Origin of the sequence: Bacillus sp. FSL K6-2819 (assembly GCF_038008305.1) — a bacterium.
GTDB lineage: Bacteria > Bacillota > Bacilli > Bacillales > Bacillaceae > Bacillus > Bacillus amyloliquefaciens.
In genome coordinates, this window is sequence record NZ_JBBOYV010000001.1 from 560001 (window position 1) to 674144 (window position 114144).

Here is a 114144-nt window from a genome sequence, read left to right on the forward strand (position 1 = left end):
ATCTAGTTTTGAGAGAACACTCTCAATGGTTTGGTGGCGATAGCGAAGAGGTCACACCCGTTCCCATGCCGAACACGGAAGTTAAGCTCTTCAGCGCCGATGGTAGTCGGGGGTTTCCCCCTGTGAGAGTAGGACGCCGCCAAGCTTTTCTAAAATTTTATCATCGCGGGGTGGAGCAGTTCGGTAGCTCGTCGGGCTCATAACCCGAAGGTCGCAGGTTCAAATCCTGCCCCCGCAACCAAAAATAAAAATGGTCCGGTAGTTCAGTTGGTTAGAATGCCTGCCTGTCACGCAGGAGGTCGCGGGTTCGAGTCCCGTCCGGACCGCCATTTTCATTGTAAACGAAACGATCATGTTTTCGTTTTTTTTGTGTTTTCTTTTAAATGCTGGCAGCTTGGTATCTAACCAAGCTTTCTTTTATATCGTTAAAGTCTTGGATATTGAAACATAATCCGATACACTAGAAAGAGCTGTTCACAAGAGCGTCAGAAAGGGAGACGGGAGAAACATGGACGAGTTTGATTTGATTCACAGTATTACGCCGCATACGCATTATCATCCTTCCGTCAATGTAGGGATCGGTGATGATGGTGCAGTTTATACAGCATCATCTCATATGCAGCAAATTGTCTGCCTTGATACGATGGTGGAGGATGTCCATTTTAAATCAGAGTATTCCTCTCCTCAAGATATCGGTTATAAGGCGCTTGCTGTTAACATTAGTGATGTGGCGGCGATGGGAGGCATTCCGAAGTTTTATCTGGTATCTCTTGCGGTTCCTTCTTGCTGGCAGAAAGCTGATGTCCAGGCAATGTATGAAGGGATGGCGGAACTGGCGAAACTATACCGGATGGATTTGATCGGAGGAGATACCGTCTCCGCTTCCGGTCAAGCCGTTATTACTGTTACTGTCATCGGAGAAGTCGAAAAGGATCGCGCTTGTCTGCGAAGCTCGGCAAGGCCCGGGGATGTTGTTTTTGTTACGGGAGATATCGGTTCGTCCGCAGCTGGGCTGTCTCTTTTATTGGGAGAAACACCTCCCTCTGCTTTTCACACGAGTGATTATTTTATCAAAAAACATAAACGGCCCGTTCCGAGGGTCCAGGTCGGCCGCTTTTGCTCCCAGCTTCAGCGAGCGGCTCTGAATGATATCAGTGACGGATTGGCCAGTGAGCTGCATGAAATAGCTGAGTCAAGTTCAGTTACGATAGAAATTGAAGAACAGCTTCTGCCCGTGCATCCGGATTTACCTGAGGCGGATCCTCAGTGGGAGAAATGGGTGTTATTCGGCGGTGAAGATTTTGAATTGGTTGGAACGGTATCTCAGCAAGAGTGGACTTCTTTGCTTGATTACTGCACTCAATCAGGCATTCCGATTGCTAAGATTGGAGCAGTTTCTGAACGGAAGGAAGCAAGTGTTCTTATGACAGCCAATGATCAGAGACAAATCGTCCTTGAGAAAAAAGGATACAATCATTTTAAATAAGACGGGTGACTCACTTTGAAGACATTACAATGGAGAACGAAAAACCCCGAAGAAACAAAAGCCGTTGCCAAGCTTGCCGCTTCTTTGGCAAAGCCGGGAGATATTCTGACACTGGAAGGCGACTTAGGCGCGGGAAAAACGACTTTTACAAAGGGTTTTGCCGAAGGTCTGGGGATCACGAGAGTGGTAAACAGCCCGACTTTCACAATTATAAAAGAATACCATGACGGTTCGCTTCCTCTATATCATATGGATGTTTATCGCATGGAGGATGAAAGCGAAGACTTGGGACTTGAAGAATACTTTGAGGGACAAGGCGTCTGTTTAATTGAATGGGCTCATTTAATTCAGGAGCAGCTGCCTGTCGAACGGCTGCAGATCGTCATCAAGAGAGCCGGTGATGAGGAAAGGGACATTACCTTTACGGCTTGCGGAACACGGTATGAAACGCTTTGTGAGGAGATAAGTAAACATGACAATACTGGCAATTGATACGTCAAATTACACGCTGGGTGCCGCGCTCGTTCGTGAAAAAACGGTGATGGCGGAGTATATTACATATTTAAAAAAGAATCATTCCGTGCGGGCGATGCCTGCTGTCAATTCATTGCTGGCGGATTGCGGTTTAACACCGCAGGACCTTACGAAAATAGTAGTGGCGAAAGGGCCGGGATCGTACACAGGTGTCAGAATCGGTGTGACGCTGGCGAAGACATTGGCCTGGTCGCTGAAGCTTCCGATTTCCGCTGTATCGAGCCTGGAGGTGCTGGCGGCTAACGGACGGCACTTTCAAGGGCTGATCTGCCCGTTATTTGACGCCCGTCGCGGACAAGTGTATACGGGTCTTTATGAATATCAGGACGGCCGATTACAATCCGTTCTTCCTGACCAGAATGTGCTTTTGACTGATTGGCTTGGCATGCTGAGAGAAAAAGCGTCTCCGGTTTTATTTTTAGGGCACGATACAGCCATTCATGAAGAAACCATTAAACATGAATTGGCTTCTCAAGCAGTGATAGGAACGGCTGCGCAGCATAATCCGCGGCCGTCAGAGCTGGCGTTTTTAGGCTTGGAAAAAGAAGAAGCGGATGTCCACAGCCTTGTTCCGGATTATTTGCGTCTGGCAGAGGCTGAAGCGAAATGGATGGAATCTCAAAAATAGGGTGATGGGGATGAAAACGAAAACGGCGATTCGAAGCATGCGGCCGGAAGATATTGATCAAATTTATGAAATTGAAACAGCATCCTTCACTTCTCCGTGGACGAAGGATTCATTTTATCATGAGCTTTTGGAAAATCCGTATGCGCACTACCTTGTCATTGAAAAGGACGGCTGTCTGGCAGGTTATTGCGGAATCTGGATTATTATAGATGACGCGCAGATTACGAACATAGCCATTAAGCCGGAATACCGGGGCCAATCATTGGGAGAAGCGCTGTTTGGCTCTGCGATAGAATTGTGCAGAGAAAAAAAGGCAAGAAGGCTCTCTCTCGAAGTCAGGGTCTCAAATCATCCCGCCCAATCCTTATATAAAAAATTCGGTCTTCAGGCCGGAGGAATCAGAAAACAATACTATACAGATAACGGGGAAGATGCGTTATTAATGTGGGTGACATTACATGAGTGAAAAACAAGATATATATGTATTAGGAATCGAAACAAGCTGTGATGAAACAGCGGCTTCAGTCGTGAAAAACGGGAAAGACATCATTTCAAACGTTGTCGCTTCTCAAATTGAAAGCCATAAACGGTTCGGCGGGGTCGTACCTGAAATTGCGTCCAGACATCATGTGGAACAGATTACCCTTGTGATTGAGGAAGCTCTTTTACAAGCGGAGTTGGGCTTAGATGACCTTGACGCGATTGCCGTAACGGAAGGACCGGGTCTTGTCGGGGCTCTTTTAATCGGCGTCAATGCGGCAAAGGCGTTAAGCTTCGCCCATCAAATTCCGTTAGTCGGCGTTCATCATATTGCCGGCCATATTTATGCAAACAGGCTGATAGGAGAGCTTCAGTTCCCGGCGCTTGCTTTGGTTGTGTCGGGCGGACATACGGAATTGGTCTATATGAAAGAGCACGGTTCCTTCGATGTTATCGGTGAAACGCTGGACGATGCAGCAGGTGAAGCATACGACAAAGTGGCAAGAACGATGGGGCTTCCTTATCCGGGAGGGCCGCAGATTGATAAGCTGGCTGCTGTGGGAACGGACTCCATTCCGCTTCCGCGCGCGTGGCTGGAAGAAGGATCTTACAATTTCAGCTTCAGCGGCTTAAAGTCAGCCGTGATTAACACGCTTCATAACGCCTCGCAAAAAAATGAGGTGATTCCTCCGGAGGATCTTGCCGCGAGCTTTCAGCAGAGTGTCATTGATGTACTGACGGCAAAAACCTCTAAGGCCGCCAAAGAATACGGAGTTAAACAAGTGCTGCTTGCAGGGGGCGTAGCCGCGAACAAGGGCTTGAGAGCCGCGCTGCAGCAGGAATTCAGCCATGCGGGAGATCCTGAACTTATCATCCCGCCGCTTTCTTTATGCACGGACAATGCAGCGATGATTGCGGCTGCCGGAACTGTTGCTTTTGAAAAGGGGATTCGGGGTTCATACGATATGAACGGACAGCCTGGTTTGGAATTAATGTCTTTTGATCGTCTCACGTTGTAAAACGTGAGGCTTTTTTTGACTTATTAACAGATAATTCAAACATATCCACAGGATTGTGTATATATTCAGAAATCCATACTGGATAAGGGGCTGCGAGTTGTGAGTAAAGTGGATAAAGTCAGAAAATTTTGTGGATAGTGTGTATAAAGCGCTTACTTAAATGGCTGACAAGGAAGAAAGATGTGGATAAAAAAGCACCCCTTAAAGAGGTGCTTGACTTTTACTATTCTTCTGATGAGAGTTCTTCCCATTCCGCTAATAATTGTTCCAGCTCTTGATTCAGTGCTTCGTTCTCAGCGTGAATGGTCTGTACTTTTTCATGATCCTGATACACCTCAGGGTCGCACAGCAGCTCCTCATTGGCGCTGATTTTCTCTTCAGCGGATGAGACGGCCGCTTCGATTTCTTCAATGCGTCTCAGGCGCTGCCGCTCTTTCTTCTTCCATTCTTTTTCTTCTTCATATGTTCTTTTCGTGTCCTGTTTGACCTTGCCGGCAGGCTGTGCTTGCTCCTTTTCCTGCCGCTTCATTTCTTCCAGTTCGAGCTGCTGGGCTTTTTTCTCGGTGTAATAGTCATAGTCTCCCAAATATTCTTCTGCATGGTCTTGAGACAGCTCAAGCACCCTTGTGGCGATCCTGTTAATAAAGTAGCGGTCATGCGATACAAATAACAGTGTGCCCGGATAGTCGATCAGGGCGTTTTCCAGCACTTCTTTACTGTCGAGGTCAAGGTGGTTTGTCGGTTCATCAAGGATGAGAAAGTTTGCTTTTTGAAGCATCAGCTTGGCAAGCGCGACTCTTGCTTTCTCACCGCCGCTTAAAGAACGGACCGGTTTTAAGACATCGTCCCCGCTGAACAGAAAATTGCCGAGGCATGTCCTGATCTCTTTTTCCGGCATGTCCGGATATTCATCCCACAGCTCGTCCAAGACGCGTTTGGACGAGGTCAGTTCAGCCTGCTCCTGATCGTAATAGCCGATTGTGACATTGGAACCGTACGAGATCGACCCGGATTCCGGACTGAGCGTGTTCATAATGGTTTTCAGCAAGGTTGACTTGCCGATTCCGTTGGGTCCGACAAGGGCGGCGCTTTCGCCTCTTGTAACGCCGAAGGTCAGGTTTTTCAAAAGCGGAGGCTGGCCGTCGTAGCTGATGGAGACATCCTGTACGCGAAGCACGTCGTTGCCGCTCTGTTTTGTAATTTCAAAACGGAAGGCTGCTGATTTTTCATCACCGAGCGGCTTTGCCATGACATCCATCCGTTCAAGCTGTTTTCGTCTGCTCTGGGCTCTTTTCGTTGTTGATGCTCTGGCCAGATTGCGGTCGACAAAATCTTGAAGCTTGGCGATTTCGTCCTGCTGTTTTTCATACAGCTTCAGGTCTTTCTCGTACTGCTCGGCTTTTTGTTCTAAATAGGCGCTGTAGTTGCCGAGGTATTTTTTGCTTTCTGTCCGTGAGACCTCGTACACTTGGCTGACGACTTTATCAAGAAAGTATCTGTCGTGGGAGACGATCAGGATGGCGCCAGAATATCCCTGTAAATAATGCTCAAGCCATGTGAGCGTGTCGATGTCGAGATGGTTCGTCGGTTCATCCAAAATAAGCAGATCAGGCTGGGTCAAAAGGAGCTTTCCGAGAGCAAGCCTTGTTTTCTGACCGCCGCTCAGGCTTTGCACTTTCACGGAATCGTCAAATTTGCCGAAGCCGAGGCCGTGAAGGACAGACCGGACATCCGCTTCATATTGATAGCCGCCTTTATTCTTGAAGTCCTGCTGAAGCCTGTCATAGGTTTTCATCAGCGTCTCAAGCTCCGCCGGGGCGGCAGTGGCCATCTTTTCTTCAATAGAGCGCATTTCTTTTTCCATTGCTTTCAGGAAATCAAAAACACTCAGCAATTCTTCTTTTATGGTAAGCTGAGATTCCATGCCTGTGTGCTGGGCAAGGTATCCCATCGTTAATTCTTTCGGTTTGATTAATTCACCCTTTTCATATGAAAGGTGACCTGCGATAATTTTAAGGAGAGTTGATTTGCCGGCTCCGTTTCTGCCTACAATGGCGATGCGATCCCGGGATCTGACTTCAAGCTTTATATTGTTTAAAATAGGATCAGCGCCAAAAGATTTGGATAGCTGATTAATTTGTAAGATCATCATATTATTTCACCTCTGTTATAATAAGTTAAGTGTAGCTTATCAACCTGCTGTCAGCAAACAATACATCAGAATTGGAACATTATAGGATAAGACATCAGGGAGAAAATAGTGTATGATCAGAAGTAAGGAGAGTTTAAATATGAATGGATTTTCTCATTTTAATGAAGAAGGCCGTGCCCGCATGGTGGATATAAGCGATAAATCTTCAACAGTCCGTACTGCCGCTGCGATATCGAGCGTACACATGAAGCATGACGTGTACAGCAGAATCAAAAACCGGGAGATCGGAAAAGGAGACGTGCTGGCTGTCGCACAGGTGGCCGGAATCATGGCTGCAAAGCAGACGTCAGCGATTATCCCGATGTGCCACCCGCTTTCTTTAAGCAGCGTCGACATTTCATTCGGCTGGGAGGAAAAGGATTCCGAAGCCGTTCTTCATATACAGGCAAGCGTAAAAACGAAAGGGAGTACAGGTGTGGAAATGGAAGCGCTAACTTCCGCTTCAGTCTGCGCATTGACCGTTTATGACATGTGCAAGGCGCTGGATAAAGGAATGGTCATCGGCCCGACCTGCCTCATGGAAAAAACGGGCGGCAAAAACGGTGATTTTAAAAGAGATGCATCTGAGTATAAAGTGGAGGACCAATCATGAACAAGGATCAATCAAAAATTCCGCAGGCGACGGCAAAACGGCTGCCGCTTTATTATCGCTTTTTAAAGAATTTACACGCGTCAGGAAAGCAGCGTGTTTCCTCAGCTGAACTGAGCGATGCGGTAAAAGTCGATTCGGCCACGATCCGCCGGGATTTTTCCTATTTCGGGGCGCTCGGCAAAAAAGGATACGGCTATAATGTGGATTACCTGCTGTCATTTTTCAGAAAAACACTGGATCAGGATGAAACGACAAATGTCATTTTGATCGGTGTCGGGAATTTAGGGACAGCGTTTCTTCACTATAATTTCACAAAAAATAATAACACAAAAATATCTATGGCTTTTGATGTGAATCAGAGTAAAATAGGAACTGAGGTAGGCGGTGTGCCTGTCTTTGATCTTGATGATTTAGAGCTTCACATTAAGGATGAACCCGTGGCGATTCTCACCGTTCCGGCGGTTGCCGCTCAGTCAATCACCGACCGGCTCGTGGCGCTCGGAATCAAGGGAATCCTTAACTTTACGCCGGCCCGTTTGAATGTGCCGGATCACATTCGAATTCATCATATAGATTTAGCTGTAGAGCTTCAATCATTGGTTTATTTCTTAAAGCATTATTCTGTTTTGGAAGAAATTGAATAACGAAAGGAGGAGCTGCACATGATCGGTCCTGGAAGCCTGGCGGTTATCGGTGTGGTGGCGGTGATTATTTTCGGTCCGAAGAAGCTTCCCGAATTAGGAAAAGCTGCGGGGGACACGCTTCGAGAATTTAAGAACGCTACTAAAGGATTAGCCGGTGAAGAAGAGGAAAAAAAGAAAGAAGAACAGTAAGATAGGATGACACGTATGAGAGTGAATCAAATGACGCTTGTGGAGCATATTGCCGAACTTCGGAAACGATTGCTGATTGTGGCGTTATCCTTTGCGGTTTTCTTTATTGCCGGCTTTTTTCTGGCAAAACCTATCATTGTGTATCTTCAAAAAGCCGATGAAGTAAAAGAGCTCACCCTTAATGCTTTTAACCTGACGGATCCGCTGTTTATCTTTTTGCAGTTCGCGTTTATTATCGGCATCATTTTGACTTCGCCGATTATTCTATATCAGATTTGGGCGTTTGTCAGTCCGGGGCTGTATGAGAAGGAACGCAAAGTAACACTCAGCTATATTCCGATTTCAATCGTGCTGTTTGTCAGCGGTGTGTCATTTTCTTATTATATTTTATTTCCGCTGGTCGTTGATTTTATGAAGCGGGTTTCGAATGACTTGGATGTCAATCAGGTGATCGGAATCAGCGAGTACTTTCATTTTCTGCTGCAGCTGACAATTCCGTTCGGGCTGCTGTTTCAGATGCCGGTGCTGATCATGTTTTTGACGAGGCTCGGTGTTGTAACGCCGATGTTTTTATCGAAAATCAGGAAGTACGCGTATTTTGTGCTGCTTGTGATCGCCGCGATGATTGCGCCGCCTGAGCTGCTGTCTCACATGATGATTACGATTCCGCTTTGCATTTTATACGAGATCAGTATTCTTATTTCAAAAGCCGCATATCGGAAAAAGCAGACCGGCAGCAGCGAATCTGACCAGGATGTATCAGCATAAAAAAAGCCATTTCTCAATGATGAGAAATGGCTTTTCTTTTATTTTTGATTTTTCTTCACTTTAAATGAGAAAGCGAACATTTTAAACGAGATGCTGATATTATAAGCGGCGAAAACCATCAGCAGTATGGAATAAAAAGACCACATGCTTCCCGGCGAGCTTGCGGCCAAATACGTAAAGATACAGCCGACTGCGAAATAAATCAAGCCCCAAGTCATTGGGTTCCTCATACAAACAATCCTCCAATAATTAATTGCATTTGCTCACTATGCTGTTCAATATATTTTTGGGCGGGGCCGAGCTGCATGACCACGACAATGGTATTCATCATGACATGGGCGAATATCGGCACAATAATCCGTTTCGTCTGCACATACAAGAACGCAAAGGTAAAGCCCATGGCCGTGTAAAGCAGCAGGTGTGTGAGGTCCTGGTGCACAATGCCGAAAATGACGGAACTGATCAGTCCGGCGATAAAGAAATTCGTTTTTTCATATAATACACCGAAGATGATCTTCCGGAAAATGATTTCTTCAAGAATCGGACCGACGATAGAAGAAACGATAATCATAAGCGGCATGGCTTTGATAATGTTGAGAATGGCTTTCGTGTTTTCCGAACCGCTGTTCACGTGAAAGACATACTGCTCAATCATCCCGGCAATTCCCTGAGAAAATAAAGCGAGCCATATTCCCGCGACCGCCCAAAGAATGGACATGCCGGCGGATGCTTTCTTCCCGTTTCTTAATGTCTGCTTCGGCGCGGTTCTCAAAATCAGGAGAACGATAATCAGGCAGATAAAAAAGCTTACGACGGAATAAATCCCCTGAGCCATGGTGAGATTCGCATTCGTAGGCTGCCCGCCCGCATAGCCGAATCTGTACATTAAAGGAATGCCGATCAATGCGGAAAGCTGCATGATAACATATGTCAAAATGATATACCAATACTGTTTTCTCAAATGATATGTACTCCTTTATCCTATAAAATCAACTTATTTGTTCTTATTGTAACACAAGTGAACTTGACGTGAAAAAAGGAGAAAATCGGTGTAAGAGAGAATCATGTAAGCGTGAAAATTTTTTATTCTTATGACTTGAAATTGGAAGTGAGATTCTTTATTATAATAAATGTGTTAGCACTCTTTAGAGCTGAGTGCTAAAATTACATATTCATACTATTGAGGAGGTTATTACATTGTTAAAGCCATTAGGTGATCGCGTTGTCATTGAACTCGTAGAATCTGAAGAAAAAACTGCCAGCGGAATCGTATTACCGGATTCTGCAAAAGAAAAGCCGCAAGAAGGCAAAATCGTGGCAGCTGGTTCAGGTCGCGTGTTGGAAAGCGGAGAGCGCGTTGCTTTAGAAGTAAAAGAGGGCGACCGCATTATCTTCTCAAAATACGCCGGTACTGAAGTGAAATACGAAGGTGCTGAATACTTAATCTTACGTGAAAGCGACATTTTAGCTGTTATCGGCTAAGCAAATAAATATTTTTAAAAATTCGAGGAGGTTTCGTTAACATGGCAAAAGATATTAAGTTTAGTGAAGAAGCACGCCGCGCTATGCTTCGCGGTGTCGATGCGCTTGCTGACGCTGTAAAAGTAACTTTAGGGCCAAAAGGACGCAACGTGGTTCTGGAGAAAAAATTCGGTTCTCCGTTAATTACAAATGACGGTGTGACAATCGCAAAAGAAATTGAACTTGAAGATGCGTTTGAAAACATGGGTGCGAAGCTTGTAGCTGAAGTAGCCAGCAAAACAAACGACGTTGCCGGTGACGGTACGACGACTGCGACTGTGCTTGCACAGGCTATGATCCGCGAAGGCCTTAAAAACGTAACTGCGGGAGCTAATCCTGTCGGCGTGCGTAAAGGTATGGAACAAGCCGTAACCGTGGCAATCGAAAACTTAAAAGAAATTTCTAAGCCGATCGAAGGCAAAGAGTCTATCGCTCAGGTTGCTGCAATCTCTGCTGCTGATGAGGAAGTCGGAAGCCTTATCGCTGAAGCAATGGAGCGCGTAGGAAACGACGGCGTTATCACAATCGAAGAGTCTAAAGGCTTCACAACTGAGCTTGAAGTGGTTGAAGGTATGCAATTCGACCGCGGATATGCGTCTCCTTACATGGTGACTGACTCTGATAAGATGGAAGCGGTTCTTGATAATCCTTACATCTTAATCACAGACAAAAAAATCACAAACATTCAAGAAATCCTTCCTGTGCTTGAGCAAGTTGTACAGCAAGGCAAACCATTGCTTCTGATCGCTGAAGATGTTGAAGGTGAAGCTCTTGCTACACTCGTTGTCAACAAACTTCGCGGCACATTCAACGCTGTTGCCGTTAAAGCTCCTGGCTTCGGTGACCGTCGTAAAGCAATGCTTGAAGACATCTCTGTTCTTACTGGCGGAGAAGTCATCACAGAAGATTTAGGTCTTGACCTGAAATCTACTGAAATCGGACAATTGGGACGCGCTTCTAAAGTTGTGGTAACGAAAGAAAACACAACAATCGTAGAAGGCGCCGGCGATACTGAAAAAATTGCTGCACGCGTCAACCAAATCCGTGCTCAAGTGGAAGAAACAACTTCTGAATTCGACAGAGAAAAATTACAAGAGCGTCTTGCGAAACTTGCTGGCGGCGTAGCTGTCATCAAAGTCGGCGCTGCGACTGAAACTGAGCTGAAAGAGCGTAAACTTCGCATCGAAGACGCCCTCAACTCAACTCGCGCAGCTGTTGAAGAAGGCATCGTATCCGGCGGTGGTACAGCGCTTGTCAACGTATATAACAAAGTCGCTGCAGTTGAAGCTGAAGGCGATGCGCAAACAGGTATCAACATCGTGCTTCGCGCGCTTGAAGAGCCGATCCGTCAAATCGCGCACAACGCTGGTCTTGAAGGATCTGTCATCGTTGAGCGCCTGAAAAACGAAGAAATCGGCGTAGGCTTCAACGCTGCAACTGGCGAATGGGTAAACATGATCGAAAAAGGAATCGTTGACCCGACAAAAGTTACACGTTCTGCACTTCAAAACGCAGCTTCTGTAGCAGCAATGCTATTAACAACTGAAGCGGTTGTTGCTGACAAACCAGAAGAAAATGCCGGCGGCGCAGGAATGCCTGACATGGGCGGCATGGGCGGTATGGGCGGAATGATGTAAAGAGTGCCAAAACCCCTTGATTTCAAGGGGTTTTTCTTTTTGTTTTATGAAATTGGTCACATTTTGGTCACATAGGAGTCATGATAACTGTATTTTCATTGAGAGGTCACCTATGAAAGAATTGAATTTTTGCGAAGTTATTTCTTTGGTTTTTCTAGTAGTGTGTAAATAGACTTTTTTCGTTATGTCATCATTTTGATGGCCTAATATTTTTTGTATCTCTTCTAAAGGTACATCTGCTTCAGCAGCAAGCGAAGTGAATGTGTGCCTAAAAGTATGCTGGGTAATATGTTTGTTTATGTCCATCCGTTTTAAAATCCTTCTCATTCTGGTATCCATCTTTTTAATGTTCTCAGGGTGGCCGTCAGGACGAGCGAATATAAAATCATCATCACTGAATGTTCGCCCATTCGCATATGCTATTTTAGCTTGTTTGAGCTTCAGTCTTTTTAACAACGATGCTAAAAAGTCCGACAAAGGAACATCCCGAACAGCAGCTGGCGTTTTCGGTGGCAACAGTTCATAGTCAGATGCTTTGTTTGATGGGCAATAAAGCGTTTTGGTAACTCGAAATGTTTTGAGGTCGTCTCCCTCTAAAGTTAAGTCTCTCCATTTGCCGGCCAATCGCTCCCCGGAACGAGTGCCTGTAAATGCAGCCATGCAGAAATATTCAAAGTCGAGAAAAAGGCCGTGTTTTTCTGTAAGGTCTAAAAACTCAACAAGTTCTTCTCCTTCAAGAAAGTTTTCGACTTCTTCTTGAGATTCAATATCTTCTACTGTAAGCTTTGGACGCTGAGGTTTTACAAATTCCGTCGGGCTTTTGCTTATGATATCCTCTTGTCTCGCATATTTGAAGATCATGCTTGCTGTAGTGTGGATACCACTTATTGTATTAAAGGAATAATTTTCTTCCCTCAGATAATCTAAAAACTTCTGATAAACACCCCTGGTTATATCTTTAATTTTCATCTTTCCGAAGTATTCTTCCAAACTCTCTATTTCACTTTTTCGTGCTCGCAGGGTACTGACTTTGACGGTATGCTTGTATTCCTTGTACCATAGGTCTTTGATTTCCTGAAAAAGAATGTTCTCTTTCCCGACATCAATCCCTGAAATGAGCTTCGTTTTCAATTCAAGATAAGCGGCTTCCGCCGATGCTTTTGATTGGAAACCACGTCTTTTTATTTGTCTGCGTTTTCCTGTTCTTGGATCGCGGCCGTTTTCCATTACGAAATACCAAGTATACCCCTTGGATGAACGCTTTGATTTCTCCTTTTTAAAGACAACCATTTTAATCCTCCTTAACGATAGTTTAATTTATTAAAGTAAATTCTTAATCTCTTTTTTGCAAAATCAAAAGTCACCTTGAATGTATCCGATACCAACCGTGCAGCGGCTTCCTCATCTGAAGGTAAGTTCAGTTGCCGCAGCATGAATGTTGGAACACAAAAGTGATACGAAAAATAACCTGCTTTTGATTCTTGGTACTGTCTCCAGTGGGGCGGCATGATCTCGTTATCGCCGCCCTCCAATAAGATGTGCCATAACTCATGAGCTAAATCCGATCGTTGCTGTTGATAGCTTAACCGGTTGTTTATGCCTACGATATGAACACCCCCAATATCTAACATATAACTTTCCCGATCATCAAAAAGTACAAATACATTGAGCTTCCTGCATAATTTAACAAGTTTAAGTTCTAAAGGCGTTGTTATTTTGTGTTCCCTGAGGAAACTTTCGATCCAATCCTCTAAGTGACTTTGTGTATACCCCATGCTGTAATTGACCCCCTCATTACCTTGTCAATGCTTAAAATGTGGTAAATATGTTTGCTTGTATGTAATTATAGGGGAAAAATGTACCATTTTACACCGGTAAATGTGTCCATAAATAGATTATAGTAGAATTATTAAGAACGTTTGTTCTGTGTTTACTGGAAAAGAAAAGCCCTATCAAGGGCCTTTCTTTAAGCTGCTGTCGTTACTGTTTTATCTTTTCTGACAAGTCCCATGATACCAGGGATAATAAGAAGAACAGCAGGTAGTAAATAGAAGAGGGATATACAAATCAATCCACCGATTCCTGAAATGAGAAGTAATACTCCACCGACTTTAGGTTTCTTCTTAACTACAACTGAAGCAACGATGCCTAAGATTGATAAGAAAACAGCGCCCCAGCCCAAACCAATTATATCGCTTGTGCCACTTGAATTAAAAGAGGCATCGAGTCCACCGATAATTAATGCCATAATTGCTCCAATAAAACCGAAAATTCCGCCCAATAAGCCTAAAACAAATTCTGTTGTTCTTTTCATTGTTAACTCTCCCTTACTTAACTGGTACAGTGATTGTTACTGCTTTAGTTTTCATGAAGTCATCTGTGACCACATCACCGAAATTTAATTTGATTTCTTTGACTTTATCAACATCAATTTCTTTTCCGTCCGGCGCTGAAAACTCAAGTACACCTTCCTGTTTCACTCCGCCTTGAACGTCTCCGCCGACTTCTCCGTCAGTCAGGAACATATTTGCCGATAATTGCATGCTGCCAATGACTGCATTACCTTGATCGGGATAAAAAGTAAGGACTTTTCCTGTAGTGTTTTCAATGTTAAGCCCAACATTTATTTTATCTTTCATAATCTTGACGTCGCCCAGGTTAATTTTCATTCCTAGTGCTTCTGTAGATTGCTTACTAGCGTCAATCTTTTTGGAGCTGTCGTCTTTCTTCTCTTCAGTTTTTTTGTCTTTTGAATCACTGCTGCCAGTAGAGACATCGTCTGTCGACCCGCATGCTGCTAAAGCTAGAGCCAAGCCCAGAGACATGAATAAAACTAACCACTTTTTCAACCTGATTCCCCCAGTTCATATAATAGAATACCTATATATAATCGACTATAATTGTTGAAAATTCAAGGGGTGATTACCAATTTTGCTAATAATTTCATGAGGTGTGCTAAAAAAGCTAAGTTCATTTGAAAGGAAAATAACTGAAGGTTTCATTACAAGCTTCGCTTTAAAAATTAAAGTTGAACATCAGTCAACTTAACACTAAACTTTAAAAATTAAAGCGATCTGTTCAGCATTATTTAAACTAAACAAAACAATAATAAATAATTAATTCTTATCTTCATTCTTCTTTTTGAATCTCTCTTCAATAATTTTTTCGATTCCGTCAATGCGCCTTAATGCGTCAGCAAGAATCTCCTCTTTTTCACTATCAGAGAACTCCCGACCATCGACAGCGGCAAATCGGACATCATTTTGTTTGCGGAGTTCTCGGGCCTTATCTCTATAATAATCTTCTCCTCTCAGCAGAAAATCCGTGGAAACATCAAAAAAATCTGCAAACTTAACAAGAGTAGCATAATCGGGTTCTCTTTCGTTCCTTTCATACATGCTTATAGTGCTTTCAGCCAAGCCGAATTTTTGCCCTAAACTCTTTTGTGAAAGCTTTCTTTGCTTTCTTAATTGTCTTAATTGGTCGCCAAACCTCATATACATCACCTATTTAGTATAATATCACGATTCGTGACTTTTTAGAAAAAACTTCACAAAACGTCTTGACTTTACGTAATGTGCGGTTTAATATAGATTTCAGAACAACACGAAATGTAAAGGATGGTGCTAAATGAATAAACAGATCATTGGAGCTAAACTCCAAGAGCTCAGAAATAAAAAACCGCGATCTCACATCGCTGAGGCTCTGGAGATAAGCGAGAGTGCTTTAGCGATGTATGAGTCAGGTAAACGTATACCTCGTGATGAAATTAAGATGAAAATTGCTAAATACTACAACAAGTCCGTTCAAGAAATTTTTTTTACAGAACAACTTCACGAATCGTGCTTATCAGAGGTTCTAAAAAAATGCTAGGGATGAAAAAAGGATTCCCCTACAGCATAGGAGGTCAAAATTATGGATCAAAAAAAGCTGGAACAAATTAAAAATTTATTGAATGGTATGACTCAATCCGAGTGGTTCCGTGTTAAACAACATGTGGACGTACTGTTCAGTTCTAAAGCCGCCAAATTGCAGTTTGACGACCCAGAACTGTTAGAAGCTAACCTTAAACGTGAATTTAGGATGAATACTTGATTTGGATAAACATTGGGTGAATGCGATATTCAGCATTTTTGTAATAAATATTAACGTAATCTTGCTGATACATCGTGTGCTCTTCTTTAGAATTAGGGCTCCAAATTGAAGCACCTTCTTCCCACCATATGTATGGAGAAGACATAGATTCACCTATTTTGCAGTCCGGATCACTAGTCAAGTCAACCCATTCACCACAAAGGCAAGCGTAAACCTTAGTAGAAGCCATTAAATCTCACCACCTTCCATGCATATTTTACCACATGAAAGTGAGAGATTATAAAGCTCATTGTAAAGGAGGTTTTTTATATGTTCACTATGCAATACGATGAGAAATTCATTGAACAGATCGCTGCCAAAATTGCTGATAGAGCAACAGACATGCTGGTAGAGCGGCTCAGCTCTTTGAACCAGCTTCCTCACATCTTGACGAGAACTGAAGCGATGGAGGTGCTGCGGTGCGGTCCCACTAAAATGGCGGAACTGATGGCCCGTCCGGATTTTCCGGTTAACGAAGAATGTGGCAAAAAAGTCCCTACGACTTTGCTTTTTAAATGGATTGAGAGCAACACGCGTTGGGTTGCTGAGAACACCGCATACTATCAGAAAGGAGCTTCTGCATGAATAATTTACAAACATTCAAAAATGAAATTTTCGAAGTTGCAGCCAAAATTGAGAATGATCAAATCCTTTTTGATGCCGAGCAAGTTGCTCGGAATTTAGGCCTCACTACCGTTGCCAAAAGTGGCAACGTAACAATCCGATGGAGCCGTGTGAATACTTACCTTCCGGATAACTTTCCAGAAGTAGAGAAAGGTGATTTTATTCCTGAACCATTGGTGTACAAGCTGGCTTTTAGAGCATCTAATCAAATTGCCGAACAATTTCAAGATTGGTTAGCCTTTGAAGTTATACCCACAATCAGAAAAACTGGGGGATATGTCGCAAATGATGAACAGTTCATTCAGACGTATTTGTCCAACGCAGACGAAAATACCAAATTATTTTTCAAAACAACTCTTCACGCACTAAAGGAGCAAAATAAGCAAATTGAATCTATGAAGCCAAAAGCTCTTTTTGCCGAAGCCGTGGAAGCATCTGAATCATCTGTGCTTGTTGGCGAGTTAGCGAAAATCATTCAACAGAACGGCGTAAAGATTGGACCTAACAAGTTATTTCAATGGCTCCGTGATAATGGTTATTTAATTCGTAAGACAGGCGAGTCTTTCAATCTACCAACACAGCGAAGTATGGATTTGGGTCTCTTTGAAATTAAGAAGAGAACAATGAATAACCCTGATGGTTCAATTAGAACTACCCGAACGCCAAAGGTTACGGGAAAAGGTCAGATTTATTTTGTGAATAAATTCATTTCATCAGAAACAGCTTGAAACAATCTCCACAAATTTGGGGAGATTAATGTTCGAGAAAAGGACAAGCTTGTCCCTTCATTAATTAAATTTTACCAGTGAATAACTGGATATATCAGGAGGCAAACATATGGAGAACAACCCATACAATTTGCATAATCTACCCCGGATCATGCGTAGTGTCCGCAAAGCGGCAGGACTTGCACAGTATCAGATTGGTAATTTGATAGGGGGGAAAGATCAGCGGTATGTTTCGGACGTTGAAAATGGATTCAGTAAGCTTACTCCGGAATTATGCATCAAGTGGTTTGAGGCGTGCGAGGCGTACGAACATATTGATCTGGTACATTACCTTTTCAAACTTCACCCGACGACGGCGGCACCAATTGATCCAGCACTTAACGAGAGCGCAAGCGCGGCGGTAATCAATATGATTCATCAGCTTGAAGAAGCATTGCAAGCAACAAGGCATTTAGCGCGCTGGCTGGCAAACGATAGGCCAGGCCGACAACCTGAAGAACTGCCCATGGCCGATATTAAGCAGATTTTTGATCTAATTCCGGCAAACAAAACGCTGATATATTCGCTGGCCCGTAGTCATGGACTGAACATGAAGGAACTGGCTGAAAGGTGGACACGGAAAGCGCTAATGAGTCAGGTTGCAATGGCGAAAACAGAAGAAAGGCAGGCGGTGCTGGTATGAAGATCAATCAGTTTCTTAAATCGGATGCAGATTCAGCAAAAAGAAAAATCGAGTCGGCGGAAGAGCTCTCTATCATGCTATCGGAGGCGTTACGGGATGGCGATTATGAAGAAGCTATCAGTCTTGCAGGGAGCATCAAGGTTCTTACAGAGGATATCAGCCGACTGGCGAATAAAGGGCGCTTACATCAAACCGTTTTAAATATGGCGGCCCGAGGGATTCACCTGAGTGTTGTAAGTAGGTGTTCACAATGAATATTGAAAATCCAATGGTCTTGAACAACTGGCATGACAAGGCGACTGAACCGGAAACAAAAAAGGACTTTTTCGGGGATGAAGTAACGTCAGCAGATAATTATGTAATCGACAGCGGCGAGATGATTTTACAAGACAATCTTAAACGCTATTTAAAGGAACAACTCGGATTTAGGTTTCATTCAGCGCAATAAAAAAGCCCACTTGGCAGAGTGGACTAGGTAAGGCGTTTTGGTAATTGATTGTATTCCTATTATACCAAAACGCCCCATAAAAAACAATGGAGGTTTTATACATGGCTAAACGAATAACAGCATCTTTCAGTGACCGGGCGGACGATCAACAGCGCCTGAGAGAAGTCGGCGGCTCAATCATGTTCAGTAAAGGCAAACCCATATTTTCCTTCCCGTCAATGGACGCATACCGAGAATGGCAGCGGCTTGGTGCGGAAGCATACAAAAGAAAGGCAGGGATTATTTAATGCAAGCAGAGGTTTTCGCTTCGACAGCGGACATGAGTCGGGACGAATGGCTTCTTGAGCGACGGAAGGGCATCGGCGGTTCAGATGCCTCCGTAATCTTGGGGTTAAACAAATGGAGAACCGCATTTGAATTATGGCTGGACAAAACGGGACAAGTCCCGGTCAGTGAGTCAGCCAGTGAGGCGGCTTACTTCGGCTCAATCCTTGAGGACATTGTCGCAAAAGAATTTGAAGTGCGGAGCGGGAAAAAAGTTAGGCGTAAAAGGTCCATGCTGAAGCATCCTGAACATGATTTCATTTTGGCGAATATTGACCGAATGATCGTTGGAGAAAAGGCCATTCTGGAATGTAAGACCACATCGGAATACAACTTGAAAGAATGGGAAAATGACGAGATCCCTGCTGACTATATTGTTCAGGTCCAGCACTATCTTGGAGTGCTTGGTCCCGAGTATAAAAAAGCATACTTTGCTGTTCTGATCGGCGGCAATAAATTCGTCTGGAAAGAAATTGAGCGGGATGATGAATTAATCGAAATGATATTCACTGCCGAAGTCGAGTTTTGGAATACTGCGGTGTTGGGTGGGGTTGCTCCCGCATTGGACGGATCAAGCGCAGCAGAAGAATATCTGAAAAAAAGGTATGCGGAAACGGAAAGCAACAAGGTTATTGATCTTACAGCGGTAAACCGTGAACGGATAAAGCAGTATTTGCAATTAAAGGAAAGCATCGCTGAATTGCAATTGCAGGCGAAAGAATTAGAAAACCAAATCAAGCACGAAATGAAGGAAGCAGAATACGGATTCATTGGAAACTATCAGACCAGCTGGAAACCGGTTATAACTAACCGGATCGACACTAATAAACTGAAAGAGCAGTTTCCAGATGTATATGAGAAAGTCACAAAAGAAGTTCAATACAGACGCTTTGGAATTAAGGAGGTTAGCTAAATATGGCTACAAATGAATCACTTAAAAATAACATTCAAAAACAGAATAACGCGCCAGGGCAGCCGCAGGGAACAACGATGAAAGGCCTGCTTTCTTCTCCGGCAGTCATGAACCGGTTTGAAGAAGTTCTGGGGAAAAGGGCGTCTCAATTCACAGCATCAATTTTAAGTCTGTACAACAGTGAAAATACTCTTCAAAAAGCAGAACCTATGAGTGTAATTTCATCGGCTATGGTGGCGGCAACGCTTGATCTGCCAGTGGATAAGAACTTGGGTTATGCCTGGATCGTTCCGTATAAAGGGCGCGCGCAATTTCAGCTTGGTTACAAAGGATACATTCAGCTTGCTTTGCGGACAGGCCAATATAAATCTATCAATTGCATACCTGTCCATAAAGGAGAATTGCAAAAGTGGAACCCACTAACCGAGGAAATAGAGATTGATTTTGAAAAACGGGAATCAGATGCGGTTATTGGCTACGCTGCTTACTTTGAGCTTTTAAACGGTTTCCGGAAAACAGTGTATTGGACAAAGACGCAAGTAGAGAAACACAAAAAGAAGTTTAGTAAGTCGGACTTTGGCTGGGGCAAGGACTGGGACGCAATGGCGCTTAAAACCGTTCTTAAATCCATGCTTAGTAAATGGGGGATTCTCTCCGTTGAAATGCAAAAGGCAGTCATCGAGGATAACGAGGAACGTGAGCGGATTGACATTACTGACGCAATGGCAGAGCCAGAGATTATTGATGCTGAAGCACCGGAAGAAAAGCCAAGCGCGCAGAATGCTGATCCTTTTGATGGTAAGCCTGTTGATATTAGTGAAAATGACCTGCCATTTGATTAAGGTTGGCATCCCTTTCTGTTACAAGTGGATGACGGAAGGGGCACCAAATCGCGCCCAGCTGTTCCGTGATTATGTCGAAGGCTATCTCAGAACAAATGAACCTGGCTTACGTTTAGTCCGCATCAGCGGCATGACAGCACTGTGTGAAAGGAAGTAGGTGAGCCATGAACTACCTGAAAGAAATGAACGGCTTCATGAATTGGTTAGAAACGAATCCGTTGTCTGCAACAACACAAGCGTTATGGTTCCATCTGATGCACATCAACAATAAAACCGGGTGGCGGGAGTGGTTCACCACTTCAAATACCACTCTTCAAGCCAAAATAGAAATCACAGAAGCAACACTAATAAAGCATCGAAAAATTCTAATCGAGCTCAAACGAATAGAATATGAGCCGCAGGGGAGAAAGGCCGGGAAATACAAACTGATCTCTTTTGAAAATCCAGTGCGTAATGAGGAAACAGAGAACGGTAAAGCAGATATACCAGACGCAGCATCGCCAAAAGAATCAGCGCCAAAAGCACAGCAGGAGGTTGACGAAAAAATGAAAAACGCATTTGAACTATTCGAAAACAAAACAGCCCGCACAATTGGCACAATGGAGGTTCAGCGGCTCGGGTATATGGTGGATGATTACGGCGAAGAGAAAGTCATGGAAGCAATGAAACAGGCTTTCAGAAGCAAGGGCAACAACGTCAATCTGAATTACATTGAAGCAATCCTCTCAAACCCATTCAGCCAGAGACGAAAGGAGAAACAGCAGTATGGAAGCTCGCAAAACGCAAGATATGGACGCGGCAATGAAGGCCATTCTAACCAAGCTCCGGGATCGGTCAGCAGCATCTTCAGTGGGACAGGCCGCCTCAGAAGAAAAGGCTGAATACGAGTGCTCTGACTGCAAGGATAAGGGCATTATCGTTTACCGGATTCACCAAGACACAGAGCGTCAGCTGAGAAAAGAGCATAAGACAATGGAAAGCCTGGCCCCCGATCAAATGGTAAGAGAAGAGGATTATCTTGCGGGGAAAGTATGCTTGCCGGATAAGGCCCGGGAATGGAAAACCACATTTTCAAAGCAATGTGAGTGTGTAAAACGGAAAAAGATCGCCCGGCTTATGAAGGCCAGCGGCATCACGGAGGAATTCGAAAAGCTCCTTTTTGGAAACTTCATTAAAGACGGGAAGCCGGACATGATCAAGGACGCTTATGAGTGCGCGGTGGAATACTATAAGGATTTTCAGAGCATCAAGGGGAAACGTTCAAACAGTATCGCTTTGCTCGGGCAGCCGGGCAGTGGAAAAACGCACCTGTTAACGGCGATCATGAACAACCTGATCAAGAAAAAATCAATTTACTGCATGTATTTCCCGTACGTAGAGGGAATGGGCGATCTGCGGAATGACTTTGACCAGCTGGAAACAAAGCTCGACGCCATGCGAAAAGCTGAGGTCCTGTTCATTGATGATTTATTCAAGCCAGTGAAGGGGGAGCCGCGGGCGACGGATTGGCAAGTGGAACAAATTCAATCGGTTGTGAATTATCGTTACTTGAATCATAAGCCTCTGCTAATCTCTTCCGAACTCGACACGGGTGAACTTTTGGATATTGACGAGGCGCTGGGCTCCCGGATTCATCAAATGTGCAGAGATTACACGGTGATCATTAAGGGCGACCGGATGCAATTAAATCATAGGTTAGGAGATTGGGAATGACCGAAAAAGCGAACTTCACAGCAACCGGCGGCATGTATCTGTTCGGGCCCGCCGAGCAATCGGCCGGCCAGGACCTTACCCCGGCGATCCGGGTGCTTGAGGAAAAAATCAAACAAATGGAGCTGATGCACAGTGCTTAAAGCGGTTATTCTGCTTCCGGCCATCATCTTCACGGCGCCATACAAGGAAAAGCAGATTCAGCACTGGGAACAAATTGACGGGAGGTAACGACGGCAAGCGGAAACGGGCCGATAAGGAAATAGTCAGAGATATGGAGGCGGAAGAATGAGAGAGATTAAGTTTCGGGCTTATCATACAGAGAAAAGAGACGGTCAAGAATTTCCGCGAATGCTTGACTGGGATGAACTTCTCAATAATGACGAAGAGGAGTTAGCTTGTTATTTCAAAAACGAGTTTTCAAATGTATCACCTTTAATGCAATACACCGGATTGAAGGACAAAAACGGCCGGGAGATTTATGAGGGAGACGGCTTTATAGCAAAACATAAATCAGGAAAGGTTCATAAGGGAACGGTCAAATATGACTTATCGTTTGTTTTCGATATTAAGGATTTTGAAGAATTGTTCATTAATGGCGTAGGAGCCGTGAAAACTAACCGTAACTTTAATATTCATTCGTTTGTTGAATGGTTTGATGAATTTGAAGTCATCGGAAACATTTATGAAGATCCAGAGCTTTTGGAGGCCTCACATGCCAGCAAATAAATACGGAGCCAGAAAAACACAGGTGGACGGCATCACGTTCGATAGCCGGGCTGAAGCCAAATACTATGAACAGCTGAAATGGCTCAAGATGAGCAAGCAGATCAAAGATTTTAAGCTGCAGCCGCGGTTCCTGCTTCAAGAGGCATTCAAAAAGAACGGCAAGACTTTTCGGAAGATTGAATATATTGCAGACTTTGAGGTTCATAACCTTGACGGCAGTATCGAGATCATTGATATCAAGGGCGTGGAAACAAAGGAATTTGCCATCAAACGCAAGCTGTATGAGCGGCTTTACGAGACGCCACTCAAGGTGCTGGCGCTGGATAAGGCACTCGGCTTCATTGAGCTGGACGAGCTGAAAAAACTCAAAAGAAAGGCGGGGAAGACCACTGCAAAACGTGGTAATCGCAGACGATCGGCCGTTGTGGGTGCAGGAAGAAGATAAGCTCATGGCCTGCATGACGCTCTGTTCCGATTACAAACGATGCGCCAGCCGGATGGGAGCGGATTGCAAAAAGCTTGGAGGTTCAGAAATTCCCAAAATCAATTCAGGAGGTTATCGCTATGCAAGAAAAAATCAATCCATATAAGCCTGGTCCAGTTAAGAAGTGGAAAATGACGCCGGAGCAATTGGCAGCTTACGTCGAAAAGCATCCGATCATCTACCGCGAGGAATTAAAGCCATCTGCCGGCGTAAAGATGCGGCTTCCGTCGTAAAACGTAAAAAAGCACCGACGCCGTGGCCCCGATGCTCTGATATGAACTGGTACTTCTATCATAGCACAGGGGGCGGCCAGAGTGAACAAGCCAACAGAAATAAAAAATCATGAAACAACTATTCAGCAAAGCATCGAGCCGGGGAAAGTCCGCATCATCGTTTTAGATGGCACTGAAGGGACTGCTCATCTAATGGACGCCCCGGAACACGGTAAAACAATCATTCAAACAATAAAAGGCGGCCTGGCTCGTTGTGATTACGAGATCGGCCACAAATTCAAATAGCAGGGGTTTCCCCTGCGGGGGAGGAACGGGCATGGATAAATTACAGGAAATTAAAGCGCGTATTTCAAAATTAAAAGGCTATGAAAATGCTAAGTCAACAGATCAATACTGGATGACTAAAGAACATGTTGATTTTCTGATTGATAGAACTGAACTGTCTGTTAAGCAGCAGGCAATCATTGAGGAACACCAACGCCAGCAGGAAGTCACGGTCAATCAGTTTCGGCAGGCGCGGGAAGAGATTCAGCGGCTTACTAAGGAAAAAGAACACTATCGAAAATCTCTCGATATAATAGCCGGAAATCCTAAAGTTGATTCTCTTGAAATAGCTGAACATATTGCAACTCAGGCACTGGAGGGGGCTGCGGAATGATGCCATTACAAGTAGAACTGCAACGGAACGTGAAGGCCACGAAGGACGAAGCAATGACCGTCGAGCAGGCGGCCGAGCTTTTAAAGGTTCACCCGGACTACATCCCGACGCTTGTCGCTCGTTCTGACGATCTCAAAATGATCGGCGATACCATTATCGCTAAACGGGATAAAACAAGTATCTGGCTGGTCGGGGCATGCGTGGGGCTTTTCTTCTTCGCTGTCGCTGTCCTGCCGGGATTGATGGGGTGACGGGATGATCAAGCAACAACTGGGACTTTTCAGAGAAATCATTGTCGATAACTTCGCGGGCGGAGGCGGAGCCAGTACCGGAATTGAATTGGCTACCGGGCTTTCGGTGGACATTGCGATTAACCATGATCCGGCGGCCATTGCCATGCACCAGGTAAACCACCCGGATACAGAACATTATTGTGAGTCTGTTTGGGAAGTAGACCCAAGGGAAGCAGCCAAGGGGCGGCCGATTGGTTTAGCCTGGTTCTCCCCGGACTGCAAGCATTTTTCGAAAGCCAAGGGCGGCAAACCCGTTGAGAAGAGCATCCGGGGGCTTGCATGGGTAGCGGTCAGGTGGGCGGCAACGGTAAGTCCGCGGGTAATCATTCTTGAAAACGTCGAAGAATTTAAGACGTGGGGGCCTCTTGGGAAAGATGGAAGGCCGGACCCGGACAAAAAAGGATATACGTTCCGTTCCTTTGTCAGAGCGTTAAACAGACACGGATATAAAGTCGAATGGAAAGAGCTGAAGGCGTGCGACTACGGCGCCCCGACAATACGGAAAAGGCTGTTCTTAATCGCTCGGCGTGACGGGCGGCCGATCATATGGCCCGAGCCGACACATGGCGATCCAAAAAGTGCGACAGTGAAGTCCGGAAAGCTTAAACCGTGGCGGACTGCCTCCGAGATTATGGACTGGTCACTGGAAACGCCGTCAATTTTCAACAGGAAAAAGCCTCTTTCAGAAAATACAATGCGGCGCATCGCTCGAGGTATACAACGTTTTGTCATTGACAGTAAAAAACCTTTTGTTATAGGGGAGCGCGGTAATTCACTCATTCAAATGGGATACGGCGATCCGGAAGGCCGGCGGGTGCTCGATCTGAAAAAACCACTCGGCACCATAACGGCCGGCGGCAATAAATTCGCCATTGCCACAAGTCACTTGATCAAGCTCCGCGGCACATGCAGAGACGGCCAAACGGTGACGAACCCAATGCCAACAATAACGGCGGGTGGCCTGCACGTTGGCGAAGTCAGGGCTTTCCTGACGAAATATTACGGGTCAGATACGGGGCAGGCTCTCAGTGACCCTCTGCATACAGTCACCACAAAAGACAGATTCGGCCTGGTCACGATTAAAGGTGAAAACTATCAGATCGCCGACATTGGGATGAGGATGCTTCAGCCTCATGAATTATTTGCGGCTCAGGGATTCCCGACTAATTACGTGATTGATAGAGATATAAACGGTGTAGCGTATTCGAAAAAGAAACAGATTGAGCGATGTGGTAACGCAGTTCCGCCGCCCTTCGCCGAGCAGCTTGTCAGGGCAAACCTTCCTGAATTCTGCGTAAGTGAACATATGACCAAGTTTACAAGACTAAAGGCTAATTAGGAGGGAATAGTGTGACTTTACTTGATGACATCGGCTTCACAGAGGAGCAATATCGAGAGCTTCGTGAACGCGGTATGTCTGATACGGAAATAGCGAGAGAGGAACTCCATTGCTCTCCATCCACTCTTTCCGTCTGGAAAAAGGCTAACGGGATAGTAATCCAGAAACCGTATCGCCTGTTCACTCTGGAAGAATGGACGGAGCTTCGTAACCAGAATTGGACACACTTCCAAATTGCGCGGCATTTCGGTTTCGAATGTATTGATACTTATTTTTATCATGGAAGAAAAATAGGCATCCCGCGTAAACGGAGAAGGGAGAAAGTTGAATCATGAATCTACAAAAAATGTTCGAAATGCAGAAGGTGCTTGATGATCGGATCATCAAAGAAAAGGGGCTTGAGGGACAGGACTTGCTGCCGAACCTCATCCTCGCTCTACAGGTTGAGCTTGCCGAGTGTGCGAATGAATGGCGCGGCTTTAAGCATTGGAGCAATAACAGGGAGCCGCGTACGAAAATAGAGCATTTTTGTTCAACGTGTGATGGCACTGGCGATGAAAACCACGATATTAACTTGCAATATCTCGAAGAAGGACATGCAACTGAACCATATTCCGAATGCCAAGACTGCAACGGCTCTGGAAAGTTAGGTGAAACAAATCCTCTGCTTGAGGAATACGTGGACTGCCTGCATTTTATCTTGAGCATCGGGAATCACATTGATTATAAAATCGTCTCTGCTAAAGAGTTACAAGTGTTCTTTTGTGAAGTTAATCTGACAGAACAATTCGCCTCATTATTTGAGGAAATCGTATATATGGCACAAGCAGCGAGAGGTCATTCTCCAGCGGAGCAATCATTGGCGAGGTACAGGTATGAATCTCTATTTCAAATATTCATAGGCTTGGGAGTAATGCTCGATTTTACCACGGAACAGATCGAAGCGGCTTACATGGAGAAAAACGCCGTCAATCATCAGCGGCAGCAGGAGGGGTACTGATGAACCACACTGACAACCCGACTAAAAGAAATGAAATGAACTCTCATGAATTAATAATGAAGCTACGAGAACGACACCAAATGGAAATTTTCTCATCAAACGAACTATGGTGCGTACACCTTTTCGAACTTGATATTTGTCCCAATGACATCGGAATTTCTTGTGACTTTGAAACAAGTGACGAAAGTCTACACGACGCTCTCACAGAAGCGTTGGAATGGTCTTTTGACAGACACTATAGAAAAGGGGAAGAATTTCCTTATGTTTTAGTTGGTAAAAATGATGAAGATGAGGACACGGAATGAACGAATACACCGAATGCCCGGAATGCGGGAACGACCAGATTATTGATTATGGAGAAATGGCGGTTGAGTATGAAACCTCAGTTAAAACAGGGAAGCTGTTGAAACGGAATAAAGAAGGGCATTCAATATGGTGCGCGCAAAAGTGCCGTTGCGGTTGGGATAGTTATTCCGAAAAATATGAGTGAGGAGGGCGCGGAGTGAAGGATATTGGAAGAAACAAAATGATGAAAAATGAATCAGTTTCAGTTATTGACGCAATTAAATGCCCGCATTGCGAGTATTTAATGGACTATGACCCTTATCTTGATGAATACGAGATGTCAGGCGAATTCGAAATGGATTGTGAGAAGTGCCGCAAGCCTTTCCATGTCAATTTTTGCAGTTCGTTTCATTTCACTTCTGAAAAACTAAATGGAGTAACCGAAAGGACGAAGGATTAATAACTATGAAAAAACTATTAAAATCAATCATTCTATCAGCAACTTTACTTATGGGAGCGGCGGCCGTTGCGCCGTCTGCTTCCGCGGAATGGTCCGGCTGGCAAAATGAATCCGGGTACAGCGGCCGGGTGTTTACGGATGCTGCGACATACACGACCGGCGCCTCAACGGTGGACTGGAAAGCCGAGAAAAAAGGAGCAGAAACACTTTATTACACGGCCGGCGTATACAAGAAACGCAGCGGCGGCGGGCTGACTGATACGAATTTAGTACAGCGGGGCAGCTTCAAAACGGCAACGCCTCTGAAATCATTCAACGTGAAAACGATCTGGAATAAGACCGGGAAAGGAACCTATGTCATCCAGCTTGACTGCTATTCTGATTCCGGCAAGCGGAACTATATCGGAACATTTGAATCAGCTAAATTCTATGTGAAGTAATCAAAAATCAATAAGCCCAATTGTTGCGAGTAAAATGAATCATTTCCCTAAACGATTTTACAAATTTATTGATAATTTTACAAATTCAGTTGATTTTTTCGGGACGAATGTTACAATAATATGGAAAATAAAAGGGGAGATTTATATGTTGAAAGTAAGAAAAAGTATTTTTGCTGTAGTCTTTAGTGCTATTCTATTGATTCCAATTGGGGCATTAGCTGCAAGCTATAGTCCGAAGTTCGATTTTTATCATCAATTTACTACACCAAATTATAGTATGGGTGGTTCTAATATTAAGTTGACAGCACATGCCCATACAGATGGAAAAGCAATTAAATTTAACATTAATGTTCGAAGGGTTACAGGTTGGTTTAGTGATGAATCAATTGGTACAAAGTCTTTCCCCGGGAATGCTACATCAACTGAAACTTATAAAAACAACAAAAGTGGAAAGTATTTTTTGAAATTCACAAAAACCAATAATGGAATCCCTACACAAGGTTGGGTAGATATGAGAAACTAAGAACAAATAATTTGAAAAGTGGGGATTATTTGTGATTCGTGGAACCTTACCTTTATTTTTGTCGGTCGTTGCTTATTTGCTCTTTCTCATTTACAGAGTAATAGCTCGTCTAGTCTTGAAAAAAAATAAGTGGGATTTTGAAAAGCATATCATTGTTTTCGCGACATTCATTTATTTTGGAGCATTAATAGCTGTTACATTGTTCCCTTTGCCAATCAGTAGTGTTGATATACAAGAAACTAAAAACATGGGTGAACATAATAACTTTGTTCCTTTCAAAAGCATGGCTTCAACTTTTAGTCTTGGAAGTTTATTTATAATTACTCGTACACTCGGTGGAAACTTAATTCTTTTGTCGCCGCTAGGAGTATTTCTACCTGTTTTATCAAAGAAATTTTGTAAATTAAAACGTTTGATAATAGTAGGATTTTGTGTGTCTCTTCTTATTGAAATATCACAATTAACAATCTCAAGTATAATTGGGGCTACATATCGAACTTTTGATGTTGATGATCTAATATTAAATACTTTAGGTATTGCCGTGGGATATGCCTTTTACAAACTTATATATCCAATGTTGCGAAAAGAGTTATTTGAATTTGAGAAAGAATCAATATAACCAGCAATATTTTCTTGAAAATTGAACTATGTCCAAGACGGAAAGCCTGCGGACACTGATCACTGCACAGAATCACTGTGCTCTGATTGGTGTCCGTTTTTTATTTGAGCGGAGGGATGACATGAAGCAGGAAAAGAAAAAGCCCAATAAAAACACGCAGGAGCGCTCAGATCGTTTCTGGCAACAAATGATGAACACGAACATGCAAACACTTAAACGAGGCAAGGGCGGCGCATTTAAGCGCAAATAAAGGGAGGAATCAGAATGCAAGATTTAATCATTGAATACAAACGAGCTTTAAGAGAATCAAGAAAAATGTATCGGCTCTACAAAGATACGGCTGAAGTCAATCTGACGGCTGAACAGATTAACGACAAAAAGATTATCAGTAGCATGATCAGCGATATTGAATTCACTCTTGAATGGCTGCAGAACGGAAGACAGCCGGGCGCCCGCCGAGGTGCTGACAGAAGAGACGCATATCAAAGGACGATTCTTGCTGATCCGCGCTTAATTGATGCGCTGCCGGAAGAATATGCAATCGTTCAAGAGGCTGAGGGAGAGGTAAGTGATTGGGATAAGGAAAGAATCGCTGATGCCCTATCCGTGCTTACCGAAAGAGAAAAAGACATTTTCATGATGCACGCTGTGCAAAACATGTCATTCGAAGAGATAGCGCAGATATTGGGGATTAAAAAAGGAACCGTGCAGAAGAACATCGAACGTTCCCGCCTGAAAATGAAAAATAGAGCAGATCACAGCCTATTCTGTTTAGCGTGAATAGGCTCTTTTTTATTGGAGAAATAATGAAAAAAGCCCATTAAATTACTTGACGTGAGTAAATAAACGAGGTATAATTAAAGTATAGAAAGGAGGGAAAGAAAGTGGCTGAAATCGCATTGGTACTGGGGATTATCCTCACAACTCTCACAGTTGTTGAAAAAGTCCTCATCATCAGGGAAAAGCTTAAAACAAAAAAGCCCAAAATCAAAAAACGCAGACGTCCAAGAAAGCGCAGATGATTTTGAGCCGAGGGAGAAGGTAGCGCTTCTCCCTTGCTCCAAGTATAGCAAATGCGGCGACTAAAGAAAAATACCTGAAAGCCAGCCACTTTCAAAAAAATGAAAAGTGTACAGTCCACCACCGATATTGTTGTTCTTCTCGCTCTGGCGTATATGCTGTTTTTCCGTCAGGATGTGGCAGCGGGACCATTGAAAACGGCTCTCGACATTAGCCTGATCATTTTATTTGTTGTTTCGATCATCGAGAAAGCATTTTCCCTTTACTTGAAATATCGCGAGAAAAAAGGATGATTCAAAAATGTACAAGCCTAAAGAGCGTGACGCAATCAAGAAATTCCTGAATGAAGAGATACTCAATACAAGTGAAGCGCTTGAGATATTGGGGTTCACCCGTCAGTATCTGAACCAGTTAGTAAAAACCGGGGAATTGGAGCCGATGAAAGAAATGCCCCGGGACAGACTTTTTCTGAAAGAGGATATTTTGGATTTCCAAAAACATAGGCGGAAATGAGCACCCTGTCAAAAGGGTGTTTTTTCGTCTTACGACTGCCACCTATTTATGAAGGGCGCTTTCGTTCGACAAATTTTGCAAATAGTTCCTTTATCACACTCCTTAACCGATAATAAGGAAGGGGTGATTTAATGGATTTAGAAAAACACAAAAAAAATATTGTTAATATTCAATGCAAGTTTGGATTTGATATCAGAACAGAAGGGACAGCTCTTTATGCTCGATTTGGTGATGAGGAATATTTGATAACTTCGAGACATTTAATATTTGAAGATATTGGGCAACCTAAAAAACGATTTAATTCAGAAATAATAAAAGCTAAACGCGTCAATGAACAGAATACAATTGCAACAGCTGTGTTATGTCAAGAATTTGGAAGCCCTGATTATGATATTTTTATCGCCGGTGATGATCTTGAAGATGTAGATTTGGCTGTTATATCTCTTGAACATAAGCAGACCGAAGATTTCAGAGAAGCACTTCGGAAAGATGGGTACACGCCTTTTTTATTAAAGGAAAATTACGAATCACTAGTTGAAGGATCGGATATATTTACGGTTGGTTTCCCTGATGTCCCATCTTCAATATCAAGAATAACACCCGAATTTGGTGTGGCGTTAGAAGAAACTACAATTGTTTCTCGTCCTGTGTTTAGTTTTGGAAGAATAGCAGCTTATGATGAAGTTGATGCTTATTTTTGGGGGGATATTAGCGTAAGTGCTGGGAGTAGTGGTGGTCCAGTGTTTGATAGTAACGGTAGTTTAATTGGAATAGTACAAGGCCAATCTAAAACCTACTCAACAAATGCCGGAATTGAAATAGTAACTAGAGGTCTATTTACTAGTATTGTTAAAGCAAAATATATAGTTAAATTGATAAATGCTTTTAAAGAGCTAAAATTCTGTGATTCGTGAAGACTTCATAAATCTACAGAAATGACACCGTTCCAATCGAATGGTGTTTTTTTTATGTTCTCTGTAAACTGATTCCGGTAAATCTCAGAAAAACAATTGGCGGTTAATGGTCTGAGTGCGGCGTCGGTTTAGAGGGAATATCTTTTCCAAAACAAACACGAATCAGAAGGGGGCGGCGGTGAATGTAGATGGCTGAAAAGCACATTCAGGCGTATAAGGATTACGTCAAAGGCATGAAATATAAGGACCTTGCTGAGAAATACGGGGTGTCGGTGAACACCATTAAATCGTGGAAGCAGCGGCATGGTTGGGAAAGGAAAAAGGGTGCACCCCCTGAAAAAAGTGTGCACACAAAAATAGGCGGGCAACCCGGCAACAAAAACGCATTAGGAAATAGCGGCGGGGCGGCTCCGGCAAGAAATCAAAATGCTGTATCACATGGGTTCTTCTCAAAGTATCTGCCGGAAGAAACTCTGTCCATTATGGAAGAGATTCAGGAGCGTTCGCCTGCTGATATGATATGGGATCAGATTCAGATCCAATACGCGGCTATTCTACGGGCGCAAAAGATCATGTTCGTTTCTGATAAGGAAGAAATGATTAAAGAATTGAAAAAGAAAAGGTCCCTAATATCTGAGGTCAGCGAAATTGAAGAGGAAGAGTATGAATTCCAATTTGCTTGGGATCGTCATGCTACATTCCTGAACGCTCAATCTCGGGCAATGGGTGAGCTCCGGAGTCTGATCAAGCAGTTCGACCAGCTGGCGCATGAGCAAGATGAACGGCGCCTTAAATTGGAACAAATGCGCTTAAATATCGAGAAAACACGGAACGAAGTCGAGAAAGACGCTCCAAAAGACAGCGGCGTGACGATCATTGATGATATAGGAAGTGAAGACGTTGACGAAGGTTAAGCGAATATCGGACATCGTAACGCCGAAATTCCGTTCGTTCTGGGCGGCAGCCAACAGTCACAAATATCTTCGGTATGTCTTAAAGGGAGGCCGTGGCTCTTCGAAATCGACGCATATTGGCACCCGAATAGTAAACGACATGATGAAATACCCGGTCAGTACACTTGTGGTGCGGAAAGTCGCCAACACATTAGGGGAATCGGTTTTCGAGCAGCTTAAAGAGGCAATTGATCTGCTGGGCGTGGGTGAATACTGGCATGTCAATAAATCGCCGATGAGGCTCACGTACAAACCCAGGGGAAACAGCATCATTTTCAGGGGTGCGGACGATCCGGCAAAAATCAAGTCACTCAAGATCGCAAAATTTCCGGTTGCCTTCCTGTGGGTCGAAGAGCTGGCCGAATTTAAACTTGAAGAAGAAATTTCAATGATCGAAAATTCCGTCCTGCGGGCTGAACTCCCGGACGGTCTTTTTTATGCTTTTTATTATTCATACAATCCGCCGAAAAGAAAGCAATCGTGGGTTAACAAAAAATATGAATCTTCATTCGTACCAAAGAACACATATATCCATCATTCAACATATCTCGAAAATCCTTATATCTCAAAAGCCTTTAAGGAAGAGGCTGAGATCGTTAAGGAACGGAACCCACTAAAGTACAGATGGGAATATCTCGGCGAAGCGTTAGGGAGTGGTGTTGTGCCATTTGATAATTTGAAAATCGAGAACGGCTGCATTACTGATGAAATGGTTCGTTCATTCGACAACATCCGGCAGGGCGTTGACTTTGGATATGGTCCTGATCCTCTCGCTTACGTCAGGTGGCACTATGACAAGAAGCGGAACAGTATCTATGCGATTGATGAGCTTTATGATCAAAAGGTTTCCAATAGAGAGCTGGCAAAATGGATCAGGTCAAAAGGATATGAGAGTCAGGAAATTACTGCTGACAGTGCCGAGCCTAAGAGTATTGATGAACTGAAAATCGATCACGGTATCCGACGCATAACAGGCGCGAAAAAAGGACCTGACTCGGTTCAATATGGCGAGGAATGGCTTGATGATTTAGACGCCATTATCATTGATCCGTTGAGAACTCCTAATATCGCCCGGGAATTCGAGAATATCGACTATCAGACTGATAGAGATGGCAATCCGAAGGCGCGGCTTGAGGACGCTGACAACCACACTATAGATGCCACTCGTTATGCTTTTGAACGGGATATGAAGCGGCCGGGCGTACGGGTCATGACGAGATAAAAAGAAAGGAGCTGATTTCTATTGTATCCAATAACCCCAACACACACAGAAGAGCTGTTGAAAATCATTGAGGACAGTGCAGAAACATCAGATACTCTGCCGGACACTACGGTTATTCAAAAGATGATTGATAAACACGAATTAGATCGTGACCGAATGCTTGAGGGCGTCGCATATTACATGAATCAGGCCGACATAAAAAAAAGACTGCGCTATTTCTATGAGGATGGCGTACGCAAAATAGATACGGAAAAGCCCAATAACCGTATTTCTCATAACTGGCACAAGCTGCTGGTCCAACAGAAAGTGCAATATCTGGTCGGGAAACCAATCACTTTTAATGCTGAAGATTCAAAGTTCTTGGAGCTGGTCAACGACTTTGTAAACGAAGATTTTGATGACGTAATGAATGAGCTTTTGAAAAACGCCAGTAATAAGGGCAGTGAATGGCTCCACCCGTTTGTTGATGAAGACGGGAAATTTGATTTTATCCGGATTCCTGCTGAAGAAGTCATTGCGGTATACGATACAACGAAAAAGAGGAAGCTTCTGTATGCAATCAGGTATTATGATGTGAAAAACATTGATGATGAATACACTCGTAAGGTCGAATTGTATACGGATGAGCAGATATTCTACTACGTAATGCACGATGGCACTCTCGTTCTTGATTTTGACTACGAACGAAACCCGGAGAGTCATTTTTATTTAGGTAATGCCGGGTATGGATGGGGAAAAGTCCCCTTAATCGAGTTCAAGAACAATGAAGAAGGCGTCAGCGATCTTGTTTTTTACAAGGATTTAATTGATCAATACAACAGCAACATTTCAAATAACGCAAATACTTTTGATGAAATGCAAGACTTCATTTACATCCTTAAAAACTTCGGCGGTCAAAATTTGAGCGAGTTCATGACAAATCTACGTTATTACAAGGCCGTTGAAGTCGGTTCGGATGGCGGAATGGATATGAAAACTGCTGAAGTACCGATTGACAGCGCGAACACCCACCTTGACCGACTTGAAGAAAATATATACCGGTTCGGGCAGGGAGTTAACAATAATCCTGACAAAGTGGGAAATTCACCGACGAACGTTGCAATTAAAAACCTATATTCTTTACTTGATCTGAAGGCAAATGAAGCTGAGAGGAAATTCCGTCCGGCTTTGCATGCCTTCTTTTGGTTTTTTACTGAATATTTGCGGATGACCGGCCAAGGGGAATACGATCACACTCTCTTACAAATGACATTCAATCGTTCACGTATGACCAATGAACTTGAAGAGGTGCAGATGGGTAATCAAAGCACTGATTTAAGCAAAGAAACCCGTCTCGCTCATCATCCATGGGTTGACGATGTAGAAGCTGAAATGAAGCGAATTGAATCTGAAGAAATCGAATACAGGAACAGCATGCCGCCGTTAACGGATGTGGAAACAGACGCGGGCGGTGATGAAGATGAACCAGAATGATATTGATAAGTACCTGGACGACATGATCACTGAGGATGCTCAGAAGATTGATGTCGTTTTTGCGTCTCGCTTAAAGGAGATCAATGCACAAATTGCCCGGCTGTATGCGAAGTACAGCAAGGACGGCCAGCTTACTTTTGCCGATGCCAACAAATACAATCGTCTGAACAAGGAAATGGAGAGGATGGCCGAGGAATCTCACAAGGCTTTCAAAACCATTCTGACAATTGTTGAGGCATTAGCAGCCAAGCAGTTTTTAGAGAATTACATGCGTTCTGCTTATCTATTTGAATTGGAATCTGTGGTAAACTTGGGTTTTAGCATCCCGACAGCCGAAGTCATTCGGCAGGCCATTCTAAACCCTATAGCCGAATTGACTTTGTCAGCGATATACAGGCGACATCGAGACGATTATGTCCGACAGATTCAAATTTCCGTCGCTCAGGGCCTGCAAGCGGGGGAGGATTATTCAAAGATCGCCCGCCGCATTGAAAGAGCGACGGAATTCGCGCGCAGAAAAGCCCGTGACGTAGCGAGAACAGAAGCTCATAGGGTACAAGTGTCGGCGAGGATGGAAAGCGCTGAGAAGGCCTCAAAACGGAGCAATCTTGAAAAAATGTGGAATGCTACCCTTGATCTTAAAACACGAGCCGGGCACAGGAAACTGGACGGCAAGACTGTTGAACGAAATGGGCTATTCAAATCTATTTACGGCGGCGTCGGCCCGGCTCCGGGGCACATGAATAATGCGAAAGATGACATAAATTGCCGTTGTACGATTGCTTTTAAAGTAAACGGCGTGCTGCCGGATACGAGAAGGGCGAGGGAAGGCGGCAGCGGGGCAGGCCAAACAATCCCATACCAAGCCTATGAAGAGTGGTACAAATCCATTGAGGAAAAGGGGTAATGATGAGTGGCTAAACTTGAAATCAAGCTAAATGAAGAGGGAAGAAGAAAACTTGAATCTCCCTCTATGCATTCGCTAAAGATCAGTGATTATGACATATTGATTGATGGTCAAGAACCCAGCTTAATAACAGACCTAACGCTGCGTATGTCAACGGAAAAATTTAATGAATGCACAATTAGTTTTACGACTGAACATATCGACATTGATGCTGAAACCCTTGCTTCTTTGGAATTAATCCCTGAAGCAATACAGACGGTTATTAATTTGGATACAGATATTGATTCTGAACAAATTGCAAAACGGTCTATAACAGATCCTGGTATCACTTAACAAAAGGTTAACGTGTTTGATTTCTATTTGTCCTGAGCATGACGTTAAAAGGCTCTTTTGTCTGCTCGTTTTAAAGGTTTAGAGCAAAAACAAACGTAAATCCTGTGCGTGAGGTGGACACGCAAAAAAACATCAAAGGAGAGAAATTGAAATGAGTTTAAAAGAATTGCTCGGTGATGATTTATATGCTCAGGTTATCGAAAAAGCCGGAGATCAAAAGATTGATATTGTCAGTAACGGCCAATGGTTCCCGAAGGAGCGTTTTGATGCAGTCAACAATGAGAAGAAGGACTTGAAAAGCCAGCTTGACGAGCGGGACCAGCAATTGAATGCCTTGCAGAAACAGGCTAAAGGAAACGAAGAGCTTCAGGCGGCAATTGAACAATTGCAAGAAGACAACAAAAAAACTGCTGATGAGTATCAGCAAAAATTAGATCAGCAGGCTTTTGACTTCGCGATTGAATCAGCATTGCGGGATGCGAAGTCAAAAAACATCAAGGCTGTTAAAGCCAATTTAAATCTTGATGGTTTGAAATTAGCTGACGGCAAGGTGATTGGTCTTGACGAACAGATAACGGCTCTCAGGGAAAGCGATAGCTATCTTTTTGAGGAAGATCAAAAAAGTGCTCCGTCTTTAGCAGGAAGGCAGCCACACGACACAGCAAATTCAGGTGTTCATTCACCAACAGGCAAGAATCCATTTAGTCAGGACCATTTAAACCTGACTGAGCAAGGTCACATTTTGAAAAGTGATCCAGAACAAGCAAGAAAATTAATTATCCAAGCAGGCGGAAATCCTGCAATCTATGGATTATAAAGGAGAATTTAAATGACAGTAACTAGAGTTCAGGATGTTATCATCCCAGAAATTTTTAACCAATACACAATGAACAATACTGTTGAACAAACAGCGGTATATCGAAGTGGAATTATTCAGCCTGTACCGGGCTTAATTGTTCCGAGTGGTGGGGATACAGTCAATATGCCTTTTTGGAACGATCTTGAAGGAGATCCAGAGGCGATTCAATCAAACTTTGCATTGACTCCAGAAAAAATCAAAGCAGGGAAAGACGTTGCTCGGGTATTCGAATATGGTAAGGCTTGGAGCGCAGAAGATTTAGCGGGAGAGCTTGCGGGATCAGATCCAACGAGAGCAATTGGGGATCGTGTCAATTACTATTGGGAAAGACAGTTTCAAAAAATGATCTTCCTTATGTTGGATGGTGTCTTTGGTAGCAACATCACTAATAATGATGGCGATCTTGTATTAGATATTTCGAGCGGTGACGGGAAAAAGTACACAACTTACCTATTTGCTGGAGGTGCCGTTGGTTATGCCCCAGGTATGCCGAAAACACCAACCGAAACAGATCGAAACTCACTAAAAGGTGAGGACATTTTGATCAATCGTAAGAAGTTCATTATGCATCCTCGTGGTTTCAAATGGACCGAAGCTGATGTTGCTGCCGAAATGCCTACATTCAAAGAATTGGCAAGCGCAAAGAACTATGAACGTGTTTATGACAAAAAGAAAGTCCGAATTGTGAAGATCATTTCCAATGAAGGACCAGAAGCAGCAGCTAAATCAAAATTAAGCGGTGAAGTGATTCTTGATGCAGCTCAATTACTCGGGGATGCTAAAGGGAAATTCACTTCAATTGCAATGCATTCAGTAACGCATACAAATTTACAGAAACAAAACTTGATTGAGTTCATTCCTAACAACAGGGCTGATGTAGGTTTTGGAACATACCTTCAAAAGTCCATTATTGTTGATGATTCACTTCCAGTGGATGAGCCTACTCCTACGCCCTAACGCGCCCCAAAATCTACGGTTTACAAGCACGAGTAATTCTGTGACTGTCAATTGGAATGCCGTAGCTGGGGCGGATTCATACAATGTTTATCGGGGAGCAGACAAACGTCTTGATAAGAATGTAACCAAGCCTGAATACAGCACGGACGGTCTAACGCCTGATACTAAGTTAACAATCAATGTCACTTCTGTTAATGAGAGCGGCGAATCTGCAATGTCGGAAATCGCAACTAAAACCGATGCAGAGGGAGGCAGCGAATAAATGGGAGCAACAACCTTTTGGCTCTTGGAACAAGAATTGAAAAGGCGTGCAAACATCGATAAGGCAGCTCAAGAAAAACTGTCTTATGACGAAATGACTGTCGAGCAACTCAAGCAGGTAGCGAAGGATAAAGGGATCTCAGGTTATTACAACATGAAACGAGAAACACTTCTCGAAAAATTGAAAGGGTGATCCAATGGACATCCAACAAGTAAAACGAATGATAGGGATAACCACCGATAAGCATGACGCTTATTTGTCTGAGGTTGTCCCTATTTTAATTGAGGTTGCCGCAGACGAATGCAAAAATACTTTTGATCCAAAAGCGCTGCCCGCTGGTGTAAAAATATTTGTTGCGAAAGCGGCTGAATACAATATGACGCCGTCTGGTCTGTCTGGGAGAAGTATGGGGGATGTGTCATATTCGTATAACACGGAATTCCCGCAACACATTATGAAGAATCTGTACCCATACAGAAAGGCATTCCGATGATATATGAAGAATTCCCGCATGTTGTCACGTTTCAGCGGGTGGAAAAGGTGCCAGACGGCGGCGGGGGCTATGTTGAAAAATTCACCGATTATCTCACAACAGAGGCTTTTGTGGGTGGGATTACGTCCCGGGAATATTATCAGGCTCAGCAGCTTCAGAATCCGGTTGATTGCAATGTATATTTCCCGTATCGCAATGATATTGAGAAGACAATGCGGATCATCTACGAAAACAAGGTGCTGACTCTCAAATCAGATCCGATCGACCAGGGCGGCATGCATGAGATTATGAATTTGAAATGTCAGGTTACGGGGGTGCTGAAGGGAAATGGCTGAGGTGAGTGGTAGATGGGTCAGGCAGATGCAAAGAGCCACGAGCGAGTTCAGTAACCGGGTCATAGACGATATTAAGCAACTGGTCACGGACACGGCCGAGCTGATTTACAGCCATGCTGTTTTGAATGCTCCAACCGCCGCGATAGACGGGGGGAACCTGAAAAATTCAATTGAAATCGACTACCAAGAGGGCGGCTTACGGGCCGTTATTTCTGTTGGTGCCGATTATGCCGTATATGTGGAATACGGGACAGGGATTTACGCAGAGGAAGGCGGCGGCCGGCAAACGCCATGGGTTTATTATGACACCAAGCTTAATAGATGGGTGGTCACGCGGGGAATGCGGGCACAGCCGTTCTGGAATCCAGCGGTGGACGAAGGCATGCGGTATTTTGCCAGTCAAATGTGATAGGAAGGAGCTGTCATCATGCGATCTGCCCTGTGGCCGTTGCAGGCTGCTCTATTTAAGAGGTTATCAACAGACGAAGAGCTGAACGGGCGCGTCACGGGCGTCTTTGATGCAGTCCCGAAAGATCAGCAAAAGCCTTATGTGACAATGGGCGATGATGATGTATCCCCATTTAAAACCAAGACATCCAGCGGTGAAGAAATCAATGTGGTTTTACACTGCTGGTCAGGTTACAACGGAAAAAAAGAAGCAATGGAGATTCTGAGCCTCATGCTTCAAGCGTTAACAAGCAGGCCCCTAACAATAGAGGGCTTTTCTTTATGCCGTTCTGAGATGCGCAGCATGCAGGTGATCACCGATATTGACGGGTACACGCGTCACGGCATTCTCAGAATGCGCTTCACAATAAACAATTGAGAGGATGAAAGAAATGCCAGATTTATTAAACGGTAAAGATGAGATTTATTTTGTGCAGCCGATGGATGCAAAAGGGGCAGACGGGCTGTTCATCGCCTTTCAAACAGAAGGGTCACACACGAAAGAACAGGACACGCTGGATGAGTCCACAAAATCAGGCCGTATTGTTGGTTATGGTACAAAAAATGAAAGCTTTGAGCTGACTTATTATGCTGCTGTGACCGATCCGGGGCAGGAAGCGATTGAAAGTGCTTATGATAACGAAAAGGCAATTAAGGTCTGGAAAGTCAATAAAAACAAAAACAAAAATGATAAGCATGATTCTGTCTTTGGACATGCAATTATTGAAAGTTTGGAATTCAGTCAGCCGCAGGATGGGTTTGTTGAGGTTTCAATAACTCTGCCTGTGCTCGGGAAAACATTCAAAGGCGAATTGCCGCCACTATCAGATGAAATTTTAGCGATGATTGAATCCTCTGCCGGCGCGACTAAGTTTGAGGAATTCGGCGGCACGACTACGCCCTAATGCGCCCCAAAATCTATCGTTCACGGCTACGACTGACAGCGTGACCGTGAAATGGGATGCGGTAGATGGGGCAACTTCATATAAGGTATACAGGGGAGCGAGCAAGCAACTGGACGCAAATGTCACAGGCACATCCCACACCTTGACAGGAATTGCGGCCGACACGAAACTGACGGTCAACGTCTCTGCTGTGAACGATGCGGGCGAGTCCTCAATGTCTGAGATTGTTACGCAAACACAAGCGGTTACGCCCTAACGTACCCCGCAATATAACTGCGAAAAGCGCCACTTCAAATCAGGTGAGTTTTTCATGGGATGCGGTGAAAGGGGCGACATCTTACAACATTTACAGATTTTACGCAAAAATAGCGACTGTCTCAACGAACTCGTACACGTCGAATCCTAACCTGAAGCCGGATACCGCCTACATTTTTAACGTGTCGGCAGTGAACTCGGCCGGGGAATCGGAACGATCGGCCAATTTTACGATACGAACAGAAAAGGAATCATAGGGTCCGGGCTTCCCGGGCTCTTTTTTAACATACAAAAATAATCGGAGGTTTTATAAATGGCTTACTTAACTATCGGAGATAAAGAATACAAATCACGTTGCGACTTTGCTTTTGACAGATTGGCAAACGAAAAATACTCCACTGAGGACGAAAAGGGCAAAGGCGGCACAATGAATATTTACATGAGTCTGCTGAATGAAGAGGCTTCCTACCTTTCTGCTTTTTGGGATTGCGCACTTGCTTACTTGAAGAAAGAAAAGCCTTCAACTGAGGCTATTGAAGAAGCAATCATGAAAATCATTGATGAAGACGAGACAGGCGAGGCAATTGACAAGATGATCAATGAAGCATTCACGACACTGGACTCAGCGGGTTTTTTCAAAGGTGTGATCCGTCAGCGTTGGAAGATGATGGAGAAGATGAACAAAGGGAAGAAACCGGCTCCGAACGAAACACCGGAAATGGAAGCGAAACGGTTGGAGGACGAAGAGAACGGCAAGGAAGTCTTGAAGATGATGAAAGAGGCATACAAAGAGAGAACGGGATCGACTACGACCAAATAATTACGAACTCCGCACATTGGCTCGGGGTTTATGATGTGGATTTAATCATGTCATGGACTCCTAACGAGTACAAGCTTCTGCTCAAAGGGGCCAAGTTGCGAAAAATAGATGAATTGGAGCTTATGGCAAGAAACGCCATGTTTCACCGTTACGCCATGAATGAGAAGCGCCCCAAAGAAACGAAAATGTTTGATGCAAAGAAGGCCAGACGTCAATTGGAGCGCAATATCACTGGCGATAACGACAAATGGCGCAAGTCAGATGTAAACGAGCTTGGCAAACGAGCCAAAGGGGTTCAGCGGTTTAATGATGCAATCCGCAACCACTTTTCAAAATCCGGACAAGGAATGGGGTGAGGGAATGATCGAAAGACTGACAGCGATAGTTGAAGCACAGACACGAAAATTTAATCGCAGTATGGATCGTGTCAACGATATAATGCGCCGGATGGCTGATCATCACACTGTCGAGATTGACGCCGAAATTGCCAGCTTTCAAGCAAGAGTACGGCAGGCGGCGCAACAAATAGATAATTTTGTTCATCGACATGAACGAACGCGGGTTGATTTAGATGCGGATTCAGACCCTTTAACACGGGCCATCAATTGGGCGAAGCAAAGATTAAGACAGATTCCCCAAACTGTCACCACGCAATTAATGGGGAATGTGCGGCCGTTATCTTCCGCATTGGCACGCGCTAAAGCAGGGCTATCGGCGGTGGCGAACAGAATCACAACGACGATAGACGGAAATCCCACTCCTTTAGGGCGTGCTGTCGCTGTTGCGCGGTCAGCCATAGCATCAGTATCTCATAACGTAACTACCACTTTTAATGCGGCCACGTCGCCTATCATGCGCGGGGTTTCGGCAGTCCGTTCAGCTTTGGCTTCACTGCCAAACAGAATTACCACGGTCATAAACGGAAACACAGCTGCGCTTATGCGCTCTGTAGCAACGGCACGCGCTGCTCTGGCGTCCTTGCCGAGAAAAGTATGGATTAGTATAGAAGCTCGAATTGATCGGTTTGAAACGTCAATGAACAGGCTTGCCAAGATCACAAACTCAGTTTCAACGGTCATCGGTCATTCAATTGCCGGGGCACTAACGTCCCTACTCCCTGCAATCTCGCCAGCCCTTGCAAGTATTGTCGGGGTAATCGGCTCATTGGGTCCTATGCTCGGGGTGGCAGCCGGCGGAGTAATGGGGTTAACCAGTGCATTTGCAACAGCGGGAACAGGCGCGGCGGCATTCGGCGCCCTTGCTATTACTTCGATAAGCGGTGTATTCAAAGCATCCGAAGACCTTTCCAAGCTGCAGGAGAAGCTGGACAATGCAACAAGCGCGAAAGAGCGCGCTAAAATCATGAAACAGATCAATAATCTGCAAAAATCTCTTGGAAAAGAAGAGAGAGAGGCATTAAAGAACCTCGAAGACTTTAAAGACAATTGGCGGGACATCGGTACGATGGTTCAAAAGCCGATCTTAAAAACATTCGGTATGTCTCTAAATACGTTTAAACTCGCGCTTAACTCACTCATTCCAATGTTTGATGGACTGGCAAAAGAGGGCGTGGGACTGGCTAAAAGCATGGACAAGGCTTTTAAAGCTCCGGACATGCAGAGATTCATTTCCTATCTGAACAAAGAAGCTCCGGGGGCGTTTGCTTCATTCGGCCGATCTGCCGGGAATGTCTTACGGACAGTTTTTAATCTGATCGTAGCATTCGGACCGACCGGAAAGAGCATGACAAAATCCATCGAAGGAATGACCCAATCATGGGTGAAGTGGTCAGCGAACTTGGGCTCCTCAAAGAAATTTCAGGCTTTCGTGGAGTATACAAAAACCAACGGCCCGAAACTGCTGCAGATCATCAGAAACTTTTCGGGCGGTCTGACTAAGCTGTTTACTGGATTCGCTCCTATGTCTCAAGACATGATGACATCGCTGGTAGGTATGACAAAGCGGTTCAATGAGTGGGCTGGCAGCGTTACGAAAACAAAAGAATTTCAATCGTTCATTGACTATATCAAAACTAACGGCCCTACAGTATGGAGCACATTGGGGCAGATCGCGAAGACTATCATCAACTTGCTTGTTGGCATGGCTCCACTCGGCAAAACGATCTTGGAGAATGTAAACGGGTTTTTGAAATTTACTAATGCGGCGATGGAAGCAAACCCGGCAATTGGGAAGTTCATTGCAGCGGGCATTTCATTAATCGGTGCTTTAAGAGCTATTGTTCCGGCGATAGTAGCAGTCAGTGCTGTTACCAACGGTCTTAAAGATTTTAAAGATGCAGCTGAATATCTACGAACCTTCAAAACCACAGCTGCGGGTATAAAGCTGGCCGGCCTGATTGGTCAATTAAAATCAGCGATAGCAACTATGGGACAATTCATTGCGAAGTATACAGCGATGGCAGCAAGAGCAACAGCTAATGCTGTTAAAATGGCGGCGTCATGGACTGCGATGAAAATCAGCTCTTTCATAACAATGCTGAAAAACGGCATTAAGCAGATGGGGCTTTTCATTGCCAGAATAACTGTTTTAGCGGCAAAATCAGCAGCTCAAGCAACACGAATGGCAGCGGCGTGGACTGCGGCAAAAATCAGTTCATTTGTGTCAATGTTGGCGGCAGGAATTAAGCAAATGATCTTATTTGGTAAACGCTTGGTCATTCTTGCGGCTCAAGCGGCGGCAAACGCGGCGCGAATGGCAGCGTCTTGGATCATTGCAATGGGGCCTATCGCTTGGATTTCTGCGGCTGTTATAGCCTTGGTTGTCCTCATCATTGCCAATTGGGACAAGGTCAAGCAGTATACCCTTCAAGTTTGGGGCGTCATATCTCAGTGGCTTCAATCTGCATGGGAAGGCATTAAAACAGCAGCCACAACAACATGGAACGCAATTACGTCGTTCTTCTCTACTGTTTGGAATGGAATTGTATCGGCAGCTAAAACCATTTGGAACGGGCTATCAGCCTTTTTTAAATGGGAATTCAATCTATACAAAACCATTTTCACAACGGTTTGGAACGCTATAAAATCCTTCGCCACAACAGTTTGGAACGGAATTATTAGTGTAGGTAAATCCACTTGGAATGGCTTGAAAACATTCTTTTCATCAGTCTGGAATGGGATGAAAACCGCATTCACAACAGTTTGGAACGGCATTAAGTCATTTGCTACTTCAACTTGGAACGGCATTGTGTCAGTCGGGAAATCTGTCTGGAATGGATTAAAAACATTCTTTACTAATTTATGGAACGGGGTAAAGAAGGTTTTTACAGCTGTCTGGAACGGAATCAAGACGGCGGTCACGGCAGTCTGGAAAGGCATGGTTTCTGTCGGGAAGACAACATGGAATGGATTAAAAACATTCTTCACCAGTTGGTTAAATATGCAAAAGAAAATCTTCAGCACTGTTTGGAATGCGATAAAAACTGTTGTTACCACAGTATGGAAAGCTGTATCTTCTACAGCCAAGAGCATTTGGAATGGGTTGAAGTCATTTTTTAGCAGCACGCTGAATGGTATCAAGAGTGTTTTTACAAGCGTATGGAACGCCGTCAAAGGTTTTGTGACAGGACTCTGGAAAGGGCTCGTGAGTACAGCGAAAAGCCTATTCAATAGTATGAAAAACGCCATTTCGGGTGCAATGAAAACAGCAAAATCAACAATTACAAGCATATGGAACGGTGTCATGAAATTTTTCCGTGGCATTAACTTATGGCAGATCGGTAAGAACATTATCCAAGGCTTGATAAATGGTATCGGCGGAATGGCTGGAGCTTTAGCAAGTAAAGTGAAATCAATGGCAAATGCAATTCCTAACGGCATGAAAAAGCTTCTGGGAATCCATTCTCCGTCAAGGGTAATGCGTGACCAGGTCGGTTATCACGTCGGCACTGGTATGGCGGCTGGTATTGATAAATCGCAGGCCAAAGTAAAAGCGGCCGCGGCAAAAGCAGCAAAAGCGGCTCAGAAGGCGGCTGAAGTAAAGGTATCCAACAAAATTAAGAACGCTGAAGTGAAATATGACACCAAGAAAATGGGCGCCGATACGTATATCAAAACATTGCAGAAGATTCAGAAGCAAAACAAGCTGACCAGTGAGCAAAACCGAAAAATCCAGCGTGAGATATATCAGGCATCCAAAAGCGCCTCTGATAAACAGAAGAAGCTACTGAAAGAGCAGCAGCGCAAGGAAGCGAAGGCGAAACTGGCGTATACCAAGAAAGTATCAGATCAGATTAAGAAAGCTGAGGCAAAATACGACACAGGAAAAATCAGCGGGAATACCTATATCAAAACGCTTGAGAAAATCAAGAAGAAGAACAAGCTGAATTCTGACCAGCAAATAAAGGTTCAACGGGAAATCTATCAGACTCAAAAAGCGACGGCTGATAAGGCCAGAAAGCAGAAGGAAGCCGAAAAGAAAGCGGCTGACAAACTTAACAAGGGCATTCTTTCTGCAAACAACACTTACCTCTCAAAATTCAAAAGCGTGAATGATAAACTGACTGCCGATATTAAGGCGGCCAACGATGCCTATAAAAAGGAGCTGCAAGACCGAACTGACGCGATTTATAACGCCATCGGTCTATTTGACGATGTCTCAAGTGAAAAAGTGAGCGGCTCAAAGCTGACTGCAAATCTTAAAAAGCAGCTGGACAAGATCAAGACGTTCAACAATGACATTTCAAAAATAGCAAGCCGGGCACCGAAGGCATTCACAGACGAATTGAAAGAAATGGGTATCGGGTCAGCTGATCAGATTAATGCGATTTCACGCATGACAGATTCCGAGTTAAACGAGTATGTCAAGCTGTGGCAGGAAAAGCATAAGCTGGCGAGCACTCAGGCGGAACAAGAATTAACTGGACTGAAGAACGAGACTACCAAGAAAATAGTTGAATTACGATCGGCCGCAAACAAAGAACTGGCACTTCTGAAAAATGACTATCTCCGCAAAATTGAGGAGCTTACAGTCGATGTAAAACAACTCGGTTCTCTCAAGAAAAGCGGAAAAGCCATCGGGTCAAATACTATGGCCGGCATTATTTCTGGAATGCAGAACATGAAGGGTGAGCTGGCGAAAGAAGCAAATTCCATCGCATCGACGATTGAAAAAACCATCAAGAAGAAGCTCAAAATTCATTCCCCATCAAGGTTGATGCGAGATCAGGTAGGGATCATGGTTCCTGCTGGTATTGCTGTGGGGATTCAGAATGGCATCGGCACTGTTCAGAAAGCAATGGGAGCTGTCAGCGATGCCATGACTATTCAGCAGGAGGATGTCAATTTTGCTTATGATACATCCATTTCTAGTGGTGATCTTGGCACTGTTAAAAAGGAATTGAGCGCGGACATCCGAAACCTTGAATTGCCTGACAGAATGATTGTTGTTGAGATGGACAGCAAGAAAGTCGGTCAAGGTGTAGAAAAGCCTGTCACAAATGCACAAAAAAGGTCAAACGCAAGGAGGACGAGATTTAATTGATCAATTATCAGGAGCTGCTGCCTAACCGATGGAAAATCACATTTGATGGCATTGATATATCACCCTTCTTTTATGTGAAGTCTACGGGCGGCCGAGGCGTGACAGGGAGGGAAGTGAATACAGCCACTATCGGGAATCGTCCGGGAGGTTTCCTGCGGGACACAAGAATTCCTGTAAGAGTCATAACCATTGAGGTTCTGTTCGCCTTCAGCAGTGAAGAAGAGCTGAAGAAAAAGCAGGAGGAATTGACTTTTATTCTGCACACTGAAGAGCCAAAACCGTTAATTTTTTACGATGAGCCTGACAGAGTCTATAATGCTATCTTTGAAAGTATTTCAGAAGGCGAAGAACGGGGAGGTTTTCAGATTGCAACATTGACTTTTATCTGCCCCGATCCCAAAAAATACGGCCCGGCGAAGGATTTTGAATTTAATTCAGGCATTCAGACTATCACTAATCCGGGCTATGCAGCCGTAGACCCGACAATCGAATGCGTTTTTGAAGAGAAAGCCACTTCATATGAGGTGGCTCTTCTTAATGCTGATGGATCTGTATCAAAAACAATCAAGCTGCTGTACGATTTCATCGCTGGTGACACTCTTGTAATTGATTCAGCAAAAAGAAAGGTCACTTGCAGCGGTAATTTAATCATGACAGCACTTCAAATTCAATCAGATTGGTTTCTACTGCCGCCCAAGACGCCAGTTAAAATCAAATTCAGTCATAAAAGCAGCATCAAATTTAATGAGGCATATTTGTAAGGAGGTCCGGTCATGGCTGACATTTATATACTTTCACCAGATGATAAATTATTGACAGTGCTGTCCAGCCACGGACGAGAAACCTGTACGTTCTGGGATGCGAAATACAAGGAAGAGCTCAACAAGGGCTCTTCTTTTTCTTTTGTAGCAGACGCTTCCCACCCTGATGCTCGCTTCCTATTCGAAGAGAATCAAGTGGTATTCAAGGATAAGGACGGTGTACTGCGTCTCTTTGTCATTAAGGAATTGGATGATACAGACGAAGAAGGAGAGACAAACACTCTGGTTACGTGTGAAGCGGCTATGATGGAGCTTGCCGAAACCTTTGTAAAAGATTTTCGCCCCACCAATAAAACTGCTCAGTTTGTACTGGACAACGTTCTTTCTCGGTCAAGATGGGTGGCGGAAGTAACGGCGGAGCTTGGGGTGAATTCGACTACCTTCTATAAGAAAAAAGCGTTGGATTGTATTGCTGACGTGATCAATATATGGGGCGGAGAGCTTCAGGACACTATAGAATTTGATGGAAATAAGGTCGTCAAACGAATCATAAAAATACTTCCCCGTCGCGGTAAGGACGGCGGGAAGCGCTTTGAGAGTGATAAGGATACAACGAATATCCGGCGGACTGTCATCAGCTACCCAGTGACAGCCCTGTGGGGGTACGGGGCATCCATTCCATCTACCGATGAGGAAGGAGAGGAAACGGGCGGTTATTCCCGTTTTATTGATTTCTCTGAAGTAGAATGGAAAAAATCAAAAGGCGACCCGGTCGATAAGCCTTTAGGCCAGGAATGGGTTGGCGATCCGGATTTATTAGAACGATTGGGGCGCCTTAAAGATGGAAAGCTGATCCATCGGGAAGGCCAGTTCAATAATGAAGACATAACGGAGCCGGAAGAGCTCTTAAAGGCCACATATGATCATTTGATTACGACTGCATGTAAGACAGAAATCAATTACGAACTGTCCGTGCAACTGCTCGAGAGCGTGCCGGGACACGAACACGAACATGTGGAATTGGGAGATACAACGATCGCAATTGATCGAAATTTCGCTATCCCAATTGAGACATCACAGCGCGTTATTTCAATGGAATACGATATTACCGATCCTGAAAATACTTGCGTTGTTGAGATCGGGCAATTTTTATCGGCATTACAAAAAGACGGTAGGCTTGAGCAGATTGAAAGTGTGATCGAAAAGAACCGTGGCACTTGGGAAAGCAAACCGGACGCCGGAGAGGTTACGGACGGCAGCTTCCCTGACAAAGCCCCGCCTGTTCCGTCGAATGTAACCATCAAGCCTATGTTTCAGAATGTGGCTTTGACATGGGACTATGATCCGTCCAGTTTTATTGCTGCCTATGAGGTATATGCTTCACAAGTAAATGGGTTCACCCCATTAAAAGAGAATCGCATTTTCAGAGGCAAAACAAGCGGATATGAGCATTTTACGGGAGTAAATGAAGTTTGGTATTATCGTTTGCGCTCAATCAACACACGAGGCACAGCAAGCGAATTCACGGATCAGTTTTCCGCGACCACTCAGCGCATTCTGACGGATGATATTGTTTTTGGAGCGATCACAAAGGAAAAGCTGGCCGAGCTGGCTGTTGACGCTGATAAGCTTTCCAGAAACTTTGATGATGCCAATATTTTGCCGGGTTCATTATTGGATAGCAACTGGTGGTATGCCTATTCTGGCTCAAAGTACACGATAGACAAAAAAGAATTCAATGAAATGACAATTTATCAGGATGGAAACAAGGCTTTTGGTGTGTGTCAACTCTCTGTAAAACAGACGATGTCGCTTGTAAAAGATCAAGTATATACGTTGTCTTTTGAAGTGAAACGAAATAATACAACAGATATATCTTGGAATCACCTGAAAAAAGGCAGCACGTTTATTTCCTTGGATTCAAGCGGGCTCACAGACATAAGCAATTACCCGGCTGATGAATTCGTGAGAGTGAATATTCAATTCACGGCACCGGAAACCGGTAATAATTACACAATTGGTTTGGGCGGCCGTGGTTCGGATGATAACAGTAATTGCAGTTATGTCGTAAGAAAAGTTCAAGTCAGAAAAGGATCGGTAATTAAAGTATATGGCTACAGTCCCTATGACGTAGCCCTGGTTGATGGGGTCATCACGAATAACTATCTCGCAAACCTTGCGGTCGGTTCCGCCAATATTCAATCAGCCGCGATAACATCAGCGAAAATTGCAGACGCGGCGGTAGGATCTGCTGCTATTGCGAACGCCGCAATTAAAAAGGCGCATCTCGGAACGGCCATAATTGACACTGCGCATATCATTGACGGCGCAATTACAAACGCAAAAATCGCCAATTTGTCTGCTGATAAAATAAATGCCGGCACGATCAAGGGGATCACGATAGAAGGTTCTTTGATAAAAGGAGCCCGGTTTGAGCCAATCTCAAACTCGGATTCACTGACTGCCTATATTGAAGCGGGTACAATATATCAAAGAAAAAGAGCAAGTGAAGGTTTAAACTATGATGTTTTAGAATTGACAGCTTCATCATTCTCACAAAGAAGGCAGGCTGAAGATACAAGTGGGAATGTTAAATATGACATAAACCGTGTGTTAATCGAGAATGGCACAATTACGATAGATGGAGGCAAAACATTTCCGGAAGAAACTTATACTTCGGCACTGAAAATCTATTCACAAAATCAAATTGATACTCGTGATTCAGCTGGCACATATTTTGATTTTTCGCTGAACAATGAGGTTGTTATGCAGTTGAAAAACACTGTAAATTACGACGGCTTAGTTGGAGATAGATATGAAGCGGTTTTGGAGCACAAAAAATCAAGATTTGTGATAAGAAATAAAGACAGTGGGTGGGAATTCTTGCAGGTTATGAGCCCTTTTGCAAGTAAAGGAGGCTCTTTTGGTCCGGTTAAATATCGAATTAATGAGAGCGGCGATGTAATGCTGCGGGGCTTTTTGAGAAAAATGGGCGCTGGGGAGCTGCGTGATTATGTAATTTGCAGTCTGCCTGAAGAAGTTGCACCGGAGTATCAGCAAATCTTTCCTGCTTACGTTTGGAATGGAACTGGAAAGGAACGTTTTACTGTGTACCCTAGCGGCGATATAAAGCTATTCTATGGACCGACTGACGGCCGAGAATATGAAGTGTCAATTAGCAACATTCATTTTAGACCAAAAGATAAATAGGTGGGATTGCCATGAAAACTTTTTTAGGAGTTGATAAAGAAGGTTTTGTAAACGACGTGTTTTATCAGAGTTCTGAAGATCGTGAGCCGCCTGAAGGTTTTTATGAAGCTCCGGCCGAACAGTTTTTTATGGTTAAAAGAGATTTTGAAAATAACTGCTGGACTGAGGGCTTATCAACGGAAGATATTGAACGTATTAAAGAAGAAAGCGAAGGTTCTCAAACGGATGAAGAGGAAAATTTAAAAGCCAGAACTCTTGATCTTCAGCGTGTTTGCAATCTCTTAATGAATCAATCATAAGAAGCGGAGGAAATTTCATTGGAGAATCGAAGCGTTCTCTTCGGTTTTTTTGAAGACTGCTGGAAAAATGGAACTGTTTTGACCGTTGAAATGAAAAAGGCTGTTGAGAAAGGCCGCATCACACAAGCGGAATATGATGAAATTACAGCAAAAGAGCGCGGTAATGCGTATCCAGATCAAGAATAGGGAGGGGAACAGGATGCAAGAAATGACAAAAGAGCAGCTTCAGGAACAGCTACAGATTGAAATCTATAACTCCATTTCACTCCAGGAGGAATTGAATCAAAAGAATAAGGAACGTGCCGAATACAAGGCTTTATATACATTTGCGGAAAAGAAGCGAAAGGAACTTCAAGAACAATTAAATGCTGCACTGTCAGCAAATGAAGGCCGTAGTGAACCAGCACCTGTAACCGAATAGGTGTTTTTATTTTGCCTCGAAGGAGGTGATCAAAATGGAGGGAATACATGTGTGGATGAATTTTGAAAGCTTACAGATCGCAAGAACATATCTTTTCGGGGAGGTGAAATACCTTGACTTGCTTCTGATCCTCAGCATCTTGGATGTCATCACCGGAATTATCAAAGCGTGGAAAATGAAGCAGCTTCGGAGCCGCAGTGCGTGGTTTGGATATGTCCGGAAGATGCTCAGTTTTATGGTGGTCATCGTCGCAAACATTATTGATACGATAACAAATTTGAACGGTGTTCTGACCTTTGGAACCGTTCTTTTTTATATCGCAAATGAGGGTCTGTCCATCACGGAGAATTTGGCGCAGATCGGCGTTAAAATTCCGGCCGTCATCACTGACCGGCTCCATGTAATTGAAAGCGACAACGATCAGAAAACAGAAAAAGACGATCAAGCAGCTGGTTAATCCGGCTGCTTTTTTTGAATCCAAAAACAGAATAGGAGAGATTTTATGTCAGCATACAGAAACCAATATATTGATATTAATAAATGGACGCGGCCGGGAATCAAAAACAACGGCGTGAAGAAACTTGTGGTGCATTACACGGCAAACCCCGGCGCGCCTGCTGCCAATCATTATAGATACTTTGGTCAAACGCTCCCCGCACAGAACAGAAATCTATCTGAGAAGAAACAGACGTTTGCTTCTGCACATATCTTTGTCGATCGTACAGAGGCTATTTGTATCATTCCGTTGAATGAGGTGGCTTATCATGCGAATGATGTCCAACAGATTGTTAACGGGCAGCCTTACCGGGGTGTCGCGGCGCTGAAGCCGAATGCGAATTTCTTATCTATCGGCGTGGAGCTTTGCATTGAAAAGAACGGCACTTTCCATCCGGATACCATTGCCCGTGCAGAACAAGTCTGCGCTGAGCTATGCAAGAAGTTTAAACTTGATCCGATCAATGACATCGTGCGGCACTATGACATTACACACAAAATCTGTCCGGCCCCATGGGTAAGCAGATCCCAAGGGTTTACTGATTTTAAGAATGGAGTAAAAGCGCGATTAGGTGGGGTAGTAATTAACAAACCAACTAACAACAAATCGAAAACCAACACCGATTCGAATAAAGGCCGTTTTATCAAAAACACGGTGGTTTCAAGTGACGGCCTTGTTTTACGTACGCAACGGAGCGCCTCTTCTTCCATGGTGCTTAACCTGCCGAATGGTACGGTTGTAAAATATCAGCTTGGATCAACTGTCAACGGATGGGGATATGTTGAATACACCAATTCAAAAGGCCAGACATTCCACGGCTATGTGAATGTTTCCTATATCAAAAGCGATAACGAGCTGAAAAGCGGCGGCAAGAAGAAGGTAACAGCCTCAAAGCCTAAAAACACTCAGAAATCAAAATTCAGCCTGCCTGCGGGTACTTTTAAAGTCACAAGCCCATTGACCCGAGGGGAGGCCGTAAAACAAATTCAGACGGCGCTGGCGGCTCTTCATTATTACCCCGATAAGAGCGCAAAGAACTTCGGAATAGATGGCGCATACGGGCCGAAAACAGCAAATGCGGTCAAGCGATTCCAGTCTATGTATGGCCTGTCTGCTGATGGCATTTACGGGTCAAAGACGAAAGCAAAACTTGAATCACTATTGAAGTAATCCTAAGCTGCCTCCTTTTTCTAAGGGGGCTTTTTATGAGTTAATCTTGACGTAGAACAATTAATAACTCTTGACACAATATGTAGATAAAATAGGTGATTACGGTCATTTCATCTACATATTGTGTTTAGAGTGCTAAAAAGTTGGGCATGAAGAAAAAAACACTACATATGGTATGTCATTTTGTTTTCGAAGAACAAAATGTAGTATTATAAAGTTTTTGATTAAAAAAATCAAGAAAAACTTCAAATAAACCCTCGCAAATCATTGTATAAATGACGATAAAAGAGTAAAATCAAACTAAAATAACCGAGGAAGAAAAAATTGATCAAATGTACTTGTCGGATTGAGTCATTTTGCAACCATCTTCATCAGTTGATACTTGAAATAAATCAGTTGCATAGTGATTTTTCAACCAACTTCAGCTTAAAACAAGATGTAAAGCATGTTCATTTAAAAAAAACTCAAATAAGACACGTAACAGAAGTTACAGAAAAAAGGAACATTTTCTCAATCGACAATGATTTTTTTATTTTGCTCCAACATTACGCAGATAAACTAGAAGATATTGTCATTTATAATGACTTGGAATATCTGTACAGTGAATTTGATTTGCGGCTTAGAGTAAAACAACCAGATTCCATTGTCAATAAGCTTAAATATTATCGTGTGGGAAAAAAAGAAAGCGGGCAAATAGCTTTAAGAAAGTGCCTGAATGATTTGTTGGGTATTCGAATAACAATTGACTCTTTTGACCATAATAATAAATGCTTTCAGGACATGTGTGAGTTGTTGAAAAAACAATACAAAATAAATTGTATGGATTCTTCCAAAGGCGACTACAAAGCATTTCATTTTTATTTTTATGGTGAGAGTACTTTTTTCTTCCCATGGGAGCTTCAAATCTGGAGAACAGACGATAAAGAAGCGAATAATCGTTCGCATCAACTTCATAAACAAGCTTATAAAGGTTGGGCGTCGATTTATAAGAATTCCACAGAAGTGGAGAAGTAGAGGTGATAAACATGGCATTTCATTTTATCGCGATCATTAGTGATTTTTCTGGTGGTAGAAGAATGGGCTGGCACTATTCAAGTGAAGAAAGATTGGATAAAAACTACATTTCCGACTTCTTTGAAAGAGTTAAAGAAAAATGTGGCATGGTTCAATTCGGAATTCACAAACTATCAACCGATTCAACTAGTTGGAAATCTGTAACCGAGAAAGATTCCTTTTTCGATGATGTTTATGTTACAGAAGATATTTCAACCTTTATAGATGTGATCTCAAAAGACAAAGAACTAACCGCATATGATGTGGCGAAATTTGTCCTGTCTTTTAAACCAGCGTCTCACTTAAAATTACAAAAACTACTTTATTATATCTATGCGGAGTTTTTGTTGAAAACAGGGGAAAAGCTATTCAAAGAACCTATAGTAGCGTTTAAATATGGGCCAGTTATTGAGAGCATTTTCTATAAATACAAAACTCATGGCAAAAGTGAAATAGATTATGAAGAAGATGCTTCTATAAAGCTTCGTACAGACGATGTAGTAATAACACCTTCTTTTATGAAGATTTTATCTTCTGAGTATGGAATTGAAGCTCTTGGATGTATTATAGAAGTTCTTGTTAAGTACGGACGATATAGTGCATTTGGTTTAGTTGAAAAAACTCATCAAGATGGTGGGCCGTGGCATAGAGTATACAAACCAGGTCAAAATTGTGTAATAACTGATGAACTTATTACTCAATATCACCAACATGCGCTGTAAAAAAACTCTCATTTAATTGAGAGCTTTTTTTATTCTAAAAAATCCACACCTTTTTATGCTTATCCCATTTCAACATACGTTCCCTCATCAAATTTTTCACAGCAGCACGTATCGTCTGCTCATCTTTCCCGGTTTTCCTTTTCAATTGTTCCATGGAGGGATTTTTCCCGAAGCGGCTCATATTAAAAATAATCCGATACACTTTCCGTTCAAAATCGGTCATTGTGAATCAACTCCTAACGGGAGTATAAACGAATTTAGTTTCCGATTTCAATTTTGGTCACACAATTGGTCACGCTTTATAAATTCAAATATGAATATCAATGAAAGATATAAGGAAAATCGAGCGAAAAAACAAATATCGAATTACTTAAATGAATAGGAATGTATGTTCTTGAAAGTGATTGATTTATGGGCGGCATGATGTAAAACCGACAAAAAACCCTTGATTTACAAGGGTTTGTCGGCAACGGACGTCATTTTGATGCCCCTTTGATCTATTTATGAATGTTCGAGGCTTCTCACAAGTTCAATGAATTTGTGAGAGGCCTTTTTTTATTTCTATCATTAATCTCAAATTACGAATAAATTAGAATAATTTATTCAATTGCATCAAGGTATATGACTTTGTTACAAATCTTGTAGAAGGATTTGTGTTCATAGGTTTTATTCTTTACATCTTTTGAAGTAAGAGTAGATACTCTTAATTTGTCATACGTTTGCCACCTTTAAATGAAAGTACCATACTAACAAAAAATAAGGAGTGGGAAAAATGGATGAAATGGTAAAAAAAGTTCAACAATGGGTAAATCTTGTTTACTTAAACAGGCCAGGTTATGTAAAAATTGATGAAAATGGAAAAACAGGGTGGCCTGTGATTGAGGCTTTGATTACAGGATTACAAATTGAAGAAGGAATTACGTCAACTACTGGAACATTTGGACCGGCTACTATGGCAAAATGTCCTACATTATCAACTAAATCTGATTCTTCGAATGAAAAAACAAGAAATCAAATTATGATTCTTCAAGGTGCATTGTATTGCAAGGGATATAATCCAACTGGTTTTACAGGAACCTATGGTGATGGTACAAAGGCTGCTATAAAAAAATTTCAAACTGATGCAGGGTTGTCTAATCAAGATGGAATTGCAACTCCTATAATCTTTAAAGCGCTATTAAATATGGACGCTTTTGTAAATGTAGGAGATGCCAAAATTCGTAATATTCAACAAGAGCTGAATCGGAAATATTATAAGGTCACTGGCCTTAATCCATGTGACGGTAGATACTCCCGACAAACTAATGAGGCTTTAATTTACGCACTCCAGGTCGAAGAAGGAATAGCAGAACCAACTGGAACATTTGGACCTGCTACAAAATCAAAATGCCCGACAATCTCAATGGGTAGCACAAAAGCTAATTTTGTAAAGCTCTTACAATATGCTTTGTACTGTAATAATCGTAATCCAGGAAGATTTGATGGTATCTTCGATGAAAATATGAGAACAGCACTTATTGATTTTCAAAGGTTTTCAGCATTACCTGCCGATGGAGTGGCTGGAATGCAGACCTGGGCATCTCTTTTAGTAAGCAAAGGTGACGAAGATAGGAAAGGAACAGCTTGTGATTGTGCGACACCAATTAATGCTGCCAGAGCAGCAACTTTGAAATCCAACGGGTATAAAACGGTTGGGAGATACCTTACTGGATCGCATCAGATGACGTTGCCTGAATTAGAGACTATATTTGCTGCAGGTCTTAGCGTATTTCCAATTTACGAGAGAAAATCAACTGAAGCTTCTTATTTTACAGAAACTCAAGGGGTATTCGATGCAAGAGCAGCTATTGGTGCGGCTAAGGGATATGGTTTTAAAGAAAATACTATTATTTATTTTACTGTAGATTACGACGCTGTTGACGGTGAGGTTACCAGTCGTATACTCCCTTATTTTAAAGCAATTAAAAGGACATTTGCCCAACTCAATAGTGGTTATCAAATTGGTATTTATGGCGCGAGAAATGTTTGTAGCCGCGTGGCCGCAGCAGGTTACTCAGTCAGTAGTTTTGTATGTGATATGTCTTCAGGATTTAGCGGTAACCGCGGCTATTCACTTCCCACCGATTGGGCATTTGACCAAATTAAAACAAGGAGTATAGGGGATGGGCTTGGGAAAATAGAGATTGATAATAATATCTCATCGGGCAAGGATAAAGGCGTTAATTCTATAGTTTATAATAAAGAAAATAGTAACGATTATGTTTCGACGACAAATAATAAGTTCTTAAATCAATTAAAAGTTTTATATAATACAGCAGTAGATTATGTTACTAAAAAGGAAGGAAATAAACCTAATCCGGTCGGGAATATTACTCAACAGGCAAATGAATTAGTTGCCCAGTATCTAAGAAAAGATGAATATGATGGTTTATTGTGGATTTTAACAGCGGATTTTATTGACTCAGATTTTGTTAAAATAGCTGATGATGTATTGAAGGGACAAGAAAAGAGAATCCTGATAGATCCAATTTCTAAACTGACACTAGATGACGCACATATGATGGCCACTTTTAATGCAATAATTCATAGTTCTGTAGGAATGATACAAGATCTTGCAGGATGGGCAGGTGATTTAATTACAGTAGGGGGAGACACTGTCAAATATAATGCTAATTATAAAACAACTTATGATGCTGCAATAGATTTAATAGGAGGTCAAATTGGTACATTTGGACTTCCGGATTTATTAGGAGATGTAGACGCTGTTAACCTTGCTATGAATACAAGAACAGGGATTGCCTCACAACCAGTTTACAAGGTATTTGAAGAATACTATACTACCGGCTATAGTACAAGATACTCTCAATTTTTCAAAAACAGATTTAATAATTCATTTGAAGCAGTTACTAAGGATGCAGAGTACTATTTAAACACCAACAATCCTGTCTGTTTGGAATTTAAACAGCATTTTAGTGTTAATAATTATACCCAAGAGGATGGTCAAGCAATTGCACAAGCATTTGCAGATTGCCTTAAAGAAAAAATAAAATCTGAATAATTAATTCTTCCCAAAAGTAAATCGCTGTTTTGATTTACTTTTGGGAAAAGCGTTATAATGCATATTATGAGGGGGGCGCATATCATTGTGATACAGTTAAAGATTATATATAAGGCAGTATTAGTAATTTTAATAAGTGCCTGTTTTTTATTGTTTAATGGATGGTATTTTCATAAATGTATTATTGATCCGCATTACTACCAATTAACAGATTTTTCGGAAGAAGATATTCAAATTTTTGAGCATTTTTATAATATTGATCTACCTTCAAACACGAAGTTTATTAAAGCAGAGCAATTTGAAACAGGGATAGGTAATTATTCTGCGATTTTGTACGTATCATTACCTGCCAAAAAGGTAAAGCCTTTAGTTTCTGACTATTCTTATATGCCTATCTTTTATAACAATAGGTATACAGTATTTTATGGTGTTAATATTACAAGCAACAATAAGGAAACAGCACAAATTACATTTGGAGCAGACGATAGTTCGCTGAATGGTTCTTTATGGAGTAAGCAAGTAAGGAATCTCTTAGAATCGAAAGGGAAGTATATTGGCGTTTCAGATGAAACTTATGTTATTTCTGCGTTTATAATTAACATCGTTTTTATTGCATTAATTGTTTGGATCTTGAAAAAGAGCAGAAGAACTAGAGTTTGAATGAAGAAATATTTGAACTCACCAGCATAATGTTGATTAGGAATACTTAAGGGTATATCGGACAGAAAGAGTTTTCATTGCACAGATCTTTATTAAATAATAACACTAAGCCAATTTTAAATGCAGATCAAGAGTATTATAATAGTCTTGTTTTCTCAAGATATAAGCTATTATAAAAATAAATTTAATAGTATGGAAGGAAAGAGAAAGGGGGAAACATGAGGAGATATTTAGGGATAGTGTCACTTATCATGCTGTTATTCACATTGTGTTTTCTACCCATATCCATTGGGCGCTTGGAATTCTAGGAATAGTTGTGTGGGAGGGGCGTAACATATGGTTTCTTGGATTGAATATCAACGATATAATATTCTGCACCACTCATTATAGACTAGAAGAAATGCACTAACTTTATGAAAATACAACCGACTTACAAGGTGTTTTTGATAAAATTGTACTTCAGGCTATCAATCATAATAGCCGGACGTGTCTTCACTTATTTTAAAGCCAATGTCCAACAAGAGTAAATGCACAAGAAAACAATCGAAAAGATATACAAAAATTCACATACACAATAACTGACTGAAAAGGCTTTGATGATATAGATCAATTCTTAAATGTGTTCATCATACCCTCTGCTTTAGAACTGCACAAAATCAAAGATCCGTTGAAAAGTCATCACCCTGCATGTATGGGAAAACCATAAGAAAAGAAGAGGTTGGAAAAAACACTTAAAGTTTCAGGAAAAATCCTATGAAAAAATAGAACGCGATTCTGCAGATGAAAATAATAACTGATTCGTTATTTCGAGCAGGCAAATAAAATGCGCGCGAACAAATTCTCCTCACATCCGCCTACTAGAATTGAAAAAAATAAAATTTTTTGTAAAAGTGTATTTGTTTAACACTTTGTAATTTTTTATTCGAGTATATGGGTTTATTGGCCACCTTGGCAAAGGTTTTATAGATGATACTTCAAATTTTAAGATTCATTTCACAAGAAACTCAAATTTGCATTAATATTAATAAATTTCTATCATACTTATTCATTTCTCAGAAGAAGGATATGGAAAAACCTCTTTTTTTTAGGGGGATATGTTATTATAATTGTGGATTTAAAATATTAAAAAGAAAAGGGGAATTTTAAAGATGAAAAAGTTAGTAATGACACTGTTTACAGCAGCACTTTTGGGAGTTATCATTTTCGCAGGTGGGTCAGAAGCATTTGCTATGGATTCGAAAGGTACAATCAAATTTAAAACAGATGCTAATACATATACGAAAAGAGCTACTTCCATTGTGGTTACTGGTACTTTGGCTAGGGATTTAGATAATGGCTTTTCAGTAATTATATTAAATAATAAAGGTAAAGTAATTGCCAGAAAAGATATTTTGCATAGTATTGGTTCACGTAATTTTCGTGTGAGTTTTTCAACGAAAAATCTTCCTGCAGGTAAGTATGATGTGCAAGTTGGACAGGAGTGGGGAGGAAGATATTGGTCAGGTGAACTAAAACATTATATTACAGTACAGCATTAATACGGCTGTATAAGTATTAACCTCTTCTTGTTAAAAAGTTTAACTTTAGAAATTTGTTTTCTGTGAAATATTAATTTTTCAATCAAGGTATCTTAATCAATTTACTGTACTGATAAAGATACCTTTTTATCTTTAAAAACAACAAGGTTATGAGTGTTTTTCAAAGCTCGTACCGCTAGCCGCAATGTAGTTGTCTTTTAAATGAGAATGTCCATTTGCTCCACCTCACCCCGAATCCCAATCCCAGGCTCCCACGAATCAATCAGACGAATCGCCTTCTGATTCGATTCGATCGCTTTCGGTTTCTCTCCTTTACGGTACAACAGCTGTGCCATTCCGTAATAGTAATAGATCAGCTCAACTTGATTGGCGTTATGTTTGTCATAGAGCATCTGTTCAAAGGCTTTTTCCGCTTTTTCGAGCTGATTACACTTCACGTAAGCCATGCCCAAATTGAAATAGGCTTCTATCGTTTTTTCGCCGCCGTATGCGGCGCTGGTTGTGTTTGCCGCTTCGTATAATGTGATGGCTTCTTCGTAGTGAGAATGGGCGAAACTCAGGTCGCCGCGGACCAGAAGAACCCTGTGCCGGATAATGGGCGAGACGGGCTGATCTTTTATGTCGTCCAGCATTGCTGCCGCTTTTTCCGGGTCTCCGGTTTTTAACAGCAGCCTCGATTGCAGGGCGAGCCCCCATACTTTCAAGTCGTCGTGATCCGGCGCTCCTGATTGTTCCAGAATCTTCAGGCCGGTTTCTACCTGCTGCAAAGCTCCGTCTAAATCATTGACTTCCATCAGCGCCCAGCCTGCCGTGTCGATCCTGAAGTAAGCTTCCCGCGTGTGTTCGCCTGATTGACGGGCGGCATCGGCGGATTTTAATCCGTATTCGATTCGCAGGGGCAGGTTGATTCTGCTTAGAAAATGACTGATACGGGTGATGAGTTCGATCAGGGTTTCATGTTGTCCGGTTTCGCTTGACCATTCGATGACCTTTAGGATATTCGGCCATTCCTTTTTCATTTGCTCTAAATTCCGTCCCAGCAGATAGCTCCAATAGACAGAATTGGGCTGTTCCCGTTTTATATGGGTTTCCGCATAATCAATATAATAATGCGCCCAGCGGCTGCGGGCTTCTTTTTCAAATTCCTGATGTTCGGATAAGTGCTGTTCTCCGTAAGCAACAACGGTTTGATGCGCTGAGTACTGTGTTCTTCCTTCGTTTCGTTCCGGCTGAATCAGGGCATATGACCGCATTTGTTCAATAGCGAAATGAAAACGGCGGGCGTCTAATCCGGCCGCTGCCGCTAAACTTTTCTCATCAGGGGGCTTAGCGAAAAAGCAAAGCGTCTGCCATAGTTTCCGTGTGTCTTCATGACATCTGTCCCATGTGCGGCCAAAGAGAACCTCAAACAATTCCAATAATGAGTAGCCCGCTTGTTTAAGTTCTTGAATGAGCTGCGGAGCGGGGATGTCGTCGTCCGACATGTAAGCGATACTGAGTGCCATGGCCTTCGGGTTGCCGGCGGCTGCCGAGATGAATTCATTCTTAAGGTCAGGCGATAGCTTCAACAGCTGCTCCAGCTTCTCCCGTTTATGCGGGAGGTTGCATGTTTTCAGACAGCGGTGCACTTCTTGCTGAAAAAATTCAAGGGCATCCGTTTGCTCAAGGCCGCTCAGCTGGATGGCCTCCATTTCTCCGAGGCCGTCCCGGTATGTTTGTTTTACGTTTTCCCGCGCCGTAAGGAGGACTTTTACACCTTGCGGAAGGCTGATGATAAATTCGTGAATGTCACGTTCCGCCATATCGATGCTGTCAATAATCAGCAGTACGGGTTTTTCGTTTGAATGAGCGGCTAATGCATTGCGGACGACGAACCGTTTCTCGTTGATTGATTTGTCGATTTGTTCGGTGCGTCCGAGGTGATAGGCGATCGTGTTTAAAAAATCGCTGAAGCTCAATCCTTTCCAGTCAGCACTGATCCAGATGATGCTGCAAAATGCCGTCCAATCTGAAGAACCGCCGATACACGAATAGGCCGCTTCAAGGGCGATTGTCGTTTTTCCCATGCCGGCCCAGCCGGTGATTAAACAGACCGGTGACGGAGACAGCATCCATTGCCGGATCGCTTCCATGTCAAAGCCGCGGCCGATAAAGTTCCCCGTCCGGCGTGACGGCAGGTTATGTGTCACAGGCTGTTCTGTAAGCGCATTCGTTTCAAGGCCGGGGCTGTCCTGAAACAGCCGCTTCACTGCCTTTTCAACATCTTCATCACTCGGCGCTCCGAATGATCCGTCTTTCCGGAGTATTTTTGCTTTTTTTAGACAGGACGCCGTCCAAACGGGCAATGCGGGTTTGATGACGGGAATGGTGGTGGTTTCCAGAAGGCCGGTCAGCCATTCAGGACCCATGTCAGTCTTTTCTATAATGATCCAGATCATGCCGAACAGCTTTCCGTCGTCAATTCGTCCGGGGATATAGTTTGCGCCCATCTGTCCGATCCAGCTTTTGATCGTATTAGAGGAAACGCCTAATCTGAGTGCAATTTTGTCTATATAAGTCTGTCCTGCTTTTATGTTTTTTGTCCTTTTGACTTTGTAATCAGGATGAAGTTTCAGCGATTTGACGGCAGGTGCCAGCAGTTCTGCAAATTGTATCCGGTTTTCTAGTTCAGCCATTTAGCCTGCACCTCCTATTAGTACTATTTTATCAATTCAGTGTTTTTTGTATATGAAAAAATAAAAAGTACAGTGCGGCTGTCCTTTTATACAGCAGGAAAGGCTGTTGAACGTCTTGAAAAGAAGTTAAAATGGTGGCAGTAACAGAGAAAACAAAAATGTATGCACTTACATTTCAGAGCAGAGAAAGGAATTTGCCAAATGACTCACAAAGTGCCTCAAAACATGAAAGCGGCGGTTATGCATAACACGAGAGAAATCAAAATCGAAACATTGCCCGTTCCTGACATCAATCATGATGAAGTGCTGATAAAGGTGATGGCTGTCGGAATTTGCGGATCGGATCTGCATTACTATACAAATGGCAGAATAGGCAATTATTTGGTGGAAAAACCATTTATCCTCGGTCATGAATGCGCGGGAGAAATTGCCGCCGTCGGATCGTCTGTCGATCAATTCAAGGTGGGAGACCGTGTTGCTGTCGAACCTGGTGTCACGTGCGGACGCTGTGAGGCGTGCAAGGAAGGGCGTTATAATCTTTGTCCGGATGTGCAGTTTTTGGCGACACCGCCGGTTGACGGCGCGTTTGTCCAATATATCAAAATGCGTCAGGACTTTGTTTTTTCGATTCCGGATTCTCTTTCCTATGAAGATGCGGCTTTGATTGAACCGTTTTCTGTCGGCATTCATGCGGCCGTGAGAACGAAGCTTCAGCCCGGGGCAACGATTGCGATCATGGGAATGGGCCCTGTTGGGTTAATGGCCGTTGCGGCAGCGAAAGCATACGGGGCAGGCACAATCATTGTGACCGACTTGGAGCCGCTGCGATTAGATGCCGCGAAGAAAATGGGAGCGACGCACGTCATTAATATCCGGGAACAGGATGCCGGTGAAGAAATCAAAACGATCACAAATGGCAGAGGCGTTGATGCTGCTTGGGAAACAGCGGGGAATCCGGCGGCATTGCAATCCGCACTGGCTTCCGTGCGCCGGGGCGGAAAATTGGCGATTGTCGGTTTGCCTTCACAGAACGAGATTCCGCTCAATGTGCCGTTTATTGCAGATAACGAGATTGATATATACGGGATCTTCCGTTATGCCAATACGTATCCGAAGGGAATTGAATTTCTCGCTTCCGGCATTGTGGACACGAAGCATCTTGTAACGGATCAATATTCACTGGAGCAGACGCAAGAGGCGATGGAACGGGCATTTCAATATAAAAATGAATGCTTAAAAGTGATGGTGTATCCAAATCGCTGAGTGAACGGGGAGAATCTTTGCATTCTCCCTCTTGTTTACTGGAAATGAAAACGGATTCTTGGGGTGGGATATGATGATTGAAACAGAAAAAGCAGCGGCAGTAAAGGAAACATCACGGCCTGACCTGGATCGAACGGATCGGATACGGATTCGGCGATATGTCGTACAATATTATCTTTCAATTTGTAAACGCATACTTATTATTCTACTATACAGACATCGGCGGCATTAAGCCTGCGGTGATAGCAGCTTTGTTTCTGATTGTAAGAGTGCTGGACGCTATTTTTGATCCAATTATGGGCGTGATTTTAGACAAGACGAGCACAAGATGGGGAAAGGCAAGGCCGTATTTGCTGTGGGTGGCGTTTCCTTTTGCGTTATTTACGTTCTTATGTTTTACGACCCCAAATTTTGGCGAGACGGGGAACATGGTCTATGCGTACATCACCTATATTCTGCTTGGGATGTCCTTTAGCATGCAGACGATTCCGGTCAACAGTTTAACGGGGCGGATGACGAATTCCGTGGAGGAACGAACGGTTCTGACGACGACCCGGATGATTTTGGTTTATATCGGAATTCTGTTATCGATCTCCTGTGCGACACCGCTTGCGGACGCCATCGGCGGGACAAACCAGGCGTTTGGATTCCAGATGACGGCGCTTATCTATGCGGCGGTGAGCATCGCTTTGAATCTGTTCAGTTTCTTTACTGTACGGGAGCGGATTCAGCCTGAAAAAAGAAAAAAACAAGGAATGAAAAAAACATTATCTGTTTTGTTCCGAAACAAGCCTTTGCTCATTTTGGTTTCTTCATTTTTGGCGTTTGCGATCGGGTTTAACATTAAACTCAGCACGATGGTGTACTATTTTACGTATAACGTCAACCATAAGGAATTTGTGTTTTTAGGAACCGTGTTGTTTTTCGGGGCAGCGCTGATCAGCAATCTGTTTATTCCTTTCTTTTCAGAGAAGAGGGGCAGAAAACAAGTCATGATAATCACGGCAGCGTTATCGCTTATTTCTTACGCAGGCCTTCAGTTTACATCGTATTCTTCGATTCCGCTTATTTTCTTTTGGCTTTTCGTTTCTGGGTTTTTCACGACGCCTTTGAATACCCTTGCTTGGGGAATGGTTGCCGATTGTGTTGATTATGCGGAATGGAAAACCGGAGTCCGCGCTGATGGCGTGGTGATTTCGAGCATGAGTTTTATCAATAAGCTCGGAGTCGCGTTAGCCGGGTCATTCTCGGCTGTTTATCTCGGAATCGCCGGGTATGCCGCGAATACCGAGCAGACGGCATCGTCATTGAATGCGATTAAAAATATGAATGCGCTCATTCCGGGATTGTTCATTCTGCTGTCTATTATTCTCATTTCTTTTTATCCTTTAACTGAAAAAAAATATAAGCAGATGATGTCTGACCTGGAGCAAAGAGCTGCAAGATAAGTATACGTAAAATTTAAAATATTCTATGTAAACGGTTGTATTTATGACAGAAAGCACTATACTGAAACTATAATCGAGAACTGACAAATGAGTGTGATAATGTGGGAAACCAATCTGTTATTTGTATTGGAGAATTGTTAATTGATTTCTTTTGTACCGATGTGGATGTTGATTTGACGGAAGGACGCAATTTCTTAAAAAGTGCAGGCGGCACACCGGCGAATGTGTCAGCGGCCATCGCGAAGCTGGGCGGAGACGCGGCTTTCAGCGGAAAAACAGGCAAGGATCCGTTTGGGTACTTTCTGAAGCAGACTTTAGACGCCGTACACGTCGATACTTCTATGCTCGTCATGGATGAGAAAGCGCCTACAACGCTTGCGTTTGTTTCATTAAAACAAAATGGGGAGCGCGACTTTGTTTTTAACAGAGGAGCGGATGCTTTGTTTACTTTGGAGGATATTGATCTGGAAAAGGTAAACGATGCGAAAATCCTTCATTTCGGTTCAGCGACGGCATTGTTATCAGATCCGTTTTGCGAGGCCTATTTACGGCTGATGTCGATTGCGAAAGACAATGGACAGTTTGTTTCCTTCGATCCTAACTACCGCGAGGATTTATGGAAGGGAAGAGTTTCAGAGTTTATAAGCACCGCAAAAAAAGCAATTGCCGTAAGTGATTTTGTGAAAGTCAGTGATGAGGAGCTTGAGATCATCAGCGGTGCGAAGGATCATAAAGAAGGTGTTGCAATCCTTCATGAGATCGGGGCCGGCATTGTGGCGGTGACACTTGGGAAAAGCGGGACCCTTCTTTCAAATGGGAAGGATCTTGATATCATCCCGAGCATTCCGGTGACATCAATAGACTCAACGGGAGCGGGAGACGCGTTTGTCGGCGCGGCGCTGTATCAGCTGGCACGCACGGATGAAATTCAGACGGCAGCCGAAGATTTTGCGAAGCTGCGTGATATTGTGTCATTTGCCAATAAGGTGGGGGCGCTCGTGTGCACCAAAATCGGTGCGATTGATGCTTTGCCGAGCTTAAAAGAGGTTGAAGTGTCTCTGTAAAATATCGGGGATGTTTCTTGAAAGTCAGCGGACTTCAGGAGGCATCCTTTTTATTTAGGTCTGAAACCCTTTGTGATATACGGTATACTTTATAGGGATATCCAGTAAATTGAACCAATGTGAAGTACATACAATAATGTTTTTATAAAATCGGAGTAAAACCAAGTTTCTGCTGCTGCCGTCATGTATAGTGTGACGGCATATGAAATTGAACCGCGGAGGAATGCTTTACATGAAAAATGTTTTTCTTATCGTGCAATGCGCGTTTTCTGTTTTTTGTTTTTTCTGCCTCGCCGCTGTGAATTGGTATCAGGGGAGTGAGTTTGTTTCTGATTCGTTTGATTGGAATTATACGGCTAAATTTTCAAAGCTTTTGAATAATACGGATACGATCACAAGTCCCGAACAGATATCGCAGCTGGATTTCTTTGTGTATTCTGCGAAGCATTATCCGTTAGTGAGCGGTTTGATGATCGGGCTGTTTATTTATTTTTTGTTTTCATTGTATTTGGTCATAAAGAATATCCGCCGGCACAAATGGGCTGAATGAGACTTTTTTCATATATTTATACATAAACTCATGAGAAAATGAAACTTTTTTGAAAAAAACCAGTATATATAACTGTGAACTTGTTACTATTTAATTTTGGGAGGAAAATGAAAAATGAGTATTTTAGGACGATTTAAAGACATTATGTCAAGCAATATTAATGCGTTGCTGGATAAAGCTGAGAACCCTGAAAAAATGGTTGATCAATATTTGCGGAATCTGAACAGTGATTTAGGAAAAGTGAAGGCGGAGACGGCTTCTGTCATGGCTGAGGAACAGCGGGCGAAAAGAGCGTTAACGGAATGCCAGGCTGAGGCCGAAAAGATGGAAAGCTACGCGATGAAAGCTTTACAGGCCGGAAATGAAGCTGATGCGCGGACATTTCTGGAAAGGAAAGCAGCCGTTGAATCAAGGCTGACTGAGCTGCAAACGGCTTATCAGCTTGCTTCTTCCAACGCGTCTCAAATGCGCAGCATGCATGACAAGCTTGTTGCCGATATCGGGGAGCTTGAGTCGCGGCGAAATGCCATTAAAGCGAAGTGGTCTGTGGCAAAAACACAGGAGAAAATGAACAAACTGGGATCCTCTGTTTCAAATGCGGGCCAATCGATGACAGCTTTCGATAGAATGGAAGACAAGGTCAACCGGGCGCTTGATCATGCCAATGCGATGGCGGAGCTGAATGCGTCTCCGAAAGACGATATTGACGAGCTGACGGCTAAATATGACAGCAATCAAAGCAGTGTCGATGATGAACTGGCGGCGCTCAAGCAGAAAATGCTTTTCAGTAAAGATCAATAGACAGCGGGCTGAGCTTTGTCCGATATAAAGAGAAAGTGAGAGAAACAGAATGATCATTTCTTATAAATGCCCGAACTGCGGCGATGATATGGTCTTTGACAGTTCATCTGGCAAGCTGACATGCCGCAGCTGCGGGCGGCAGGATCAAATAGAAAGCCTGCCTAAAGAGTATATTACGACCAGATTTTCTGAAAATGAGGCGAAGGAGTATCACTGTGAGAACTGCGGCGCGGTATTAATGACTGAGGCGGAGACGACTGCAACGATGTGCGGGTTTTGCGGAGGTGCGGCCGTTCTCGCCGATCGATTATCGGGAAATCTCGCGCCTTCCATGGTGATTCCTTTTACGATCAGCAAAGAAGAGGCCATGAGCGCTTTTAAAAAGTGGTGCAGAAACGGCCGCCTGACACCTAAGGGATTTATGAATGCCGATCGGGTGAAGAACATAACCGGTATGTACGTGCCGTTTTGGATGTTTGACTTAAACAGCAAGGTTCAGGTCAATGCCGTTTGTACGAGAGTGCATCACTATGATGATGGAGAATACCGGGTGACGGAGACCGAGTATTACAACGCGTACCGCGATATTAATCTTGATTATCTCAAAATTCCGGTCGACGCTTCAGAAAAAATGAATGATGAATTAATGGACAAACTGGAGCCTTATTCTTACAGTGAGCTGAAGGAGTTTAATACAGCCTATTTGGCGGGATATATAGCGGAAAAGTACAATTATACCGATGACGATCTCTTTCCGCGGGCGAAGGATAAAATCAGCCATTATATTGATTCTTATATCAGATCCACCTTCTCCGGCTATACGACGGCTGACATTACAGATGAAAAGATTCAGACGGATAAACTCAGCAGTTTTTACGTGCTTCTTCCGGTCTGGATGGTCAGCTATGATTATGAGCGGACTGAGCACATTTTTGCGATGAACGGGCAGACGGGCAAGGTTGTCGGCAAACCGCCGATCAGCGCCGGAAAAGTGGCCGCGTGGTTCGGCGGCATTACAGCCGGCACGTTTTTAGCATTAAGACTCGTCTCACTTATGATAGGGGGCGGTTTTTGATGAAAGTATCGATAAAAAAAGCGTGTCTCTTTTGCTTCGTCCTTTTTCTGATGCTGTCTTTTTCTTTACATACATCAGCGTCTGCCGCTGAACAGAAGCAATATGTTTATGACAATGCTCACTTATTAACGAAGGATGAAACTAAGAAACTCGAGGAATTGGCGGGGAAGCTGGGGGCAAAGCGCCATACCGATTTTATTATTCTTACCGCAAACGGAACGGGCGGTAAGGACATCGCGCAGTACGCCGGTGATTTTTATGACAGTCATTTTCACGGAAGCACGGCGATATTGACCATTGATATGAAAGATCGGGAAGTATTTATCTCCGGATACAAAAAGGCGGAGACGTATTTGAACAGCAGCCGGCTGAATACGATCAGGAATACGATTTCGTCAGACATTTCCGCAGGCCATTACGAAAAGGCGTTTGAGACTTATATTAAAATGTCCTACAAAGATATGGGGAAAAACCCTGAGAACAAGTCTGACAATCTGCTGCTCACGTGGTGGTTTCAGCTGATTATCGCCGCAGCCGCAGCCGGAATTGCCGTCACTGTGATGGTGTACAATTCCGGCGGCAGGGTCACCGTCACCGGCAGCACGTATATGGATCACGATACGTCTGAAGTGCTGGACCAGCACGACACATATATCCGGACGGACGTTACAAGAGAAAGAAAGCCTGACAAAGATAATGACAATGACGGCGGAGTCACGAGGGGCGGCACGTCTTACAGCGGAAGCAAAGGAAGTTTTTAAATTTTACGTAAAGGATTTGAGCATACATGGGTTTTTTCAGAAATCAGTTAGCGAATGTGGTGGAATGGGAAGAATTCAGAGACGACATGGTTTTCTATAAATGGAACAACCGTGAAATTAAAAAAGGCAGCCGTCTGATCATCCGGCCGGGACAGGATGCCATCTTTTTACACAACGGGAAGATTGAAGGGATCTTCCGTGATGACGGCGATTATGATATCGAGTCAGAAATCATTCCGTTTCTATCGACGTTAAAAGGGTTTAAGTTTGGCTTTAACAGCGGCATGCGGGCGGAAGTGCTGTTTGTGAATACGAAGGAGTTCACCGTGAAGTGGGGCACAAAAAACGCCATCAACATTCCGGCGGCGGGAATGCCGGGCGGTATGCCGATCCGCGCAAACGGTACATTTAACTTCAAGGTCATTGACTACATCGGATTGATTGATAAGATTGCGGGTGTCAAAGACAGCTATTTAGTAGAGGACATTAAAATCCGGATTACGTCTATTCTCGATCAGCTTTTGATGAAATGGATCACCAGAGAAGGAAAAGACATGTTCAATCTGCAGTCGAATTCATTTGAAATCGGAAAAGGGATTCAAGAAGATCTTGATATGCAGCTGATCGGAGACGGGATGTCGATTACGGGCTTCAATATCATGAGCTTTAACTATCCGCAGGAAGTTCAGGATATGATTACGAAGAACGCTTCTTACGGCATGGTGGGCGATGTGAATCGCTATCAGCAGATTTCCATGACGGACGGAATGTCATCCGGCAAAATGAGCGGAAGCGGCACAGCCTCCGATATGGCCGGCATGATGATGGGAATGAATATGGCAAATCAAATGATGAACCAAATGAATCAAAATCAGCAGAACCAGCCGCAGCAAAGTCAAAATCAGCAGAATCAGGGGACGGCACCGGCAAATGGCTCAGAAGGAGCGGCTAAGCCGAAATTCTGTCCGAACTGCGGAACGAAAACGGAAGGCGCGAATTTTTGCCCGAATTGCGGACAGAAGCTTGCCTGACGATATACGAAAAAGAGGCCTTTTGAGGCCTCTTTTTTTGTCATGATTTCATGGTTTGGACGATGAGGGATGTCAGCGCTTTTGATCCCTCAGGGATGAGATGTACGCCGTCGGGTGTAAAGTATTCAGGGTGCTGCAATGCTTTTGCATGCCAATCGACAAGGGTGACATTCTTGCGTGATTCGGCCTGCTGGCGCAATGACTCGTTTACCTTGCTTTCCCACTGCCGCGGCACACGCGTATTGACAAGATAGATATCAGCTTTTGAAAAGGAGCTGATCAGTGATTCAATCTGGCTGTTTGTGAAATAGCCGTTCGTCCCTAACTCGATGATGACCGCTTTGTTCGGCTGATTAAATGACGCGTATTCCGATGTGAGCTGGAGTGCTTGAGAGACTTGTCTTCCTACCTTTCCGTCGATGGTGACATGAGGGAGGGACTGTCGCAGGTATGACGCAATGTCGAGCATCACGGAGTCACCGATGGCCAGCACTTCTTTTTTTGGCTGTGTTTGTTTTGAATCAGCCGTTTTTTGAGATGATTGCTCTTTTTTGTCTTCGTTTTTCTTCGTATCTGATTTGCCTGTTGATTCTTTCTTGTTTTTGTCTGATGCGGCGTCTGTTTTTTCGCCGCCGTATTTTTTCTGGCTGTCATCTTCTTTTGCCGGTTTATCATGATCAGCCGTTTTGTGTGAAGAGGCGGCTGTTTCTTGCTGCCCGCTTTGCGCGTATGTCCATTGCGGCTGTTTTTTCTCCTCGGCTATTCCTGACAGCCCGCCCGCAAATACGAGGATGGCGGCAAGAATGAGGCCGAGCGACATTCTGCTGATGACAGAGGACGTCTTCCATTCCAGAAAGCGGTTCAAAAACACGCGGCGGAAAAAAGGCCTGAAGCCCGCAGTGCGGATCGGTTTCTCAATGAAATGATAAGAAAGTTCGGCAAGAATGAAAGTGGCGCCGATTCTGACGGCACAATGCCAATAAACCGGATTTCCGATTTCCTGCACGGGTGTGCTCAGCACGATAACCGGATAATGCCAAAGATAGATTCCGTATGATCTCGTTCCGATCCAGCGAAGCGGTTTCCATGAAAGGACATGTCCCAAAAAACTGCTCGGATGGCATATACATGCGACAAGGACCGCTGCGGTGATGCTGATCAAAAGCATGCCGCCCTTGTACAGGAAGGGTTCATATTCATCCGTGTAAAAGACGCATAGCAACAGCGCGGCAAAAGCGGCAAGCTCCGTCCCGTGAAGCAGGTGTTTCATGCTGCTCGGCAGCCGTTTGGAAGATAATCGTTTCATCGGCCACACTAAAGCTAAAGCGCAGCCGATAAGCAATTCAAATGATCGGGTGTCCGTCCCGTAATAAACGCGGCTCGGATCTCCGCCAGGGACATACATCATACTCATCACGACTGCTGAGCATAACGCGATGAATGTGACCGCTGCCGCAAGCCGGGCCCGTGTTTTACATATGTGCATTCCTGCAAGCAGCAGGAAAGGCCATATGATATAAAACTGTTCTTCAATCGCCAGCGACCAAAGGTTTTTTAATGGCGAAGGAGAGCCGAAGCTGTCGAAATAAGAAAGTTTATGAAAGATAAACCACCAGTTGCTTATGTAAAAAAGTGAGGAGACCGCATCTCCGCGTACGGTATGCAGGAGCTCGCTATTAAATAATACGACCCAAATGACTGTCGTGATAATCATGAGATAAGCCGCCGGCAGAAGCCGTCTGATCCGGCGCACCCAAAAATCACGCAAATCAAGGGTGATGTCATTGCCTTGGGCAGGCAATATAATAGATGTGATTAAATACCCCGATAAAACAAAAAAGATATCAACACCAATGAAACCGCCGTCGGCCCAATTAAAATTCAGGTGATATGCGATAACTGCGAGGACGGCAAAGGCGCGAAGTCCATCCAGTCCGGGAATATAGCGATGATTCAGTGACTTGTCTGACATGGTATTCCTCCAATAATGTGTGCGGAAATTCTCGCTGTTTTGCGGATGGTTATGGCAGATTTCTGTACAGTCTTCCATTTGTTCCGTTAGATAGACGCATTCGGAAGGGGATTTTGTTTCAGAAAAAATGAATGAAATGTTGTGATTTTCTTAAACTTTTCAGCCCTCGTCCGGCGTCTGTTATATGAAAGGGTTCCCCTGTGCAAGCGGCTGTTGCCGGGGAAAAAGAAAAAATCCATGATCTGCGGATATCATGGATTTTTTTCTTTCTTTATCTGATGTAGCGGTCTCCGACAAGCAGCTTTGAGATGACGGAGGTCGGTATTTTAAATTCTGTAACGCCCATATATCCGGGTGCTACTTCGTATTCATCAAATGAGATGAAAAGTTTGTGCTGATCTGTAATATAAAAATTCTGATCGGCATGAATGGATTTGAAAGGCTCCGTCATATCATCTTCCTCGACCCAATATATTTTATTCGGATCTTCTTTCATCTGTTTTTTCATTTGTTCTTTAATATTTTGGCTGATGACTTTAATATAACGGTCATCTTTGAATAAGCTCTTTAACGTAAGCACGGCCTCATTCTTTTTATCAATCGTGATATATCGGCTTTGGGTATAAGATGAAGCCTGGGTTTTTTCGATATCACGGCGGACTGAGATCAGATCCGATGTGTCAGTTACGGTTTCATAATCGCTGTAGATGCTGAGGTGGCCTTTTTTGCTTTTTGAGGTCGCCTTCATAAATTCCCGGTAGAGCTCTTTGCTTTCTTTCATATAATGCCGGTTGATGCTGTCTTCAAGTTCATGATTGGAAAGGCCGGACAGAGCAGGCGTTTTCACATCGATGCTTGATTGGTTCTTTTCTTCTTTCATCTCCACGAATGTGATGGCTTGGACGACTTTGCCGATGACGGGGATTTTAGACATGGCTTGTGCGGCATCCGGATTGATATTGACTACGGCGGTAAATAAGACGGCCGCAGCGACTGCCGCGGATGTCGGCCACATCACGATTCGTTTTTTCTTCGGTTTGTGCTGAAGGGCTTTTTCGACAATGCTGTCCAGTTCTTTAGGAATGGGCACACTTTTATACTCTTCTCTTAATTGTTCTAATCTTTTTTCCATTAAGAAAGATCCTCCTTCGTCAGCTGAATGCGCATGAGCTTCAGCCCCCTGTAAAGGCGTGTTTTGACGGTGTTGATGTTTTCCCCCGTAATGTCCGCGATCTCTTCTAATTTCAAGTCTTCAAAGAAACGCAGAATGATAATGGTTTTATATTGATGCGGCAGGTCGTCAAGCGCTTCATGAAGGTCCGTGTCTTTGTAGTGATCTTCCTTTCCGCGGCTTAAAAACTCGATCGTTTCATCGTCCATCACTTTAAGTTTTTTCTGTTTGCGGAGATAATCAATGGCCGTACGCACTAAAATTTTATAAAACCAGCTTTTTATCACATCGGGGTTTTTGACGGATTCGACTGATGTCAGCGCTTTTTGAATTGATTCCTGAACAATATCTAACGCGTCATCCTTGTTCTTTACATAACTGTATGCCAGGCGGTAAAAGTCTTCTTTGCGCTCAGTTATGCACGTCACAAGCGACGCTTTGGCTGTTTCGTTCTTCATTGCTTTAAAGGGCTCCTTTTTTAAAAATACGTATCATAGGCTGTTACCTATGGATAGACGGAACAGGGTGAAAAATAGTTTGCGCAGAGCGGATCATTTTTAAAAGGAAAAGGAAGGAAAGACGAAGGGACGAAAAAAAGAGCCTGAACGGCTCTTTTTGGATGTGTCTGTTTATTTTGCTGAACGGTTTAATTCGGTTTTACTAAGATTTTTACTTGGTTTTTCTCTTTGATTAAAGCGCCGAAGCCTTCTTCAATCAGATCGTCGAGCACGATTTTTTTCGTGACGAGCTTATCTGCTGAGAAGTAGCCCTCTTTCATCAGTGCGAGAACGGAAGGGAAGATGTCACGGTATCCGATAATGCCTTTTACGGTACGTTCTTTGATGACGATATCGTTCGGATGGATTTCCGCTCCTTTTTCCCAGATGCTGACGATAACCGTTTCACCGGCAATGCTTGTTGACTGGATCGCCTGGCGGAGAACGACAGGGACGCCTGTCACTTCATAAGAAACATCAACGCCGCCGTTTGTGCGTTTTGCGATTTCTTCAACGACATCATCCGTTTTTGACGGATCGATGATGATAGCGCCGAGTTCTTTCGCTTTTTCCTGACGTTCCGGTGAAAGTTCAACCGCGTAAATATCTGTGGCGCCGGCTGCTTTCAGGGCTTCAATCACAAGCAGCCCGATCGGTCCGCAGCCAAAAACGGCTGCCGTGTCGCCCGCTTTTAATTTGCTTTGACGGACGGCGTAAAGCGCTACCGCTGACGGCTCAACAAGCGCGCCCTGTTCATAAGAAAGCTCTTCAGGAAGCTTAAACAGCAATTCTTCGTCAACGGACACATATTCAGAAAATCCGCCGCCGCCTCCCGCTAAGCCTAAGAATCCCATTTGTTCATCAAGGTTATAGGCTCCCTGATGTCCGTGTGTGGCAAAAATCGGTTCCACGACGACACGGTCGCCGACACTGTAATTTTTGACGCCTTCGCCCACTTCAACGACTTCTCCTGAGAATTCGTGACCCATTGTGACAGGCGCCGTTTCTTTAGTTAACGGATGGGGTTCGCCGACCGGAATAAAGATCGGACCTCCCAGATATTCGTGAAGGTCGCTTCCGCAAATCCCGCACCATTTGACTTTAATTTTGACTTTTCCCGGTTCTGCTTTAGGTTCATCAATGTTTTCGATTCGAATGTCTTTTTGATTGTGCCATCTTGCCGCTTTCATTGATTATCACTCCTAGTCTGATGGAAACGAGTATAGGTACATGATCAATATGAACCACGGTTTAAAAGGAAAAAAAGTGCTTCCTAAAGCCTGATTTCTCAAAATATATCATATTACGCAACTATCAATAGGCCTTATAAAAAGTCCATATTGAATGCAGAAATACTCTAGGGATATTATAACGCTTATGAATTAAATTTTGTAGTATAATTTACCATGGGATTATATAGAATTGGAAATTGTGTCAATATTGTGTGCGTGTCTCCGTCGCGTTGTAATGAACATGTAAAGTGATTGAAATATTATAATCGTCTTCTTGGTGTATAATTTTGCCTAGAATAAAGAATCAGGGGGACGAAAGCTTGAAGAAGTTATTCTTAGCATTATTGATTTTAGCAGGAAGTACGCTGGGAGCGATCAGTTACTCTTCTGATGCAAGTGCTAAAAAAGTGAACGGAAATATTACATGGTATAATGGAGTCGGTAAAAAAGGATCTTCCGGTAAAAAACTGGGACATTGGGATTGCGCGACAAAATTAGGATTTGACGTTCCGAGAAACGGAACGAAAATCAGAGCTTATGCTAAAGCAAAACCGAAAAAGGTTATCACAGTATATAAAAATGATGTAGGCCGTCTGCCGAATGCCGTATTGGATGTCAGCCCGAAAGCGTTCAAAGCGCTCGGATATCCGTTAAGCAAAGGAAGAGTATCCGGACATTACAGCTATTAAAATAGACCATCAGAAAAAGCAAGGAGACTATTCTTGCTTTTTCTGATTGACGGAGAGATTGATAATGAATAAGAAACGATGGATCTGGATCCTCGCAGCCGCTGTTCTGGCGGCGGCGGTCATCGCGGCCGTTTTACTGATCAAAGGAAAAAGCGACGGAGGCGGAAAAGCCGTTGTCTCCGGCGGCCATGACAAGCTGCTTGTTTCCATTACAGACAAAGATCTGATGACGAAATATTACGAAGACGGCCGTATGCTGTACGAGGAAAAGCTTTCGGCATATCCGGCGTTTGCGCTGGATGACGCCCATCAGGTGCTCTATTATGTCGGTAATAATGATCAGAATGAGATGCGTCTGTATAAGCTTGATCTGAAGACGAAACAGAAGACGGTGCTTTATAAAGGATCGGCAAGCGCTGACAGTCTGTTTTTATCCAAGGATAAGACGCACATTTATTTCCGTCTCGGAAAAGCGGATGAAGATATTTTCCGTCTCGCGTCTTTTGATCTGAAAACGAAACGCTATCAAAACCTGTACCCTGCGGCGGATGAGAAAGACGACAGTGTGAGCGGCTTCTTTTATAACCGCAGCCAAAACGATTTTGCGCTGCTGCATTATTCCGTGAAAGAGGATTATAAAAAAACGGATGAGGCAAATGAGAAGGGGGTTGACCCTGAACCGACGAATATACGGTTTGCGGCAGGGGCGGGCGATCACCTTCAGGATCTGACAAACCTTGAACAGTTTATCAGCGACATCGCGATGTCACCGGACGGCAAAAATCTTGTCTTTACATCTTATACACAAAAAGGGACTGAACAAAAAGCGTCCATCCGTCTGATGAATGTCAAAACGAAAAAAGATGAAACGATTATCTCAAACGGGAAGGATTTCACTCCGCTGATTGATGCCCAGCCTCAGTTTTCTAAAGACGGCAGCATCATTTATTTCATGGCGGAAGCCAAAGGCGCTAAGCGTCTGAAGGATGAAACAGGACGGAACGCGAAGGTCAGGACCATTTATGCTTATCATTTGGATACGAAAAAATGTGAAAAAGTCTGGGAAAATGACAATGGCATTATCAACAGTTTTTCCGTTATCCAATCATGAAAAAAACACTCAGCGCCCGCTGGGTGTTTTTTAATGAACAAAGCTGGCTGCGGCTGAGGCGAGCCATTTGAAAAAACGGAGAATCGGAACGGCAAAATGGAGTGATTCGATGAATGACTGTGCGGCAAGGTTCATTTTCTGCTGTTTTGCCATTTCCTTGAGATCTTTCTGCTGCCGATCGTTTTTCATGTTCATTGCTCCTTTGCATCGTAAAAGGACATGATAACGCAAAGGCCTCTCATGAGACATGGAGGCCTTCTCTATGTTGAGACTCGTAAAAGGGAGGTCTAACTTGATGCCGTTTGACTGTTGTTTTGGAGATTCACCAACGAACGGACGCCGTCGATCATTTTACTGCCGCAAAGGGGGCAAGTCGGGGTATCACTGCCGGCAAAATTCTTTCTGCTCCAGCCGATACAGTCCTCTTTTGTGCATTCCCACGTACTGACATCTTCTTTAGGCAGCGGTTCCTGATTACGTTTGTTGTAGTAAGACATAAAGTCACTTCTTCCCTTATGAATTTTCGTGCACACCTTCATTGTCTCATACTTTTCCCTAATCTCCTAATTCCTTTTTCTATCCATATTTCCAATGAGGGTGCACCGTCTTCCTGTTATTACAGTATATGCAAATAAGCGGATCCTTATTTTTTCTTTTTGTATAAATAAAAAAGCCCCTTCTCAAAAAGGGGGATTACTGCTTTTCTGTGACGTCCATCGGTCTCATCATGTCATAATCTTCATGTTCTAAAATATGACAATGCCATACGTACCGTCCGCTGTAAGGCGCGAATGTCGCCGCGATTCTGATGACTTCTCCGGAGTGCGCCTGCACGGTGTCTTTCCAGCCTTTTTCACTTGGAGGCGGCGGGACGGCGGGGCCTGTATACACAATGTCGCCGAATTTGTTATAACGTTCTAAGTCAAAAGGACGCCGGTCAAGGACTTGGAAGGAAACCAAGTGCAGGTGTATCGGATGGGTTCCCCGCGTCGGGTTGATAATCGACCAGATTTCCGTTGAGCCGAGCCGCGGCGCTTCTGTCACGGGATCATGCCAGCGCTTGTTATTGAGTGTTAAAACCGGCCGGCCGTATTTGTCTTGCGTGTTTGTGAGTTTAAGCGTCCTGATATTGTGTATTCTTTTTGATGTCATATCAGGCATGGCTGACAGATATTTAGGCTTCCGGCTGGTGTCTTCTCCCTTCAGCGGTTTTGTGACGCGGAATTGCATCACATTGGCGTCGGTATCCGGATTGACGTCGCCCCCGCAGCCGGTGCCGTTCGTTAAAATAATATGTTCTCCGTCAAAAGCGGAGAAATCAATGAGCACATCATACCGCTCAGCCGGGGCTAAGCTGATGGACTGTGTCTTGACAGAACGGGGGAGCAGTCCGCCGTCAGAACCGATTTGAATAAACCGGCCGCCATTATTGAGCGAGAGGGAAAATGTTCTCGTATTTGAGGCGTTAAGGATACGGAAACGATATGTCCGCGGTTCGACTTCCATATACGGCCACGCTTTGCCGTTGACGAGAATGGTATTTCCGCAAAGGAATGGAACGATTGAAGGATTCGGCAGCGTTTCGGAAGGATTATCGGGCCCGCTCGGATAAAACAAGGAACCGTCGTCATTTAACGTGCGGTCCATAATCATAAGCGGTACGTCGTATTCTCCGGCGGGAAGCTTCAGCTGCTTTTCTTTTCGCTCGCGGATGATATACATGCCGGCAAGCCCGGCGTACACATTGAGCCTCGTAATTGCCATGGCGTGGTCGTGATACCATAATAGCGCCCCGCGCTGTTTGTTTGGATAGTGGTATACCTCTTTTTCAAAATAAGGCCCCTTCTCCTTGAAATCCCGTGTGAACCAGGCTTCCGGATAGCCGTCGCTGTCCGGCGGCGTTGCTCCTCCGTGTAAATGGACGACGGTTTTGACGTCGGGTTCCTGATGGCCGCCCTCTGAATGGTGAATGGTATGGTCCACAGGGAGAAAATGCTTATCCGGCAGGTCATTCATCCATTTAATATAGACGTTCTCATCTTGGTTCACGTCGATCGTCGGGCCGGGAAACAAACCGTTATAGCCCCACAGCCGGGTCGGCGGGAGATCACGGTGCAGCTTGTGAAAGCATTCCTTCATCGTGACTTCATAATACGTGCTGCCGTTTGATGTCTTCTGCGGCTTCAGTGTTTCGATAATCGGCAGTTCATCTGCAAATTTTTCAAGTGCCATTATTCATCCTGTCCTTATCATTTATTGAAATCCTGTACTACAGTTAATGCTGTCTGGAACAGGTTGGTTAAAAAAACACCCGCCCTTTTTTGAGGGCGGGTGTTTGCGGTTATTGCGCAACCCGGCTTGCGGAAGCGTTCTCTTTCGGTTTTTGTTTTTTGTGGAATACATATGAGGCAAGGACCACTAATGTAATAAATCCTGTCAGCAGAAATTCAGACCGCATTGAGCTGATAAACAGCATAGATAACAAGATGGCGCAAATAGCGATGATCGTCAGGTAGGTTAAGTATGGGTAGCACCACATTTTGATTTTAAGAGATTCAGGGTTTGTCCGTTCAATTCTCTTTCTCATTCTCAGGTGTGAGACTGCGATGACGAGATAGACGAGCAGTGCGATTGCCCCTGATGAATTGACCAGAAACAAAAATACGGAGTCAGGAGAAAAATAGTTCATCACAACGGCAATATAGGAGAAAAAGGTGCCGGCGACAATGGCTTGAACCGGTACGCCTCTTTTGCTCAGTTTCATAAACCGCCGCGGCGCTTCATTACGCTCTGCCAGTGAATACAGCATCCGTGATGTTGTATAAAGCCCGGAGTTCAGGCAGGACAGAACGGCTGTCAGGACGATGAAATTCATGAGCTGAGCGGCCGCGGGAACCCCGATATGGCCTAAAACGGCAACGAAGGGGCTTTCCAGAACATTGGCTGAATCCCACGGAAGCAGCGTGACCACAACCGTAATGGAGCCGACGTAAAAAATGATGATCCGCCAAACGACTGAGCGGGTCGCTTTTGTTACGGATTCGACCGGGTTTGACGTTTCTCCCGCTGCGATTGCGACGATTTCAGATCCCATGAAAGAAAAAATAACGACGACGATGCCGAGCAGAACGGAGCTTGGCCCTTTTGGGAGAAATCCGCCGTTGCCCGTCAGGTTTTCAAGTCCGACCGGTTTGCTGCCGGGGACGAGGCCGAAAATAAACGCAAAACCCGCGATTAAGAAGACAACGATAGTCGCCACCTTCACTAAGGAAAGCCAGTATTCAAATTCGCCGAACGATTTAACTGAATAAATATTCGTCAGTGTTAACAGCACGGTCAGAAGCAGACTCGTCAGCCATAACGGAATGCCGGGGAACCAGTACTGGATGATTCCGGCGCCCGCAATTGCTTCAATGGCAATGACGATGACCCAGAAAAACCAATACAGCCATCCGATGGTATAACCGGCCCACGGACCGATGGCGTCATGTGCGTACTGTGAAAACGAACCGCTTGTCGGGTTGACGGAGGACATTTCCCCCAGCATCCTCATAATAAAAATCACTAATAGTCCTGCTAATGCATAGGAGACAATTGCTCCAGGTCCGGTGGAATGAATGACGGATCCGCTTCCGACAAATAATCCGGCGCCGATCACGCCGGCAATTGAAATCATTGTCATATGCCGGGTTTTTAATCCCTTCGATAAAGAATTAGGCTGATTCATTCTTTGCCTCCTTTTAATTTGTTTATGCTGAATATTCCGACAAGTTTTATTTTATCATAAATACATATGACTTTTGAAAATGATGTAAGAAAATATGACATTTTTTCTCGTTCGTACAGCAGAAGGAAAAGAAATAATTTTCTGTGATTTATATGTTTTGATGGTATTGAAAATAATTCCATATAAGCAGAGCGGCAAGAAGCCTTGGTACGATTGGGATGACTGGGGTTTCGTGAATAAAAATAATTTGCCTGTATGCACAAATGTTCTATGATTACTATTTTTCTGTGGAAAGTGAATCATGTTTCTATAGACCCACTGTGCCTTCGCTTTGTATGATAATGAAGGAAAAAATGAACGGGAAGGAGGGTTTTCAGTGGAGAGATATCATGAATTGAAAAAAGGCGAAACCGGAGCGATTGTCAGTATTGCCGCATATGCAGTATTGTCGGCTGTGAAGCTTGTGATCGGCTATTTGTTTCACTCAGAGGCGCTTCAAGCCGACGGTTTAAACAACACGACTGATATCGTGGCATCTGCCGCTGTTTTCATCGGTTTGCGCATCTCTCAGAAACCTCCTGACGAAGATCATCCTTACGGCCACTTTCGGGCGGAGACCGTCGCGTCACTTATCGCTTCCATTATTATGATGCTTGTCGGAATGCAAGTGCTGTTCAGCGCCGCACAATCTATTTTTTCCGTAAAAGAGGAAACACCGGATATGATTGCTGCCTGGACGGCTGCGGGGAGCGCCGTCGTGATGCTGATTGTCTACCGCTATATAAAAGGGCTTGCCAAAAAGGTAAACAGCCAAGCCCTTTCAGCCGCGGCTGCTGATAATAAATCAGATGCGCTCGTCAGTATCGGCACGTTTATCGGAATTTTTGCTTCGCAGTTCCATTTGGCTTGGGTTGATACGGTCACGGCGTTTATCATCGGATTGATCATCTGCAAAACCGCGTGGGATATTTTCAAAGAATCCTCTCATTCGCTGACTGACGGTTTTGATGTCAAAAATATTTCTGATTATAAAAAGACGATCGAACAGATTGCGGGCGTCAGCCGTTTAAAAGATATTAAAGCGAGATATCTGGGCAGCTCCGTTCATATTGATGTCGTCATTGAAGTGCCGTCTGATATGAATATTAAAGAGAGTCATGATATCGCAAATGAGGTAGAACGAAAGATGAAAGATGAACATGCCATCGACCATTCACATGTTCATATGGAGCCTCTCCAGCTGAAATAAAGCTTCCTTTCTAAAGGGAGCTTTTTTCCTTTTGCGGACTGGAAACAATTCGCTGGAAACGTTTTTTTATACTGTTTATATTTTGTGGTAAAGTTAGGTTACGATAATTGAAATTTGAGAGATGACTAGGAGGAGAAGAATGGCTTATAAAGAAGAGCTGCATCCGCTGCTGGAGAAAGCCGTTGAGCATATTGAAAACATCATCATAGGAAAACGGGATATCGCCATACTCAGCTTGGCCGCCATTCTCGCAAAAGGGCATGTGCTGCTGGAAGACGTGCCGGGAGTCGGAAAAACGATGATGGTCCGCGCTTTGGCCAAGCTGATCGGAGCTGACTTTAAGAGGATTCAGTTCACTCCGGATCTTCTGCCGTCAGATGTGACGGGTGTCTCTATTTATAATACGAAAACGATGGAATTTGAATACCGCCCGGGACCGATTATGGGGAATATCGTGCTGGCCGACGAAATTAACAGAACCTCTCCGAAAACGCAGTCTTCTTTGCTTGAGGCGATGGAAGAGGGAAATGTCACGATTGACGGAAAGACAATGCGGCTGGCTGAGCCGTTTTTCGTCATGGCCACACAAAACCCGGTTGAATATGAAGGAACATATCCGCTTCCTGAAGCCCAGCTTGACCGGTTTTTATTTAAGCTGAAGATGGGCTATCCGACTGCCGAGGAGGAGCTTAAGGTTCTGTCTTTGCAGGAAGGGCGCAATCCGCTTGAAACAATTGAGCCCGTCATTTCTAAAGAACAATTTATCAGTCTTCAGCAAAAGCTGGAGCAGGTGCGGGTGGATGATGGCATTAAAGCCTATATCGTCGGCATCACTCAGCATACCCGCCGGCATCCGTCCGTACATTTGGGCGTAAGTCCGCGCGGTTCGATTTCATTAATGAAAGCCGCACAGGCATACGCGCTGCTTCATGATCGCGACTACGTCATTCCTGATGACGTCCAGTATTTGGCTCCGTATACGCTGCCTCACAGAATGATCTTAACGGCCGAGGCGAAATTTAATGATGTCACGCCGGAAGCTGTGATCGAAGACATCATGCAGACGGAAAAAGTTCCCGTTCAAAGGATGTCGGTCCGATAATGAGAAAGAAAGTGCATTGGCTGCTATACGGCTGGAAGCTGCTTATTTTGGCCGTATTGACGGCAGCGGTCTTTTCTTATGCCATGTTTCAGGGCGGATTTGTGAGCTGGTTTTTATTTTATGCGTTTTTGCCGTTTACCGTTTACGCCGGGCTGGTCGCTGTGTATCCGCTGCGGGCGTTTCGGGTGACGCGTGAGATTTCTTCTGCTCAATTAACCTCGGGTGACAGGCTGTCTGTCACCATCAGGCTGACGAGGCGCCTGCCGTTTCCGCTGACTTATATGGTCATTGAAGATGTGATGCCGGAAACGCTTGGCGAGAGGCGCTGTGCGAAACAGCTCGTGTTTCCGTGGTTTCAAAAAAAGCTGACGTTTCAATATGAGCTGCCGCAGGCTCCGCGCGGAGAGCATCGTTTACATACGATAAGAGTGCGGACCGGAGATGTTCTCGGGCTTTTGGACAAGACGGCCTCGTTTTCGGTAACGGATACGGTCTTAGTTTTCCCGGCGTACGGGTCTGTACATTATAAGACGCAGACCGTATCCGGAGAAGAGGGTGCGGGTGCCGGCGCGCCGTTTCAGACTCACCGCTCCGCAATGGCCGCGAGCGTCAGAAATTATCAGCCGGGCGACCGGTTTTCCGCACTCGACTGGAAAACATCGGCGCGGCGCAATGAGCTGATGACGAAGGAATTTGACCCCTTGCAGAGTATGAATATGGTTCTCCTTTTGGACTGCACGCCGTCCCCTTCGTTTGAAGCCGCGGTCTCAGCCTCGGCATCCCTGCTTTACACGGCGCTTGTGAAGGGCTCTCCCGCGGGGTTTATTTCATTGGGGAACGACCGGACTGTTTTTCCCGTCCGGGAGGGAGAGCAGCATTTCAGAAATGTGCTGCGTTATCTGGCTGCAGTTTCAGAATCGGAAGAAGCTGATGCCGGCGGACGCTTAAGAAAAGAGCTGGCAGATCCGCGTGTCCGCAAAGCTTTTATTGCCGTCGTGACGGGCAGCCTTACAGAAGAGCTTCTCAAACAGGCTGAGGCAGGACCTTTTGACATGACGGTGTTTTTGGCGAAAGAAACGAATGCCGTGCTTTCGGAAAAAGAACGGAATCTCGCTCTCATCTTCGCTCAGAAGAATATCAAGGTGCAAATGATCAGGGACAAACGGGTGTCCCATGTTGTTTAGAAAGAGAGGTGGCGCGCCATGCCGCATGACGAGAACCAGGGAAGCAGGCTGAGTCTGCTGCTGTTTTATTTTCTCGCTTTTTTATTGTTATGGGAATGGCTCAGGCCGCTGCACAATTTTACGGATACAAAACATACCGGTTTTTTCATCATTTTTATCGGTTTGGCATTTCTGCTGTCATTCTTCCGGATGAGGTGGTACGTCACCGTGCCGTCCTGCATTCTGTTTACGTTGATCAGTATTCATATGCTGTTTTATAAAGGTTCGGTTTTTCAGCCGGAATGGCTCGCTTCTTTTTTGCGGGACGTGATGCTGAATGCCCGGCACATCGGGACCGGAAGATGGAATGATATGAACCCGTCATTCCGCACATTGCTGTTTTTTGTGCTATTATGGCTGCTCGTATATTTACTGCATTACTGGGTGATCTATCAGCGGAAAATATTATTCTTTTTTATCATGACGGTGGCCTATATCACCGTGCTTGATACGTTTACTCCCTATGATGCCGCATACGCCGTCATCCGGATTGTCTTTATCGGCTTTTTGATGATGGGGCTTTTGAATATGGAGCGCATCCGCCTGACGGAACACATAGCGTTTAAAAAAAGGTTGATCATCAAATGGTTTCTGCCGCTGGCGCTGTTTATCTGCGCTTCCGTCCTATTCGGTCTGGCGGCTCCGAAATCAGATCCGAACTGGCCGGACCCCGTGCCGTTTCTGAAAAAAATAACAAATCACAAAGAGGTGCCCGCCGCTGAGAGCAAAATCGGCTACGGCAACCATGATGAAACATTAGGCGGGCCTTTTCAGCAGGACGATACGCCGGTTTTCACATGGAAGGGAAAAGAGCGGGCGTACTTCCGGGTGGAAACGAAGGATACATACACGGGAAAAGGCTGGGTGGAGACCGATCAGGGCATGTCCTATAAACTGAATGGCGGCAATGTGGAAGATATATGGTTTGACCGGAGTGTGCAGACGAGACGTTATACGGCGCAGGTGTCCATTGATGAGAATTATCTTTATAATCACGTCATGTATCCGATCGGCGTCTCCAATATTAAACCGAAGCACTCGATTCAGCTTGAAATGAACGGAAACACCGAGCAAATCACGCCGATCAGTGAACAAGTGGGCAGCATCCGCAATATGGGACGGTACACGGTGACTTTTCACGCGCCCGTCTTTAAACTGAATGACCTCAAAAAAGTGAAAGTGAAACGATACCGTGAGCAGAATCAATTCAATGACCGGTATCTGCAGCTTCCCGACAGCCTTCCGGAAAGAGTGAGACAGCTTGCCGACAGGCTGACGCGGGATCATCATAATATGTTCGATAAAGCGAAGGCGGTCGAGGATTATCTGGGATCTTCCGCATTTTCGTATGATACACAGGATGTCGCCGTTCCGGAGCACAACCAGGATTATGTGGATCAATTTTTGTTTGAAACGAAAAGAGGTTATTGTGATAACTTTTCTTCGGCAATGGCTGTGCTGCTGCGATCTGCGGGAATTCCCGCCCGCTGGGTGAAAGGCTATACATCCGGAGAATATAAAGGCGCGGGCGATCAAAACGGCCATCTTTATGAAGTCACAAACAACAATGCCCATTCGTGGGTAGAAGTATATTTTCCGGATCAGGGCTGGGTGACGTTTGAGCCGACGAAAGGCTTCACCAATCCGACGGAGTTTACGTCAGAGCAGAATCATACAGCGGGAAAAGATGGCGGAAGCTCAGCGGGGAATTCGGATACACCGTCTGACAAGCAGCGCCAGGAAACAAAGCCCGAAAAAAAAGAAACGCCGAAAAAGCGGGAGCACAGTGCGGCTCCGCATCCTGTGATGCACAATAAAACCGCGGCACAGCTGTGGCCGTATGCAGCTATCATCATCGTGATTTCAGCCGCGGCCGCGCTCGTCTGGGTGCTGCGGGCGCGCTGGATTCCGCATGTTGCAGCAGCCAGATTGAAGCGGCGCACGGATGAAGACGTCTTTTTCGACGCATATGCCGCGCTGCTCCGCCAGCTGAAACGAAAAGGGTTCAGCAGGGGAGACGGAGAAACGCTCCGTGATTTTGCCGCGAGGATTGATGAGGCGTACCATACAGACGACATGTCCGAGCTGACGCTGCGCTATGAGCGTGCTTTATACCGCAGCGATAATGCCGCAGAGCTTTGGAATGAATCGGTACAGTTGTGGGAAAATATAATTAAAACAAGATAGTCTTGACCGCATATCGTCCTGTTGTTAGAATAAATGAATGTTAAATGGGAGCCCGGGAGCGTTAAAAAGCCGGGCTTCCGGACAAGTCTTGCGCGACAGAGGGCTGAACGTGTGTCCTCCGTTTTTTCTGTGTCAAAAACTTAGAGGAGATTAGGTGACAACCATGACGAAGTTAGTGAATGAAATGATTCTTGTTCTTGATTTCGGCAGTCAGTATAACCAGCTGATTACCCGCCGGATCCGTGAATTTGGCGTATATAGCGAGCTGCATCCCCATACGTTGACAGCTGAGGAAATCAAAGAAATGAATCCAAAAGGAATTATCCTTTCAGGCGGACCGAACAGTGTATATGATGAAGGATCTTTCCGCTGTGACGAAAAAATCTTTGAACTCGATATTCCTGTATTGGGCATCTGCTACGGTATGCAGCTGATGACTCATTACCTCGGAGGGAAAGTCGAGGCGGCAAGCCAGCGCGAATACGGAAAAGCGAACATTCAGATTCAAGGAACTCCTGACCTGTTCAAAGATCTTCCGGAAGAACAAGTGGTATGGATGAGCCACGGCGACTTAGTCGTACAAGTGCCGGAAGGGTTTACGGTAGATGCGACAAGCCATCACTGCCCGAACTCAGCGATGAGTAAAAAAGACAAAAAATGGTACGGCGTTCAGTTCCACCCGGAAGTCCGCCATTCAGAATACGGAAATGACCTTCTGAAAAACTTTGTCTTCGGTCCTTGTGAATGTAAAGGCGAATGGTCAATGGAAAACTTTATCGAAATCGAAATGCAAAAAATCCGCGAAACAGTCGGAGACAAACAAGTGCTTTGCGCTTTGAGCGGCGGAGTTGATTCTTCTGTCGTAGCCGTTTTGATTCATAAAGCGATCGGCGACCAGCTGACTTGTATTTTCGTCGACCACGGCCTGCTCCGTAAAGGCGAAGCGGAAGGCGTCATGAAAACGTTCAGCGAAGGCTTTAATATGAATGTCATTAAAGTTGATGCGAAAGACAGATTCTTAAATAAGCTGAAAGGTGTTTCTGATCCTGAGCAAAAACGCAAAATCATCGGCAACGAATTCATTTACGTATTTGATGATGAAGCGGTCAAGCTGAAAGGAATCGATTACCTTGCGCAAGGAACGCTTTACACAGACATTATTGAAAGCGGAACGGCAACAGCGCAAACGATCAAATCGCACCACAATGTCGGCGGTCTTCCTGAAGATATGCAGTTTGAACTGATCGAACCGCTTAACACTCTTTTCAAAGATGAAGTGCGCGCGCTCGGCACAGAGCTCGGCATTCCGGATGATATCGTATGGCGTCAGCCGTTCCCGGGACCTGGTCTTGGCATCCGCGTACTCGGCGAAGTAACGGAAGAAAAACTTGAAATCGTTCGTGAATCAGACGCGATTCTGCGCGAAGAAGTGGCAAACCACGGCCTTGAGCGCGACATCTGGCAGTACTTCACGGTTCTTCCTGACATCCGCAGCGTCGGCGTCATGGGAGATGCGAGAACGTATGATTACACAATCGGTATCCGTGCCGTAACTTCAATCGACGGCATGACATCTGACTGGGCGCGTATCCCTTGGGATGTGCTTGAAGTGATTTCGACACGTATCGTCAATGAAGTGAAACACATCAACCGCGTCGTGTATGATATTACAAGTAAGCCGCCTGCGACGATTGAGTGGGAATAAATCAAGATAAAAAACGTCTCTTTTTAAAAAAGAGGCGTTTTTTTTGTCATCTTTTTGAAACCGTTTCGCCCCGATTCGTATCTAACAGCATAGGAGGTGGATAAGGTGAAGGAAGAACGATTGATCAAAAAGGCGAAAAAAGGTGATGCCTCAGCCTTTGAAAAACTGATCACAGCTCATCAGGAGACTTTATATAAAACAGCTTATCTCTATTTGCATCACAAAGAAGACACCCTGGACGCTGTTCAGGAAACGGCTTACAAGGCTTTTCTTCATATCGCGCAGCTGAAGGAGCCGAAATATTTTAAAACGTGGCTGATCCGGATTTTGCTTAATACGATTTTTGCGATGAGGAAAAAGCACGGTGACGTCATCCCGTTTGAGCCGCACCACGATACATGTGCGGAGAACAAGAACGTTGAAGAATACATAGACCTTCGAAATGCTCTGGAAACACTTGATGAACATATACAGCTGACCATTCAGCTTTATTATTTTCAGGATTTCTCGATTTCCATGATCGCTGAACAGACCGGCATGGCGGAAGGCACCGTAAAAACGCATCTGCACAGGGCGAGAAAAGCATTGAAGCAAGAGCTGGAAAAGGAGGATAAACAAATATGGAAAAGCATCAAATGAAGCAATTGTATCAGGACATTGACGTGCCGAAAGCTGAATTGAAAAACGTGATACACAGCGCGGCTGTCCGTGCCGGAAAAGAAGGCGCCGTCAGACGGAGATGGGGAAGAAAACTGATAAACGGCTTCGCGGTTGCTGCTGCTTTGTTTTTTCTGTATCTGTCCTCAGGCTTGTTCATGCCCTCCGTTAATACGGCTATGGGAAACATTCCTGTTGCCGGACAAATTTACAGTCTGTTTCAGGATAAGGCAGGTTCTGCGCTGTTTAAAAGCAATCTGGTGACAAAACTGAACGAGAAAGCGGAATCACGCGGGATCACGGTTACAGTAAAAAGTGTATATTACGACAGCGGACAGCTCGTTTATAACTTTATCGTTGACAATTTGAAATCAGATGAGGAGAGTATTCCTTTTCAAGTCGATTATAAAAATACCCGGAATATGTTATCTGAGGATTATGACAGGACTGATATGAAAAAAATGAAAGACGGGCGGTACGGGGGCCAGCTTCGCTTGTTCACGGACGGCTCAAGGCTGAAAGACGGTGATAAGCTTCCGCTTGTCATTACAAAAATCAAGGACATCCCGGGAAACTGGCGCTTTACACTCCCGATCAAAAAGCAAAAGTCAGTTTCCCTGGAAGGAACGAAAGCTGTGAATGTAAATAACGAATTATACCGCTTTTTCGATATCCGGGCGGAAAACGGAACGATGGGATCGGCTCTCATATATTCAGTTGACTTTCACGATGCAGCCAAAAATGATGCCATCTCGATTTACGAAGCAACGGATGATGCAGGAAACCATTATGAAATGACGACGTCGGCTATTGAACTTGGCAGCAGAGAAAATCTTCCCGGCGGCGGGAAAAGAATACGCGGCCAAACTCAATTCAGCAAACCGATAGACCCGAAAGCGAAAACACTTTTCATAACGGGTAATATAAAATCAGAATCAGAGCCGGGAGAAATCGTCCCTCTGAAAACAAAACTGCCCGCCAGCTATGAAACGAAACATCACCATGTCGGCATCACCATCAAAAAGATCAAACAGCAAGGCAGACGGGTGATCGTCGATTATCAATTCAGCGGAATTAATGTAAGCAAGACGGATGAAGATCAGCTGATGAATGTCGGTGAGTCAATCGGTCTCGGCAATACGAAAAAAATGAAAACTTGGTCATCAGTTGATAAATATGAAAAGGGCTATTATCTCAAGGGGAATAAGGCGAAAGTCACGAATCTTAAAACGGGTGAAATGGAATCCGTTTTTGAATTGGATGATTCATCTGATAATGACTATTCATTGCGCGATTTCTCATTCGATTCATATGCTTTGTATGTCAATCAAACGGTTATGAACATTTTAGCAGGTGACGGCAAGATCACATTCGCGGTTCCGGTACGGCCTGCGGACGGAAAATGATGTCAGGGAGGCGGCTTTTGCCGTCTTCCATTTTTGGTCAATTAACGAATAAACTAATTTTTTTAAACGGGATTGTTCGTTTTTTATATTGAGTTTTCAAAATTGTATTGATACAATAGACTCAGAAATCAAATATGCAGATATCGTATAATGGCGGGGATATGGCCCGCAAGTTTCTACCAAGCTACCGTAAATGGCTTGACTACGGATCAATCTCAATCGTTTGATATAAATAATCCATTCTTATTTATTTAGACTGAACGTATGTAGTCAAGCGTCCCAATGTATTTGGGGCGTTTTTTATTTGGCGGATAACGGGCAGAATAAATGGGAGAGAATGAAGGAGGCAATTGGCTTGAAGCAATTTTTTCAGTTTAATGAGCTGGGGACAAGCTATCGTAATGAAATCATCGGCGGTTTAACGACCTTTTTGTCAATGGCGTACATTCTGTTCGTCAATCCGCTGACATTGTCTTTAAACGGTGTGAAAGGATTTCCGGAAGCATTAAAAATTGATCAGGGCGCGGTGTTCACCGCTACAGCCCTTGCGTCTGCGGCCGGCTGTATTTTAATGGGGCTGATAGCCAAGTATCCGATCGCGATTGCGCCGGGTATGGGGTTAAACGCGTTTTTTGCTTTCTCTGTCGTACTCGGCATGGGAATTTCCTGGCAGGCTGCGCTTTCCGGCGTTTTGATTTCCGGAATTATTTTCGTGGCACTTTCGCTGACGGGATTGCGGGAAAAAATCATTAATGCAATTCCGCCCGAGCTGAAATTGGCGGTCGGCGCGGGTATCGGTTTATTCATCACATTTGTCGGTTTGCAAGGTTCCGGCATTATTGAAGCGAACTCATCGACCTTGGTGTCTATCGGCAATATTCACAGCGGTCCTGTGCTGCTGACGGTTTTCGGTGTCATTGTGACGGTCATTCTGATGGTGCTTCGCGTAAACGGCGGCGTGTTTATCGGAATGCTTCTGACGGCGGTTGCCGGCATGATCTGCGGGCTGATTCCGGTTCCGACGCACATTGTCGGCAGTGTGCCGAGTCTTGCGCCGACTTTCGGACAGGCATGGATGCACCTTCCGGATATCTTCTCCGTCCAAATGCTGATTGTCATTTTAACTTTCCTGTTCGTTGGGTTTTTCGATACGGCCGGAACGCTGGTGGCTGTGGCGACACAGGCAGGGCTGATGAAGGAAAACAAACTTCCGCGTGCGGGGAGAGCGCTTCTTGCGGATTCAACTTCAATCGTTATCGGAGCGGTGCTCGGTACGTCTACAACGACTTCTTATGTTGAATCAAGCTCAGGCGTTGCGGCGGGAGCGCGTTCCGGATTCGCGGCTGTTGTGACGGGCATTCTCTTTTTGCTGGCGATGTTTTTCTCGCCGCTTCTGTCAGTTGTCACTACGAATGTGACGGCTCCGGCTTTAATTATTGTCGGCGCGCTGATGGTGGCGCCGCTCGGTAAAATTGCCTGGGATAAATTCGAGGTGGCTGTGCCGGCATTCTTAACGATGATTATGATGCCGCTGACGTACAGCATTGCGACGGGGATTGCGATCGGCTTTATTTTCTACCCGATTACAATGATCTGCAAAGGAAAAGGAAAAAGCGTTCACCCGATTATGTACGGGCTGTTCGTTATCTTTATACTGTATTTCATCTTCTTGAAATAACGGAAAAACCGGCTGAGGACAGCCGGTTTTTTGTTTTTGTCCTATTCCGTAAAACCAATACATAAGATAAAACGTCATGTGGGTGTCCGGGTGAAGAAACCGCTTGACTGTTTAAGGACGCTTCGGTACCTTATATAAGTGTTTTATTTTCTTGCTTAACAAATTCCGCCGTATTTTTTTGATAGGAGTTGCTGACATGACGGAAGAAAGAAAAGAAACGGTGGAAGAAGAAAAACAGCATCAGGGAACTGATGAAGAACCGCTGTCGAGAATGTCCAGAAATGCGGGACGTTATCAAAAGCAAAAGAAAAAAGAAAAGGAACGGCGCCCGGCTCCGGCTTTTACGGAAAAACTCGCTTCTGCTTGGGCTGCGGTCAAACGTTACTGCCGTTTCGCGCTGCGCATTTTGACATCACCGGTAAAGGTCGTTGGGGAAGACGGCTTTTCCCGCTTTAAATATGCTCTTATTTCAATGCTTGTATTCAGTATCTTTTTCTCAATCGGAAATTGGTTTCAGCTGAGGGCAAGCCAGCAGAGACCGCTCGGTTACGGGGAACGGCACCATACGTTTTTTGACGGCTTTACCGTCGTACTCGTGTATTCGCTCGTCTTTTTAGCCGCTGCGGCCGGCGCGGTCTGGCTTGTATCACGCTATATGATGAAACAGAAAATTACGATGCGGGCTGCGGCGGCAGGAGTCGGTTCGCTTTTGGTTCCGGCTGTCGCCTGCTCTATAGTATGGATGATTTTCGCGATATTGAATCTGCCGGTCATCACCGTGGTGTTTACGGCCCTGACCTTGTTTCTGGCCGCCTCGGCAATGGTCCAGTTTGTGCAGATCCTGTACAAATCGGCTGAAAAGCCTGCGGCTGACGTGATGTACTGTATTTCTGCGGCGGTCATCATCATGCTCGCCTTTACGGCTGTGACATGGCCGCTTATTTCAGAGTACTTTACCGCCTCACTGATTCCTTTATAAGTCGAAATTTGTCTTTCACAATGTTTACAAATATTTCTAATAAAGCGTGTTGTTTTGAGCAGCCGGCCGATATATGATGGGAGCAACAGCAAGTTGAAAACGGCATTAATCTTTATGATTCGGAAAGGATGATGAGGATGGCCCCGTTGTTGCGAGAAGCCATTAATCGGAAAAAACAGCATCTGAGGACAAAGCTGATCCGTTCAGGGTTTTATCAAAACCATGTTCAGGAACTGTCCGGATATACGCTGAGTGAACTAGAAAAGGAATATGAAGCCGTCAAACGATTGAAAAAAGCTGAGCTTCACTGATAAGAGTTTGAAAGTCTGCCTTCCGGGGCGGGCTTTTTTTTCTTTTGAAAATGATCAAAAGAGGGTAAACTATCCTTAACCTGAAAGATTGACGCGGCCGTCCCGGTCAGTTTTTTCAAAGATCAGAGGAGGGGGAATCAATGATGCAGACGATTTTATCCAACAGTATAGGTATGGTTCTCATTATTCTCATCATTAACATTATATATGTCTCTTTTTTTACGATCAGGATGATCCTTACCTTAAAGGGGCAGCGCTATTTCGCCGCAGGCATCAGTACAATTGAAATCCTTGTGTATGTGACCGGCTTGAGTCTCGTGCTCGGCAATCTGAATCAAATTCAAAACGTCATTGCCTATGCGCTCGGCTACGGCCTCGGCGTCATAGTGGGTATGAAAATTGAAGAAAAACTGGCGCTCGGCTATATTACAGTCAACGTCATTACGAAAGAGCTTGATCTGGACCTGCCGAAACAGCTCCGGGAAAAAGGATACGGGGTCACAAGCTGGGTGGCGGGCGGACTTGAAGGAGACCGGACCGCCATGCAGATTCTGACGCCGCGCAAATATGAGCTTCAGCTTTATGATACGATTAAAACGCTTGATGAAAAAGCGTTTATCATCGCCTTTGAGCCGAAAACGATCCACGGCGGATTCTGGGTGAAAGCAGTGAAGAAGAGGAGAATTAAGGAATGACAAAGCCAAAAAAGAAACGGTTTGAAGTAACGGAACATGAAACGATCGACACCATTCTCGCTTTAATGAAGGAAGAGGGGTATATGCCCGTCCGGCGGATGGAAGAGCCGATCTTTACAGAAAAGAAAGAAAATGGATCAATTCAAGTCGTTCCTTGCGGGAGAAAAATCGTATTTGAAGGGAAATTGATCTAAACACGAACATTAAAAGAAAGAATTTTTATATCGTTCGATAATGTCGTTGACATTATCCAAGTCCGTTGTTAAGATAAACATGAAATCAAAACACGACCTCATATAATCTTGGGAATATGGCCCATAAGTTTCTACCCGGCTGCCGTAAACGGCCGGACTATGCAGGAAAGTGATAAACAGCTGACATGGATATCGCAGAAGCGAACGACTGCCGATACGCGCCATGCCCGGTTTGTATTGCTTCCTCATAGTGCAATACGAGCCGGGCTTTTTTTTCTGAAAAACAAAGCATGAGAAGGTGGGAACAGAATGCAGCCGCTAGCAGGAATCATCATGGGAAGCACCTCCGATTGGGAGACAATGAAACATGCATGCGACATACTTGACGAACTTCACATTCCTTATGAAAAACAGGTGGTATCCGCGCATCGGACGCCTGATTTGATGTTTGAATATGCAGAAAGCGCCAGGAGCAGAGGCTTAAAAGTCATTATTGCCGGAGCCGGAGGAGCGGCGCATCTGCCGGGAATGACGGCGGCCAAAACGACACTGCCGGTGATCGGTGTTCCGGTTCAGACAAAATCGCTTAACGGGCTTGATTCTCTTTTGTCTATCGTACAGATGCCCGGCGGCGTGCCGGTCGCGACGACAGCGATCGGAAAAGCGGGCGCAGTGAACGCGGGTCTGTTAGCCGCGCAAATTTTGTCGGCATTTGACGATGACATTGCGGATAAACTAGAGGCGAGAAGAAATGCGACAAAACAAACGGTGCTGGAAAGCAGTGATCAGCTTGTCTGATAAAAAAACGATTTTTCCCGGCGCCGTCATCGGCATTATCGGAGGCGGACAGCTCGGAAAAATGATGGCTGTCGCCGCAAAACAGATGGGGTATAAAGTCGCAGTCGTCGATCCCGTAAAAGACTCGCCATGCGGACAGATCGCCGATATTGAGATTACCGCCCAGTACAATGACCGTGAAGCGATTCAAAAATTGGCCGGAGTCAGTGACATCATTACCTACGAATTTGAAAATATCGATTACGAGGCGCTCAACTGGCTCAAAGAACATGCATATCTTCCCCAGGGAAGCGAGCTGCTGCTCATCACCCAAAACAGGGAAACGGAAAAAAAGGCGATCCAGTCAGCCGGATGTCAGGTCGCTCCTTATCGGATCGTAAACAGCAGACGGGAGCTTGAGGAAGCCGTTCAGTCATTGGGTCTTCCGGCGGTGCTGAAAACATGCCGGGGCGGATATGACGGCAAAGGTCAATTTGTCATTAAGGAAGAAGGACAGACAGATGAAGCGGCCGCACTGTTAGAAAACGGCGCGTGCATACTTGAAAGCTGGGTGTCATTCCGAATGGAGCTTTCCGTTATCGTGACGAGATCGGTGCACGGAGAGATTTCAACCTTTCCCGCTGCTGAAAATATCCACCACCATAATATTCTGTTCCAAAGCATCGTGCCCGCGAGAGCGGAGGAAACGGTTCAAAAGCGGGCAGAGGCGCTTGCCGTTCAGCTCGCGGAGAAACTGGAGCTCGTCGGGCCGCTTGCGGTGGAAATGTTCGTCACGGAAGACGGAGACCTTTTGATTAATGAATTGGCGCCGCGTCCTCACAATTCAGGGCATTATACGCTCGATCTTTGTGAAACGAGCCAGTTCGAACAGCACATCAGAGCGGTCTGCGGACTTCCTCTCGGCAGAACCGATCTGCTTAAACCGGGAATGATGGTGAATCTTCTCGGTGACGAAGTGAAGCTGGCGGAGGAGCATACGGAGCTTTTAAAGGAAGCCAAACTGTACCTGTACGGAAAACATGAGATTAAAAAAGGCCGCAAAATGGGGCATATGACATTTTTGCGGGAGCCTGATGAAAAATGGATTCAGGACATCACGAACATATGGATGAAAAGAGACGGAGGACGAGCATAATGATCGAACGTTATTCAAGACCTGAAATGTCCGCGATCTGGACGGACGAAAACAGATACCAGGCATGGCTGGAAGTCGAGATTTTAGCCTGTGAAGCCTGGGCTGAACTTGGCGTCATTCCGAAAGAAGACGTCAAAGTCATGCGAGAAAACGCGTCTTTCGACATTAACCGCATTTTAGAAATCGAGCAGGATACGCGCCATGACGTCGTGGCATTCACACGCGCGGTTTCAGAATCATTGGGCGAAGAAAGAAAATGGGTTCACTACGGCCTGACGTCAACAGATGTCGTGGATACCGCTCTTTCCTATCTATTAAAACAGGCGAATGAGATTTTACTCAAGGACATTGAGAGATTTGTTGACATTATAAAAGAAAAAGCGAAAGAACATAAATACACGGTCATGATGGGCCGCACACACGGCGTACACGCAGAACCAACGACATTCGGCCTGAAGCTCGCGCTGTGGCACGAAGAAATGAAACGCAACCTTGAACGTTTCAAGCAGGCAAAAGAAGGAATCGAAGTCGGGAAGCTTTCCGGAGCGGTCGGCACATATGCAAATATTGATCCGTTCGTAGAGCAGTATGTCTGTGAAAAACTCGGCCTGAAAGCGGCGCCGATCTCCACTCAGACATTACAGCGCGACCGTCATGCGGATTACATGGCGGCACTTGCCCTGATCGCGACGAGCATTGAAAAATTCGCAGTGGAAATCCGCGGTCTGCAAAAGAGTGAAACACGGGAAGTGGAAGAGTTTTTTGCAAAAGGACAAAAAGGCTCATCAGCTATGCCACATAAACGGAATCCGATCGGGTCTGAAAATATGACGGGGATGGCGCGCGTGATCCGCGGATACATGCTGACGGCATACGAAAATGTTCCGTTATGGCATGAGCGTGATATTTCTCATTCATCAGCTGAGCGCATCATTCTTCCTGACGCGACAACCGCGCTGAATTACATGCTGAACCGTTTCAGCAATATCGTCAAAAACTTAACGGTATTCCCGGAAAATATGAAACGCAACATGGACCGCACACTGGGTCTAATCTATTCTCAGCGCGTGCTGCTCGCTTTAATTGACACGGGTCTGCCTCGTGAAGAAGCATATGACACGGTTCAGCCGAAAGCGATGGAAGCGTGGGAAAAACAAGTGCCGTTCCGTCAGCTTGTCGAAGCGGAGGAAAAAATCACGTCCCGTCTTACACCGGAACAGATTGCCGATTGCTTTGACTACAATTATCATTTGAAAAACGTCGACTTGATCTTTGATCGTTTAGGTTTATAGAAGAAGCCAGCCGGAGGCGGCTTCTTCAGCCGCCATAGATTGAATATTCCCAACATTCGGGTTAGGAGGCCTTCCGTGAATATTGTGAAAAGTAATCTTCTTTATGAAGGAAAAGCGAAACGAATTTATCAAACTGAGGACGAACAGATTCTCCGTGTGGTCTACAAGGATTCCGCAACAGCCTTTAACGGCGAGAAAAAAGCGGAGATCACTGGAAAGGGCCGTCTGAACAATGAAATTTCAAGCCTGATCTTCAAACATCTGCACGCCAAAGGAATTGACAACCATTTTGTGGAGCGTGTTTCAGAATCAGAGCAGCTTATCAAAAAAGTAAGCATCGTTCCGCTTGAAGTCGTGGTCAGAAACATTGCCGCCGGAAGCATGTCGAAACGCCTCGGCATCCCGGAAGGAACAGAGCTTCCGCAGCCGATTATCGAATTTTACTATAAAGATGACGCACTCGGTGATCCGCTCATAACCGAAGATCATATCTGGCTGTTAAAAGCAGCTTCATCCGAACAGGTGGAAACGATCAAATCAATTACAAGACAGGTGAATAAAGAGCTGCAGCTTATTTTTGAAGACTGCGGTGTCAGATTAATAGATTTTAAGCTGGAATTCGGCTTAGACGCAGAGGGACGGGTGCTTTTAGCGGATGAGATTTCTCCTGACACGTGCCGTCTGTGGGACAAAGACACGAACGAAAAGCTCGATAAAGATTTGTTCAGACGGAACCTGGGAAGCTTAACCGACGCATATGAAGAGATTTTCAAAAGACTGGGAGGCATTTCATAATGTATAAAGTGAAAGTTTATGTCAGCTTAAAAGAAAGTGTGCTTGATCCTCAAGGAAGCGCGGTGCAGCATGCATTGCACAGCATGACCTACAATGAAGTGCAGGATGTGCGCATCGGAAAATACATGGAGCTGACGCTGGAAAAATCAGACCGCGATCTTGATGAACTCGTGAAAGAAATGTGTGAGAAGCTCCTTGCCAATACAGTCATTGAAGACTACCGATATGAAGTTGAGGAGGTTGTCGCACAGTGAAATTTGCGGTGATTGTGTTACCAGGCTCTAACTGCGATATTGATATGTATCACGCCGTAAAGGACGAACTCGGCGAAGAAGTGGAGTATGTCTGGCACGAGGAAACAAGCCTTGACGGATTTGACGGCGTGCTCATCCCCGGCGGCTTTTCTTACGGCGACTACCTGAGATGCGGCGCCATCGCCAGATTCGCCAACATCATGCCGGCCGTGAAAAAAGCGGCTGCTGAAGGAAAACCGGTTCTCGGCGTCTGCAACGGATTCCAGATTTTGCAGGAGCTCGGTCTGCTGCCCGGCGCCATGAGACGCAATAAAGATTTAAAATTCATTTGCCGCCCGGTTGAATTAATCGTGCAGAACGGTGAAACAATGTTCACTTCTTCCTACAAAGAGGGACAATCAATTACGATTCCCGTTGCCCACGGCGAAGGCAATTTCTACTGTGATGACGAAACGCTTGAAAGATTAAAAGAAAACAATCAAATCGCTTTCACATACGGCGGCGATATTAACGGAAGCGTCAGCGGCATTGCCGGCGTCGTGAATGAGAAAGGCAACGTATTAGGCATGATGCCTCACCCGGAGCGCGCGGTCGATGAACTGCTCGGCAGCGCAGACGGTCTTACATTGTTCCAGTCTATCGTGAAAAATTGGAGGGAAATTCATGTCGCTACTGCTTGAACCAAGTAAAGAACAAATAAAAGAAGAGAAACTCTATCAGCAAATGGGTGTCAGTGATGACGAGTTCGCACTCATTGAATCTATTATCGGAAGATTGCCAAACTACACGGAAATCGGGATTTTTTCCGTGATGTGGTCAGAGCACTGCAGCTATAAAAATTCTAAGCCGATTTTACGCAAATTCCCGACAAGCGGCGAACGCGTGCTGCAAGGTCCCGGGGAAGGCGCGGGGATCGTTGACATCGGTGACAATCAGGCGGTTGTGTTCAAAATTGAATCGCATAACCACCCGTCAGCGCTTGAGCCATACCAGGGTGCTGCGACGGGAGTGGGCGGCATCATCCGTGACGTTTTCTCAATGGGCGCCCGTCCGATAGCTGTATTAAACTCTCTTCGATTTGGTGAACTCACTTCACCGCGTGTGAAGTACTTGTTTGAAGAAGTAGTGGCTGGAATCGCGGGATACGGAAACTGTATCGGCATTCCGACGGTCGGCGGGGAAGTTCAGTTTGACGCAAGCTATGAGGGCAATCCGCTTGTCAATGCCATGTGCGTCGGCCTAATTGATCATAAGGATATTAAAAAAGGCCAGGCGAAAGGTGTCGGCAACACGGTTATGTACGTCGGCGCTAAGACGGGACGCGACGGCATTCACGGCGCTACTTTCGCATCAGAAGAAATGTCAGATTCATCTGAAGAAAAACGCTCCGCGGTGCAGGTCGGCGATCCTTTCATGGAAAAGCTTCTTCTTGAAGCCTGCCTGGAAGTCATCCAGTGCGACGCGTTAGTCGGCATTCAGGATATGGGAGCGGCCGGTCTGACAAGTTCAAGCGCTGAAATGGCAAGTAAAGCCGGATCAGGCATTGAAATGAACCTTGATCTCATTCCGCAGCGGGAAACGGGTATGACCGCTTATGAAATGATGCTTTCCGAATCTCAGGAACGCATGCTTCTCGTTATTGAACGCGGGCGTGAACAGGAAATTGTCGATATTTTTAATAAATATGATCTTGAAGCGGTTTCCGTGGGTCATGTCACGGATGATAAAATGCTCCGCCTCCGCCATAACGGAGAGGTTGTTTGCGAGCTTCCGGTTGACGCGCTGGCGGAAGAAGCCCCTGTATATCATAAGCCGTCAGCAGAACCCGCGTACTACCGCGAGTTTCAGGAAACTGAAGTTCCCGCGCCTGAAGTAAAAGACGCGACAGAGACGCTTTTTGCCCTGCTGCAGCAGCCGACAATTGCGAGCAAAGAGTGGGTGTACGATCAATATGATTACATGGTGCGCACGAACACGGTGGTGGCTCCGGGCTCTGACGCGGGAGTGCTCAGAATCCGCGGCACGAAAAAGGCGCTGGCAATGACGACGGATTGCAACGCCCGCTATTTGTATCTCGATCCTGAAGAAGGCGGAAAAATCGCCGTTGCCGAAGCGGCGCGCAACATCGTTTGCTCCGGTGCCGAGCCGCTTGCGGTCACGGATAATCTGAATTTCGGAAACCCGGAAAAACCTGAAATTTTCTGGCAGATCGAAAAAGCGGCCGACGGCATCAGCGAGGCATGCAATGTTCTCAGCACACCTGTCATCGGCGGAAACGTATCACTTTATAATGAATCGAACGGAACGGCCATCTATCCGACGCCGGTCATCGGTATGGTCGGGTTAATCGAAGATACGGCTCATATTACGACACAGCATGTCAAAGCGGCGGGAGACTTGATTTACGTCATCGGTGAAACGAAGCCTGAGTATGCAGGAAGTGAACTTCAGAAAATGACTGAAGGGAAAATCTATGGCAAAGCGCCTGAAATTGATCTTGACGTTGAAAAAGCCCGCCAAACATCGCTTCTGAACGCCATTAAACAAGGTCTGGTCCAATCTGCGCATGACGTGTCAGAAGGCGGATTGGGTGTGGCGATTGCAGAAAGCGTCATGACGACAGACGGACTCGGCGCAAACATCACGGCATTTAATGAAGCGGCTCTTTTGTTCAGTGAGTCTCAATCCCGCTTCGTCGTTTCCGTAAAGGAAGAAAACAAGGCGGCGTTTGAAGCGGCTGCGGCAGATGCCGTTCATATCGGTGAAGTGACAGGGGACGGACAGTTGACGATCCGAAGCCAAGAAGGACAACAATTGGTTCACGCGCAAACGAAAGAACTTGAGCGCGCGTGGAAAGGAGCTATTCCATGCTTGCTGAAATCAAAGGCCTGAATGAAGAATGCGGTGTGTTTGGCATCTGGGGGCATGAAGAGGCTCCGCAGATTACGTATTACGGCCTGCACAGCCTGCAGCACAGAGGGCAGGAGGGCGCCGGCATCGTGGCGACCGACGGCCAAAAACTGACGGCTCATAAAGGGCAGGGGCTTATTACCGAGGTTTTTCAAAACGGCGAACTGAGCAAAGTGAAAGGCAAAGGCGCGATCGGTCACGTCCGCTATGCGACGGCCGGCGGCGGCGGATATGAAAATGTCCAGCCGCTCCTGTTCCGTTCGCAAAACAACGGCAGTCTCGCGCTCGCCCATAACGGCAACCTGGTCAATGCCACACAATTGAAACAGCAGCTTGAAAACCAAGGGAGCATCTTTCAGACTTCCTCCGATACGGAAGTGCTGGCTCATCTGATTAAACGCAGCGGCCACTTTTCACTGAAGGATCAGATCAAAAATTCGCTATCCATGCTGAAAGGCGCTTACGCCTTTTTAATCATGACAGAAACAGAAATGATTGTAGCGCTTGACCCGAACGGACTCAGACCGCTTTCACTCGGCATGCTCGGCGACGCTTACGTCGTCGCATCAGAAACATGCGCATTTGATGTGGTCGGCGCCACGTACCTTCGTGACGTAGAACCGGGCGAAATGCTTATCATAAACGATGAAGGCTTGAAATCAGAGCGTTTCTCCATGAATATCAACCGTTCTATCTGCAGCATGGAGTATATCTATTTTTCCCGTCCGGACAGCAATATCGACGGCATTAACGTGCACAGCGCCCGGAAGAGCCTCGGGAAAATGCTTGCCCAAGAGTCCGCTGTTGAAGCGGATGTCGTCACAGGCGTGCCTGATTCCAGTATTTCCGCGGCCATCGGCTATGCCGAGGCAACGGGCATTCCGTACGAACTCGGTCTCATTAAAAACCGTTACGTCGGCAGAACGTTTATCCAGCCGTCTCAAGCTCTTCGTGAGCAAGGAGTAAGAATGAAGCTGTCCGCCGTCCGCGGTGTTGTTGAAGGAAAACGGGTCGTCATGGTTGATGATTCCATCGTGCGCGGGACGACAAGCCGCCGGATCGTCACAATGCTCCGAGAAGCGGGAGCGACAGAGGTGCATGTAAAGATCAGTTCGCCTCCGATCGCCCATCCTTGCTTCTACGGCATCGACACATCAACCCATGAGGAGCTGATCGCTTCCTCGCATTCAGTGGAAGAAATCCGCCAGATTATCGGCGCCGACACGCTTTCTTTCTTAAGTGTAGACGGATTGTTAAAAGGAGTCGGCCGAAAATTTGAAGACACCAATTGCGGACAATGCCTCGCTTGTTTTACGGGCAAATATCCGACGGAAATTTATCAGGATACAGTGCTTCCTCACGTAAAAGAAGCAGTGCTGACAAAATAAAGTCTGAAAATGATATAAAGGCAGCGCGATTTCAGGCTGCCTTTCTCTTTCTGCCTTTTGAGGAGAAACGAATTGACAAGGAGTGATAGGGATGTCTGATGCTTATAAAAATGCCGGAGTTGACATTGAAGCCGGATATGAAGCCGTCAAACGAATGAAAAAACATGTGGAGCGCACGAAAAGGCTCGGCGTTATGGGAAGCTTGGGCGGTTTTGGCGGAATGTTTGATCTGTCAGAGCTCCCGTATCAAAAGCCTGTTTTAATTTCCGGAACAGACGGTGTCGGCACCAAGCTGAAACTCGCTTTTTCAATGGATAAGCATGACACGATCGGCGTAGATGCGGTGGCGATGTGTGTAAATGATGTGCTCGCCCAAGGAGCGGAGCCGCTGTTTTTCCTTGATTATTTAGCAGTCGGCAAGGCCGATCCGGTAAAAATTGAGCAGATCGTTCAGGGCGTGGCAGATGGCTGCGAGCAGTCAGGATCAGCGCTTATCGGCGGTGAGACGGCGGAAATGCCGGGGCTCTATACGGCTGATGAATACGATATTGCCGGCTTTTCAGTCGGAGTCGCGGAAAAAGACGAAATCGTCACCGGTGAACATATCGAAGAGGGGCATCTCTTAATCGGACTTACTTCAAGCGGCCTTCACAGCAACGGATTTTCCCTTGTGAGAAAGGTGCTTCTTGATGACGGCGGACTTGATTTGGATACTGTCTATGAACCCTTCGCGCGGCCGCTCGGAGAAGAATTGCTGGAACCGACGAGAATATATGTGAAGCCGGTGCTTGAAGCGGTGAAAAGCGGTAAGGTGGACGGCATGGCGCATGTGACAGGCGGAGGATTCATCGAGAACATTCCGCGGATGCTGCCGGACGGATTGAGCGCGGAAATTGATCACGGGTCATGGCCGATCCCGCCGATTTTTCCGTTTTTGCAGGAGCACGGCAAGCTGAAAGAAGAAGAAATGTTCAACGTCTTTAACATGGGCATCGGTTTTGTCCTTGCCGTTAAAGAAGAAAACCTGACAGACGTCATCGACACGCTTGAAGCTAAGGGCGAGAAGGCTTATTTGATCGGGCGGGTCAAGCAGGGCGAAGGCATTTCTTTCGGCGGTGCGGCTCTTTCATGAAAAAATTTGCAGTATTTGCTTCAGGAAACGGATCGAACTTCGAGGCCATTGCCAAACGCATGAGAGAAGAGAAGTGGGACGCGGAGCTATCGCTTCTCGTGACGGACAAGCCTCAGGCGAAGGCGGTGGAAAGGGCCGAGGCTTTACAAATCCCGTCATTCGCCTTTGAACCGTCAGCTTTTGAAAACAAGGCCGCCTTTGAACGGGCCATTATTGAGCAGCTTCGCCTTCACGGGGTTGAATTAATCGTTCTCGCCGGCTATATGAGACTGATCGGAGATACGCTGCTTGAAGCATACGGAGGCAGGATTATCAATATACATCCGTCGCTTCTCCCGGCGTTTCCGGGCATTGACGCTGTCGGACAAGCGCATCGTGCCGGTGTGAAAGTGGCGGGCATTACCGTTCATTACGTCGACGAAGGCATGGACACCGGACCGATTATCGCGCAAAAAGCATTCGAGATACAGGAAAACGATACGCTTGAAGATATGGAACATACAATACACGAGCTTGAGCACAAATGGTATCCGAGCGTTGTGAAACAGCTGCTGGGACTAAATAACAGAGGTGAAAAGGCATGACAATCAAACGCGCACTAATCAGTGTTTCTGATAAAACAAATCTTGTACCTTTCGTAAAGGAACTGACAGAGCTCGGCGTCGAAGTCATTTCGACCGGAGGAACAAAAAAACTTCTCCAGGAAAACGGTGTGGATGTCATCGGCATTTCGGAAGTGACTGGATTTCCTGAAATTATGGACGGACGGTTAAAAACGCTCCATCCTAATATTCACGGCGGCCTGCTTGCCGTAAGAGACAATGAAGAGCATATGGCGCAGATCAATGAACACGGCATTGCACCCATTGATCTTGTGGTCGTCAACCTTTACCCGTTTAAAGAAACGATTTCAAAAGAAGACGTAACATACGATGAAGCGATAGAAAACATTGATATCGGCGGTCCCGGCATGCTGCGCGCCGCATCGAAAAACCATCAGGATGTGACGGTCATCACGGACCCGGCCGATTACAGCTCCGTGCTCAATGAGATTAAAGAATACGGCGGCGTTTCGCTTAAAAGAAAACGCGAGCTTGCGGCCAAAGTATTCCGCCACACCGCGGCATACGACGCATTAATTGCTGATTACTTAACACACGAGGCCGGTGAGAAAGACCCTGAGCAATTCACCGTTACATTTGAGAAAAAACAATCGCTCCGCTACGGCGAAAACCCTCACCAAGAGGCTGTTTTCTACCAAAGCGCACTGCCTGTCTCCGGTTCCATTGCGGCGGCAAAACAGCTTCACGGCAAAGAGCTTTCTTACAACAACATTAAAGACGCGGATGCGGCCGTTCAAATCGTCCGGGAATTTACAGAACCCGCCGCTGTTGCCGTTAAACATATGAACCCATGCGGAGTCGGTACGGGAGCCACAATTGAGGAAGCGTTCAATAAAGCGTATGAAGCGGACAAAACGTCCATTTTCGGCGGCATCATCGCGCTCAACCGTGAAGTTGATCAGGCAACGGCCGAAGCCCTTCACGGCATCTTTTTAGAAATCATCATCGCCCCTTCTTTCAGTGAAGAAGCGCTGAATGTGCTGACGTCGAAGAAAAACCTTCGTCTGCTCACGCTTGACGTGAATGCAGCAGGGAAGAAAGAAAAACAGCTGACTTCCGTACAGGGCGGCCTTTTGATTCAAGATTTAGACGTGCACGGATTTGATGACGCAAAAATCAGCATTCCGACAAAAAGAGAGCCGAGCGAGCAGGAGTGGGAAGATCTGAAGCTGGCTTGGAAAGTCGTCAAACACGTGAAATCAAACGCGATCGTTCTTGCAAAAGACCATATGACGGTCGGTGTGGGTGCAGGACAGATGAATCGCGTCGGTTCGGCCAAAATCGCCATCGAGCAGGCCGGAGAAAAAGCAAAAGGCAGCGCGCTCGGATCAGACGCGTTTTTCCCGATGCCGGATACAGTCGAAGAAGCCGCAAAAGCGGGCGTCACGGCGATCATCCAGCCCGGCGGATCGGTCCGCGACGAAGATTCAATTAAAAAAGCGGATGAATACGGCATCGCCATGGTCTTCACAGGCATCAGACATTTCAAACATTAAGGGAGGAACGAAGCGTGAATGTATTGATTATCGGTAAAGGCGGCAGAGAGCATACATTGGCTTGGAAAGCGGCGCAAAGTCCGCTTACTGACACGGTGTACGCCGCGCCCGGAAATGACGGTATGGCAGACTGCGCGACGCTGGTCAGCATCGAAGAAAGCGATCATGCCGGACTCATTGCCTTTGCGAAAGAACATCATGTCGGCCTGACGATTATCGGTCCCGAGGTTCCTCTCATTGAAGGGATAGCGGACGAGTTTGAAAAAGCCGGACTCCTTGTTTTCGGGCCGTCCGAACAAGCGGCAATCATTGAAGGAAGCAAACAGTTTGCGAAGGATTTAATGAAAAAATACGGTATACCGACGGCGGAGTATGAGACGTTTACTTCATTTGAAGAGGCGAAAGCATATGTGCAGCAGAAAGGCGCGCCGATTGTCATTAAAGCGGACGGGCTTGCCGCCGGAAAAGGTGTGACGGTCGCGATGACGGAAGAGGAAGCGATTGAATGCCTTCATGATTTTCTCGAGGATGAGAAATTCGGCGAGGCGAGCGCATCCGTGGTCATTGAAGAATTTCTCGCCGGTGAAGAATTTTCCTTAATGGCGTTTGTAAAAGGGGAGACCGTCTATCCGATGGTGATCGCCCAAGACCATAAACGCGCCTTCGACGGAGACAAAGGGCCGAATACGGGCGGAATGGGCGCCTACTCACCGGTGCCGCACATTTCCGATGACATCGTCAAAAGCGCTGTCGAAACGATTGTGAAGCCGGCGGCAAAAGCTATGGTGAAAGAGGGACGCTCCTTCACAGGCGTGCTGTACGCGGGGCTGATTCTGACGGAAAACGGATCAAAAGTCATTGAATTCAACGCGCGCTTCGGTGATCCGGAAACACAGGTTGTGGTGCCGAGAATGGAATCAGACCTCATTCAGGTGCTTTTGGATCTGCTTCATGAGAAGGATGTTGACCTAAGGTGGAAGGATACGGCCGCTGTCAGCGTTGTGCTGGCTTCTGAGGGCTATCCTGAAGGCTATGCGAAAGGGACACCGATCGGCAGTTTGACATCCGCTGAAGACGGGATCGCCGTTTTTCATGCCGGAACGAAAAAAGACGGCGATCAATTTGTCACAAACGGCGGCCGGGTCGCCAATGTCACGGCATTTGCTGAGACATTTGAAGAGGCGAGAGATAAAGTGTACAGCGCCGTTTCCGGTCTGACAAAACCCGGACTGTTTTACAGAAGCGATATCGGCGTCCGTGCGCTGAAAGCATCGCTGCGATAATGAGGAAAACCCCCGCGTCATGAAGATGCGGGGGGTTTCTTTTTACGTAAGGGCGCCTTCAAAGGCTGAGGAAGACAGGACGACCAAGGTTGTCGGCTTGCCGTGTGACATGCATTCATCGATAAAGTCTTCCAGCGTATGGACGGATTCTGTCACGACTTTTGTGATGTAGCTGTACATGCCGGTGATTCTGTGGTTCTCTATAACATCCGGATGCTTGCCGGCAAATGCGGCATAATGCTTGCAGTTTCTCGGTTCCATCAGGATAAAAGCCGTAACGTGCTTATTCAGTTTCTCAAAATTGATATTGGCGCCGTAGCCCGTGATCACGCCTTTTTCTTCAAGTTTTTTGACCCGTTCAGCGGCGCTTGGAGAGCTGAGCCCGACAAGCTTGCCGAGCTCCACCATTGTCAGCCGGGCGTTTTTCTGCAAATGCGATAAAATATGTAAGTCTGTTTGGTCCATAAGGCTGCCCCTTTTCATTTTAAGTGATCTTCCTGTAATTCCTTTATTTTTAAATGAAAGAAACCGTTTTTGCTTAATTGTAGCATATGGAAGACCGTTTTCTTTCTTTATAATAAAGCCAGCTTTTCAAAAAGGGGGAATCACCATGAATACGCTGCGCCGCTCTCTCACATGGGTGCAGGGAACCGCATTGACGATAGGGGCTGTTTTGGGGTGCGGGATTTTAATTCTGCCTTCTGTTGCGGCAAATACAGCGGGGCCTGCTTCGCTCGCTGCTTGGCTTTTAATGTCATTGGCGGCTTTTCCGATTGTGGGGACACTCTCCGCCTTGGTGCAGAAAGTGCCGAGTGCAGGAGGGATTACAGCATATGCGGAACTTGCTTTTCAGAAAAAGGCCGGAGCGGTTTCAGGCTGGATCATGCTTGGATCAGTTCCGATCGGCGTCCCGATTATCGCGCTGACCGGTGCTCAGTACATCACAAGCGTCACCGGAGCGGGTGCGGGTGCCGTTACATTGATTGCGGCAGCGATGCTTGCTTTATCTCTGTTTCTTCATTTAAGAGGGCTTCAGCTATCCGCAGGGATCGGCACGCTGATCATTTGTTTGATTATATTGTTGTTAGCCGCGGCTGTTGCCGTTTCACTGCCGCATGTCACGTCCGGCTCTTTTCATCCGTTTCTCCCGCACGGATGGCATGCCGCAGGCTCGGCCGCAGTTATGATCTTTTTCTCCTTTGTCGGCTGGGAAATGATTACGCCGCTTGCCGAAGAGTTTAAACATCCGAAAAGGGATATTCCGATCAGCCTGTTTGCGGCTGCCGCGTGTGTGGGACTGTTATATACGCTGACTGCTTATGTTACGGTCGGAACCCATGCTTACGGAGACGAAAAAGGCATCGCGTCTCTCAATTTGCTGATGGCAAACGGAACGGGGCGGACGGGAGTATACATAACCGCATGTCTGGCGCTGTTTATTACATTCAGCACCGTTCATGCCAATATTGCGGGCTTTTCAAGAATGGTGTATGCGATGTCGCGGGAAGGGCATATTCCGAAATACTTTGACCGGCTGCATCAAAAAAACCGCACCCCTGTGCGTGTGCTGACGACGCTCGGCGCCATATTTTTTACGGTGCTTTTGATTCAATGGGTGTTTCAGCTCAATCCTGAAGTGCTGCTGAAGGGCCCGAGTGCCGCATTTATCGCTTCATACGTCATTACGATGGCGGCCGGGCTCAAGCTGCTGCGCCGCTTCGGTATCGGCTGGTGGTCCGCGCTGGCGTCACTCGGACTTTGTATCGGCATATACAGCTTCAGCGGCTGGGCTTTCTGTTATCCGATCCTTCTCGGACTCGCCGGACTCTTTTATAACAGGAGAAAATAAATAACAAGCCGAAACGGCTTGTTATTTTTCTTACTGGCGGCTGTCATCCTGATTCATTCCAGCCTGGAACATATATGTTACCGGACAGAAGCGGAGGATGCCGGACGCCGCTTTCATTGCGCCCATCATCATACAGAAAAGATGCATTTTGCACCACGGTTTTCTCGTGTATTTTGCTGACGCAGCAGACAAAATGGTAAGGCCGCAAGTGATTCGCATAACGGCGTTTAATAAACTGATATTCGGTTTCATTATTTCAGCTCCTTTACTTTTCGTTCATCTTCAATAATTTGTAACGTTTTAACCGTGCGATAATTGTGCGGATGTGATACGATGAGTCTAATATAAGCGAAGGAGAGTATGTGAATGTCCGAACGTACCTTTAACTGGAAAAATAAAGACATCAGATCACAGGCGGATGTTGTAGACTCAAAGCTGCTTCCAACGCTACTTTTACGGAACGCTCTCGTTTTAAATCCTTTTTTAAAACAATGGCTGAAAAAGAATATCTGGATTTACGGAGACCGAATTGTATATGTCGGTGATGAGCTTCCTGATGCAGCAGAGCACATTCATACCATAAATTGTGAAGGAAAATACATTGTGCCAGGTTACATTGAACCGCATACACATCCTTTTCAAATATATAATCCCCAAACGCTCGCCGAATATGTGTCTCAATTCGGAACAACGACGTTTGTTAATGATAACTTGTTTTTCCTTTTGCACAGCGGAAAAAAGAAAGCGCTTACCATATTAGAAGAACTGAAAAAACAGCCGGTGCAATATTTCTGGTGGTCCAGATATGATCTGCAGACTGAAGTGCTGAATGAGGACCAGCTTCTTTCTTTTGATGTCCGCAAGCAATGGATTGAGCACCCGGATGTCATTCAAGGCGGAGAATTGACCGGCTGGCCGCGGCTCATGGACGGGGATGACTTGATGCTTCATTGCATGCAGGCGACAAAGAAACTGCGCAAGCGGATCGAAGGGCATTTCCCCGGCGCTTCTGAGAAAACACTTACGAAGATGAAACTGTTCGGCGCTGATTCCGATCATGAGGCGATGAATGGCGATGAGGTGATGAGACGGCTTGAATTGGGCTACTATGTGTCGCTCAGGCATTCATCCATCCGCCCTGATTTGAGGACGATTCTGCAGGACCTCCATCAAAAAGGCTTCCGGCATTATGATCATTTCTTTTACACGACGGATGGGGCGTCGCCGCTTTTTTATAAAGGCGGCATGACGAATGAATTAATCAAAATCGCTCTGGAGGAAGGAGTTCCGGCGATTGACGCTTACAATATGGCGTCCTTTAATATCGCGAAGTATTATCAGATGGACGACTTTCTCGGTGTAGTCGGCCCGGGACGGCTTGCCTCATTGAACATTCTTGATGACCCTATGAATCCGGACCCGGTTACGGTGATATCCAAAGGCATCCTGCTGAGAGAAGACGGCCGAAATATGAAGGCGTTTACAGAAACGGATTGGAAAAAGGGCGGTCTTGTCCCTCTTGAGCTTTCATATGATATGAAGATGGATGATTTACAGTTTTCAATGCCGATGGGTGTGAAAATGCGCAACGCGGTCATTATGGAGCCGTATATGATTGCGATTGATAATTCTGTTGACCAGCTTTCTTTTGATCATGATGAAAGCTATCTCACGCTTCTCGATAAGCATGGAAAATGGCGGGTCAATACAATGCTGAAAGGTTTTGCCGAGCGGGTGCAGGGCTTTGTCAGTTCCTACACGACAACCGGAGATATTATCGCTGTCGGAAAAAATAAGGAAGATATCCTGCTCGCCTTCTCACGGATGAAAGAAATCGGCGGGGGAATCGTGCTTGCCGAAAACGGGAAAATTCTTCATGAAATTCCCCTCGCCTTAAATGGTTCCGCATCTGCGGAGAATTATGAAGAGGTGCTTGAGAAAGAACAAAAACTGAGGATTCTGCTGGAGGAGCGGGGCTACCGATTCTGCGATCCGATCTATACGCTGCTCTTTTTGCAGAGCACACACCTGCCTTATATTCGCATTACGCCGAGAGGAATATTCGACGTGATGAAAAAAATTGTACTCTTTCCATCGATAATGCGTTAAAATATAAAAGCAGGGAGCCGACATATGAAAAGATGGAAAACCGTTTGTATGCTTTGTTTTGCGTTTTTGCTGCTTGCCGCCTGCCGGCAGAATGATGCCGATCAGGTGCAGCCGAAAGAGGCGGAAGCCCCTTTAACAGGGTTGAAAACTGAGCGGAAGCTTGCAGAACGCCGTCCGATTGCAGTCGCAGTGAACAATCATCCGAAGGCGAGGCCCCAATCCGGGCTGTCAAAGGCGGATGTTGTCATCGAAGCGCTGGCAGAGGGCCGGATTACGCGGTTTCTCGCGATTTTTCAGAGTGAGATGCCGGAAACGGTCGGACCTGTGCGGAGCGCGAGGGAATATTTTGTCACCCTCAGCAGCGGATTTAACAGCATATTTGTCCATCATGGCTGGAGTCCCGGCGCTAAAAAGCAGCTGGAGTCCGGAGCTTACGATTATATAAACGGTTTGGATTTTGACGGAAGCCTGTTTTGGAGAGCCGATTTCAGCAAGCCTCCCCACAATTCCTACACGTCTTATGACAATATCAGAAAGGCGGCGGAACAAAAGGGATACAAGCTGAACGAAAAAACAAAACCGCTTCCATTTCAGACATCAGACGCAAAACCCGGAAACGAAACCTACAATATTCGGATAGATTATGGAACACAAAACGTTACAAATCTTGTCGAATACGATTATGATAAAAAAGCTGATGCTTATACAAGAAGCTCTGATGGTGTGAAAGCGACAGACCGGGAGACCGGAAAGCCTTTAGCCATGCACAACATTTTTATTGTTGAAGCCGGCCATCGCATTACAGACAAAGATGGAAGGCGGGCCATCGATATTCAATCAGGGGGAAAGGGCCTCCTGCTTCAGCACGGCGATGTTATTGAGTCAGACTGGGAATATAAAGACGGACGTATTCTGCCCGTAAAAGGCGGTGAGATTCTTCCGTTTGTGCCAGGAAAGACATGGATTAATATCGTGCCTGATCTCGATGCAGCTTCCATTAGTAAAGGAGAAGGTGTTTGACGATGCAAATCGATAAATTACGCGGAAAAGAACTGGACCAGTTATTCTTATCTATTTTATCGCTGAAAGATCTGGAGGAATGCTATCGTTTCTTTGATGATCTTTGTACGATTAATGAAATCCAATCGCTGGCGCAGCGTTTGGAAGTGGCAAGAATGCTCCGCGAAGGAAACACGTATCACAAAATAGAAAGCGAAACGGGTGCTTCAACAGCGACGATTTCCCGGGTGAAACGCTGCTTAAATTATGGCAACGACGCCTATGAAATGGCGCTTGACCGTGTAAACAAAGGAGAATCCTCCTCAGCAACGTAAAAAACCGCTCTGCCGATGACGGCAGGCGGTTTTTTTTATGCGTGCTGATTCATATTCATAAGGCCGGGAAGTTCCCTCAGGCTGCCGTCTTCCTCTCGGTATACGATGTGTTCAGCTGAGAAGTGAATCGGCGAGCTGATGCCCGCCGCCGCGGCAAGGTGAAACAGTCCTTCACGCAAGGAGAGCACGTAGTTGCAGACGCGGTGCTGTTTGTCTTCGATACTGAGCGCGCGCTGAAGCTTCGGATCGGTTGTTGCCACTCCGACAGGACAATGATTGGTGTGGCATACTTGAGCGCGGATACAGCCGACTGAAAACATCATTCCCCGGGCAATATTGACAAAATCCGCGCCTAACGCGAGGGCGACGGCGATTTTATCCGGAGTGAGCAGCTTTCCGGATGCGAAAATTTTCAGCTTATCTCTTATACCGTATGTTTTCAAAAGGCCGTCAACAAGGGGGAGGCCGGTCATAATCGGCAGACCGACGGAATCCGCCAGCTCATGAAAGGAAGCACCCGTTCCCCCTTCACTGCCGTCAATGGTAATAAAGTCGGG

The 114144-nt window shown here is 45.1% G+C and carries 134 protein-coding genes, 2 tRNA genes, 1 rRNA gene, 1 pseudogene and 2 riboswitches (1 of these 140 cut by a window edge); of the genes and pseudogenes, 116 read left to right on the forward strand and 22 right to left on the reverse strand.

Going from position 1 to position 114144, the window contains the following annotated elements; translation table 11 throughout:
* Positions 1-29: 29 nt before the first annotated feature.
* The 8 genes from rrf to tsaD all read left to right on the forward strand — a co-directional run bounded on the left by rrf (position 30) and on the right by tsaD (position 4147).
* Positions 30-145: ribosomal RNA gene (gene rrf, locus MHH91_RS02920) — 5S ribosomal RNA — on the forward strand.
* 19 nt (positions 146-164) lie between these two features.
* Positions 165-241: transfer RNA gene (locus MHH91_RS02925), tRNA-Met, on the forward strand.
* An 11-nt stretch (positions 242-252) separates the two neighbouring features.
* A tRNA-Asp gene (locus MHH91_RS02930) sits at positions 253-329 on the forward strand.
* Between the two features lie 179 nt (positions 330-508).
* On the forward strand, positions 509-1486 hold the full coding sequence (gene thiL / locus MHH91_RS02935; protein ID WP_014469832.1) for a thiamine-phosphate kinase: 978 nt from the start codon (positions 509-511) through the stop codon (positions 1484-1486).
* A 15-nt stretch (positions 1487-1501) separates the two neighbouring features.
* A complete protein-coding gene (tsaE, locus tag MHH91_RS02940) occupies positions 1502-1978 on the forward strand; it encodes a tRNA (adenosine(37)-N6)-threonylcarbamoyltransferase complex ATPase subunit type 1 TsaE (RefSeq protein ID WP_013351177.1) in 477 nt (158 codons plus the stop codon).
* Entirely contained in the window at positions 1959-2648 is a 690-nt protein-coding gene (gene tsaB / locus MHH91_RS02945) for a tRNA (adenosine(37)-N6)-threonylcarbamoyltransferase complex dimerization subunit type 1 TsaB (protein WP_013351178.1), read from the forward strand. Before tsaE ends, tsaB begins: the two co-directional genes overlap by 20 nt.
* Positions 2649-2658: 10 nt before the next feature.
* Positions 2659-3114 (forward strand): ribosomal protein S18-alanine N-acetyltransferase, encoded by a 456-nt coding sequence (rimI, locus tag MHH91_RS02950; RefSeq protein ID WP_013351179.1) that lies wholly within the window; start codon positions 2659-2661, stop codon positions 3112-3114.
* On the forward strand, positions 3107-4147 hold the full coding sequence (gene tsaD, locus MHH91_RS02955) for a tRNA (adenosine(37)-N6)-threonylcarbamoyltransferase complex transferase subunit TsaD (RefSeq protein WP_013351180.1): 1041 nt from the start codon (positions 3107-3109) through the stop codon (positions 4145-4147). The genes rimI and tsaD overlap by 8 nt, the downstream gene beginning before the upstream one ends.
* Positions 4148-4370: 223 nt before the next feature.
* Here the strand turns inward: tsaD and MHH91_RS02960 are convergent, their stop codons facing one another.
* Complete coding sequence (locus tag MHH91_RS02960; protein ID WP_014469833.1) at positions 4371-6299, reverse strand: ABC-F family ATP-binding cassette domain-containing protein; 1929 nt, start codon at positions 6297-6299, stop codon at positions 4371-4373.
* Between the two features lie 139 nt (positions 6300-6438).
* Between MHH91_RS02960 and moaC the strand changes: the two genes are divergently transcribed.
* The 4 genes from moaC to tatC are packed head-to-tail and all read left to right on the forward strand — an operon-like array spanning position 6439 to position 8552.
* The gene (gene moaC / locus MHH91_RS02965; RefSeq protein WP_003155986.1) at positions 6439-6951 is read left to right on the forward strand and encodes a cyclic pyranopterin monophosphate synthase MoaC; all 513 of its coding nucleotides are present in this window, start codon (positions 6439-6441) and stop codon (positions 6949-6951) included.
* A complete protein-coding gene (locus MHH91_RS02970) occupies positions 6948-7595 on the forward strand; it encodes a redox-sensing transcriptional repressor Rex (protein WP_013351182.1) in 648 nt (215 codons plus the stop codon). Before moaC ends, MHH91_RS02970 begins: the two co-directional genes overlap by 4 nt.
* Positions 7596-7613: 18 nt before the next feature.
* Positions 7614-7784 (forward strand): twin-arginine translocase TatA/TatE family subunit, encoded by a 171-nt coding sequence (locus MHH91_RS02975; RefSeq protein ID WP_003155981.1) that lies wholly within the window; start codon positions 7614-7616, stop codon positions 7782-7784.
* A gap of 6 nt (positions 7785-7790) precedes the next feature.
* Entirely contained in the window at positions 7791-8552 is a 762-nt protein-coding gene (tatC, locus tag MHH91_RS02980; RefSeq protein ID WP_088030482.1) for a twin-arginine translocase subunit TatC, read from the forward strand.
* A gap of 38 nt (positions 8553-8590) precedes the next feature.
* Here tatC and MHH91_RS02985 read toward each other — a convergent pair whose 3' ends face one another.
* Together MHH91_RS02985 and MHH91_RS02990 are read right to left on the reverse strand one after the other, a co-directional pair.
* Positions 8591-8782, reverse strand: coding sequence for a YdiK family protein (locus MHH91_RS02985; protein WP_003155975.1), 192 nt, complete (start codon positions 8780-8782; stop codon positions 8591-8593).
* Positions 8779-9513 (reverse strand): CPBP family intramembrane glutamic endopeptidase, encoded by a 735-nt coding sequence (locus MHH91_RS02990; RefSeq protein ID WP_013351184.1) that lies wholly within the window; start codon positions 9511-9513, stop codon positions 8779-8781. The genes MHH91_RS02985 and MHH91_RS02990 overlap by 4 nt, the downstream gene beginning before the upstream one ends.
* 236 nt (positions 9514-9749) lie before the next feature.
* On the opposite strand from MHH91_RS02990, the gene groES reads away from it, so the two are divergent.
* The gene (groES, locus tag MHH91_RS02995) at positions 9750-10034 is read left to right on the forward strand and encodes a co-chaperone GroES (protein ID WP_013351185.1); all 285 of its coding nucleotides are present in this window, start codon (positions 9750-9752) and stop codon (positions 10032-10034) included.
* 41 nt (positions 10035-10075) lie between these two features.
* The gene (gene groL / locus MHH91_RS03000) at positions 10076-11710 is read left to right on the forward strand and encodes a chaperonin GroEL (protein WP_013351186.1); all 1635 of its coding nucleotides are present in this window, start codon (positions 10076-10078) and stop codon (positions 11708-11710) included.
* 78 nt (positions 11711-11788) lie between these two features.
* Here the strand turns inward: groL and MHH91_RS03005 are convergent, their stop codons facing one another.
* The 5 genes from MHH91_RS03005 to MHH91_RS03025 all read right to left on the reverse strand — a co-directional run bounded on the left by MHH91_RS03005 (position 11789) and on the right by MHH91_RS03025 (position 15207).
* The gene (locus MHH91_RS03005; RefSeq protein WP_139885658.1) at positions 11789-13000 is read right to left on the reverse strand and encodes a site-specific integrase; all 1212 of its coding nucleotides are present in this window, start codon (positions 12998-13000) and stop codon (positions 11789-11791) included.
* 11 nt (positions 13001-13011) lie between these two features.
* Positions 13012-13485, reverse strand: a complete 474-nt coding sequence (locus tag MHH91_RS03010) for an ImmA/IrrE family metallo-endopeptidase (RefSeq protein ID WP_340976905.1) — start codon at positions 13483-13485, stop codon at positions 13012-13014.
* Between the two features lie 191 nt (positions 13486-13676).
* Positions 13677-14024, reverse strand: a complete 348-nt coding sequence (locus tag MHH91_RS03015; protein ID WP_013351188.1) for a DUF4064 domain-containing protein — start codon at positions 14022-14024, stop codon at positions 13677-13679.
* Positions 14025-14037: 13 nt separating this feature from the next.
* The gene (locus tag MHH91_RS03020; RefSeq protein ID WP_020953912.1) at positions 14038-14559 is read right to left on the reverse strand and encodes a hypothetical protein; all 522 of its coding nucleotides are present in this window, start codon (positions 14557-14559) and stop codon (positions 14038-14040) included.
* A 267-nt stretch (positions 14560-14826) separates the two neighbouring features.
* Positions 14827-15207, reverse strand: coding sequence for a helix-turn-helix domain-containing protein (locus MHH91_RS03025; RefSeq protein ID WP_014471489.1), 381 nt, complete (start codon positions 15205-15207; stop codon positions 14827-14829).
* 133 nt (positions 15208-15340) lie between these two features.
* Here MHH91_RS03025 and MHH91_RS03030 point away from each other — a divergent pair, with 133 nt between their 5' ends.
* Positions 15341-15583 carry a helix-turn-helix transcriptional regulator gene (locus MHH91_RS03030; RefSeq protein WP_020953913.1) on the forward strand — a complete coding sequence of 81 codons (243 nt, stop codon included), beginning with the start codon at positions 15341-15343 and terminating at the stop codon, positions 15581-15583.
* Between the two features lie 42 nt (positions 15584-15625).
* The gene (locus MHH91_RS03035) at positions 15626-15805 is read left to right on the forward strand and encodes a hypothetical protein (RefSeq protein ID WP_014471490.1); all 180 of its coding nucleotides are present in this window, start codon (positions 15626-15628) and stop codon (positions 15803-15805) included.
* On the opposite strand, the gene MHH91_RS03040 is transcribed toward MHH91_RS03035, so the two are convergent.
* Positions 15789-16034, reverse strand: a complete 246-nt coding sequence (locus MHH91_RS03040; protein ID WP_003155923.1) for a hypothetical protein — start codon at positions 16032-16034, stop codon at positions 15789-15791. The two genes, MHH91_RS03035 and MHH91_RS03040, sit on opposite strands and share 17 nt — an antisense overlap.
* Positions 16035-16114: 80 nt before the next feature.
* Between MHH91_RS03040 and MHH91_RS03045 the strand changes: the two genes are divergently transcribed.
* From MHH91_RS03045 to MHH91_RS03335, 59 genes are all read left to right on the forward strand, one after another.
* Positions 16115-16429, forward strand: a complete 315-nt coding sequence (locus MHH91_RS03045) for a hypothetical protein (RefSeq protein ID WP_014471492.1) — start codon at positions 16115-16117, stop codon at positions 16427-16429.
* Positions 16426-17196: a phage antirepressor Ant gene (locus tag MHH91_RS03050; protein WP_003155918.1), complete on the forward strand. Its 771-nt coding sequence runs from the start codon at positions 16426-16428 to the stop codon at positions 17194-17196. The genes MHH91_RS03045 and MHH91_RS03050 overlap by 4 nt, the downstream gene beginning before the upstream one ends.
* 109 nt (positions 17197-17305) lie before the next feature.
* Entirely contained in the window at positions 17306-17878 is a 573-nt protein-coding gene (locus MHH91_RS03055; RefSeq protein WP_003155916.1) for a helix-turn-helix domain-containing protein, read from the forward strand.
* Complete coding sequence (locus MHH91_RS03060) at positions 17875-18132, forward strand: YqaH family protein (RefSeq protein ID WP_013351192.1); 258 nt, start codon at positions 17875-17877, stop codon at positions 18130-18132. Before MHH91_RS03055 ends, MHH91_RS03060 begins: the two co-directional genes overlap by 4 nt.
* Positions 18129-18326, forward strand: a complete 198-nt coding sequence (locus MHH91_RS03065) for a YqaI family protein (RefSeq protein ID WP_013351193.1) — start codon at positions 18129-18131, stop codon at positions 18324-18326. Before MHH91_RS03060 ends, MHH91_RS03065 begins: the two co-directional genes overlap by 4 nt.
* A 101-nt stretch (positions 18327-18427) precedes the next feature.
* Complete coding sequence (locus MHH91_RS03070; protein ID WP_013351194.1) at positions 18428-18613, forward strand: hypothetical protein; 186 nt, start codon at positions 18428-18430, stop codon at positions 18611-18613.
* Complete coding sequence (locus MHH91_RS03075; RefSeq protein WP_014471495.1) at positions 18613-19563, forward strand: YqaJ viral recombinase family nuclease; 951 nt, start codon at positions 18613-18615, stop codon at positions 19561-19563. The genes MHH91_RS03070 and MHH91_RS03075 overlap by 1 nt, the downstream gene beginning before the upstream one ends.
* A 2-nt stretch (positions 19564-19565) precedes the next feature.
* Positions 19566-20405: a recombinase RecT gene (locus MHH91_RS03080; RefSeq protein WP_013351197.1), complete on the forward strand. Its 840-nt coding sequence runs from the start codon at positions 19566-19568 to the stop codon at positions 20403-20405.
* Between the two features lie 164 nt (positions 20406-20569).
* Positions 20570-21286, forward strand: coding sequence for a DnaD domain protein (locus tag MHH91_RS03085; RefSeq protein ID WP_014471497.1), 717 nt, complete (start codon positions 20570-20572; stop codon positions 21284-21286).
* Positions 21171-22118 carry an ATP-binding protein gene (locus MHH91_RS03090; protein WP_340976916.1) on the forward strand — a complete coding sequence of 316 codons (948 nt, stop codon included), beginning with the start codon at positions 21171-21173 and terminating at the stop codon, positions 22116-22118. The genes MHH91_RS03085 and MHH91_RS03090 overlap by 116 nt, the downstream gene beginning before the upstream one ends.
* A complete protein-coding gene (locus MHH91_RS03095; RefSeq protein ID WP_014471499.1) occupies positions 22115-22258 on the forward strand; it encodes a hypothetical protein in 144 nt (47 codons plus the stop codon). Before MHH91_RS03090 ends, MHH91_RS03095 begins: the two co-directional genes overlap by 4 nt.
* Before the next feature lie 145 nt (positions 22259-22403).
* Positions 22404-22844, forward strand: coding sequence for a YopX family protein (locus MHH91_RS03100; protein WP_014471500.1), 441 nt, complete (start codon positions 22404-22406; stop codon positions 22842-22844).
* On the forward strand, positions 22831-23289 hold the full coding sequence (locus MHH91_RS03105; RefSeq protein WP_014471501.1) for a DUF1064 domain-containing protein: 459 nt from the start codon (positions 22831-22833) through the stop codon (positions 23287-23289). Before MHH91_RS03100 ends, MHH91_RS03105 begins: the two co-directional genes overlap by 14 nt.
* A gap of 119 nt (positions 23290-23408) precedes the next feature.
* Positions 23409-23561: a hypothetical protein gene (locus tag MHH91_RS03110; protein ID WP_340976920.1), complete on the forward strand. Its 153-nt coding sequence runs from the start codon at positions 23409-23411 to the stop codon at positions 23559-23561.
* An 81-nt stretch (positions 23562-23642) separates the two neighbouring features.
* A complete protein-coding gene (locus MHH91_RS03115) occupies positions 23643-23846 on the forward strand; it encodes an XtrA/YqaO family protein (RefSeq protein WP_003155894.1) in 204 nt (67 codons plus the stop codon).
* A gap of 31 nt (positions 23847-23877) precedes the next feature.
* On the forward strand, positions 23878-24219 hold the full coding sequence (locus tag MHH91_RS03120) for a hypothetical protein (RefSeq protein ID WP_013351204.1): 342 nt from the start codon (positions 23878-23880) through the stop codon (positions 24217-24219).
* Positions 24216-24470, forward strand: a complete 255-nt coding sequence (locus tag MHH91_RS03125; RefSeq protein WP_013351205.1) for a hypothetical protein — start codon at positions 24216-24218, stop codon at positions 24468-24470. The genes MHH91_RS03120 and MHH91_RS03125 overlap by 4 nt, the downstream gene beginning before the upstream one ends.
* A 4-nt stretch (positions 24471-24474) precedes the next feature.
* Positions 24475-25851: a DNA cytosine methyltransferase gene (locus MHH91_RS03130; protein ID WP_014471503.1), complete on the forward strand. Its 1377-nt coding sequence runs from the start codon at positions 24475-24477 to the stop codon at positions 25849-25851.
* A gap of 11 nt (positions 25852-25862) precedes the next feature.
* Entirely contained in the window at positions 25863-26186 is a 324-nt protein-coding gene (locus tag MHH91_RS03135) for a hypothetical protein (RefSeq protein WP_340976924.1), read from the forward strand.
* Positions 26183-26851: a dUTP diphosphatase gene (locus tag MHH91_RS03140; protein WP_340976926.1), complete on the forward strand. Its 669-nt coding sequence runs from the start codon at positions 26183-26185 to the stop codon at positions 26849-26851. Before MHH91_RS03135 ends, MHH91_RS03140 begins: the two co-directional genes overlap by 4 nt.
* Positions 26851-27156, forward strand: coding sequence for a hypothetical protein (locus MHH91_RS03145; protein WP_071346780.1), 306 nt, complete (start codon positions 26851-26853; stop codon positions 27154-27156). Before MHH91_RS03140 ends, MHH91_RS03145 begins: the two co-directional genes overlap by 1 nt.
* The gene (locus tag MHH91_RS03150; RefSeq protein ID WP_069007369.1) at positions 27153-27341 is read left to right on the forward strand and encodes a hypothetical protein; all 189 of its coding nucleotides are present in this window, start codon (positions 27153-27155) and stop codon (positions 27339-27341) included. The genes MHH91_RS03145 and MHH91_RS03150 overlap by 4 nt, the downstream gene beginning before the upstream one ends.
* Before the next feature lie 12 nt (positions 27342-27353).
* Positions 27354-27596, forward strand: a complete 243-nt coding sequence (locus tag MHH91_RS03155) for a hypothetical protein (protein ID WP_081354703.1) — start codon at positions 27354-27356, stop codon at positions 27594-27596.
* 5 nt (positions 27597-27601) lie between these two features.
* Entirely contained in the window at positions 27602-28036 is a 435-nt protein-coding gene (locus MHH91_RS03160) for a hypothetical protein (RefSeq protein ID WP_118977690.1), read from the forward strand.
* A 145-nt stretch (positions 28037-28181) separates the two neighbouring features.
* The gene (locus tag MHH91_RS03165) at positions 28182-28559 is read left to right on the forward strand and encodes a hypothetical protein (protein WP_041481604.1); all 378 of its coding nucleotides are present in this window, start codon (positions 28182-28184) and stop codon (positions 28557-28559) included.
* Positions 28560-28590: 31 nt separating this feature from the next.
* On the forward strand, positions 28591-29178 hold the full coding sequence (locus MHH91_RS03170; RefSeq protein ID WP_044051884.1) for a VanZ family protein: 588 nt from the start codon (positions 28591-28593) through the stop codon (positions 29176-29178).
* Between the two features lie 121 nt (positions 29179-29299).
* The gene (locus MHH91_RS03175) at positions 29300-29428 is read left to right on the forward strand and encodes a hypothetical protein (RefSeq protein WP_014471511.1); all 129 of its coding nucleotides are present in this window, start codon (positions 29300-29302) and stop codon (positions 29426-29428) included.
* Between the two features lie 14 nt (positions 29429-29442).
* Entirely contained in the window at positions 29443-29958 is a 516-nt protein-coding gene (locus MHH91_RS03180) for a sigma-70 family RNA polymerase sigma factor (RefSeq protein WP_014471512.1), read from the forward strand.
* Between the two features lie 104 nt (positions 29959-30062).
* Complete coding sequence (locus MHH91_RS03185) at positions 30063-30200, forward strand: hypothetical protein (RefSeq protein WP_014304494.1); 138 nt, start codon at positions 30063-30065, stop codon at positions 30198-30200.
* Positions 30201-30498: 298 nt separating this feature from the next.
* A complete protein-coding gene (locus tag MHH91_RS03190; RefSeq protein WP_003155868.1) occupies positions 30499-30711 on the forward strand; it encodes a helix-turn-helix domain-containing protein in 213 nt (70 codons plus the stop codon).
* Positions 30712-30842: 131 nt separating this feature from the next.
* Entirely contained in the window at positions 30843-31625 is a 783-nt protein-coding gene (locus MHH91_RS03195) for a S1 family peptidase (protein ID WP_014471513.1), read from the forward strand.
* Between the two features lie 188 nt (positions 31626-31813).
* On the forward strand, positions 31814-32539 hold the full coding sequence (terS, locus tag MHH91_RS03200; protein WP_014471514.1) for a phage terminase small subunit: 726 nt from the start codon (positions 31814-31816) through the stop codon (positions 32537-32539).
* Entirely contained in the window at positions 32526-33800 is a 1275-nt protein-coding gene (locus tag MHH91_RS03205) for a PBSX family phage terminase large subunit (protein ID WP_013351221.1), read from the forward strand. The genes terS and MHH91_RS03205 overlap by 14 nt, the downstream gene beginning before the upstream one ends.
* Positions 33801-33857: 57 nt before the next feature.
* Positions 33858-35273 (forward strand): phage portal protein, encoded by a 1416-nt coding sequence (locus tag MHH91_RS03210; RefSeq protein WP_014471516.1) that lies wholly within the window; start codon positions 33858-33860, stop codon positions 35271-35273.
* The gene (locus tag MHH91_RS03215; protein ID WP_340976933.1) at positions 35260-36180 is read left to right on the forward strand and encodes a phage minor head protein; all 921 of its coding nucleotides are present in this window, start codon (positions 35260-35262) and stop codon (positions 36178-36180) included. Before MHH91_RS03210 ends, MHH91_RS03215 begins: the two co-directional genes overlap by 14 nt.
* A gap of 6 nt (positions 36181-36186) precedes the next feature.
* The gene (locus MHH91_RS03220) at positions 36187-36513 is read left to right on the forward strand and encodes a hypothetical protein (RefSeq protein WP_340976935.1); all 327 of its coding nucleotides are present in this window, start codon (positions 36187-36189) and stop codon (positions 36511-36513) included.
* Between the two features lie 151 nt (positions 36514-36664).
* The gene (locus tag MHH91_RS03225) at positions 36665-37330 is read left to right on the forward strand and encodes a phage scaffolding protein (RefSeq protein ID WP_289394190.1); all 666 of its coding nucleotides are present in this window, start codon (positions 36665-36667) and stop codon (positions 37328-37330) included.
* 12 nt (positions 37331-37342) lie between these two features.
* Positions 37343-38329 (forward strand): coat protein, encoded by a 987-nt coding sequence (locus MHH91_RS03230; RefSeq protein WP_340976940.1) that lies wholly within the window; start codon positions 37343-37345, stop codon positions 38327-38329.
* Positions 38289-38591 carry a fibronectin type III domain-containing protein gene (locus MHH91_RS03235; RefSeq protein WP_340978648.1) on the forward strand — a complete coding sequence of 101 codons (303 nt, stop codon included), beginning with the start codon at positions 38289-38291 and terminating at the stop codon, positions 38589-38591. Before MHH91_RS03230 ends, MHH91_RS03235 begins: the two co-directional genes overlap by 41 nt.
* Positions 38592-38783 (forward strand): Rho termination factor N-terminal domain-containing protein, encoded by a 192-nt coding sequence (locus MHH91_RS03240; protein WP_013351227.1) that lies wholly within the window; start codon positions 38592-38594, stop codon positions 38781-38783. It abuts the gene before it with no gap.
* A gap of 4 nt (positions 38784-38787) precedes the next feature.
* On the forward strand, positions 38788-39084 hold the full coding sequence (locus MHH91_RS03245) for a phage head-tail connector protein (protein WP_013351228.1): 297 nt from the start codon (positions 38788-38790) through the stop codon (positions 39082-39084).
* On the forward strand, positions 39081-39419 hold the full coding sequence (locus MHH91_RS03250; RefSeq protein ID WP_007408590.1) for a phage head closure protein: 339 nt from the start codon (positions 39081-39083) through the stop codon (positions 39417-39419). The genes MHH91_RS03245 and MHH91_RS03250 overlap by 4 nt, the downstream gene beginning before the upstream one ends.
* The gene (locus tag MHH91_RS03255; protein ID WP_014304505.1) at positions 39412-39828 is read left to right on the forward strand and encodes an HK97 gp10 family phage protein; all 417 of its coding nucleotides are present in this window, start codon (positions 39412-39414) and stop codon (positions 39826-39828) included. Before MHH91_RS03250 ends, MHH91_RS03255 begins: the two co-directional genes overlap by 8 nt.
* 18 nt (positions 39829-39846) lie before the next feature.
* Entirely contained in the window at positions 39847-40245 is a 399-nt protein-coding gene (locus tag MHH91_RS03260) for a DUF3168 domain-containing protein (protein WP_015239630.1), read from the forward strand.
* A gap of 13 nt (positions 40246-40258) precedes the next feature.
* Positions 40259-40771: a phage major tail protein, TP901-1 family gene (locus MHH91_RS03265; protein ID WP_013351232.1), complete on the forward strand. Its 513-nt coding sequence runs from the start codon at positions 40259-40261 to the stop codon at positions 40769-40771.
* Positions 40713-41027, forward strand: coding sequence for a fibronectin type III domain-containing protein (locus MHH91_RS03270; protein WP_013351233.1), 315 nt, complete (start codon positions 40713-40715; stop codon positions 41025-41027). Before MHH91_RS03265 ends, MHH91_RS03270 begins: the two co-directional genes overlap by 59 nt.
* Entirely contained in the window at positions 40969-41283 is a 315-nt protein-coding gene (locus tag MHH91_RS03275) for a fibronectin type III domain-containing protein (RefSeq protein ID WP_223253963.1), read from the forward strand. The genes MHH91_RS03270 and MHH91_RS03275 overlap by 59 nt, the downstream gene beginning before the upstream one ends.
* Before the next feature lie 56 nt (positions 41284-41339).
* Positions 41340-41846 carry a tail assembly chaperone gene (locus tag MHH91_RS03280; RefSeq protein WP_003155845.1) on the forward strand — a complete coding sequence of 169 codons (507 nt, stop codon included), beginning with the start codon at positions 41340-41342 and terminating at the stop codon, positions 41844-41846.
* A 47-nt stretch (positions 41847-41893) separates the two neighbouring features.
* The gene (locus MHH91_RS03285) at positions 41894-42202 is read left to right on the forward strand and encodes a hypothetical protein (protein ID WP_041481705.1); all 309 of its coding nucleotides are present in this window, start codon (positions 41894-41896) and stop codon (positions 42200-42202) included.
* 4 nt (positions 42203-42206) lie between these two features.
* On the forward strand, positions 42207-47348 hold the full coding sequence (locus MHH91_RS03290; protein ID WP_340978653.1) for a hypothetical protein: 5142 nt from the start codon (positions 42207-42209) through the stop codon (positions 47346-47348).
* Positions 47345-48109 (forward strand): distal tail protein Dit, encoded by a 765-nt coding sequence (locus MHH91_RS03295; protein ID WP_340976947.1) that lies wholly within the window; start codon positions 47345-47347, stop codon positions 48107-48109. The genes MHH91_RS03290 and MHH91_RS03295 overlap by 4 nt, the downstream gene beginning before the upstream one ends.
* 12 nt (positions 48110-48121) lie before the next feature.
* Complete coding sequence (locus MHH91_RS03300; protein ID WP_340976949.1) at positions 48122-51319, forward strand: prophage endopeptidase tail family protein; 3198 nt, start codon at positions 48122-48124, stop codon at positions 51317-51319.
* A gap of 11 nt (positions 51320-51330) precedes the next feature.
* On the forward strand, positions 51331-51618 hold the full coding sequence (locus tag MHH91_RS03305) for a hypothetical protein (RefSeq protein WP_340976951.1): 288 nt from the start codon (positions 51331-51333) through the stop codon (positions 51616-51618).
* A gap of 18 nt (positions 51619-51636) precedes the next feature.
* On the forward strand, positions 51637-51804 hold the full coding sequence (locus MHH91_RS03310) for an XkdX family protein (RefSeq protein WP_014304515.1): 168 nt from the start codon (positions 51637-51639) through the stop codon (positions 51802-51804).
* Between the two features lie 13 nt (positions 51805-51817).
* The gene (locus MHH91_RS03315) at positions 51818-52039 is read left to right on the forward strand and encodes a hypothetical protein (protein WP_015239639.1); all 222 of its coding nucleotides are present in this window, start codon (positions 51818-51820) and stop codon (positions 52037-52039) included.
* Positions 52040-52073: 34 nt separating this feature from the next.
* Positions 52074-52496: a phage holin family protein gene (locus MHH91_RS03320; RefSeq protein ID WP_015239640.1), complete on the forward strand. Its 423-nt coding sequence runs from the start codon at positions 52074-52076 to the stop codon at positions 52494-52496.
* Between the two features lie 45 nt (positions 52497-52541).
* Positions 52542-53705 (forward strand): N-acetylmuramoyl-L-alanine amidase, encoded by a 1164-nt coding sequence (locus MHH91_RS03325; RefSeq protein ID WP_340976959.1) that lies wholly within the window; start codon positions 52542-52544, stop codon positions 53703-53705.
* Between the two features lie 324 nt (positions 53706-54029).
* Positions 54030-54719, forward strand: a complete 690-nt coding sequence (locus tag MHH91_RS03330) for a hypothetical protein (RefSeq protein ID WP_014304519.1) — start codon at positions 54030-54032, stop codon at positions 54717-54719.
* An 11-nt stretch (positions 54720-54730) separates the two neighbouring features.
* Positions 54731-55480: a Panacea domain-containing protein gene (locus MHH91_RS03335; protein ID WP_014304520.1), complete on the forward strand. Its 750-nt coding sequence runs from the start codon at positions 54731-54733 to the stop codon at positions 55478-55480.
* A 34-nt stretch (positions 55481-55514) separates the two neighbouring features.
* On the opposite strand, the gene MHH91_RS03340 is transcribed toward MHH91_RS03335, so the two are convergent.
* A complete protein-coding gene (locus tag MHH91_RS03340; protein ID WP_041481838.1) occupies positions 55515-55703 on the reverse strand; it encodes a hypothetical protein in 189 nt (62 codons plus the stop codon).
* 549 nt (positions 55704-56252) lie between these two features.
* Here MHH91_RS03340 and MHH91_RS03345 point away from each other — a divergent pair.
* The 3 genes from MHH91_RS03345 to MHH91_RS03355 all read left to right on the forward strand — a co-directional run bounded on the left by MHH91_RS03345 (position 56253) and on the right by MHH91_RS03355 (position 60736).
* Complete coding sequence (locus tag MHH91_RS03345) at positions 56253-58538, forward strand: glycoside hydrolase domain-containing protein (RefSeq protein WP_013351244.1); 2286 nt, start codon at positions 56253-56255, stop codon at positions 58536-58538.
* A 57-nt stretch (positions 58539-58595) separates the two neighbouring features.
* Positions 58596-59198: a hypothetical protein gene (locus tag MHH91_RS03350; RefSeq protein WP_014469835.1), complete on the forward strand. Its 603-nt coding sequence runs from the start codon at positions 58596-58598 to the stop codon at positions 59196-59198.
* A 1148-nt stretch (positions 59199-60346) separates the two neighbouring features.
* Entirely contained in the window at positions 60347-60736 is a 390-nt protein-coding gene (locus MHH91_RS03355) for a hypothetical protein (protein ID WP_013351245.1), read from the forward strand.
* A gap of 197 nt (positions 60737-60933) precedes the next feature.
* On the opposite strand, the gene MHH91_RS03360 is transcribed toward MHH91_RS03355, so the two are convergent.
* Positions 60934-63411, reverse strand: a complete 2478-nt coding sequence (locus MHH91_RS03360; RefSeq protein ID WP_014469836.1) for a tetratricopeptide repeat protein — start codon at positions 63409-63411, stop codon at positions 60934-60936.
* Between the two features lie 201 nt (positions 63412-63612).
* Here MHH91_RS03360 and gutB point away from each other — a divergent pair, with 201 nt between their 5' ends.
* The 8 genes and pseudogenes from gutB (at position 63613) to MHH91_RS03400 (ending at position 71404) form a co-directional block, all read left to right on the forward strand.
* A complete protein-coding gene (gene gutB, locus MHH91_RS03365; RefSeq protein ID WP_014469837.1) occupies positions 63613-64674 on the forward strand; it encodes a sorbitol dehydrogenase in 1062 nt (353 codons plus the stop codon).
* 73 nt (positions 64675-64747) lie between these two features.
* A pseudogene (locus MHH91_RS03370) lies at positions 64748-66122 on the forward strand (MFS transporter).
* A gap of 101 nt (positions 66123-66223) precedes the next feature.
* On the forward strand, positions 66224-67186 hold the full coding sequence (locus tag MHH91_RS03375) for a carbohydrate kinase family protein (protein WP_014471533.1): 963 nt from the start codon (positions 66224-66226) through the stop codon (positions 67184-67186).
* 232 nt (positions 67187-67418) lie between these two features.
* Positions 67419-67736, forward strand: coding sequence for a DUF4306 domain-containing protein (locus MHH91_RS03380; protein WP_014469840.1), 318 nt, complete (start codon positions 67419-67421; stop codon positions 67734-67736).
* Between the two features lie 114 nt (positions 67737-67850).
* Positions 67851-68537, forward strand: a complete 687-nt coding sequence (locus tag MHH91_RS03385; RefSeq protein ID WP_013351251.1) for a PspA/IM30 family protein — start codon at positions 67851-67853, stop codon at positions 68535-68537.
* Positions 68538-68586: 49 nt separating this feature from the next.
* Positions 68587-69612: a TFIIB-type zinc ribbon-containing protein gene (locus tag MHH91_RS03390; protein ID WP_013351252.1), complete on the forward strand. Its 1026-nt coding sequence runs from the start codon at positions 68587-68589 to the stop codon at positions 69610-69612.
* Positions 69612-70373, forward strand: a complete 762-nt coding sequence (locus MHH91_RS03395) for a TPM domain-containing protein (protein ID WP_013351253.1) — start codon at positions 69612-69614, stop codon at positions 70371-70373. The genes MHH91_RS03390 and MHH91_RS03395 overlap by 1 nt, the downstream gene beginning before the upstream one ends.
* A gap of 26 nt (positions 70374-70399) precedes the next feature.
* Complete coding sequence (locus MHH91_RS03400; RefSeq protein WP_013351254.1) at positions 70400-71404, forward strand: SPFH domain-containing protein; 1005 nt, start codon at positions 70400-70402, stop codon at positions 71402-71404.
* A gap of 40 nt (positions 71405-71444) precedes the next feature.
* Here MHH91_RS03400 and MHH91_RS03405 read toward each other — a convergent pair whose 3' ends face one another.
* From MHH91_RS03405 to MHH91_RS03420, 4 genes are all read right to left on the reverse strand, one after another.
* Positions 71445-73376 carry an acyltransferase family protein gene (locus MHH91_RS03405; protein WP_014469841.1) on the reverse strand — a complete coding sequence of 644 codons (1932 nt, stop codon included), beginning with the start codon at positions 73374-73376 and terminating at the stop codon, positions 71445-71447.
* 271 nt (positions 73377-73647) lie between these two features.
* On the reverse strand, positions 73648-74508 hold the full coding sequence (rsiV, locus tag MHH91_RS03410; protein ID WP_013351256.1) for an anti-sigma-V factor RsiV: 861 nt from the start codon (positions 74506-74508) through the stop codon (positions 73648-73650).
* Positions 74508-75005 carry an RNA polymerase sigma factor gene (locus MHH91_RS03415; protein WP_013351257.1) on the reverse strand — a complete coding sequence of 166 codons (498 nt, stop codon included), beginning with the start codon at positions 75003-75005 and terminating at the stop codon, positions 74508-74510. The genes rsiV and MHH91_RS03415 overlap by 1 nt, the downstream gene beginning before the upstream one ends.
* Before the next feature lie 188 nt (positions 75006-75193).
* Positions 75194-76234 carry a 2,3-butanediol dehydrogenase gene (locus MHH91_RS03420; protein WP_013351258.1) on the reverse strand — a complete coding sequence of 347 codons (1041 nt, stop codon included), beginning with the start codon at positions 76232-76234 and terminating at the stop codon, positions 75194-75196.
* A 362-nt stretch (positions 76235-76596) separates the two neighbouring features.
* Here MHH91_RS03420 and MHH91_RS03425 point away from each other — a divergent pair, with 362 nt between their 5' ends.
* Positions 76597-76965, forward strand: a complete 369-nt coding sequence (locus MHH91_RS03425) for an RlpA-like double-psi beta-barrel domain-containing protein (RefSeq protein WP_007408877.1) — start codon at positions 76597-76599, stop codon at positions 76963-76965.
* A 64-nt stretch (positions 76966-77029) separates the two neighbouring features.
* A complete protein-coding gene (locus tag MHH91_RS03430; RefSeq protein WP_013351259.1) occupies positions 77030-78076 on the forward strand; it encodes a TolB family protein in 1047 nt (348 codons plus the stop codon).
* Positions 78077-78106: 30 nt separating this feature from the next.
* On the opposite strand, the gene MHH91_RS03435 is transcribed toward MHH91_RS03430, so the two are convergent.
* The 4 genes from MHH91_RS03435 to gabP all read right to left on the reverse strand — a co-directional run bounded on the left by MHH91_RS03435 (position 78107) and on the right by gabP (position 81803).
* Positions 78107-78265 carry a hypothetical protein gene (locus MHH91_RS03435; RefSeq protein WP_014469842.1) on the reverse strand — a complete coding sequence of 53 codons (159 nt, stop codon included), beginning with the start codon at positions 78263-78265 and terminating at the stop codon, positions 78107-78109.
* A gap of 98 nt (positions 78266-78363) precedes the next feature.
* On the reverse strand, positions 78364-78573 hold the full coding sequence (locus MHH91_RS03440; protein WP_013351261.1) for a cold-shock protein: 210 nt from the start codon (positions 78571-78573) through the stop codon (positions 78364-78366).
* A gap of 196 nt (positions 78574-78769) precedes the next feature.
* Positions 78770-80308, reverse strand: coding sequence for an outer spore coat copper-dependent laccase CotA (gene cotA, locus MHH91_RS03445; RefSeq protein ID WP_013351262.1), 1539 nt, complete (start codon positions 80306-80308; stop codon positions 78770-78772).
* Between the two features lie 109 nt (positions 80309-80417).
* Positions 80418-81803: a GABA permease gene (gene gabP, locus MHH91_RS03450; RefSeq protein WP_013351263.1), complete on the reverse strand. Its 1386-nt coding sequence runs from the start codon at positions 81801-81803 to the stop codon at positions 80418-80420.
* Between the two features lie 376 nt (positions 81804-82179).
* Between gabP and MHH91_RS03455 the strand changes: the two genes are divergently transcribed.
* The 24 genes from MHH91_RS03455 (at position 82180) to purD (ending at position 108295) form a co-directional block, all read left to right on the forward strand.
* Positions 82180-83052, forward strand: a complete 873-nt coding sequence (locus MHH91_RS03455; protein ID WP_014469844.1) for a cation diffusion facilitator family transporter — start codon at positions 82180-82182, stop codon at positions 83050-83052.
* 139 nt (positions 83053-83191) lie between these two features.
* Positions 83192-84154 (forward strand): AAA family ATPase, encoded by a 963-nt coding sequence (locus MHH91_RS03460; RefSeq protein WP_013351265.1) that lies wholly within the window; start codon positions 83192-83194, stop codon positions 84152-84154.
* Entirely contained in the window at positions 84154-85338 is a 1185-nt protein-coding gene (locus tag MHH91_RS03465; RefSeq protein ID WP_013351266.1) for a DUF58 domain-containing protein, read from the forward strand. The genes MHH91_RS03460 and MHH91_RS03465 overlap by 1 nt, the downstream gene beginning before the upstream one ends.
* 18 nt (positions 85339-85356) lie before the next feature.
* Positions 85357-87564, forward strand: coding sequence for a DUF4129 domain-containing transglutaminase family protein (locus MHH91_RS03470; RefSeq protein ID WP_013351267.1), 2208 nt, complete (start codon positions 85357-85359; stop codon positions 87562-87564).
* Between the two features lie 163 nt (positions 87565-87727).
* Positions 87728-89269 carry a glutamine-hydrolyzing GMP synthase gene (guaA, locus tag MHH91_RS03475; RefSeq protein ID WP_038462632.1) on the forward strand — a complete coding sequence of 514 codons (1542 nt, stop codon included), beginning with the start codon at positions 87728-87730 and terminating at the stop codon, positions 89267-89269.
* A 105-nt stretch (positions 89270-89374) separates the two neighbouring features.
* On the forward strand, positions 89375-89908 hold the full coding sequence (locus MHH91_RS03480; protein ID WP_014469846.1) for a sigma-70 family RNA polymerase sigma factor: 534 nt from the start codon (positions 89375-89377) through the stop codon (positions 89906-89908).
* Positions 89890-91332 (forward strand): DUF4179 domain-containing protein, encoded by a 1443-nt coding sequence (locus tag MHH91_RS03485; protein WP_014471537.1) that lies wholly within the window; start codon positions 89890-89892, stop codon positions 91330-91332. The genes MHH91_RS03480 and MHH91_RS03485 overlap by 19 nt, the downstream gene beginning before the upstream one ends.
* Positions 91333-91455: 123 nt before the next feature.
* A riboswitch (purine riboswitch) is annotated at positions 91456-91557 on the forward strand.
* A 130-nt stretch (positions 91558-91687) separates the two neighbouring features.
* Entirely contained in the window at positions 91688-93010 is a 1323-nt protein-coding gene (locus MHH91_RS03490) for an NCS2 family permease (protein WP_014469848.1), read from the forward strand.
* A gap of 196 nt (positions 93011-93206) precedes the next feature.
* Positions 93207-93989 carry a hypothetical protein gene (locus MHH91_RS03495; RefSeq protein WP_014471538.1) on the forward strand — a complete coding sequence of 261 codons (783 nt, stop codon included), beginning with the start codon at positions 93207-93209 and terminating at the stop codon, positions 93987-93989.
* A 137-nt stretch (positions 93990-94126) separates the two neighbouring features.
* Positions 94127-94300, forward strand: a complete 174-nt coding sequence (locus MHH91_RS03500; protein ID WP_012116994.1) for a Fur-regulated basic protein FbpA — start codon at positions 94127-94129, stop codon at positions 94298-94300.
* 140 nt (positions 94301-94440) lie between these two features.
* Positions 94441-94995 (forward strand): DUF2179 domain-containing protein, encoded by a 555-nt coding sequence (locus MHH91_RS03505; RefSeq protein WP_014469850.1) that lies wholly within the window; start codon positions 94441-94443, stop codon positions 94993-94995.
* The gene (locus MHH91_RS03510) at positions 94992-95189 is read left to right on the forward strand and encodes an NETI motif-containing protein (protein ID WP_014469851.1); all 198 of its coding nucleotides are present in this window, start codon (positions 94992-94994) and stop codon (positions 95187-95189) included. The genes MHH91_RS03505 and MHH91_RS03510 overlap by 4 nt, the downstream gene beginning before the upstream one ends.
* A gap of 78 nt (positions 95190-95267) precedes the next feature.
* Positions 95268-95369, forward strand: a riboswitch (purine riboswitch).
* A gap of 129 nt (positions 95370-95498) precedes the next feature.
* Complete coding sequence (purE, locus tag MHH91_RS03515) at positions 95499-95987, forward strand: 5-(carboxyamino)imidazole ribonucleotide mutase (RefSeq protein ID WP_013351274.1); 489 nt, start codon at positions 95499-95501, stop codon at positions 95985-95987.
* The gene (purK, locus tag MHH91_RS03520; RefSeq protein WP_045508044.1) at positions 95941-97122 is read left to right on the forward strand and encodes a 5-(carboxyamino)imidazole ribonucleotide synthase; all 1182 of its coding nucleotides are present in this window, start codon (positions 95941-95943) and stop codon (positions 97120-97122) included. Before purE ends, purK begins: the two co-directional genes overlap by 47 nt.
* Positions 97122-98414, forward strand: a complete 1293-nt coding sequence (gene purB / locus MHH91_RS03525) for an adenylosuccinate lyase (protein ID WP_014469853.1) — start codon at positions 97122-97124, stop codon at positions 98412-98414. Before purK ends, purB begins: the two co-directional genes overlap by 1 nt.
* Before the next feature lie 75 nt (positions 98415-98489).
* The gene (gene purC, locus MHH91_RS03530) at positions 98490-99209 is read left to right on the forward strand and encodes a phosphoribosylaminoimidazolesuccinocarboxamide synthase (protein ID WP_014469854.1); all 720 of its coding nucleotides are present in this window, start codon (positions 98490-98492) and stop codon (positions 99207-99209) included.
* Complete coding sequence (gene purS, locus MHH91_RS03535) at positions 99209-99463, forward strand: phosphoribosylformylglycinamidine synthase subunit PurS (protein ID WP_014469855.1); 255 nt, start codon at positions 99209-99211, stop codon at positions 99461-99463. Before purC ends, purS begins: the two co-directional genes overlap by 1 nt.
* Positions 99460-100143, forward strand: coding sequence for a phosphoribosylformylglycinamidine synthase subunit PurQ (gene purQ / locus MHH91_RS03540; protein ID WP_014469856.1), 684 nt, complete (start codon positions 99460-99462; stop codon positions 100141-100143). Before purS ends, purQ begins: the two co-directional genes overlap by 4 nt.
* Complete coding sequence (gene purL, locus MHH91_RS03545) at positions 100127-102355, forward strand: phosphoribosylformylglycinamidine synthase subunit PurL (RefSeq protein WP_014469857.1); 2229 nt, start codon at positions 100127-100129, stop codon at positions 102353-102355. Before purQ ends, purL begins: the two co-directional genes overlap by 17 nt.
* Entirely contained in the window at positions 102331-103761 is a 1431-nt protein-coding gene (gene purF, locus MHH91_RS03550) for an amidophosphoribosyltransferase (RefSeq protein WP_014469858.1), read from the forward strand. The genes purL and purF overlap by 25 nt, the downstream gene beginning before the upstream one ends.
* 91 nt (positions 103762-103852) lie before the next feature.
* A complete protein-coding gene (purM, locus tag MHH91_RS03555) occupies positions 103853-104893 on the forward strand; it encodes a phosphoribosylformylglycinamidine cyclo-ligase (RefSeq protein WP_014469859.1) in 1041 nt (346 codons plus the stop codon).
* A complete protein-coding gene (gene purN, locus MHH91_RS03560) occupies positions 104890-105477 on the forward strand; it encodes a phosphoribosylglycinamide formyltransferase (RefSeq protein WP_014469860.1) in 588 nt (195 codons plus the stop codon). Before purM ends, purN begins: the two co-directional genes overlap by 4 nt.
* On the forward strand, positions 105474-107012 hold the full coding sequence (gene purH / locus MHH91_RS03565) for a bifunctional phosphoribosylaminoimidazolecarboxamide formyltransferase/IMP cyclohydrolase (RefSeq protein WP_014469861.1): 1539 nt from the start codon (positions 105474-105476) through the stop codon (positions 107010-107012). The genes purN and purH overlap by 4 nt, the downstream gene beginning before the upstream one ends.
* A gap of 14 nt (positions 107013-107026) precedes the next feature.
* Positions 107027-108295, forward strand: coding sequence for a phosphoribosylamine--glycine ligase (purD, locus tag MHH91_RS03570; protein WP_014469862.1), 1269 nt, complete (start codon positions 107027-107029; stop codon positions 108293-108295).
* 42 nt (positions 108296-108337) lie between these two features.
* Here the strand turns inward: purD and MHH91_RS03575 are convergent, their stop codons facing one another.
* Complete coding sequence (locus MHH91_RS03575; protein WP_014471543.1) at positions 108338-108760, reverse strand: Lrp/AsnC family transcriptional regulator; 423 nt, start codon at positions 108758-108760, stop codon at positions 108338-108340.
* A 145-nt stretch (positions 108761-108905) separates the two neighbouring features.
* On the opposite strand from MHH91_RS03575, the gene MHH91_RS03580 reads away from it, so the two are divergent.
* Positions 108906-110144 (forward strand): APC family permease, encoded by a 1239-nt coding sequence (locus MHH91_RS03580; protein WP_013351287.1) that lies wholly within the window; start codon positions 108906-108908, stop codon positions 110142-110144.
* Positions 110145-110174: 30 nt separating this feature from the next.
* Here the strand turns inward: MHH91_RS03580 and MHH91_RS03585 are convergent, their stop codons facing one another.
* Positions 110175-110396 (reverse strand): YgaP family membrane protein, encoded by a 222-nt coding sequence (locus MHH91_RS03585; protein WP_013351288.1) that lies wholly within the window; start codon positions 110394-110396, stop codon positions 110175-110177.
* A gap of 114 nt (positions 110397-110510) precedes the next feature.
* On the opposite strand from MHH91_RS03585, the gene MHH91_RS03590 reads away from it, so the two are divergent.
* Genes MHH91_RS03590 through MHH91_RS03600 form a run of 3 tightly spaced genes read left to right on the forward strand, consistent with a single transcriptional unit; the run spans position 110511 to position 113587 of the window.
* The gene (locus MHH91_RS03590) at positions 110511-112253 is read left to right on the forward strand and encodes an adenine deaminase (protein ID WP_340976988.1); all 1743 of its coding nucleotides are present in this window, start codon (positions 110511-110513) and stop codon (positions 112251-112253) included.
* A 24-nt stretch (positions 112254-112277) separates the two neighbouring features.
* The gene (locus MHH91_RS03595) at positions 112278-113273 is read left to right on the forward strand and encodes a DUF3048 domain-containing protein (RefSeq protein ID WP_013351290.1); all 996 of its coding nucleotides are present in this window, start codon (positions 112278-112280) and stop codon (positions 113271-113273) included.
* 2 nt (positions 113274-113275) lie between these two features.
* On the forward strand, positions 113276-113587 hold the full coding sequence (locus MHH91_RS03600) for a YerC/YecD family TrpR-related protein (RefSeq protein ID WP_003155745.1): 312 nt from the start codon (positions 113276-113278) through the stop codon (positions 113585-113587).
* 35 nt (positions 113588-113622) lie between these two features.
* On the opposite strand, the gene MHH91_RS03605 is transcribed toward MHH91_RS03600, so the two are convergent.
* A protein-coding gene (locus tag MHH91_RS03605) for an FMN-binding glutamate synthase family protein (RefSeq protein ID WP_013351291.1) crosses the window boundary here: on the reverse strand, positions 113623-114144 show its 3' portion. It continues 1059 nt past the right edge of the window; 522 of the gene's 1581 nt are visible here — the last part of the coding sequence; its start codon lies beyond the right edge, outside the window; the stop codon is at positions 113623-113625.

Coding starts and splice junctions, on each gene's coding strand:
- thiL (WP_014469832.1), top strand. CDS start 509: ATGGACGAGTTTGATTTGATTCACAGTATTACGCCGCATACGCATTAT.
- tsaB (WP_013351178.1), top strand. CDS start 1,959: ATGACAATACTGGCAATTGATACGTCAAATTACACGCTGGGTGCCGCG.
- rimI (WP_013351179.1), top strand. CDS start 2,659: ATGAAAACGAAAACGGCGATTCGAAGCATGCGGCCGGAAGATATTGAT.
- tsaD (WP_013351180.1), top strand. CDS start 3,107: ATGAGTGAAAAACAAGATATATATGTATTAGGAATCGAAACAAGCTGT.
- MHH91_RS02960 (WP_014469833.1), bottom strand. CDS start 6,299: ATGATGATCTTACAAATTAATCAGCTATCCAAATCTTTTGGCGCTGAT.
- moaC (WP_003155986.1), top strand. CDS start 6,439: ATGAATGGATTTTCTCATTTTAATGAAGAAGGCCGTGCCCGCATGGTG.
- MHH91_RS02970 (WP_013351182.1), top strand. CDS start 6,948: ATGAACAAGGATCAATCAAAAATTCCGCAGGCGACGGCAAAACGGCTG.
- MHH91_RS02975 (WP_003155981.1), top strand. CDS start 7,614: ATGATCGGTCCTGGAAGCCTGGCGGTTATCGGTGTGGTGGCGGTGATT.
- tatC (WP_088030482.1), top strand. CDS start 7,791: ATGACACGTATGAGAGTGAATCAAATGACGCTTGTGGAGCATATTGCC.
- MHH91_RS02985 (WP_003155975.1), bottom strand. CDS start 8,782: ATGAGGAACCCAATGACTTGGGGCTTGATTTATTTCGCAGTCGGCTGT.
- groL (WP_013351186.1), top strand. CDS start 10,076: ATGGCAAAAGATATTAAGTTTAGTGAAGAAGCACGCCGCGCTATGCTT.
- MHH91_RS03005 (WP_139885658.1), bottom strand. CDS start 13,000: ATGGTTGTCTTTAAAAAGGAGAAATCAAAGCGTTCATCCAAGGGGTAT.
- MHH91_RS03010 (WP_340976905.1), bottom strand. CDS start 13,485: ATGGGGTATACACAAAGTCACTTAGAGGATTGGATCGAAAGTTTCCTC.
- MHH91_RS03015 (WP_013351188.1), bottom strand. CDS start 14,024: ATGAAAAGAACAACAGAATTTGTTTTAGGCTTATTGGGCGGAATTTTC.
- MHH91_RS03025 (WP_014471489.1), bottom strand. CDS start 15,207: ATGAGGTTTGGCGACCAATTAAGACAATTAAGAAAGCAAAGAAAGCTT.
- MHH91_RS03030 (WP_020953913.1), top strand. CDS start 15,341: ATGAATAAACAGATCATTGGAGCTAAACTCCAAGAGCTCAGAAATAAA.
- MHH91_RS03035 (WP_014471490.1), top strand. CDS start 15,626: ATGGATCAAAAAAAGCTGGAACAAATTAAAAATTTATTGAATGGTATG.
- MHH91_RS03040 (WP_003155923.1), bottom strand. CDS start 16,034: ATGGCTTCTACTAAGGTTTACGCTTGCCTTTGTGGTGAATGGGTTGAC.
- MHH91_RS03045 (WP_014471492.1), top strand. CDS start 16,115: ATGTTCACTATGCAATACGATGAGAAATTCATTGAACAGATCGCTGCC.
- MHH91_RS03050 (WP_003155918.1), top strand. CDS start 16,426: ATGAATAATTTACAAACATTCAAAAATGAAATTTTCGAAGTTGCAGCC.
- MHH91_RS03055 (WP_003155916.1), top strand. CDS start 17,306: ATGGAGAACAACCCATACAATTTGCATAATCTACCCCGGATCATGCGT.
- MHH91_RS03060 (WP_013351192.1), top strand. CDS start 17,875: ATGAAGATCAATCAGTTTCTTAAATCGGATGCAGATTCAGCAAAAAGA.
- MHH91_RS03065 (WP_013351193.1), top strand. CDS start 18,129: ATGAATATTGAAAATCCAATGGTCTTGAACAACTGGCATGACAAGGCG.
- MHH91_RS03070 (WP_013351194.1), top strand. CDS start 18,428: ATGGCTAAACGAATAACAGCATCTTTCAGTGACCGGGCGGACGATCAA.
- MHH91_RS03075 (WP_014471495.1), top strand. CDS start 18,613: ATGCAAGCAGAGGTTTTCGCTTCGACAGCGGACATGAGTCGGGACGAA.
- MHH91_RS03080 (WP_013351197.1), top strand. CDS start 19,566: ATGGCTACAAATGAATCACTTAAAAATAACATTCAAAAACAGAATAAC.
- MHH91_RS03085 (WP_014471497.1), top strand. CDS start 20,570: ATGAACTACCTGAAAGAAATGAACGGCTTCATGAATTGGTTAGAAACG.
- MHH91_RS03090 (WP_340976916.1), top strand. CDS start 21,171: ATGGAAGCTCGCAAAACGCAAGATATGGACGCGGCAATGAAGGCCATT.
- MHH91_RS03095 (WP_014471499.1), top strand. CDS start 22,115: ATGACCGAAAAAGCGAACTTCACAGCAACCGGCGGCATGTATCTGTTC.
- MHH91_RS03100 (WP_014471500.1), top strand. CDS start 22,404: ATGAGAGAGATTAAGTTTCGGGCTTATCATACAGAGAAAAGAGACGGT.
- MHH91_RS03105 (WP_014471501.1), top strand. CDS start 22,831: ATGCCAGCAAATAAATACGGAGCCAGAAAAACACAGGTGGACGGCATC.
- MHH91_RS03110 (WP_340976920.1), top strand. CDS start 23,409: ATGCAAGAAAAAATCAATCCATATAAGCCTGGTCCAGTTAAGAAGTGG.
- MHH91_RS03120 (WP_013351204.1), top strand. CDS start 23,878: ATGGATAAATTACAGGAAATTAAAGCGCGTATTTCAAAATTAAAAGGC.
- MHH91_RS03125 (WP_013351205.1), top strand. CDS start 24,216: ATGATGCCATTACAAGTAGAACTGCAACGGAACGTGAAGGCCACGAAG.
- MHH91_RS03130 (WP_014471503.1), top strand. CDS start 24,475: ATGATCAAGCAACAACTGGGACTTTTCAGAGAAATCATTGTCGATAAC.
- MHH91_RS03140 (WP_340976926.1), top strand. CDS start 26,183: ATGAATCTACAAAAAATGTTCGAAATGCAGAAGGTGCTTGATGATCGG.
- MHH91_RS03145 (WP_071346780.1), top strand. CDS start 26,851: ATGAACCACACTGACAACCCGACTAAAAGAAATGAAATGAACTCTCAT.
- MHH91_RS03150 (WP_069007369.1), top strand. CDS start 27,153: ATGAACGAATACACCGAATGCCCGGAATGCGGGAACGACCAGATTATT.
- MHH91_RS03160 (WP_118977690.1), top strand. CDS start 27,602: ATGAAAAAACTATTAAAATCAATCATTCTATCAGCAACTTTACTTATG.
- MHH91_RS03165 (WP_041481604.1), top strand. CDS start 28,182: ATGTTGAAAGTAAGAAAAAGTATTTTTGCTGTAGTCTTTAGTGCTATT.
- MHH91_RS03175 (WP_014471511.1), top strand. CDS start 29,300: ATGAAGCAGGAAAAGAAAAAGCCCAATAAAAACACGCAGGAGCGCTCA.
- MHH91_RS03180 (WP_014471512.1), top strand. CDS start 29,443: ATGCAAGATTTAATCATTGAATACAAACGAGCTTTAAGAGAATCAAGA.
- MHH91_RS03190 (WP_003155868.1), top strand. CDS start 30,499: ATGTACAAGCCTAAAGAGCGTGACGCAATCAAGAAATTCCTGAATGAA.
- MHH91_RS03195 (WP_014471513.1), top strand. CDS start 30,843: ATGGATTTAGAAAAACACAAAAAAAATATTGTTAATATTCAATGCAAG.
- terS (WP_014471514.1), top strand. CDS start 31,814: ATGGCTGAAAAGCACATTCAGGCGTATAAGGATTACGTCAAAGGCATG.
- MHH91_RS03215 (WP_340976933.1), top strand. CDS start 35,260: ATGAACCAGAATGATATTGATAAGTACCTGGACGACATGATCACTGAG.
- MHH91_RS03225 (WP_289394190.1), top strand. CDS start 36,665: ATGAGTTTAAAAGAATTGCTCGGTGATGATTTATATGCTCAGGTTATC.
- MHH91_RS03230 (WP_340976940.1), top strand. CDS start 37,343: ATGACAGTAACTAGAGTTCAGGATGTTATCATCCCAGAAATTTTTAAC.
- MHH91_RS03235 (WP_340978648.1), top strand. CDS start 38,289: ATGATTCACTTCCAGTGGATGAGCCTACTCCTACGCCCTAACGCGCCC.
- MHH91_RS03240 (WP_013351227.1), top strand. CDS start 38,592: ATGGGAGCAACAACCTTTTGGCTCTTGGAACAAGAATTGAAAAGGCGT.
- MHH91_RS03245 (WP_013351228.1), top strand. CDS start 38,788: ATGGACATCCAACAAGTAAAACGAATGATAGGGATAACCACCGATAAG.
- MHH91_RS03250 (WP_007408590.1), top strand. CDS start 39,081: ATGATATATGAAGAATTCCCGCATGTTGTCACGTTTCAGCGGGTGGAA.
- MHH91_RS03255 (WP_014304505.1), top strand. CDS start 39,412: ATGGCTGAGGTGAGTGGTAGATGGGTCAGGCAGATGCAAAGAGCCACG.
- MHH91_RS03260 (WP_015239630.1), top strand. CDS start 39,847: ATGCGATCTGCCCTGTGGCCGTTGCAGGCTGCTCTATTTAAGAGGTTA.
- MHH91_RS03265 (WP_013351232.1), top strand. CDS start 40,259: ATGCCAGATTTATTAAACGGTAAAGATGAGATTTATTTTGTGCAGCCG.
- MHH91_RS03275 (WP_223253963.1), top strand. CDS start 40,969: ATGCGGGCGAGTCCTCAATGTCTGAGATTGTTACGCAAACACAAGCGG.
- MHH91_RS03280 (WP_003155845.1), top strand. CDS start 41,340: ATGGCTTACTTAACTATCGGAGATAAAGAATACAAATCACGTTGCGAC.
- MHH91_RS03285 (WP_041481705.1), top strand. CDS start 41,894: ATGTCATGGACTCCTAACGAGTACAAGCTTCTGCTCAAAGGGGCCAAG.
- MHH91_RS03290 (WP_340978653.1), top strand. CDS start 42,207: ATGATCGAAAGACTGACAGCGATAGTTGAAGCACAGACACGAAAATTT.
- MHH91_RS03300 (WP_340976949.1), top strand. CDS start 48,122: ATGGCTGACATTTATATACTTTCACCAGATGATAAATTATTGACAGTG.
- MHH91_RS03305 (WP_340976951.1), top strand. CDS start 51,331: ATGAAAACTTTTTTAGGAGTTGATAAAGAAGGTTTTGTAAACGACGTG.
- MHH91_RS03315 (WP_015239639.1), top strand. CDS start 51,818: ATGCAAGAAATGACAAAAGAGCAGCTTCAGGAACAGCTACAGATTGAA.
- MHH91_RS03320 (WP_015239640.1), top strand. CDS start 52,074: ATGGAGGGAATACATGTGTGGATGAATTTTGAAAGCTTACAGATCGCA.
- MHH91_RS03325 (WP_340976959.1), top strand. CDS start 52,542: ATGTCAGCATACAGAAACCAATATATTGATATTAATAAATGGACGCGG.
- MHH91_RS03335 (WP_014304520.1), top strand. CDS start 54,731: ATGGCATTTCATTTTATCGCGATCATTAGTGATTTTTCTGGTGGTAGA.
- MHH91_RS03340 (WP_041481838.1), bottom strand. CDS start 55,703: ATGACCGATTTTGAACGGAAAGTGTATCGGATTATTTTTAATATGAGC.
- MHH91_RS03345 (WP_013351244.1), top strand. CDS start 56,253: ATGGATGAAATGGTAAAAAAAGTTCAACAATGGGTAAATCTTGTTTAC.
- MHH91_RS03350 (WP_014469835.1), top strand. CDS start 58,596: ATGCATATTATGAGGGGGGCGCATATCATTGTGATACAGTTAAAGATT.
- MHH91_RS03355 (WP_013351245.1), top strand. CDS start 60,347: ATGAAAAAGTTAGTAATGACACTGTTTACAGCAGCACTTTTGGGAGTT.
- MHH91_RS03360 (WP_014469836.1), bottom strand. CDS start 63,411: ATGGCTGAACTAGAAAACCGGATACAATTTGCAGAACTGCTGGCACCT.
- gutB (WP_014469837.1), top strand. CDS start 63,613: ATGACTCACAAAGTGCCTCAAAACATGAAAGCGGCGGTTATGCATAAC.
- MHH91_RS03380 (WP_014469840.1), top strand. CDS start 67,419: ATGAAAAATGTTTTTCTTATCGTGCAATGCGCGTTTTCTGTTTTTTGT.
- MHH91_RS03385 (WP_013351251.1), top strand. CDS start 67,851: ATGAGTATTTTAGGACGATTTAAAGACATTATGTCAAGCAATATTAAT.
- MHH91_RS03390 (WP_013351252.1), top strand. CDS start 68,587: ATGATCATTTCTTATAAATGCCCGAACTGCGGCGATGATATGGTCTTT.
- MHH91_RS03395 (WP_013351253.1), top strand. CDS start 69,612: ATGAAAGTATCGATAAAAAAAGCGTGTCTCTTTTGCTTCGTCCTTTTT.
- MHH91_RS03400 (WP_013351254.1), top strand. CDS start 70,400: ATGGGTTTTTTCAGAAATCAGTTAGCGAATGTGGTGGAATGGGAAGAA.
- MHH91_RS03405 (WP_014469841.1), bottom strand. CDS start 73,376: ATGTCAGACAAGTCACTGAATCATCGCTATATTCCCGGACTGGATGGA.
- rsiV (WP_013351256.1), bottom strand. CDS start 74,508: ATGGAAAAAAGATTAGAACAATTAAGAGAAGAGTATAAAAGTGTGCCC.
- MHH91_RS03415 (WP_013351257.1), bottom strand. CDS start 75,005: ATGAAGAACGAAACAGCCAAAGCGTCGCTTGTGACGTGCATAACTGAG.
- MHH91_RS03420 (WP_013351258.1), bottom strand. CDS start 76,234: ATGAAAGCGGCAAGATGGCACAATCAAAAAGACATTCGAATCGAAAAC.
- MHH91_RS03430 (WP_013351259.1), top strand. CDS start 77,030: ATGAATAAGAAACGATGGATCTGGATCCTCGCAGCCGCTGTTCTGGCG.
- MHH91_RS03435 (WP_014469842.1), bottom strand. CDS start 78,265: ATGAAAAACGATCGGCAGCAGAAAGATCTCAAGGAAATGGCAAAACAG.
- MHH91_RS03440 (WP_013351261.1), bottom strand. CDS start 78,573: ATGTCTTACTACAACAAACGTAATCAGGAACCGCTGCCTAAAGAAGAT.
- cotA (WP_013351262.1), bottom strand. CDS start 80,308: ATGGCACTTGAAAAATTTGCAGATGAACTGCCGATTATCGAAACACTG.
- gabP (WP_013351263.1), bottom strand. CDS start 81,803: ATGAATCAGCCTAATTCTTTATCGAAGGGATTAAAAACCCGGCATATG.
- MHH91_RS03460 (WP_013351265.1), top strand. CDS start 83,192: ATGGCTTATAAAGAAGAGCTGCATCCGCTGCTGGAGAAAGCCGTTGAG.
- MHH91_RS03465 (WP_013351266.1), top strand. CDS start 84,154: ATGAGAAAGAAAGTGCATTGGCTGCTATACGGCTGGAAGCTGCTTATT.
- MHH91_RS03470 (WP_013351267.1), top strand. CDS start 85,357: ATGCCGCATGACGAGAACCAGGGAAGCAGGCTGAGTCTGCTGCTGTTT.
- guaA (WP_038462632.1), top strand. CDS start 87,728: ATGACGAAGTTAGTGAATGAAATGATTCTTGTTCTTGATTTCGGCAGT.
- MHH91_RS03485 (WP_014471537.1), top strand. CDS start 89,890: ATGGAAAAGCATCAAATGAAGCAATTGTATCAGGACATTGACGTGCCG.
- MHH91_RS03495 (WP_014471538.1), top strand. CDS start 93,207: ATGACGGAAGAAAGAAAAGAAACGGTGGAAGAAGAAAAACAGCATCAG.
- MHH91_RS03500 (WP_012116994.1), top strand. CDS start 94,127: ATGGCCCCGTTGTTGCGAGAAGCCATTAATCGGAAAAAACAGCATCTG.
- MHH91_RS03505 (WP_014469850.1), top strand. CDS start 94,441: ATGATGCAGACGATTTTATCCAACAGTATAGGTATGGTTCTCATTATT.
- MHH91_RS03510 (WP_014469851.1), top strand. CDS start 94,992: ATGACAAAGCCAAAAAAGAAACGGTTTGAAGTAACGGAACATGAAACG.
- purE (WP_013351274.1), top strand. CDS start 95,499: ATGCAGCCGCTAGCAGGAATCATCATGGGAAGCACCTCCGATTGGGAG.
- purK (WP_045508044.1), top strand. CDS start 95,941: ATGCGACAAAACAAACGGTGCTGGAAAGCAGTGATCAGCTTGTCTGAT.
- purB (WP_014469853.1), top strand. CDS start 97,122: ATGATCGAACGTTATTCAAGACCTGAAATGTCCGCGATCTGGACGGAC.
- purS (WP_014469855.1), top strand. CDS start 99,209: ATGTATAAAGTGAAAGTTTATGTCAGCTTAAAAGAAAGTGTGCTTGAT.
- purL (WP_014469857.1), top strand. CDS start 100,127: ATGTCGCTACTGCTTGAACCAAGTAAAGAACAAATAAAAGAAGAGAAA.
- purF (WP_014469858.1), top strand. CDS start 102,331: ATGCTTGCTGAAATCAAAGGCCTGAATGAAGAATGCGGTGTGTTTGGC.
- purM (WP_014469859.1), top strand. CDS start 103,853: ATGTCTGATGCTTATAAAAATGCCGGAGTTGACATTGAAGCCGGATAT.
- purN (WP_014469860.1), top strand. CDS start 104,890: ATGAAAAAATTTGCAGTATTTGCTTCAGGAAACGGATCGAACTTCGAG.
- purH (WP_014469861.1), top strand. CDS start 105,474: ATGACAATCAAACGCGCACTAATCAGTGTTTCTGATAAAACAAATCTT.
- MHH91_RS03575 (WP_014471543.1), bottom strand. CDS start 108,760: ATGGACCAAACAGACTTACATATTTTATCGCATTTGCAGAAAAACGCC.
- MHH91_RS03580 (WP_013351287.1), top strand. CDS start 108,906: ATGAATACGCTGCGCCGCTCTCTCACATGGGTGCAGGGAACCGCATTG.
- MHH91_RS03585 (WP_013351288.1), bottom strand. CDS start 110,396: ATGAAACCGAATATCAGTTTATTAAACGCCGTTATGCGAATCACTTGC.
- MHH91_RS03590 (WP_340976988.1), top strand. CDS start 110,511: ATGTCCGAACGTACCTTTAACTGGAAAAATAAAGACATCAGATCACAG.
- MHH91_RS03595 (WP_013351290.1), top strand. CDS start 112,278: ATGAAAAGATGGAAAACCGTTTGTATGCTTTGTTTTGCGTTTTTGCTG.
- MHH91_RS03600 (WP_003155745.1), top strand. CDS start 113,276: ATGCAAATCGATAAATTACGCGGAAAAGAACTGGACCAGTTATTCTTA.